The organism is Streptomyces sp. NPDC048523, from assembly GCF_043199815.1.
In the GTDB taxonomy this organism is placed as follows: Bacteria; Actinomycetota; Actinomycetes; order Streptomycetales; family Streptomycetaceae; genus Streptomyces.
The window spans coordinates 621,085-733,594 of the sequence record NZ_JBICWQ010000004.1 but is presented as its reverse complement, the minus strand read 5'-3'; the positions used below and the strand labels follow the sequence as shown (position 1 = coordinate 733,594).

103 protein-coding genes and 2 pseudogenes (1 of these 105 cut by a window edge) are annotated in these 112,510 nt (G+C 71.4%); 46 read left to right on the top strand and 59 right to left on the bottom strand.

Going from position 1 to position 112,510, the window contains the following annotated elements:
• Positions 1–240, bottom strand: partial view of a DUF6777 domain-containing protein gene (locus ACGFWE_RS24150; RefSeq protein WP_393601627.1) — the start only. It extends 999 nt beyond the left edge of the window; 240 of the gene's 1,239 nt are visible here — the first part of the coding sequence; the start codon lies at positions 238–240; its stop codon lies off the left edge, out of view.
• A gap of 169 nt (positions 241–409) precedes the next feature.
• Here ACGFWE_RS24150 and ACGFWE_RS24145 point away from each other — a divergent pair, with 169 nt between their 5' ends.
• On the top strand, positions 410–1,663 hold the full coding sequence (locus ACGFWE_RS24145) for a streptophobe family protein (RefSeq protein WP_393601625.1): 1,254 nt from the start codon (positions 410–412) through the stop codon (positions 1,661–1,663).
• Here ACGFWE_RS24145 and ACGFWE_RS24140 read toward each other — a convergent pair.
• The 4 genes from ACGFWE_RS24140 to ACGFWE_RS24125 form a co-directional block, all read right to left on the bottom strand.
• Positions 1,614–2,639, bottom strand: a complete 1,026-nt coding sequence (locus ACGFWE_RS24140; RefSeq protein WP_393601623.1) for a serine/threonine-protein kinase — start codon at positions 2,637–2,639, stop codon at positions 1,614–1,616. The two genes, ACGFWE_RS24145 and ACGFWE_RS24140, sit on opposite strands and share 50 nt — an antisense overlap.
• The gene (locus tag ACGFWE_RS24135) at positions 2,629–3,162 is read right to left on the bottom strand and encodes a hypothetical protein (protein WP_352385984.1); all 534 of its coding nucleotides are present in this window, start codon (positions 3,160–3,162) and stop codon (positions 2,629–2,631) included. The genes ACGFWE_RS24140 and ACGFWE_RS24135 overlap by 11 nt, the downstream gene beginning before the upstream one ends.
• 7 nt (positions 3,163–3,169) lie before the next feature.
• Positions 3,170–5,506, bottom strand: coding sequence for an FHA domain-containing protein (locus ACGFWE_RS24130; RefSeq protein ID WP_352385986.1), 2,337 nt, complete (start codon positions 5,504–5,506; stop codon positions 3,170–3,172).
• A gap of 61 nt (positions 5,507–5,567) precedes the next feature.
• Complete coding sequence (locus ACGFWE_RS24125) at positions 5,568–5,978, bottom strand: hypothetical protein (protein WP_352385988.1); 411 nt, start codon at positions 5,976–5,978, stop codon at positions 5,568–5,570.
• 332 nt (positions 5,979–6,310) lie between these two features.
• Between ACGFWE_RS24125 and ACGFWE_RS24120 the strand changes: the two genes are divergently transcribed.
• The gene (locus tag ACGFWE_RS24120) at positions 6,311–6,694 is read left to right on the top strand and encodes a nuclear transport factor 2 family protein (protein ID WP_393601621.1); all 384 of its coding nucleotides are present in this window, start codon (positions 6,311–6,313) and stop codon (positions 6,692–6,694) included.
• Positions 6,695–6,727: 33 nt separating this feature from the next.
• On the opposite strand, the gene mgrA is transcribed toward ACGFWE_RS24120, so the two are convergent.
• On the bottom strand, positions 6,728–7,723 hold the full coding sequence (mgrA, locus tag ACGFWE_RS24115; RefSeq protein WP_352385992.1) for an L-glyceraldehyde 3-phosphate reductase: 996 nt from the start codon (positions 7,721–7,723) through the stop codon (positions 6,728–6,730).
• A 124-nt stretch (positions 7,724–7,847) separates the two neighbouring features.
• On the opposite strand from mgrA, the gene ACGFWE_RS24110 reads away from it, so the two are divergent.
• The 3 genes from ACGFWE_RS24110 to ACGFWE_RS24100 all read left to right on the top strand — a co-directional run bounded on the left by ACGFWE_RS24110 (position 7,848) and on the right by ACGFWE_RS24100 (position 10,950).
• Positions 7,848–8,780 (top strand): LysR substrate-binding domain-containing protein, encoded by a 933-nt coding sequence (locus tag ACGFWE_RS24110; RefSeq protein ID WP_352385994.1) that lies wholly within the window; start codon positions 7,848–7,850, stop codon positions 8,778–8,780.
• 67 nt (positions 8,781–8,847) lie between these two features.
• Positions 8,848–10,362, top strand: coding sequence for a carotenoid oxygenase family protein (locus ACGFWE_RS24105; RefSeq protein ID WP_393601619.1), 1,515 nt, complete (start codon positions 8,848–8,850; stop codon positions 10,360–10,362).
• A 78-nt stretch (positions 10,363–10,440) separates the two neighbouring features.
• Entirely contained in the window at positions 10,441–10,950 is a 510-nt protein-coding gene (locus ACGFWE_RS24100; protein WP_393601617.1) for a DinB family protein, read from the top strand.
• Here the strand turns inward: ACGFWE_RS24100 and ACGFWE_RS24095 are convergent.
• Together ACGFWE_RS24095 and ACGFWE_RS24090 are read right to left on the bottom strand one after the other, a co-directional pair.
• Positions 10,938–12,011 (bottom strand): adenosine deaminase, encoded by a 1,074-nt coding sequence (locus ACGFWE_RS24095; RefSeq protein ID WP_393601615.1) that lies wholly within the window; start codon positions 12,009–12,011, stop codon positions 10,938–10,940. The two genes, ACGFWE_RS24100 and ACGFWE_RS24095, sit on opposite strands and share 13 nt — an antisense overlap.
• Positions 12,012–12,044: 33 nt before the next feature.
• Positions 12,045–12,437: a VOC family protein gene (locus ACGFWE_RS24090; RefSeq protein ID WP_393601613.1), complete on the bottom strand. Its 393-nt coding sequence runs from the start codon at positions 12,435–12,437 to the stop codon at positions 12,045–12,047.
• A 177-nt stretch (positions 12,438–12,614) separates the two neighbouring features.
• Here ACGFWE_RS24090 and ACGFWE_RS24085 point away from each other — a divergent pair, with 177 nt between their 5' ends.
• Positions 12,615–13,322, top strand: a complete 708-nt coding sequence (locus tag ACGFWE_RS24085) for a dienelactone hydrolase family protein (RefSeq protein WP_393601611.1) — start codon at positions 12,615–12,617, stop codon at positions 13,320–13,322.
• Between the two features lie 1,090 nt (positions 13,323–14,412).
• Entirely contained in the window at positions 14,413–14,868 is a 456-nt protein-coding gene (locus ACGFWE_RS24080; protein WP_393601609.1) for a pyridoxamine 5'-phosphate oxidase family protein, read from the top strand.
• Positions 14,869–14,872: 4 nt separating this feature from the next.
• Here ACGFWE_RS24080 and ACGFWE_RS24075 read toward each other — a convergent pair whose 3' ends face one another.
• Both ACGFWE_RS24075 and ACGFWE_RS24070 read right to left on the bottom strand, forming a co-directional pair.
• The gene (locus tag ACGFWE_RS24075; RefSeq protein WP_393601607.1) at positions 14,873–15,778 is read right to left on the bottom strand and encodes an aldo/keto reductase; all 906 of its coding nucleotides are present in this window, start codon (positions 15,776–15,778) and stop codon (positions 14,873–14,875) included.
• 53 nt (positions 15,779–15,831) lie between these two features.
• Positions 15,832–17,622, bottom strand: a complete 1,791-nt coding sequence (locus ACGFWE_RS24070; RefSeq protein WP_393601605.1) for a bifunctional sugar phosphate isomerase/epimerase/4-hydroxyphenylpyruvate dioxygenase family protein — start codon at positions 17,620–17,622, stop codon at positions 15,832–15,834.
• A 265-nt stretch (positions 17,623–17,887) separates the two neighbouring features.
• Between ACGFWE_RS24070 and ACGFWE_RS24065 the strand changes: the two genes are divergently transcribed.
• Positions 17,888–18,682: an IclR family transcriptional regulator gene (locus ACGFWE_RS24065; RefSeq protein WP_393601603.1), complete on the top strand. Its 795-nt coding sequence runs from the start codon at positions 17,888–17,890 to the stop codon at positions 18,680–18,682.
• Between the two features lie 76 nt (positions 18,683–18,758).
• On the opposite strand, the gene ACGFWE_RS24060 is transcribed toward ACGFWE_RS24065, so the two are convergent.
• From ACGFWE_RS24060 to ACGFWE_RS24030, 7 genes and pseudogenes are all read right to left on the bottom strand, one after another.
• A complete protein-coding gene (locus ACGFWE_RS24060; RefSeq protein ID WP_393601601.1) occupies positions 18,759–19,181 on the bottom strand; it encodes a PPOX class F420-dependent oxidoreductase in 423 nt (140 codons plus the stop codon).
• 28 nt (positions 19,182–19,209) lie between these two features.
• A complete protein-coding gene (locus tag ACGFWE_RS24055; protein WP_393601599.1) occupies positions 19,210–20,094 on the bottom strand; it encodes an NAD(P)-dependent oxidoreductase in 885 nt (294 codons plus the stop codon).
• A 178-nt stretch (positions 20,095–20,272) separates the two neighbouring features.
• Complete coding sequence (locus ACGFWE_RS24050) at positions 20,273–20,677, bottom strand: tRNA-dependent cyclodipeptide synthase (RefSeq protein ID WP_393601597.1); 405 nt, start codon at positions 20,675–20,677, stop codon at positions 20,273–20,275.
• Between the two features lie 121 nt (positions 20,678–20,798).
• Positions 20,799–21,014 (bottom strand): annotated as a pseudogene (locus ACGFWE_RS24045) (tRNA-dependent cyclodipeptide synthase); the annotation flags it as partial.
• 124 nt (positions 21,015–21,138) lie between these two features.
• Complete coding sequence (locus ACGFWE_RS24040; RefSeq protein WP_393601595.1) at positions 21,139–22,461, bottom strand: aldehyde dehydrogenase family protein; 1,323 nt, start codon at positions 22,459–22,461, stop codon at positions 21,139–21,141.
• Positions 22,462–22,579: 118 nt separating this feature from the next.
• Positions 22,580–23,749: an RNA polymerase sigma factor gene (locus ACGFWE_RS24035; protein ID WP_393601593.1), complete on the bottom strand. Its 1,170-nt coding sequence runs from the start codon at positions 23,747–23,749 to the stop codon at positions 22,580–22,582.
• Positions 23,749–24,105, bottom strand: a complete 357-nt coding sequence (locus tag ACGFWE_RS24030) for a YciI family protein (RefSeq protein ID WP_393601591.1) — start codon at positions 24,103–24,105, stop codon at positions 23,749–23,751. Before ACGFWE_RS24030 ends, ACGFWE_RS24035 begins: the two co-directional genes overlap by 1 nt.
• 93 nt (positions 24,106–24,198) lie before the next feature.
• Between ACGFWE_RS24030 and ACGFWE_RS24025 the strand changes: the two genes are divergently transcribed.
• Positions 24,199–25,245: an acyl-CoA dehydrogenase family protein gene (locus ACGFWE_RS24025; protein WP_393601589.1), complete on the top strand. Its 1,047-nt coding sequence runs from the start codon at positions 24,199–24,201 to the stop codon at positions 25,243–25,245.
• On the opposite strand, the gene ACGFWE_RS24020 is transcribed toward ACGFWE_RS24025, so the two are convergent.
• The 7 genes from ACGFWE_RS24020 to ACGFWE_RS23990 all read right to left on the bottom strand — a co-directional run bounded on the left by ACGFWE_RS24020 (position 25,242) and on the right by ACGFWE_RS23990 (position 31,695).
• Positions 25,242–26,057, bottom strand: coding sequence for an alpha/beta fold hydrolase (locus ACGFWE_RS24020; protein ID WP_393601587.1), 816 nt, complete (start codon positions 26,055–26,057; stop codon positions 25,242–25,244). The two genes, ACGFWE_RS24025 and ACGFWE_RS24020, sit on opposite strands and share 4 nt — an antisense overlap.
• Positions 26,058–26,115: 58 nt before the next feature.
• Positions 26,116–27,261, bottom strand: a complete 1,146-nt coding sequence (locus tag ACGFWE_RS24015; RefSeq protein WP_393601585.1) for an LLM class flavin-dependent oxidoreductase — start codon at positions 27,259–27,261, stop codon at positions 26,116–26,118.
• Between the two features lie 32 nt (positions 27,262–27,293).
• Positions 27,294–28,502 carry an SfnB family sulfur acquisition oxidoreductase gene (locus ACGFWE_RS24010; RefSeq protein ID WP_352386031.1) on the bottom strand — a complete coding sequence of 403 codons (1,209 nt, stop codon included), beginning with the start codon at positions 28,500–28,502 and terminating at the stop codon, positions 27,294–27,296.
• A 6-nt stretch (positions 28,503–28,508) separates the two neighbouring features.
• The gene (ssuE, locus tag ACGFWE_RS24005) at positions 28,509–29,063 is read right to left on the bottom strand and encodes an NADPH-dependent FMN reductase (RefSeq protein ID WP_393601583.1); all 555 of its coding nucleotides are present in this window, start codon (positions 29,061–29,063) and stop codon (positions 28,509–28,511) included.
• 67 nt (positions 29,064–29,130) lie between these two features.
• Positions 29,131–30,348, bottom strand: coding sequence for an acyl-CoA dehydrogenase family protein (locus ACGFWE_RS24000; RefSeq protein ID WP_393601581.1), 1,218 nt, complete (start codon positions 30,346–30,348; stop codon positions 29,131–29,133).
• A 13-nt stretch (positions 30,349–30,361) separates the two neighbouring features.
• On the bottom strand, positions 30,362–31,471 hold the full coding sequence (gene sfnG, locus ACGFWE_RS23995) for a dimethylsulfone monooxygenase SfnG (RefSeq protein ID WP_352386036.1): 1,110 nt from the start codon (positions 31,469–31,471) through the stop codon (positions 30,362–30,364).
• Positions 31,472–31,617: 146 nt separating this feature from the next.
• Entirely contained in the window at positions 31,618–31,695 is a 78-nt protein-coding gene (locus tag ACGFWE_RS23990) for a putative leader peptide (RefSeq protein WP_350786652.1), read from the bottom strand.
• Positions 31,696–31,838: 143 nt separating this feature from the next.
• On the opposite strand from ACGFWE_RS23990, the gene ACGFWE_RS23985 reads away from it, so the two are divergent.
• Positions 31,839–32,759, top strand: a complete 921-nt coding sequence (locus tag ACGFWE_RS23985) for a LysR family transcriptional regulator (RefSeq protein ID WP_393601579.1) — start codon at positions 31,839–31,841, stop codon at positions 32,757–32,759.
• Positions 32,760–32,783: 24 nt separating this feature from the next.
• On the opposite strand, the gene ACGFWE_RS23980 is transcribed toward ACGFWE_RS23985, so the two are convergent.
• On the bottom strand, positions 32,784–32,972 hold the full coding sequence (locus ACGFWE_RS23980) for a hypothetical protein (protein ID WP_352386039.1): 189 nt from the start codon (positions 32,970–32,972) through the stop codon (positions 32,784–32,786).
• Between the two features lie 159 nt (positions 32,973–33,131).
• Between ACGFWE_RS23980 and ACGFWE_RS23975 the strand changes: the two genes are divergently transcribed.
• On the top strand, positions 33,132–34,658 hold the full coding sequence (locus ACGFWE_RS23975; protein WP_352386041.1) for an SDR family oxidoreductase: 1,527 nt from the start codon (positions 33,132–33,134) through the stop codon (positions 34,656–34,658).
• Positions 34,659–34,695: 37 nt separating this feature from the next.
• Positions 34,696–36,069, top strand: coding sequence for a cryptochrome/photolyase family protein (locus ACGFWE_RS23970; protein WP_393601576.1), 1,374 nt, complete (start codon positions 34,696–34,698; stop codon positions 36,067–36,069).
• A 36-nt stretch (positions 36,070–36,105) separates the two neighbouring features.
• On the opposite strand, the gene ACGFWE_RS23965 is transcribed toward ACGFWE_RS23970, so the two are convergent.
• Positions 36,106–37,077 (bottom strand): MerR family transcriptional regulator, encoded by a 972-nt coding sequence (locus ACGFWE_RS23965; protein WP_352386045.1) that lies wholly within the window; start codon positions 37,075–37,077, stop codon positions 36,106–36,108.
• Between the two features lie 73 nt (positions 37,078–37,150).
• On the opposite strand from ACGFWE_RS23965, the pseudogene ACGFWE_RS23960 reads away from it, so the two are divergent.
• Positions 37,151–37,403 (top strand): annotated as a pseudogene (locus tag ACGFWE_RS23960) (SPW repeat protein); the annotation flags it as partial.
• A 27-nt stretch (positions 37,404–37,430) separates the two neighbouring features.
• On the opposite strand, the gene ACGFWE_RS23955 reads toward ACGFWE_RS23960, so the two are convergent.
• Together ACGFWE_RS23955 and ACGFWE_RS23950 are read right to left on the bottom strand one after the other, a co-directional pair.
• Positions 37,431–38,156 carry a phosphotransferase gene (locus ACGFWE_RS23955; protein ID WP_393601574.1) on the bottom strand — a complete coding sequence of 242 codons (726 nt, stop codon included), beginning with the start codon at positions 38,154–38,156 and terminating at the stop codon, positions 37,431–37,433.
• A gap of 171 nt (positions 38,157–38,327) precedes the next feature.
• Positions 38,328–39,761 carry a hydrolase gene (locus ACGFWE_RS23950; protein WP_393601572.1) on the bottom strand — a complete coding sequence of 478 codons (1,434 nt, stop codon included), beginning with the start codon at positions 39,759–39,761 and terminating at the stop codon, positions 38,328–38,330.
• A gap of 230 nt (positions 39,762–39,991) precedes the next feature.
• Here ACGFWE_RS23950 and ACGFWE_RS23945 point away from each other — a divergent pair, with 230 nt between their 5' ends.
• On the top strand, positions 39,992–40,255 hold the full coding sequence (locus ACGFWE_RS23945) for a GlsB/YeaQ/YmgE family stress response membrane protein (protein WP_352386050.1): 264 nt from the start codon (positions 39,992–39,994) through the stop codon (positions 40,253–40,255).
• A gap of 189 nt (positions 40,256–40,444) precedes the next feature.
• The gene (locus ACGFWE_RS23940) at positions 40,445–41,326 is read left to right on the top strand and encodes a GNAT family N-acetyltransferase (RefSeq protein ID WP_393601570.1); all 882 of its coding nucleotides are present in this window, start codon (positions 40,445–40,447) and stop codon (positions 41,324–41,326) included.
• Here the strand turns inward: ACGFWE_RS23940 and ACGFWE_RS23935 are convergent, their stop codons facing one another.
• The 3 genes from ACGFWE_RS23935 to ACGFWE_RS23925 are packed head-to-tail and all read right to left on the bottom strand — an operon-like array spanning position 41,327 to position 43,501.
• On the bottom strand, positions 41,327–42,250 hold the full coding sequence (locus tag ACGFWE_RS23935; protein WP_393601568.1) for an NAD-dependent epimerase/dehydratase family protein: 924 nt from the start codon (positions 42,248–42,250) through the stop codon (positions 41,327–41,329).
• Between the two features lie 55 nt (positions 42,251–42,305).
• Entirely contained in the window at positions 42,306–43,082 is a 777-nt protein-coding gene (locus tag ACGFWE_RS23930; protein WP_352386056.1) for a GNAT family N-acetyltransferase, read from the bottom strand.
• 41 nt (positions 43,083–43,123) lie between these two features.
• The gene (locus ACGFWE_RS23925; protein WP_352386058.1) at positions 43,124–43,501 is read right to left on the bottom strand and encodes a MerR family transcriptional regulator; all 378 of its coding nucleotides are present in this window, start codon (positions 43,499–43,501) and stop codon (positions 43,124–43,126) included.
• Between the two features lie 58 nt (positions 43,502–43,559).
• Here ACGFWE_RS23925 and ACGFWE_RS23920 point away from each other — a divergent pair, with 58 nt between their 5' ends.
• The 3 genes from ACGFWE_RS23920 to ACGFWE_RS23910 all read left to right on the top strand — a co-directional run bounded on the left by ACGFWE_RS23920 (position 43,560) and on the right by ACGFWE_RS23910 (position 47,010).
• Positions 43,560–44,759 (top strand): MFS transporter, encoded by a 1,200-nt coding sequence (locus ACGFWE_RS23920; protein ID WP_393601565.1) that lies wholly within the window; start codon positions 43,560–43,562, stop codon positions 44,757–44,759.
• 15 nt (positions 44,760–44,774) lie between these two features.
• Positions 44,775–45,254, top strand: a complete 480-nt coding sequence (locus ACGFWE_RS23915) for a nucleoside deaminase (RefSeq protein WP_352386062.1) — start codon at positions 44,775–44,777, stop codon at positions 45,252–45,254.
• Positions 45,255–45,423: 169 nt separating this feature from the next.
• Complete coding sequence (locus ACGFWE_RS23910) at positions 45,424–47,010, top strand: alpha/beta hydrolase (protein WP_352386064.1); 1,587 nt, start codon at positions 45,424–45,426, stop codon at positions 47,008–47,010.
• 65 nt (positions 47,011–47,075) lie between these two features.
• Here the strand turns inward: ACGFWE_RS23910 and ACGFWE_RS23905 are convergent, their stop codons facing one another.
• The gene (locus ACGFWE_RS23905) at positions 47,076–47,504 is read right to left on the bottom strand and encodes a MarR family winged helix-turn-helix transcriptional regulator (RefSeq protein ID WP_352386065.1); all 429 of its coding nucleotides are present in this window, start codon (positions 47,502–47,504) and stop codon (positions 47,076–47,078) included.
• A gap of 67 nt (positions 47,505–47,571) precedes the next feature.
• Here ACGFWE_RS23905 and ACGFWE_RS23900 point away from each other — a divergent pair, with 67 nt between their 5' ends.
• The gene (locus tag ACGFWE_RS23900) at positions 47,572–48,000 is read left to right on the top strand and encodes a PaaI family thioesterase (RefSeq protein ID WP_393601562.1); all 429 of its coding nucleotides are present in this window, start codon (positions 47,572–47,574) and stop codon (positions 47,998–48,000) included.
• Between the two features lie 96 nt (positions 48,001–48,096).
• Complete coding sequence (locus ACGFWE_RS23895; RefSeq protein ID WP_393601560.1) at positions 48,097–49,194, top strand: chemotaxis protein; 1,098 nt, start codon at positions 48,097–48,099, stop codon at positions 49,192–49,194.
• Between the two features lie 8 nt (positions 49,195–49,202).
• Here the strand turns inward: ACGFWE_RS23895 and ACGFWE_RS23890 are convergent, their stop codons facing one another.
• Positions 49,203–49,616, bottom strand: a complete 414-nt coding sequence (locus ACGFWE_RS23890; RefSeq protein WP_352386071.1) for an SsgA family sporulation/cell division regulator — start codon at positions 49,614–49,616, stop codon at positions 49,203–49,205.
• A gap of 373 nt (positions 49,617–49,989) precedes the next feature.
• Between ACGFWE_RS23890 and ACGFWE_RS23885 the strand changes: the two genes are divergently transcribed.
• Positions 49,990–51,420 (top strand): PP2C family protein-serine/threonine phosphatase, encoded by a 1,431-nt coding sequence (locus ACGFWE_RS23885; protein ID WP_393601558.1) that lies wholly within the window; start codon positions 49,990–49,992, stop codon positions 51,418–51,420.
• A gap of 5 nt (positions 51,421–51,425) precedes the next feature.
• Here the strand turns inward: ACGFWE_RS23885 and ACGFWE_RS23880 are convergent, their stop codons facing one another.
• Positions 51,426–52,919: a hypothetical protein gene (locus ACGFWE_RS23880; protein WP_393601556.1), complete on the bottom strand. Its 1,494-nt coding sequence runs from the start codon at positions 52,917–52,919 to the stop codon at positions 51,426–51,428.
• Positions 52,920–53,162: 243 nt separating this feature from the next.
• On the opposite strand from ACGFWE_RS23880, the gene ACGFWE_RS23875 reads away from it, so the two are divergent.
• Together ACGFWE_RS23875 and ACGFWE_RS23870 are read left to right on the top strand one after the other, a co-directional pair.
• Positions 53,163–54,302, top strand: a complete 1,140-nt coding sequence (locus ACGFWE_RS23875; protein ID WP_393601554.1) for an aminoglycoside phosphotransferase family protein — start codon at positions 53,163–53,165, stop codon at positions 54,300–54,302.
• A 270-nt stretch (positions 54,303–54,572) separates the two neighbouring features.
• Entirely contained in the window at positions 54,573–56,528 is a 1,956-nt protein-coding gene (locus tag ACGFWE_RS23870; RefSeq protein ID WP_393601552.1) for an N-acetylmuramoyl-L-alanine amidase, read from the top strand.
• Between the two features lie 53 nt (positions 56,529–56,581).
• On the opposite strand, the gene ACGFWE_RS23865 is transcribed toward ACGFWE_RS23870, so the two are convergent.
• The 8 genes from ACGFWE_RS23865 to ACGFWE_RS23830 form a co-directional block, all read right to left on the bottom strand.
• Positions 56,582–57,079 carry a hypothetical protein gene (locus tag ACGFWE_RS23865; protein ID WP_389991904.1) on the bottom strand — a complete coding sequence of 166 codons (498 nt, stop codon included), beginning with the start codon at positions 57,077–57,079 and terminating at the stop codon, positions 56,582–56,584.
• A gap of 328 nt (positions 57,080–57,407) precedes the next feature.
• A complete protein-coding gene (locus ACGFWE_RS23860; protein WP_352386082.1) occupies positions 57,408–58,004 on the bottom strand; it encodes an ABATE domain-containing protein in 597 nt (198 codons plus the stop codon).
• An 83-nt stretch (positions 58,005–58,087) separates the two neighbouring features.
• Entirely contained in the window at positions 58,088–59,008 is a 921-nt protein-coding gene (locus ACGFWE_RS23855) for a universal stress protein (RefSeq protein ID WP_393601550.1), read from the bottom strand.
• Between the two features lie 122 nt (positions 59,009–59,130).
• Positions 59,131–59,373, bottom strand: a complete 243-nt coding sequence (locus ACGFWE_RS23850) for a DUF397 domain-containing protein (RefSeq protein ID WP_028807758.1) — start codon at positions 59,371–59,373, stop codon at positions 59,131–59,133.
• Positions 59,374–59,468: 95 nt separating this feature from the next.
• Positions 59,469–60,635, bottom strand: coding sequence for a thiolase domain-containing protein (locus tag ACGFWE_RS23845; protein ID WP_352386086.1), 1,167 nt, complete (start codon positions 60,633–60,635; stop codon positions 59,469–59,471).
• Positions 60,632–61,675: a thiolase domain-containing protein gene (locus ACGFWE_RS23840; protein WP_352386088.1), complete on the bottom strand. Its 1,044-nt coding sequence runs from the start codon at positions 61,673–61,675 to the stop codon at positions 60,632–60,634. Before ACGFWE_RS23840 ends, ACGFWE_RS23845 begins: the two co-directional genes overlap by 4 nt.
• A complete protein-coding gene (locus tag ACGFWE_RS23835) occupies positions 61,672–62,613 on the bottom strand; it encodes a Zn-ribbon domain-containing OB-fold protein (protein ID WP_393601547.1) in 942 nt (313 codons plus the stop codon). The genes ACGFWE_RS23840 and ACGFWE_RS23835 overlap by 4 nt, the downstream gene beginning before the upstream one ends.
• A gap of 149 nt (positions 62,614–62,762) precedes the next feature.
• Positions 62,763–63,563, bottom strand: a complete 801-nt coding sequence (locus ACGFWE_RS23830; RefSeq protein WP_393601545.1) for a crotonase/enoyl-CoA hydratase family protein — start codon at positions 63,561–63,563, stop codon at positions 62,763–62,765.
• A 177-nt stretch (positions 63,564–63,740) separates the two neighbouring features.
• Between ACGFWE_RS23830 and ACGFWE_RS23825 the strand changes: the two genes are divergently transcribed.
• The 3 genes from ACGFWE_RS23825 (at position 63,741) to paaK (ending at position 69,079) form a co-directional block, all read left to right on the top strand.
• Positions 63,741–65,357, top strand: a complete 1,617-nt coding sequence (locus ACGFWE_RS23825; protein WP_393601543.1) for an acyl-CoA synthetase — start codon at positions 63,741–63,743, stop codon at positions 65,355–65,357.
• A gap of 144 nt (positions 65,358–65,501) precedes the next feature.
• Positions 65,502–67,349 carry a sulfatase gene (locus ACGFWE_RS23820; RefSeq protein ID WP_393601541.1) on the top strand — a complete coding sequence of 616 codons (1,848 nt, stop codon included), beginning with the start codon at positions 65,502–65,504 and terminating at the stop codon, positions 67,347–67,349.
• Positions 67,350–67,783: 434 nt separating this feature from the next.
• The gene (gene paaK, locus ACGFWE_RS23815; RefSeq protein ID WP_393601539.1) at positions 67,784–69,079 is read left to right on the top strand and encodes a phenylacetate--CoA ligase PaaK; all 1,296 of its coding nucleotides are present in this window, start codon (positions 67,784–67,786) and stop codon (positions 69,077–69,079) included.
• A 13-nt stretch (positions 69,080–69,092) separates the two neighbouring features.
• Here paaK and ACGFWE_RS23810 read toward each other — a convergent pair whose 3' ends face one another.
• Positions 69,093–70,589: an acyl-CoA synthetase gene (locus tag ACGFWE_RS23810; RefSeq protein ID WP_393601537.1), complete on the bottom strand. Its 1,497-nt coding sequence runs from the start codon at positions 70,587–70,589 to the stop codon at positions 69,093–69,095.
• Between the two features lie 63 nt (positions 70,590–70,652).
• On the opposite strand from ACGFWE_RS23810, the gene ACGFWE_RS23805 reads away from it, so the two are divergent.
• Positions 70,653–73,049: a penicillin acylase family protein gene (locus tag ACGFWE_RS23805; RefSeq protein WP_393601535.1), complete on the top strand. Its 2,397-nt coding sequence runs from the start codon at positions 70,653–70,655 to the stop codon at positions 73,047–73,049.
• Between the two features lie 3 nt (positions 73,050–73,052).
• On the opposite strand, the gene ACGFWE_RS23800 is transcribed toward ACGFWE_RS23805, so the two are convergent.
• From ACGFWE_RS23800 to ACGFWE_RS23790, 3 genes are all read right to left on the bottom strand, one after another.
• Entirely contained in the window at positions 73,053–74,606 is a 1,554-nt protein-coding gene (locus tag ACGFWE_RS23800) for an acyl-CoA synthetase (protein WP_393601533.1), read from the bottom strand.
• Positions 74,603–75,712, bottom strand: coding sequence for an NAD(P)H-dependent flavin oxidoreductase (locus ACGFWE_RS23795; RefSeq protein ID WP_393601531.1), 1,110 nt, complete (start codon positions 75,710–75,712; stop codon positions 74,603–74,605). The genes ACGFWE_RS23800 and ACGFWE_RS23795 overlap by 4 nt, the downstream gene beginning before the upstream one ends.
• Before the next feature lie 110 nt (positions 75,713–75,822).
• Positions 75,823–76,674, bottom strand: a complete 852-nt coding sequence (locus tag ACGFWE_RS23790; RefSeq protein WP_352386107.1) for a helix-turn-helix transcriptional regulator — start codon at positions 76,672–76,674, stop codon at positions 75,823–75,825.
• An 87-nt stretch (positions 76,675–76,761) separates the two neighbouring features.
• Between ACGFWE_RS23790 and ACGFWE_RS23785 the strand changes: the two genes are divergently transcribed.
• Complete coding sequence (locus ACGFWE_RS23785) at positions 76,762–77,538, top strand: SDR family NAD(P)-dependent oxidoreductase (protein ID WP_393601529.1); 777 nt, start codon at positions 76,762–76,764, stop codon at positions 77,536–77,538.
• 296 nt (positions 77,539–77,834) lie between these two features.
• On the opposite strand, the gene ACGFWE_RS23780 is transcribed toward ACGFWE_RS23785, so the two are convergent.
• From ACGFWE_RS23780 to ACGFWE_RS23770, 3 genes are all read right to left on the bottom strand, one after another.
• The gene (locus tag ACGFWE_RS23780; protein ID WP_393601527.1) at positions 77,835–79,406 is read right to left on the bottom strand and encodes a phytoene desaturase family protein; all 1,572 of its coding nucleotides are present in this window, start codon (positions 79,404–79,406) and stop codon (positions 77,835–77,837) included.
• 62 nt (positions 79,407–79,468) lie between these two features.
• On the bottom strand, positions 79,469–81,742 hold the full coding sequence (locus ACGFWE_RS23775) for a tetratricopeptide repeat protein (RefSeq protein ID WP_393601525.1): 2,274 nt from the start codon (positions 81,740–81,742) through the stop codon (positions 79,469–79,471).
• A 60-nt stretch (positions 81,743–81,802) separates the two neighbouring features.
• On the bottom strand, positions 81,803–82,648 hold the full coding sequence (locus ACGFWE_RS23770; RefSeq protein ID WP_352386115.1) for an oxygenase MpaB family protein: 846 nt from the start codon (positions 82,646–82,648) through the stop codon (positions 81,803–81,805).
• A 276-nt stretch (positions 82,649–82,924) separates the two neighbouring features.
• Between ACGFWE_RS23770 and ACGFWE_RS23765 the strand changes: the two genes are divergently transcribed.
• The 6 genes from ACGFWE_RS23765 (at position 82,925) to ACGFWE_RS23740 (ending at position 91,827) form a co-directional block, all read left to right on the top strand.
• Positions 82,925–84,067, top strand: a complete 1,143-nt coding sequence (locus tag ACGFWE_RS23765; RefSeq protein ID WP_393601523.1) for a LacI family DNA-binding transcriptional regulator — start codon at positions 82,925–82,927, stop codon at positions 84,065–84,067.
• 369 nt (positions 84,068–84,436) lie between these two features.
• The gene (locus tag ACGFWE_RS23760; RefSeq protein ID WP_393601521.1) at positions 84,437–85,834 is read left to right on the top strand and encodes an ABC transporter substrate-binding protein; all 1,398 of its coding nucleotides are present in this window, start codon (positions 84,437–84,439) and stop codon (positions 85,832–85,834) included.
• 73 nt (positions 85,835–85,907) lie between these two features.
• Positions 85,908–86,852 carry a sugar ABC transporter permease gene (locus tag ACGFWE_RS23755; protein WP_352386120.1) on the top strand — a complete coding sequence of 315 codons (945 nt, stop codon included), beginning with the start codon at positions 85,908–85,910 and terminating at the stop codon, positions 86,850–86,852.
• The gene (locus ACGFWE_RS23750; RefSeq protein WP_352386121.1) at positions 86,849–87,784 is read left to right on the top strand and encodes a carbohydrate ABC transporter permease; all 936 of its coding nucleotides are present in this window, start codon (positions 86,849–86,851) and stop codon (positions 87,782–87,784) included. The genes ACGFWE_RS23755 and ACGFWE_RS23750 overlap by 4 nt, the downstream gene beginning before the upstream one ends.
• Before the next feature lie 50 nt (positions 87,785–87,834).
• On the top strand, positions 87,835–90,000 hold the full coding sequence (locus ACGFWE_RS23745; protein ID WP_393601518.1) for a beta-galactosidase: 2,166 nt from the start codon (positions 87,835–87,837) through the stop codon (positions 89,998–90,000).
• A 21-nt stretch (positions 90,001–90,021) separates the two neighbouring features.
• The gene (locus tag ACGFWE_RS23740) at positions 90,022–91,827 is read left to right on the top strand and encodes an RICIN domain-containing protein (RefSeq protein WP_393601516.1); all 1,806 of its coding nucleotides are present in this window, start codon (positions 90,022–90,024) and stop codon (positions 91,825–91,827) included.
• Positions 91,828–92,163: 336 nt separating this feature from the next.
• Here the strand turns inward: ACGFWE_RS23740 and ACGFWE_RS23735 are convergent, their stop codons facing one another.
• From ACGFWE_RS23735 to ACGFWE_RS23725, 3 genes are all read right to left on the bottom strand, one after another.
• Positions 92,164–92,532: a signal peptidase I gene (locus tag ACGFWE_RS23735; protein WP_393601514.1), complete on the bottom strand. Its 369-nt coding sequence runs from the start codon at positions 92,530–92,532 to the stop codon at positions 92,164–92,166.
• A 128-nt stretch (positions 92,533–92,660) separates the two neighbouring features.
• The gene (locus tag ACGFWE_RS23730; RefSeq protein ID WP_393601512.1) at positions 92,661–93,839 is read right to left on the bottom strand and encodes an acyl-CoA dehydrogenase family protein; all 1,179 of its coding nucleotides are present in this window, start codon (positions 93,837–93,839) and stop codon (positions 92,661–92,663) included.
• Between the two features lie 70 nt (positions 93,840–93,909).
• The gene (locus tag ACGFWE_RS23725; protein WP_352386130.1) at positions 93,910–94,284 is read right to left on the bottom strand and encodes a ferredoxin; all 375 of its coding nucleotides are present in this window, start codon (positions 94,282–94,284) and stop codon (positions 93,910–93,912) included.
• A 128-nt stretch (positions 94,285–94,412) separates the two neighbouring features.
• Here ACGFWE_RS23725 and ACGFWE_RS23720 point away from each other — a divergent pair, with 128 nt between their 5' ends.
• Positions 94,413–94,790 carry a DUF6479 family protein gene (locus ACGFWE_RS23720; RefSeq protein ID WP_352386132.1) on the top strand — a complete coding sequence of 126 codons (378 nt, stop codon included), beginning with the start codon at positions 94,413–94,415 and terminating at the stop codon, positions 94,788–94,790.
• A gap of 107 nt (positions 94,791–94,897) precedes the next feature.
• On the opposite strand, the gene ACGFWE_RS23715 is transcribed toward ACGFWE_RS23720, so the two are convergent.
• Positions 94,898–95,971, bottom strand: coding sequence for a glycoside hydrolase family 15 protein (locus ACGFWE_RS23715; RefSeq protein WP_393601510.1), 1,074 nt, complete (start codon positions 95,969–95,971; stop codon positions 94,898–94,900).
• A gap of 185 nt (positions 95,972–96,156) precedes the next feature.
• On the opposite strand from ACGFWE_RS23715, the gene ACGFWE_RS23710 reads away from it, so the two are divergent.
• The 3 genes from ACGFWE_RS23710 (at position 96,157) to efeB (ending at position 101,095) form a co-directional block, all read left to right on the top strand.
• Positions 96,157–97,539, top strand: a complete 1,383-nt coding sequence (locus tag ACGFWE_RS23710) for a Tat pathway signal sequence domain protein (protein WP_393601508.1) — start codon at positions 96,157–96,159, stop codon at positions 97,537–97,539.
• 197 nt (positions 97,540–97,736) lie between these two features.
• On the top strand, positions 97,737–99,770 hold the full coding sequence (gene efeU / locus ACGFWE_RS23705) for an iron uptake transporter permease EfeU (RefSeq protein WP_393601506.1): 2,034 nt from the start codon (positions 97,737–97,739) through the stop codon (positions 99,768–99,770).
• Positions 99,771–99,814: 44 nt separating this feature from the next.
• Positions 99,815–101,095, top strand: a complete 1,281-nt coding sequence (gene efeB, locus ACGFWE_RS23700) for an iron uptake transporter deferrochelatase/peroxidase subunit (protein WP_393601978.1) — start codon at positions 99,815–99,817, stop codon at positions 101,093–101,095.
• 41 nt (positions 101,096–101,136) lie between these two features.
• On the opposite strand, the gene ACGFWE_RS23695 is transcribed toward efeB, so the two are convergent.
• Both ACGFWE_RS23695 and ACGFWE_RS23690 read right to left on the bottom strand, forming a co-directional pair.
• A complete protein-coding gene (locus tag ACGFWE_RS23695) occupies positions 101,137–101,586 on the bottom strand; it encodes an NAD(P)H-binding protein (RefSeq protein WP_393601504.1) in 450 nt (149 codons plus the stop codon).
• A 7-nt stretch (positions 101,587–101,593) separates the two neighbouring features.
• A complete protein-coding gene (locus tag ACGFWE_RS23690) occupies positions 101,594–101,791 on the bottom strand; it encodes an NAD(P)H-binding protein (protein WP_393601502.1) in 198 nt (65 codons plus the stop codon).
• Between the two features lie 100 nt (positions 101,792–101,891).
• Between ACGFWE_RS23690 and ACGFWE_RS23685 the strand changes: the two genes are divergently transcribed.
• The 5 genes from ACGFWE_RS23685 to ACGFWE_RS23665 all read left to right on the top strand — a co-directional run bounded on the left by ACGFWE_RS23685 (position 101,892) and on the right by ACGFWE_RS23665 (position 105,128).
• Complete coding sequence (locus ACGFWE_RS23685; RefSeq protein WP_352386141.1) at positions 101,892–102,296, top strand: PaaI family thioesterase; 405 nt, start codon at positions 101,892–101,894, stop codon at positions 102,294–102,296.
• A 17-nt stretch (positions 102,297–102,313) separates the two neighbouring features.
• A complete protein-coding gene (locus ACGFWE_RS23680; protein WP_393601500.1) occupies positions 102,314–102,964 on the top strand; it encodes a TetR/AcrR family transcriptional regulator in 651 nt (216 codons plus the stop codon).
• Between the two features lie 131 nt (positions 102,965–103,095).
• The gene (dhaK, locus tag ACGFWE_RS23675; RefSeq protein WP_352386144.1) at positions 103,096–104,088 is read left to right on the top strand and encodes a dihydroxyacetone kinase subunit DhaK; all 993 of its coding nucleotides are present in this window, start codon (positions 103,096–103,098) and stop codon (positions 104,086–104,088) included.
• 37 nt (positions 104,089–104,125) lie between these two features.
• Positions 104,126–104,725, top strand: a complete 600-nt coding sequence (gene dhaL, locus ACGFWE_RS23670) for a dihydroxyacetone kinase subunit DhaL (RefSeq protein WP_393601498.1) — start codon at positions 104,126–104,128, stop codon at positions 104,723–104,725.
• Entirely contained in the window at positions 104,718–105,128 is a 411-nt protein-coding gene (locus ACGFWE_RS23665; RefSeq protein WP_352386148.1) for a PTS fructose transporter subunit IIA, read from the top strand. Before dhaL ends, ACGFWE_RS23665 begins: the two co-directional genes overlap by 8 nt.
• Here the strand turns inward: ACGFWE_RS23665 and ACGFWE_RS23660 are convergent.
• Positions 105,113–105,838, bottom strand: coding sequence for a glycoside hydrolase family 75 protein (locus tag ACGFWE_RS23660; RefSeq protein ID WP_393601496.1), 726 nt, complete (start codon positions 105,836–105,838; stop codon positions 105,113–105,115). The two genes, ACGFWE_RS23665 and ACGFWE_RS23660, sit on opposite strands and share 16 nt — an antisense overlap.
• Positions 105,839–106,186: 348 nt before the next feature.
• Here ACGFWE_RS23660 and ACGFWE_RS23655 point away from each other — a divergent pair, with 348 nt between their 5' ends.
• Both ACGFWE_RS23655 and ACGFWE_RS23650 read left to right on the top strand, forming a co-directional pair.
• Positions 106,187–107,167, top strand: coding sequence for a fibronectin type III domain-containing protein (locus ACGFWE_RS23655; RefSeq protein ID WP_393601494.1), 981 nt, complete (start codon positions 106,187–106,189; stop codon positions 107,165–107,167).
• Positions 107,168–107,355: 188 nt separating this feature from the next.
• Complete coding sequence (locus ACGFWE_RS23650) at positions 107,356–107,907, top strand: hypothetical protein (protein ID WP_393601492.1); 552 nt, start codon at positions 107,356–107,358, stop codon at positions 107,905–107,907.
• 34 nt (positions 107,908–107,941) lie between these two features.
• On the opposite strand, the gene ACGFWE_RS23645 is transcribed toward ACGFWE_RS23650, so the two are convergent.
• From ACGFWE_RS23645 to ACGFWE_RS23635, 3 genes are all read right to left on the bottom strand, one after another.
• Entirely contained in the window at positions 107,942–108,484 is a 543-nt protein-coding gene (locus ACGFWE_RS23645; RefSeq protein WP_352386156.1) for a PadR family transcriptional regulator, read from the bottom strand.
• Between the two features lie 33 nt (positions 108,485–108,517).
• The gene (locus ACGFWE_RS23640; RefSeq protein WP_393601490.1) at positions 108,518–110,533 is read right to left on the bottom strand and encodes an FAD-dependent oxidoreductase; all 2,016 of its coding nucleotides are present in this window, start codon (positions 110,531–110,533) and stop codon (positions 108,518–108,520) included.
• A gap of 107 nt (positions 110,534–110,640) precedes the next feature.
• Entirely contained in the window at positions 110,641–111,507 is an 867-nt protein-coding gene (locus ACGFWE_RS23635; protein ID WP_393601488.1) for a helix-turn-helix transcriptional regulator, read from the bottom strand.
• Between the two features lie 128 nt (positions 111,508–111,635).
• Between ACGFWE_RS23635 and ACGFWE_RS23630 the strand changes: the two genes are divergently transcribed.
• Positions 111,636–112,403 (top strand): SDR family oxidoreductase, encoded by a 768-nt coding sequence (locus ACGFWE_RS23630; protein ID WP_352386161.1) that lies wholly within the window; start codon positions 111,636–111,638, stop codon positions 112,401–112,403.
• The last annotated feature ends 107 nt before the right edge of the window (positions 112,404–112,510 follow it).

Below are 112,510 nucleotides of genomic sequence, written 5' to 3'. Positions count from 1 at the left end.
GGAGCCGCCGCCGGAGCGGGTGAAGACGAGGGCGAGGACCACGGCGACGACGACCGCGCCGGCGATGATCGCGACCCGGGGTGCCGACCGCCACCAGGGGCGGCGGGGTTCGGGCGCGGGTGCTCCGCCGCTGCTGCCCGGGGGCTGCGAGGGCGGGCCCGAAGGCGGCTGCGAGGGGCCCGAGAGGGGTCCCGAGGGCGGCCCGGTGGGGCGGCCCGACGTAGGCGGTTCGACGCTCACGAGTTCTTCTTCCCGACGCGGGACTCCTGCGGCGCGATCCGATTGCCCCGATTCAGCCGCATTTTTCCGCGACATATCCATTGTTTGCTCGGGCCCCGTGCCGCCCGCAAGCGGACGCGGACGGACCTCCCGGCAGGCGAGCCGTCTCCGTGCTGCTTAGCGTGGCAGGGTGAACCCGCGAACCCCCTCCGACCAGGCGGTCGCCGCTCGCCACGGCTGGGTGCAGGCCTTGGCCACGGTTCTGGTCGCGCTGATCGCCATGGGGGTGGTGGCAGCGCTGGGTCTGTGGGCGGCGGGGGCTTCTGACCTTCCGGAGGGCGCGTTCCCCCGGGTCGTCGCGGCGAGCGTCGTCACGGCCGTCGGCGGCACGGTCGAGCTGTCCGGAAGCGCGGGAGGGCTCGCCGACAGCACGGCCGGGCTCACCGTGATCCCACTTTCCGTCACCCTGGCCGGTGCGCTGGCGCTCGGTGCGGGTTTCCTGCGGCCACTGCGGCACCGGGCCGTCGCCGGCAGCCGGGAACTCGCCGGTTGGGCGGGCCGGATCGCCGTCCTGTGGCTCCTCGCGCTCCTCGCCCTGGCGTATGCGGCCCGCCAGACGTTCAAGCTCTCCCTGGGCGACGACACGCTGGGTGACCTGGGCGATGTCTTCGGCGTCTCCCCCGAGGTCGGCTTCACGACGGACGTACCGCAGACCCTGGTGTTCGGTCTGCTGTGGATGGCCGGCGTCCTGGTGCTGGCCCTGCTGGTCTCGCGCCGGGCTCCCCTGCCGGGGCGACTGCTGCGCCTCCAGGAGTCGGTGCGACCCGCGGCGCACGCCATGGTCGTGCTCCTCCTCGCCCACGTCGTCCTCGGCATCCTGGTCGCGCTGGTCGTCGCCGTGACCCGCGGCCATGCGCCCGAGACGCTCGCGGTGGTTCTGCTGGGCATGCCGAACCTGGTCTGGCTCGCCCTGACCATCGGCCTCGGTGCCACCTGGAACGGCCGGGTCGAGGGCCCCTTCGGCCTGCCCATGCCGCACGTACTGGACGAGGTCCTGCGCTCCAAGGACACCGCCACGCTCAATCTGCGCACCCTCGCCGAGCACGACGGCCGCGTGTGGTGGCTGGTGGTCGTCGAAGCGGTCCTGCTGCTCTCGGTCGCGTTCCTGATGGCGGCCCGCTCCCCCGCCCGCGTCCGCGCCTGGCAGCACGCGGTGCACCTGGCGGTCGCCCTCGCCCTGACGGTCCTCATGATCTGCCTCATGGGCCGGATCTCCGCCCACTACGGCCTGTCGGTCCTCGGCATCGGCGACCTCGGCGGCGGTCTGAGCGGTCAGCTGTTCCTCACCCCCGAGCTGTGGCCGGCGGTGGGCCTCGGCGCGCTGTGGGGCCTGGTCACCGGTTTCCTCGGCGCGCTGCCGGCCCGGTCGGTGCGACGGGCCTGACTACCGCCCGGACCACCGGCTCCGCCCAGTGCGGCGGCGGCTTCGGGCGGGTGTCCTCCGGCTCTACGGCCCTCGGGGCCACCTCCGTCGGTGGGTGACCCCCCGTCGCCGTCGAGCGGAGGGCCGCGACGAAGTCGAGGCAGGAGTCGTGGCGGTCGTCGGGGGACTTGGCGAGGGCCTTGGCGAACACCGCGTCGAGGGGGGCGGGCAGCCCGGGACGGGACTCGGAGAGCGGGGGCGGGGCGTCGTACTGGTGGGCCCACAGCAGGGCCATGTCGTCGTCACGGCGGAAGGGCGGATGGCCGGTGAGGGTCTCGTAGACCACGCACGCGAAACCGTAGACGTCGCAGCGGCCGTCGACCGGGCGGCCGGAGATCTGCTCGGGGGCCACGTAGTCGAGGGTGCCGACGAACTGGCCGACCGTCGTGAACCCGGTCAGCGACAGGGACTTCTTCGTGAGCCCGAAGTCGGTGAGATAGACGTGTTCGGGATGGTCGCTGTCGGTGCCCCGGGAGACCAGGATGTTGCCGGGTTTCACGTCCCGGTGGACCAGTCCGTGCTCGTGGGCCGCGTCGAGCGCGGAGGCCACCTGGGCGGCGATCCGCAGCGCGGTCGGGAGCGGCAACGGCCCTTGCCGGTCCAGGAGATGGCGCAGATCGCTGCCGGCGACGTACCGCATGGCGATGTAGAGCACGCCGTCCGTCTCGCCCGCCTCGAAGACGGGGACGATGTGCGGGTGGTCGATCGCGGCGGCCACCCGGGACTCGTGGCTGAAGCGCTTGCGGAAGGTGTCGTTGCGGGCGAGCTCCGGGGCCAGCAGTTTCAGCGCCACCGTGCGGTCCAGGCGCAGGTCCCGGGCCCGGTAGACGACGGCCATGCCGCCCCGGCCGATCTCCTGCTCGATGCGGTAGCTCGCGACCTGCCGTCCGACCAGTTCGGAGGGGCTGCCGGAGAAGAGGCTGGTCTCATGGGCCATCGCGCGTCACGACCTGGGTCGGGGCGTGTCCGCCGGCCTGTGGCCCGTCATCGGTGGCGTAGGTGTTCAGCCGGGTCCCGTCCGCGTACACCCAGCGTCCGTGCTGGGCGTCGTAGAGCCACATGTGTTCGCCGTCGACGACGACTCCGATCCGCAGTCCCCTGGTGCGGCCGCGGAAGGCCTCCCCGTCGAGGGCGCCGCGGGCCAGCTCCTCGACGGCCGCCCGGTAGCGGGCGAGGGTCTCGTCGGCGCGGGCCAGCAGGGGGCGTGGGTCGGCGGCGCGGGTGAGGGGGCTTTCGGGGGCGGGCGGGTCCCGGGGCACGGCCACCAGGTGGCGGCCGTCGACCCAGGCCGACCAGCCGTTGGCGCACAGGACGTACGCCCAGTCGCCGCGCCGCTCCACGAGCTGGACGGGCAGGAGCGGGTCGAGGGGCACGGTGGGGCGGGCGGGGTCGGGGGCCTCCCAGGCGGGCATGCCGTACCCGGGGACGACATGGGTGGGCCGGAAGCCGGGGGTCGTCATCGGCGGCCTACTTCCGCATGACCACGGGTTCGTGCCGGCGCAGCAGCCGGGAGACGACGTATCCGAAGAGCCCGGAGAGCACGAGGAGCATGGCGATGTTGAGGAGCCATACGCCCGCCGAGTGCTTGAAGAGGGGGTCGCCGGTGAGGTCGCCCGGCACGATCCGGGCGAGGCCGATGGTGCCGGCCATCGCGCCGAGCGCCCAGCGCGAAGGCACCAGCCAGGACAGCTGTTCCAGTCCTGGCACGCCGTCGAGCGGCAGCAGGGCCCCGCAGAAGACGACCTGGACGATGGCGAGCAGCACGAGCAGTGGCATGGTCACCTCCTCCTTGCGCACCAGCGCGGACACGAGCAGACCGAGCATCATCGCCGTGAACGCCAGCAGGGCGACCGCGATGGTGATCTCGGCAAGGGGTGGCATCACCACGCCTTCGCCACCGGGCGCGTTGAGGTCGACACCGAGGAGGGCGACCAGGGTCAGGACCACCGCCTGCACGACGGTGATCGCGCCCAGCACGACGACCTTGGACATCAGGTACGCCGATCTGGACAGGCCGACGGCTCGTTCGCGCTGGTAGATGACCCGCTCCTTCACCAGTTCGCGCACGGCGTTCGCGGCGCCGGTGAGGACGCCGCCGACGCACAGGATGAGCAGGGCGTTCATCGCGGTGTCGCGGGTGAGTTGGCTGCCCGCGAGGGCCCGGGCCATGGCGCCCATGACGAAGGGCAGCGCGATCATGATGGCGAGGAAGGTGCGGTCGGCGCCGAGGGCGGCGGTGTAACGGCGGATCAGGGTGCCGAGCTGGGCGCTGCGGCTGCGGGGCCGCGGCGGGGGCGCGATGATGACCGGCTCGGAGCGGGGCATCCGGGGCTGTGCGGTGGCCTCGGCGACGTACTGGTGCTGGAAGGCCGAGGAGTGGAAGTCGCCCGCCCAGTCGCGGTCCTCGTCGCGTTCGAAGGCTTCGAAGGCCTCGGGCCACTGGGTGAAGCCGAAGTAGGCGAGGGCGTCCTCGGGCGGACCGTAGTAGGCGATCCTGCCGCCGGGCGCGAGGACGAGGAGACGGTCGCAGACGTCGAGGCTCAGGACGCTGTGGGTGACGACGATGACGGTGCGGCCGTCGTCGGCGAGACCGCGCAGCATGTGCATCACCGAGCGGTCCATGCCGGGGTCCAGGCCCGAGGTCGGCTCGTCGAGGAAGAGCAGGGACGGCTTGGTCAGCAGCTCCAGGGCCACGCTGACCCGCTTGCGCTGTCCGCCGGAGAGGCTGTGCACGGGCTGGCGGGCGCGCTGTTCCAGGCCGAGCTCGCGGATGACCTCGTCGACGCGTTCGCGGCGTTCGGCCTTCGCGGTGTCCTGCGGGAAGCGCAGCTCGGCGGCATAGGTCAGGGCGCTGCGGACGGTGAGCTGGGCGTGCAGGATGTCGTCCTGCGGGACCAGGCCGATGCGCTGGCGCAGTTCGGCGTAGTCGCGGTAGAGGTCGCGGCCGTCGTACAGGACGGTGCCGTGGTCGGCGGGGCGCTGGCCGGTGAGGGCGTTCAGGAGCGTGGACTTCCCGGCGCCGCTCGGGCCGACGACGGCGAGCAGGCACTTCTCGCCCACCGGGAAGGACACGTGGTCGAGCAGGGTCTTGCGGCCGTGGTCGACGGCGACCGTGAGGTCCTGGACGTCGAGGGAGACGTCGCCGGTGTCGACGTACTCCTGGAGAGTGTCGCCGACCAGGGAGAACGCCGAGTGGCCGATGCCGACGATGTCCCCGGGCCCGAGGGGGGCACTCGTGACGGGGCGGCCGTTGAGGTAGGTGCCGTTGTGACTGCCGAGGTCGACGATCTCGTACGTGGCGTCGGGCAGGGCGCGCAGCTCGGCGTGGTGGCGGGAGACGACCAGGTCGTCCACGACGAGGTCGTTGTCGTCGGCGCGGCCGATACGGACCGTGCGGGTGGGCAGCGGGCGTACGGCGGTGGGCTGCCGGAAGGTGCCGGTGAGGCCGGGCATGGAGACGGCCGAGGGGCGCTCGGGGGTGGGCAGGCCCAGCAGGACCGCGCAGGGGCCGTCGGAGGGGCTGCCGAAGCGGATCACGCTGCCGGGGCCGACGTCCCACTCGTGGTGGACGCGGCGGCCGTCGGCATAGGTGCCGTTGGTGCTGTGTTCGTCCTCGAGGGTCCAGTGGTCGGCCTCGGGTCGCAGGACCGCGTGGTGCCACGAGACCCGGGCATCGTCGATGACGATGTCACTCATCGGGTCGCGACCGACGTGGTAGTCATGGCCCGGGCTCATCACCGTGGAGCCGGTGTCGGTCTCCAGGACGAGCTCGGGCGCCGTCGGTGCGACCGGCCGCTCCGCCATGCCAGAATTCTACCGATTCGCCCCTTTGGGCGCCTGGTGGCGCGAACCGAGCGGCTCAGGCTCAGGCCACGGGGGTGAAGAGCATGGAGGCCATGCGGTGCATTCTCGCGGCGTCCACGGACTCGGCGAGCAGTTCGTACTCCGTGGTGTCGTCGCTCGCGGCGATCCGGACCAGCCGGCCGGCCGCCAACTCGTCGGCAACCAGCTCCTGTTGGTACAAGTCTGCGCACCAGGCCCGCATCACGGCGGGCACGTCGAGCACGGTGTCGGCGACGGGGGCGAGGGCGCCCGCCGGCAGGTACTCGGCCTCGGGCTGGGGGTCTAATCGGTCGGCGATCCACGAGGCCCGGTCGCGCAGCCACCACAGGGCGAGGGCGAGGGTGGGTGCGCGGTAGGTTCCGAGGGGGACGCCGATGCGCCGCCCGTCGCAGATGCCGTAGCCCGTGACGTGGCACAGGAATTCGTCGTGCACGATCCACTCCCCCGCTTGCTCCGTTCGCCTGTCGGCAGGGCCTCGCTTTCCGTGCGGCTCATGTGCGGTACGCGGTTCTTGCTGCGGTGCGTGACGGGCACTTCGCTCGAAGTGAAGGCCCTGTCAGTCGAGTATGTTCACTACTGAAACACTGTCACCACGTCTTTTTGGCCAGTCTCCTGGCATATTCCCCCCTCCTCCTGGCCGAAATCTGACGGGTACACGTTCAAACGTCATGACCCCGCAAGTAATCGACGGTGCCGCGCGCCGCGGGCAGGGTTGTCCCAACAGGTCCCACCAGCACAGACGACCTCGATGGAGGCTGATTTCCCATGTCCGCGACCATGGAACGCTACGAGACTGCCGTCGCCCGCTACTTCGAAGCCTGGAACGCACGTGAGCCGCAGACGCGCGCGAAGGCCGTCGCGGCCGCCTGGACGGTGGGCGGCGGTTACACCGACCCCCTCGCCGAAGTGGTCGGCCACGACCGGATCACCGCGGTGATCGCGGCGGCGCACGAGCAGTTCCCGGGGTTCACCTTCCGCATCACCGGCCCCGTCGAGGGGCACCACGACACCGTCCGGTTCTCCTGGGAGCTGGTCAGCACTGCCGACGGCTCGGCACCCGTCGCCGGCTCCGACGTCATCACGCTGGCCGAGGACGGCCGGATCAGGACCGTGTACGGGTTTTTGGACCGGGTTCCCGCGGGAGGGTGAGGGCCCCGGCGCAACGCCGGGGCCCGGTCCCTCTCACCCCTTGATGATCGCGTCGATCCTCGCCAGTTCGTCCGTGTCGAAGTCCAGGTTGGCGATCGTGCCCACGCTGTCCTCGATCTGCTTCGGGCTGCTCGCGCCGACGAGGGCCGAGGTGACGCGGCCGCCGCGCAGGACCCACGCCAGGGCCAGCTGGGCGAGGGTCTGGCCGCGGCCCTTGGCGATGTCGTTGAGTTCGCGCAGCTGCTGGACCAGGTCCTCGGTAAGCGCGTCGGAGTTCAGGAAGGGGCTGTCGCTCGCGGCCCGGGAGTCCTCGGGGATGCCGTCGAGGTAGCGGCCGGTGAGCAGTCCCTGCTCCAGCGGGGAGAAGACGATCGAGCCGACCTGGAGCTCGTCCAGCGCGTCCAGCAGGCCGCCGTCCTCGGGGCGGCGGTCCAGCATCGAGTAGCGCGGCTGGTGGATGAGGAGCGGGGTGCCCAGCTCGCCGAGGATGCGCGCGGCCTCGCGGGTCTGCTCGGCCGAGTAGTTCGAGATGCCGACGTAGAGCGCCTTGCCCTGCTGGACCGCGGTGTGCAGGGCGCCCATCGTCTCCTCCAGCGGAGTCTCCGGGTCGGGGCGGTGCGAGTAGAAGATGTCGACGTAGTCCAGGCCCATCCGGGTCAGGCTCTGGTCCAGCGACGACAGCAGGTACTTGCGGGAGCCCCACTCGCCGTACGGGCCGGGCCACATCAGATAGCCGGCCTTGGTCGAGACGATCAGTTCGTCACGGTAGGACGCGAGGTCGGCCTTGAGGGCCTCACCGAACGCGGACTCGGCGGCGCCGGGCGGCGGGCCGTAGTTGTTGGCGAGGTCGAAGTGGGTGACGCCGAGGTCGAAGGCGCGGCGCAGGATGGCCCGCTGGGTCTCCACGGTGCGGTCCGCCGGGCCGAAGTTGTGCCACAGGCCGAGCGAGATCGCGGGAAGCTTCAGACCGCTGCGTCCGGTGCGCCGGTAGGGCATGTCCGCGTAGCGGTCGGGGTGTGCGGTGTACAACGCGACTCCAGAGGGGTTGGCACGGTGGACCAGGGTCGTGAACCTGGTGTCCACTCTTTCGCGACCTGGGGGCATTGGTCCAACAGAAGAATCCGATGGAATTCAGCGGATAGGCTTCTCAATCATGGAACTGCGCCATCTCCAGCATTTCGTGGCGGTCGCCGAGGACCAGCACTTCACCCGCGCCGCCGAACGCCTCCTGGTGTCCCAGTCGGGGCTGTCCGCCTCCATCCGGGCGCTGGAGCGGGAGCTGCAGACCCCGCTGTTCGTGCGGACCACCCGCCGGGTCACGCTCACCCCGGCCGGGCGCGCCCTGCTCGGCGAGGCCGAGCGGATCCTCGCACAGGTGCGCTCCGCCCACGAGGCGGTGGCCGCGGTGCAGGGGGTGCTGCGCGGGATGCTCGCACTCGGGTCCGAGCAGTGCATCGCCGGGCTGCACGTGGCGGGGCTGCTCGCCGCGTTCCGGCGGCAGCATCCCGATGTCGAGATCTGTCTGCGCCAGGCGGGGTCGGCCGCGCTCGCGGAGGAGGTGGCGGCCGGGCGCCTCGACCTGGCGTTCGCCGTGCGGGCGGCGCAGCAGGACACCGACCAGTTGCGTGTCGTACCGCTGTCGAGCGAGCCCATGACCGTGCTGTGCCATCCCAGCCACCGGCTGGCGGCCGTCGGCGCGGCCGTGACGCCGGAGGATCTGGACGGCGAGGTCTTCGTCGACTTCCATCCGGACTGGGGGCCGCGCCGCACCACCGACGCCGCCTTCACCGCCGCGGGTCTGCGCCGCAACGTCGCCCTGGAGGTCAACGACGTGCACAGCCTCCTCGACCTGGTGGACGAGAACCTCGGCGTGGCCGTCGTGCCGCGGCACTTCCGGCACAAACGGGAGTCGCTGACCGCGCTCCCGGTCAAGGGCACCGGCGAGACCGTGTACGAGACGGTCGCGTTGCTGCCGCCCGCCCAGGCCACCAGCCCGGCGGCCCGGGCCCTGATGGCCCTGCTGGAAACAGGGGGCTTGGAAAGAGGGGGCTTGAGTACACCCCCGGACGGGGCCCAACCCTCGTGACCTGATCCGTCCCGCGCACCAGACTCGTGACCGTCCCCGAGGACAACCACGGTCAGGAGCAGGGAAGATGACGGACCAGAAGATGACGGACCCCACACGACGGAACGTACTGCGCGGCGCGGCGGCGATCACGGCGGCCGGAGCGCTCGTCGGCACCGGAGCGGGCGCGTCGCCGGCCGCCGCCGCGCCCCGGACAGCGCACCGCTTCCCCTTCCTGGAGGGCGCGTTCGAACCCGTCACGGAGGAACTGACGGCCTTCGACCTGCCGGTCACCGGCCGCATCCCGCGCGAGCTGAACGGCCGCTATCTGCGCAACGGCCCCAACGCGCTGGGAATCGAGGACCCGCGCGCCCACCACTGGATGCTCGGCGAGGGCATGGTGCACGGTGTCCGGCTGCGCGAGGGCCGTGCCGAGTGGTACCGCAACCGCTGGGTGCGCTCCTCCCAGGTGGCGAAGAAGCTCGGCGAGCCCTACCCGGGCCCGGTGCCGCCGGACGACTTCCCGTGCAACACCCATGTGATCCCCCACCGCGGGCGGATCCTCGCGCTCCAGGAGAGCGGACCGCTGCCGTACGAGCTCGACGAGGAACTGAACACCGTCGGCACGTACGACTTCCGGGGCACCCTGGAGGGCGCGCTGACCGCGCACACCAAGTTCGACGCGCACGCCGGTGAGCTGCACGCGATCGCCTACTACCCGACCTGGGACCATGTGCGGCACCTGGTCGTCGACCCGGCCGGCCGCGTCTCGCGCAGTACGAGGATCCCGGTGGCGGACGCGCCGATGATCCATGACTTCGCGCTCACCGAGAACCACGTGGTGATCCTCGACATGCCGGTCACCTTCGACCCGGCGGGCGCCGAGCGCGGTGACATCGTCCCGTACGTCTGGAACGACCGGCATCCGGCACGGGTCGGCGTGCTGCCCCGCAAGGGAGGTGCGGTCCGCTGGTTCGACGTCGACCCGGTGTACTACTCGCACACCCTCAACGCCTACGAGGAGGGATCGAACCTGATCATCGACACGACCAATTTCGACGCACACTTCCTCGTGGCCGGCAACGGCTCGGGCGGGCCCTATACGCCCGGCACTCCCCGCCTTGACCGGTGGACGGTCGACCTGCGTCAGGGGCGGGTACGGACCCGGACCCTCGACGACCGACCCCAGGAATTCCCGCGGGTCAACGAGGCGTTGGTGTCCCGCCGGCACCGCTACGGCTACTCGGCCGCCTCCGCGGAGATGGCGGTGGCCTATCAGGCGGTCGACGGCAACCCGCCGCCCGACCGCGCGTTCAGCAACGCGCTCATCAAGCACGACCTGCTGAGGGGCACCTCCCAGGTGCACCGGCTGCCGCGGGGAGCGGCGGCGAGCGAGGCCGTGTTCGTGCCGTCCGACCCCTGCGACGGGAGGGCCGCCGAGGACGACGGCTACGCCGTCGCGTATGTGCACAATCCCGATCGCGGGGCCTCGGACCTGGTGATTCTCGCGGCCCAGGACTTCACGGGTGAGCCGGTGGCCCGGATCCAGCTGCCGGGGCGGGTGCCGCTGGGCTTCCACGGGAGCTGGATTCCCGACGCGTGACACCGAGCGGAATTCCGCCGCGTGACACCGGAGCGAATTCCGACGTGTGACGCGGCGTGATGCGCGATGGTGGATGTCATGCATGCAAAGGACATCCTCATCGACGGCTACAGCCGCATCCAGGAAGAAGTCCACGGCGTCGTCGAGGGCCTGGGCCCCGACGACCTCAACCACCGTCCCGGCCCCGACGCCAACTCCGTCGCCTGGCTGGTCTGGCACCTCACCCGCGTCCAGGACGACCACGTGGCCGGCGCCCTCGGCCTCGACCAGGTGTGGCTGACCCAGGACTGGGAGAAGCGCTTCGGCCTCGACCTGAAGCCGCGTGACATCGGCTACGGCCACACCTCGGCGCAGGTCGCCAAGGTGCGGGTCGACTCCGCGGACCTGCTGACGGGTTACTACGACGCCGTGCACGCCCAGAGTCTCGAAGCCCTGCGCGGGCTGACGGACGAGGACCTGGACCGGGTCGTCGACGAGAACTGGGATCCGCCGGTCACCCTGGGAGTGCGGCTGGTCAGCGTCCTGTCCGACGATCTCCAGCACGTCGGACAGGCCGCCTATCTGCGGGGGCTGCTTCAGAGCGCGTAGCCCGGCAGGACGACGTCCTCGATGAGGGCCTTGCGCTCGTCGAACGGGATGAAGGCGCTCTTGAGGGCGTTCACCGTGACCGTGCGCAGGTCCTCGACCGTCCAGCCCGCGTGCTCGACCAGCAGGGACATCTCGCGGGTCATGGTCGTCCCCGACACCAGCCGGTTGTCGGTGTTGAGAGTGACCCGGAAGCCCAGGTCCTTCAGAACCGTGATCGGGTGCTCGGCGATCGAGGTGGCCGCGCCGGTCTGGAGGTTGGAGGTCGGGCACATCTCCAGGGCGATCCGGCGGTCCCGGACCCAGCCCGCCAGCCGGCCGAGCTTGCCGGCCGCGAGGTCGGGGATGTCCTCGGTGATCCGCACGCCGTGACCGAGACGCTGGGCGCCGCACACCTGCACGGCCTGGTGGATGCTGGGCAGGCCGTGGGCCTCACCGGCGTGGATGGTGAACGGCACGTTCTCGCGGCGCAGGTGTTCGAAGGCCGCCAGGTGGTCGGCGGCCGGGAAGCCGTCCTCGGCGCCCGCGATGTCGAAGCCGACGACACCGGCGTCCCGGAAGGCCACGGCCAGGTCGGCGGCCTCGCGCACCCGGTCGAACATCCGCATGCCGCACAGCAGGGTGCCGACCCGCACCGGGGTGCCCGCGGCGGCGGCCTTCGCCATACCGGCGGCCAGGCCCTCCTGGACGGTCTCGACGACCTCGGCCATGGCCAGCCCGCCGCGGGTGTTCAGCTCGGGGGCGTAGCGCACCTCGCCGTACACGACTCCGTCGGCGGCGAGGTCGAGGACGTACTCCTCGGCCGTGCGCAGCAGGCCCTCGCGGGTCTGCATGACGGCGAGGGTGTGCTCGAAGGTGGCTATGTAGCGCACCAGGTCACCGGAGTTGGCGGCCTCGAAGTACCAGGCGGCGAGTTCGTCCGGGTCAGTGGTGGGCAGGGTGTGGCCGACCTCCGCCGCGAGCTCCACCACGGTGGCGGGGCGCAGGCCGCCGTCGAGGTGGTCGTGCAGGACGGCCTTGGGGAGGCGGCGGATCAGGTCGGTGTCTACGCGCGTAGCGGTCATGGCGGGGTCTTTCCTCGAACAGGGTGGTGGAGGTCAGTCGGCGGGCTGGAGCAGGTCCCAGCGGTTTCCGTACAGGTCCTGGAAGACGGCGACCGAGCCGTAGGGCTCGTGCCGGGGCTCCTCCAGGAAGGTCACGCCCGCGGCCAGCATGCGGGCGTGGTCGCGGGTGAAGTCGTCAGTGTGCAGGAAGAATCCGACGCGCCCGCCGGTCTGGTCCCCCACGCGCGCCTGCTGCGCCTCGCCCTTGGCGTGGGCGAGCAGCAGGTCGGTACCGCTTTCGCTTTCGTCCGGGCGTACGACGACCCAGCGGGAGCCGTCGGGGCGGGGGGTGTCCTCGACGAGCCGGAAACCGAGGGCTTCGGTGTAGAAGCGGATCGCCTCGTCGTAGTCGTCGACGACGAGGGTGACCAGGGCGACGCGTCTCATCGGAACCTCTCGGGAGGGGTGGTTGACGGGAGAGGTTATACGTAAAACCAGAGGGATGCCACTCCGGTCCGCCGGGGTTGATGTGAGCGGGCCGTGCGGCGCGTGACAGGCTGGTGATCACCGCCGGGGCCACGGCTCCGGCGCCCCCACCGGACAGCTGCACAGGAGTCGAGCACCATGGCCGAACTGCCGAAGTCGACCGGAGCACCCGCCCACCAGAACGTCACGTTCCCGAGCGGCGGCACCACCGCGCACGGCTACCTGGCGCTGCCGCCGTCCGGGAACGGGCCGGGCGTCATCGTGATCCAGGAGTGGTGGGGTCTGACCGACCACGTCGCCGACGTCGCCGACCGGCTGGCGGCGGAGGGGTTCGTCGCGCTCGCTCCCGACCTGTACGGCGGCAATGTCGCCCACGACAGCGAGGAGGCCCTGCGGATGATGCAGGCGCTGCCGGTCTCGCGGGGCGTGGAGCTGCTGTCCGGTGCGGTGGGCCACCTGCTGTCGCTGGACGAGGTCACCTCGGACACCGTCGGCGCGGTCGGCTTCTGCATGGGCGGCGGATTCGTCCTGTACCTGGCGGCGGCCGACCCCCGGGTGAGCGCCGCGGTGCCGTTCTACGGGGTGATCCAGGGCGAGCTGCCCGACTTCTCGGGCCTGAAGGCGCAGATCCTGGGCCACTACGGGGAGCTCGACCAGACCATCCCGGCGGAAAGCCTGGAGGCCCTGCGCGAGGCCGTCCACGAGCAGTCCGGGATCACCCCGGACCTGCGCCTCTACCCGGCGAACCACGCCTTCTTCAACGACGGCGGCCAAACGTACGACGCCGAGTCCGCCGCCCGCGCCTGGGAGAGCACGGTGCCCTTCCTGCACGAGCGGCTGGGTTAGGGCCTGCGCGCCGGATCACGCCGGCCGTGGGCGGGGTCCGGCACGCCCGGCCGCGCGGTGGCGGGGCCGGGCCACGCGGCGGGGTCTGGCTGCGCCTCGGTTCACGCTGAGGGTTAGCGAGGTCGGCACGCCCGGCCGCGCGGTGGCGGGGCCGGGCCGCGTGGCTGGATTGGGGCTGAGGCCTGCGCCTCCGATCGCGCCGGCCGTGAGTGGGGTCGGGTACATCTTGCCGAGTGGTGGCGGGGCCGTGGTGCGCGGCCGAGTTGGGGCCTGCCTCTTGGCTCAGGCCGACCGCTGGCGGGGCCCGGCACATCCGGCCGAGCGCTGGTGGGGCTGTGCCGCACGGCTCGGTTAAGGCGTGCCCCCCCGATCGAGCCAGCCATGAGCGGGGTACGGCAGATCCGGCCGGACGGTGTCGGCCGTGCCGTCGGCCGCTGCGCGCTGGGCGCCGCCGACGGCTGAGGCTGCGCCCCCTTAGGGCACGCGCCCTTCCCGGCGTCGGGCAGGCGACCGTACGGGGTCGGGCCGCCCGAGCGGGGCCCTGCCGTCGCCCCCGCGCCGCAAGCGACGTCAGCCAGCGGGGCGGCGGCCCCTTGGAGGCGCGACATTCCGGGGGCCGGGCAGGCGGCCGTACGGCGTCGGGCCGCCCGAGCGGGGCCCTGCCGTCGCCCCCGCGCGGCAGGCAACGCCGGCCAGCGGGGCGGCGCCCGTTGGGGGACGCGACACTCCAGGCAGCCGGGCAGGCGGCCGTACGGCGTCGGGCCACCCGAGCGGGGCCCTGCCGTCGCCCCCGCGCGGCAGGCAACGCCGGCCAGCGGGGCGGCGCCCGTTGGGAGACGCGACACTCCAGGCAGCCGGGCAGGCGGCCGTACGGGGCCGGGTCACCCGGGGCCGCCGCAGTGTCAGGGTCCGCTGCCGCACCGCGCGAACGTTCCGGCGCCTCCGACCCGCGGACGGTGACGACTACGAGGCCGGCACCCGGCGGCGCGTAGGCATGCCCCGGCCGCCCCCGCGGTTTCGGCGCCTCGGTCCGCGGGCGTAGGGCCCCGGACCGAGGCGCCGGGGCGGAGCGGCCGGTAGCGTCCCGGCCATGACGATCACCGAGAGCCGCAGCCCCGAACAGCGCAAGCGTGACGTACTGGCCCGTCTGGAGTGGGAGACGGACATCTGGGTGGCCTCGGCGGACGCCGACGGGCTGCCGTGTCTGGTCGCGCTGTGGTTCGCCTGGGACGGCGAGTCCGTCTGGCTGTCCACCCGGATCACCAATCCCACGGGCCGCAACCTGCGCGACGGCGGCCGCACCAGGCTGGCGTTCGGGGACACCCAGGATGTCGTGCTCATCGACGGGGAGGTACGGACGTATGGCGGGACGGACGTGCCGGCCGCGGCGATCGAGCTGTTCCAGGGAAAGACGGGCTGGGATCCGCGCGAGGACAGCGCCTCCTACGCCTTCTTCCAGGTGCGCCCGCACACGGTGCAGGCCCTCAACGGCGTGCACGAGATGCGGGGCCGGCACGTCATGGAGGACGGCGTGTGGGTCGTGTGACCGCTCAACCGGCCTTGTGGTGCAGTGAGTCGAGCGTGTCCCGTTCCTCGTCGGTGAGCCGGAGGGCACCCGCCGCGATGTTCTCGGTGAGGTGGTCGGGGTTGCCGGTGCCGGGGATGGCGAGGACGTGCGGGCCCTGGGCGAGGGTCCAGGCGAGCCGGACCTGGGCGGGGGTCGCGCCGTGCGCCCGCGCGACGGCCAGGACCTCCGCGTCGTGGCCGGAGGCGGCGCCGTGGGAGCCGCCCTTCCCCGCGATCGCGAAGAACGGCACGAAGGCGATGCCCTGTTCGCCGCAGATCCGCAGGATGTCGTCGGTGCGGGGGTTCTGGGAGTCGAGCCCGAACCGGTTCTGCACGCACACCACCGGCGCGATCGCCTGTGCCTCGGCGAGATGCCGGGGCTCGACGTCGGAGATGCCCAGGTGCCGGATCAGGCCCGCCTCGCGCAGTTCGGCGAGGGCCCCGAAGTGCTCGGCGATCGAGTCCTGACGCATTCGGCGGAGGTACACCAGGTCGAGGTGGTCGCGGCCGAGTTGACGGAGGTTCTCCTCGACGTGGCCGCGCAGGTCTTCCGGTCGGGCCGAGGTGCCCCACTCGCCGGTGTAGTCCCGGAAGGGCCCGACCTTCGCGGCGATGACGAGGTCGTCGGGGTACGGGGACAGCGCGCTGTTGATGATCTCGTTGGCGGAGCGCAGCGAGGAGAAGTAGAAGGCCGCCGTGTCGATGTGGTTGACGCCGAGCTCCCTCGCCTTGTGCAGCACGGCGATGGACCGCTTCCGGTCGCTGGGGGTGCCGAGATGGAAGGCCGCGCTGCCGGTCAGCCGCATCGCGCCGAAGCCGATGCGGTTGACGGTGAGATCGCCGAGTGTCCAGGTGCCTGCCGCGTCCGCGGTGATCGTTTCGGTGGTCATCGGCGGATGATGACACACCTCCGGCTGGTCCCCCGTCGGCATTTCCCGAACTCCTACCTCCGCTGGGCGGCCAGCCGGATGGGCGCGTTGGCCGCCCCGAAGCCGGTGTAGCCGCCGGAGCGCTGCACGAACTCGAAGAAGACACGGCCGACCGTCTCGGTGTAGCAGTGCCGGAACTCGCCGCCCCGCTCGTCACGGTCGTAGAGGATGCCGAGCTCGCGATACGTCTCCAACTCCCCCTCGGCGAACTCGAACCGGGCCTCCAGGTCGTCGTAGTAGTTCGCCGGGATGTGCAGCAGTCCCGCTCCGGCCGCCCGGAAGCGACGGACCGCGGCGACGATGTCGTCGACGGCGAACGCCACGTGCCGGGCCCGTGTCCCACCGTCCTCCTGCGGCGCGGGCGCGAGGTTGAGGACCAGCCGGGGCCCGTCGGAGGAGGCGGACAGGGCACGGCTGCGGAACAGGCCGTAGGGGTCGGCGAGTTCGACGGTGTCGTGCGGACTGAGGCCCAGCACCGTGCGGTGGAAGAGCACCGACTCGTCGAACTGGTGCCAGGGCTGGGTGAGCGCGAGATGGTCGATGGCCGTGACGACACCGTCGAGCTCGGCGGGCCCGCTGCCGGCCGCGTATGCGAAGTCGTCGGTCCAGCTGGGGAGTTCGGGGCGTCCGGTCGCGCAGAACAGGACTTCGGTGCCGTCCGGGGCCGCGATCGACTTCAGGGGAACGTCCTGTGCGCCGCGGCGCTTGGGCAGGGCGGGCGCGAGCAGGGCTTCCGCCCGCCGCGCCGAGGCCGCCGGATCGGCAGTCTCCAGGCCTACGGCGGCCAGGGTGGTGTCGCTACGGCGGCCCGCGGTGCCCGTGTTGACCAGGACGCGGGCACCGCCCTGCTCCCAGAGGTCGACCGGCTTGCCGTGATGGCGGGCGGTGCGGGTGAAGCCGAGAGCGGTGAGGAGTTCACCGACGGGCTCGGGGTCGCTGGTGGCGAGTTCGGCGAAGGCAACACCGGAGGGGACCACGGGGGCCGGGAGCGGGGAGACTCCGGCGTTCTCCTCCAGGGCGAGCAGGGAGCGCAGTCCGTCGAGCGCCGTGCGGCCCGCGTCCGCCTGGCGGAAAACGTCGTTGAAGACCTCCAGGGACAGGGGGCCCTCGTACCCGGCACTCAGGACGTGCCGCAGGAGTCCGGCGACGTCGAATCCGCCCTGGCCGGGGAAGCAGCGGTAGTGGCGGCTCCACTGGAGGACGTCCATGGCCATCAGCGGGGCGTCGGCGAGCTGGAGGAAGAAGATCTTCTCGCCGGGGATGTCCTCGATGCCCTTCGGGTCCGAGCCCCGGGACAGGATGTGGAAGCTGTCCAGGCAGGTGCCGAGCGCCGGATGGTCCGCGGTCTCGACGATCCGCCAGGCGTGGTCGTACGTGCTGACGTGCCGCCCCCACGCCAGGGCCTCGTAGGCGACCCGGATGCCGGACTCCTGGGCCAGGTCGGCGAGGCGGCTCAGCTGCTCCGCGGCGAGGGCGTCGTCGTCCACGGCCTGCGGGGCGACGCTGGAGCAGACGAGGACGGTGTCGGCGCCGAGCCTGCGCATCAACCCGAACTTGTGCCGGGCACGCCTGAGGTTGCGGGCGAAGCTCTCCTCCGGGACGGCCTCGATGTCGCGCATCGGCTGGTAGAGGTCGATGCGCAGGCCCAGGTCGGCCGTGCGGGCGGCGATCTCCTCGGGGGCGAGGGGGCTCGCGAGGAGGTCGTTCTCGAAGATCTCGACGCCGTCGAAGCCGGCCCGTGAGGCGGCCGTCAGTTTCTCGGTGAGGGTGCCGCTGAGGCAGACGGTGGCGATGGACTTGCGCATGCTCACTCCCGAGGTGTCACACATACTCGCTCCCGGCCGGACCACGTTCCCGTCGGACTCCACAGGACCACCAGATGGTTCAATCGATCCACTGTGCGGTCAGACTAGGTGCCCCGGGCTCCTGGAACAAGGGCGTGGCGGACGGAGAGGGCAGCCACCAGCGACTTCTTGGGCGTCGCGGTTTCCTTGGTCCGCACAGCGGACTACGGTCGGAAGCGACACCGGACGAGGGCCGAACACACGGGGAACCACCGGGAGGCAGCGGGTGAGCGACGGACAGCGGCGGGCAGAGGGCGACGCCGACCAGCACGCGGGCGGGGTGCGCAGTGTGCGGCGGGCCTTCGACATCCTCACCCTGCTCACCGAGGACCGGCCGGTGATCACCCTGCGGGAGATCACGGAATCGACTGGGCTCGCCAAGACGACCGCGCTGCGTCTGGTGCAGACCCTGGAGGAGACGGGTCTGCTGGGCTCGCACCCGTCGGGGTACACCGCGGGGCCCGCGCTGTGGCGCTGGGCCCATCTCGCGCGCAGCCAGTGGGAGGTGCCGCAGGAGACCCGGAAGGTCATGCGCGATCTGGCGGACCGGCTGGGCGAGACCGTCAATCTGTTCGTCGCCCGGGGCGTCCACCGCATCTGCGTCGCGCACGAGGAGAGTCCGCACCCGCTGCGCCATGTCGTCGACGTCGGCGACGAGCAGCCGCTGTGGGCGGGCGCCTCCTCGAAGATCCTGCTGCGGGGCGCCTCCGAGGCGTTCCTGCGCCGGGTCGCCGTCGCCTCACCGCAGGGCGAGGCACAGGTCGAGCGGCTGCGGGCGTGGGTCGCGGAGGCCGCCGAGCGCGGCTACGCCGTCAGCAGCAGCGAGTGGGACGAGGGGCTCACCGCCGTGGCGGTCCCCGTCACCGGCCGCGCCGGCGAGGTCGTGGCGTCCCTCTCCCTCAGCGGCCCCAGCCACCGCTTCCCCTACGAGGCCGTCGAGCGCTTCGCCACGGAGCTCGCCGAGGGCGCCCGCCTCATCTCGGGCCAGGGCTTCAGCCACCCGCTGAGCAGCAGCGTCTGACGCACGGCGGCCCAGGGTCCCACCGCGCTGACGGGCGGGCGAGGGTCGCGGTCGCGCCCTCGCCACGGTCCCCTCCTCACCCGGAGGCCTGGTCGCTGTCCTTCATCTCGCCCCAGCCGTGCCAGCGCTCGACCTCGATCCAGGCGCTCACGCGGCCCCGGACCCGGTTCGGGTAGGGACGGCCGCCGTAGTGCGTGGAGAGGCGGTCGATGTCGGCGAGGTCCTTGTCCTCGTACGTCTCGCTCACGCGGCCGATGAGCGTGAGGTGCGTGTACCAGTTGTCGCCGTCCAGGACGGTGAGGGTGACGCGGGGGTCGCGGCGCAGGTGCTTCAGCCGGACCCGGCCCTCGTCCAGGTTGATCAGGACACGGCCGTCCTCCCAGAGGTACCAGGTGGCGGCCGACACCGGTGTGCCGTCGGAGCGAAGGGTCGCCATCACACAGGGGTTGGGGCGCCGGAGCAGTTCGACGGCCTCGGGCGGCAGCGGGGGCTTGGACACGAAGGGGTCCTCCTCGGGATCCTCGGGTTCAGGCGTTCTCGTCGAAGCTCGCATAGTAGGCGGCGGCCATGTCCTCGTCACCGTGCCCCTGGGCGGCGGCACGTTCGAAGCGCTCGGCGCTCGCGGCGGCCACGTCCAGGCGGACTCCGCCCCGCTCACCGGCCTCGACGATCAGCCGGGCGTCCTTGGCGGCGGTGGAGACCGCGAACTGGGCCGGTGACAACCGGCCGCCCAGGACCATGCCCGCCTTGGCCCGCAGGTAGCCCATGTCGAGCGGGCCGCCGTCGATGGCATCGAAGAAGCCCTGCGGGTCCACGCCGAGGGCCTTCGCAAGGGCGAGGACCTCGCCGGCCGCGTTGGTCACCGCGAGCACCCAGCTGTTGGCGACCAGCTTCAGCCGGGTCGCGCTGCCCTCGGCGCCGTCCTCGCCGGTCCACACCGTGCGGGCGCCGACCGCCTCGAAGACGGGAGTCACCGCCCCGCGGCCGTCGACCGGTCCGGCCGCGAGGACCAGCAGCTGACCGGCCTCGGCGGGCTGCCGGGTGCCGAGGACGGGCGCGTCGAAGAAGACCAGCCGGTGCTCGCGGGCGAAGGCCGCCAGATCGGCGATCGCCTCGACGCCGACGGTGGTCGACTGCACCCAGGCGGCACCCGGACGGAGCCCATCGGCGGCCTGGCGCATGACGTCCAGGGCCGCGGGGCCGTCGTACAGCATGGTCAGGACGACATCGGCGCCGCGCACGGCCTCGGCGGGGCTGCCGGTGATCTCGACACCGTCGGCGGCCAGCGGCTGTGCCTTGCCCGCGCTGCGGTTCCAGGCGCGGACGGTGTGTCCGGCGCGGGCGAGGTTGCGGGCCATCGCGGCACCCATGATGCCGGTGCCCAGGACGCTCACGGTGAGTTTGTCGGTCATGACGTCAACTCCATGCGGGGATACGGATGTCTGTCAGGAACCGAGCTTGCCGGAAGCGGCGCGGATCGGCCCGTCCAGCCACGCCTGGCGGCCGTCGAGCATCGGGTTCGAACGCTCCTGGGCCGACGCGGCGGCGGGCTTGCGGGCTACGTCCCGGCCGCGGCCTCCTGCCAGACGGTCACCCTGTGACAGGGAGGGGTTCCACCGTGACGAATACCTGGGTGGCCACGGCCGGGAGCGGTGTGTTCGGGCCGTAGAGGAAGCCGGCGAGGGCCGGGGTGGCGCGGTGGGCGAAGACGGACGCCGGTACGCCGAGGATGGCCGGGGTGTCGAGGAGGAAGGGGAGCTCGCGGTCCAAGTACTCGGTGCCTGCGGTCAGTTGGTCGGCGGTCGGGGTCCAGTCGGTGGGCATGGTGGTGCGCAGGACGCCGGTGACCATGCGGGTGCAGGTGGCGTGGAACGCGGGCTGCTCCTGGTGGGCCCGGGTGACGCGTTCGCGGGCGGTGCGGTAGGCCGGGGTGCCGTAGAAGTCGGAGAACTCCGCGACATGCAACCGGGCCGGGTCGATCCGCGCGGTGGGCATGGCGCGGGAGTCCGGTTGGCCGTCTGGCGTACGTCGCGGTGCGCGCGGGCGCGGGCGTGCCGGGGTTCGTAGCCGCGGCCGAGGTAGTGCAGGCGACGGTGTCCGGGCCGGGGTGGCCGATCTCGACCCGGGTGAAGCGGGCGGCGGCCCAGCGCAGCAGCGCGACGAGCCGCTCCTCGGAGAAGTAGCCGTTGCCGGGGCTGATCCCGAGGAAGACGTGGTGTCCGGCGTCGACGAGGCCCGTGCAGCGCTCGGAGAAGGGGGTGGCGAGAAAGCCGTCCCCGCGGCGGGCCACGGTCGAGGGTGCCCAGGCCGTCGGGATCGCCCAGTCGTCCATCGTGAGTTCCCCCGTCTTCACATCTCCCGCGCGGGCGGTGCGCCGCCGGCTCTCCGGTCGCCGCTGTCGAGAGTAGAAGCAGCCGGCGGCCCCGTACGTTCGCCGCGCACCGCACCGCGTGCGACTAGCCGAGCGGCTTCTCCAGGATCGCCTTGCGGTGGCTGAAGGTCTCGATGGAGTAGCGGCCGTGGTAGTTGCCCATGCCGCTCTCGCCGACCCCGCCGAACGGCAGGTCGGAGACGGTGAGATGGGCGAGGGGCAGGCCGTAGCCGAGGCCGCCGGAGGAGGTCTCGTCGGCGATGCGGCGCCGGGTCGTGTCGGAGTCGGTGAAGACGTACAGCGCGAGGGGCTTGTCCCGGTCGTTGATGAAGTCGATGGCGGCGTCGAGGCCGGGGACGGTGACGATCGGCAGGATCGGGCCGAAGATCTCCTCCCCCATCACCGGGGAGTCGGGGTCCACGTCGGCGAGGACGGTGGGCGCGATGTACTTGCTCGTGCGGTCGCTCGTGCCGCCCACGACCGTGCGGCCCGAGTCGAGCAGTCCGGTGAGCCGGTCGAAGTGCCGTTCGTTGATGATGCGACCGTACTCGCCGGAGTCGGCGGGGTCGCTGCCGTACAGCTTCTCGACGGCGCTCGCGAGCAGCGGCTCCAGGGCGGCCGCGGTGTCCGGGTCGGTCAGGACGTAGTCGGGGGCGACGCAGGTCTGCCCGGCGTTGAGGAACTTGCCGCGGGCCAGGCGGTCGGCGACGACGGCGAGGTCCGTGTCGCGGTCGACGAACGCCGGGGACTTGCCGCCCAGTTCGAGGGTGACCGGGGTCAGGTGCTCGGCGGCGGCGCGCAGGACCACACGGCCGACCGTGCCGTTGCCGGTGTAGAAGATGTGGTCGAAGCGCTCGGCCAGCAGGGCCGTGGTCTCCGGGATGCCGCCCTCGACGACGGCGACGGCGTCCGTGTCCAGATAGGCGGGGAGCAGCCGGGCCACGGCGGCGGAGGTGGCCGGGGCCAGCTCGCTGGGCTTGGCGACCACCGCGTTGCCCGCGGCGAGGGCGCCGACCACCGGGGCGAGCAGCAGCTGGGCCGGGTAGTTCCAGGGCGCGATGACGAGGACGACGCCGAGCGGGTCGTACTGCGTCCGGGCGGTCGCGTCGGCGCCGAGGTGGGCCGGGACCGGGGCGGCCTCGGGGCGCAGCCAGTCGGCGAGGTGGTCCAGGGTGTGGTCGATCTCGCGGATCGTGAAGTCGATCTCGGTGCGGAATGCCTCGGTGGAGCTCTTGCCCAGGTCGGCGTGGAGGGCGGCGGCCAGCTCCGTCCCCTTCTCCGTGAGCATCTCGCGCAGGCGGCGCAGCTGCGTCGTACGCCATTCGACGGGCTTGGTGCGGCCGCTGCGGAAGGTGGCGCGCAGTCGGGCGACGACGTCGGCGGGCTGCTCGGGGGCGGGGTGGTTCACGGTTGCCTCGCTGGGGTGCGCGGGCCTTGCGGCCTCGTCTCGACGGTCAGATGTATATTGCAACCTTTTCCCCTCGGAGTGCATTCCAGGCCACCGCCCATACTTTTCGTGAGGGGGGTCACAGCGCGCGGCGGCGGCGTTCGAGATACGTGCGCTCCGCCGGGTTCTCGGTGAGTTCCGCGGCCTTCGCGTAGGCGTCCGCGGCTTCCTTGTCGCGTCCGAGTCGGCGCAGCAGGTCGGCCCGGACGGCGTGCAGGACGTGGTAGCCGTCGAGGTCCAGCGCGTCCACCAAGGTGAGGGCCCGGGCGGGTCCCTCGGTCTCGGCCACGGCGACCGCGCGGTTGAGGGCCACGACAGGGCTCGGCGCGGCGGCCATGAGCTGGTCGTACAGCCGGCGGACCTGCTCCCAGTCGGTGGGCGCGTCGCTGTGGACGGCCTGGATGGCGGCCTGGATCTGGTACGGCCCCGGCTGGTTCCGGCGCAGGCACCGCCGTACGAGTGACTGGCCCTCGGCGACGAGCGCGTGGTCCCAGCGGTCGGGGTCCTGCTCGGACAGCGGTACGAGTGCGCCGTCGGCGTCGGTGCGGGCGGCCCGGCGGGACTCGATGAGCAGCATCAGTGCGAGGAGGCCGGTGACCTCGGGCTCGTCCGGCATCAGCTCGGTCAGCAGACGGCCCAGGCGTACGGCTTCGGCGCACAGTTCGGGGGTGCCGCCGTAACCCTCGTTGAAGATGAGGTAGACGACGGCGAGCACGCCCTCGATCCGTTCGGGGAGGTCGGCGTCGCGGGGGACGCGGTAGGGGATGCGGGCGTCGCGGATCTTGGCCTTGGCGCGGACGAGGCGCTGGGCCATCGTCGGCTCGGGGACCAGGAAGGCGCGGGCGATCTGCGCGGTGGTGAGGCCGCCGAGCAGCCGCAGGGTGAGGGCGACCCGGGCCTGCGGGGCGAGCGCGGGGTGGCAGCAGGTGAAGACGAGGCGGAGCCGTTCGTCGCGCACGGGGCCCTCCTCGGGCGGTGCGTCGGGGGCGTGCAGCAGGGCGGCCTCGGCGTGGCGGGTCTGCCTGGTGGACTCGCGGCGCAGCCGGTCGATCGCGCGGTTGCGGGCGGTGGTGATGATCCAGCCGGCCGGGCTGGGCGGCACACCGGTCTCCGGCCAGCGCCGCACAGCGATGGTGAAGGCGTCCTGGACTGCTTCCTCGGCGAGGTCGATGTCGCCGAGGAAGCGGACGAGGACGGCGACCGCGCGGCCGTACTCCTCGCGGAAGACGCCCTCGACGTTCGGGGTCATCAGTCCTCGGACTCGTGCTGGAAGGGGCGCACCTCGATGGGCAGGGTGGTGGCCAGGGCCGCCTTGCGCCCCCACTCCAGGGCCGCGTCCAGGTCGGGAGCCTTCACGATGCACAGGCCGCCGAGCTGTTCCTTGCCCTCGGCGTAGGGCCCGTCGGTGATCAGCACGTCGCCGTCGCGGGGCCGCAGCACGGTCGAGGAGTCGGGACTGTGCAGCCCGCCGGCGAAGACCCAGGCCCCGGCCTCGCGGAGCTCCTGGTGGAAGGCGTCGAGCCGCTTGCCGATCTCGGCCAGCACCTCGGGGGCGGGCACCTCGTCCCAGCCGGGCTGCATGACGTTGAGCAGGTAGTACTGCATGTCGCTCTCCTCCTGTGAGTGTGTCTCACCTCCTACACGAACGGCACACTCCCGGATCGACACCGCGCGCGGCGGGATCGGGAGAATCTGTCCATGACCACCGCACCGCATCCGCTCCTCGCCACCGCCCGCACCCTCGCCGACGGCCTCCTCGCCCCGCACGCGGCCCGGGTCGACCAGGAGGGGGTGCCCGTGGGACACCTCGACGCGATCAGACGCTCGGGTCTCCTCGGAGTGAGCGCGCCGAGGGAGTACGGCGGTGCGGGCGCCCCCGACGCGGTGGCGCGGGAGGTCCAGGAGATCCTCGCCGGGGCGTGCTGTTCCACCTGGTTCGTGCAGACGCAGCACCACTCGCCGGTGCGGATGCTCGCGCAGTCCGCCCTGCCGGTGCGGGAGCGGCTGCTCGGGCCGCTGGCGACCGGTGAGCTGCTGGCCGGGATCGCGTTCGCGCACGTCCGCGCGTTTCCGCGGGTGCCGGTGCGGGCGACGGCCGAGCGGGGCGGCTGGCGGTTCGACGGGAGGGTGCCCTGGTACACGGGCTGGGGCCTGAACGACGTGATGCTGCTGGCCGGGGTGAGCGAGGCGGACGAGGTGGTGTTCGCTTTCGCCGAGGCGCGCGAGCAGCCGGGAGTGCGGGCGTCGGAGCCGATGCGGCTCGCGGCGCTTTCCGCGGCCCGGACGGTCTCCCTGGAACTGGACGGCCTGTGGCTGCCCGAGGACGCCGTGGTGCTGCGCACCCCGCAGGAGAAGTTCGCGCTGGTGGACCGGCCGCGCAACACCAACGCCTCCCCCGCCGTCTTCGGCGTGGCCTACGCGGCGCTCCACCTCCTGGAGGAGGCCGGGGAGTCGAGGACCGCGGGTGCCCTGCGCGGCCGTCTCGACGAGGTGCGCGGGCAGGTGTACGAGCTGGCCGAGCATCCCGTCCCGTACGAGCGCGTCGCGGAACGGCTGGCGCTCAAGACGCGGTCGTACGACCTGATGCGGGCCGCCACGACGGCGGCCGTGGTGGCCGGGGGCGGCCGCGCCATGGACCTCGGCGGTACGGCCCAACGGCTGTTCCGGGAAGGGATGTTCCTGCTCGTGCAGGGGCAGACGGCCGAGGTGCGGCGGGCGCATCTGGACGCGCTCACGGAGAGCTAGCCGAGGAGGACCTCGATGAGTTCGGCGGGTGCGTCCTCCTGGACGAGGTGACCGGCGCCGGCGATGAGTTCGAGGCGCGCTCCCGGGATACGGGTCACGAGTTCGCGCCCCTTGTCCGCGGGGATCCAGGTGTCGTCCTCGCCCCAGCACACCAGGACCGGGATCGCGATCTCGCCGTACCGGTCCTGCACCTCGTCGGTGTGGCGCTGGTCGGCCTGGGCGATCTGGCGGTAGAAGGCGGCCTGGCCGGTGTCGCCGAGCCAGGGTTCGACGAGCCGGTCGTGGACGACGGGGTGCAGGCCGGGGCTGCTGGCCGAGCTGACGTACTCGCGCACGAGGGCCCGGTGCAGGGCGGGCGGGAGTTGGTCGAAGACCTCGGAGTGCTCGCCGACGAGCCGGAAGAACGGTGTTCCCCAGGGGGCCAGTGCGACCGGGTCGACCAGGGTGAGCGAGTGGTAGCGGGCGCCGTGCAGCAGATGGGCCCGCAGGGACACGGCACCGCCGAAGTCGTGGGCCACGACCCGGGGCCGGTCCAGTTCCCAGTGCGTCAGGAGTTCGGTGAAGATCCTGCCCTGGGCCGCCAGGGAGACGTCCTGGCCGGCGGACTTCTCCGAGGTCCCGTAACCGGGCATGTCCCACACGAACACGTGGTGGCGGCGGGACAGGGCGCGGGCCACGGCACGCCACACGTACGAGGAGAAGGGCGTGCCGTGGAGGAGGACGACCGGGTCACGGCCGGGGTCTCCGAGGCTGTCCCAGCGGACCTCGCCGGAGGTGCTGCGGAAGGTCCTGGTCAACGTCCAGTCGCTCACGGGCTGTTCCTCCCGACGGATGCACAGGTCGAACCCGTGAGCGTACGTGGTGACGGCCCTAGCTCGCGAACGGCACCTGCGCCGCGGGGGCGGCCCGCTCGCCGGACGGGTGCTGCCACAGCCCCTGCGCGGCGAGACGGGGCAGGACGCCCTCGCCGAACCAGTACGCCTCCTCCAGATGCGGGTAGCCGGAGAGCACGAACTCGTCGATGCCGAGGGCGTGGTACTCCTTGATCCGCTCGGCGACCTCGTCGTGGCTGCCGACCAGGGCGGTGCCCGCGCCGCCGCGCACCAGGCCGATGCCGGCCCACAGGTTGGGGTGGATCTCCAGGCCGTTCCGGTCGCCGCCGCCGTGCAGGGCGAGCATCCGCTGCTGCCCCTCCGACTCGCTGCGGGCGAGCCCGGCCTGCACGGACCTGACGGTCTCCGGGTCGAAGCCGTCGAGCAGCCGGTTCGCCTCTGCCCAGGCCTGCTCGGAGGTGTCCCGGGTGATGACGTGCAGCCGGATCCCGAAGCGCAGGGTACGGCCCTCCTTGGCCGCGAGCCCCCGGATCCAGGCGATCTTCTCGGCGACCTGCGCGGGCGGCTCGCCCCAGGTGAGGTACACGTCGACGTACTTGGCGGCGACCTCCCCCGCGATGGGCGAGGACCCGCCGAAGTACACCTCGGGCACCGGGTCGGGCACGCGCGCCAGCTTCGCGTCCTCGACGCGAAGGTGCTCGCCGTGCAGGTCGACGGTCTTGCCCTCCCACAACCCCCGTACGACGTCCAGGAATTCGCCGGTACGACGGTAGCGGGCGTCCTTGTCGAGGAAGTCCCCGTAGGCCCGCTGCTCGTGGCTCTCCCCGCCGGTGACCACGTTGAGCAGCAGCCGCCCCCCGGTCTGCCGCTGGAAGGTGGAGGCCATCTGCGCGGCGAGGGTCGGCGAGACGAAGCCGGGCCGGAAGGCGACCAGGAACTTCAGCCGCTCGGTGTTCTGGCTGACCATCGCGGTGGTGAGCCACGCGTCCTCGCACCAGGCGCCGGTGGGCGTGAGGGCCCCCACGAAGCCCAGGTCCTCGGCCGCCCGGGCGATCTGGCTCAGGTAGGCGACCGTCGGCGGCCGGTCCCGTCCGGAGACGGTGGCGGGCGTGCCGTGACCACCGCCCACGACATGGCGGCTGTCGCCGTTGGTCGGCAGGAACCAGTGGAAGGTGAGGGACATGGGGGTCTCCGATCGGGAAGGTCCGCTGTTCGCTACAGGAGGCCGTGCCGGGGCGGCCGGGTGCCGCTGAGCACGTACCTGCCGATGTGCTGGATCTTCCAGCGGGCCGGGTCGTGCAGCGTGTGGGTCCGGGCGTCGCGCCAATGCCGGTGCAGGTTCAGGGAGTTGAGGGCCGAGCGGGTGCCGGCCACCTCGAAGAGGGCGCTCGCCACCTCCACCGCGGCCTGTGCCGCCTGCACCTTGGCGGCGGCGACCGCGATGGACGCCTCGGCCGCCGAGTCGTCGGTGAGGTCGGCCCGGGCGGCTTCCACGGCCCGGGCGGCCTCCCGCAGCAGGGCCTCGGACGCCCTTGTCTGCAGGGCCAGTTCGCCGAAGCGCTGGATCAGCAGCGGGTCCTCGGCGGCCGTGTCGACACCGCTCTCGAACCACGGGCGGCTCTTCGTCCGGACGAACTCCGCCGCCTCCGCGAGCGCCCCCCCGGCGATCCCGGTGTCGATGGCGGCGTGCAGCAACTGGGCGATGGCACCGTGGAGTTGGGGTCCTTCGAAGGTGAGGTGGTGGGGCAGGACCCGGTCGGCCGGGACCTCGACCCCTTCGAGGCGGACGGTGCCGCTGGCCGTCGTACGCTGGCCGAGACCGTCCCAGTCGTCGATCACCGTGAGGCCGGGGGCGTCCGCGGGCACGTAGGCGACGTACAGCTTGTCGTCCTCGGCGCGGGCCAGCACGGGGATCCAGTCGGCGAACAGGGCGCCGGTGGAGTAGTGCTTGACGCCGTCGAGGCGGTACGAGCCGTCCGGCTGCGGGTGCAGGCGGGTGCGGATGTCCTGGACGTGCTTGGTACCGGCCTCGGACTGCGCGTTGCCGAAGCGGCGCCCGGCGAGCAGTTCGGCGAAGAAGAACTTCCGCTGCTCGTCGGTGCCCTGACGGCGGATCACGTTGACGTAGACGAAGTGGCTCTGCGGGATCTGGGAGAGGCTCGCGTCGGCGGAGGCGAGCAGCCGGAAGATCTCGGCGAGGGTCGGCGCGCTCACGTCCGCTCCGCCGTGCTCGGCGGGGACGGTGACGGCGAGCAGCCCGGAGGCGGAGAGCCGGTCCAACTCCTCGCGGGGCAGCCTGCGTTCGGCGTCCCTGGCGGAGGCGCCGGCGCGGAACTCCGCGGCGAGCGACGCGGCGCCCGCGAGGGCCTCCGCGTCGTCGGCGATCACGTGGGCCGGCCCGTGGGCTGTCCTGTGGCCTGTCATCGGGGATCAGCCCGCCGCCGCCAGCACCGGCCGCCGTCCCAGCGCGGTCGAGAACTGGTCCACGACCAGGGTGAGCGCCTCGGTCGCGGTGGGCGCGATGCTCAGCGTGCCGTCGTCCTGCACGCTGATCTCCTTGTCCAGGGTGAACCAGCCCTGCACGATGTGGGCCGCGCCCATGGAGCTGAGGACCGGGCGGAGCGCGTAGTCGATGGCCAGGACATGGGCGGTGGAGCCGCCGGTGGCCAGCGGCAGCACGGTCTTGCCGGCGAGGGCGTACTGCGGAAGCAGGTCCAGCAGGGCCTTGAGGACTCCGGAGTACGACGCCTTGTAGACCGGGGTGCCGACGACGACCCCGTCGGCGCGCGCGAACAGTTCGGTGGCCGCGACGATCGCCGGATGCTGGAAGTCGGCGCCGAGCAGGGCCTCGGCGGGGATGGTGCGCACGTCGAGGGGGATCACCTCGTGGCCCTGCGCGGTCAGGCGCCGGTCGAGGTGGCGCAGCAGCCGGTTGGTGCGGGAGGAGGCGGAAGGGCTGCCGGAGACGGACAGGACGGTGGCCATGGGGTCCTCTTTCGGGGCGGGGAGGCGGGGCGCCCCCGGTTCAGGAGGGGGCGCCCCGGAAAAGCGGTCAGGAGTACCAGGTGGGTTCGGGCAGTTCGCCCTCGAGGACCCAGCGGCCGACCTCGCGCCGCTTGTAGGCGACGGGGTCGTGGAGGGTGTGGGTGCGCACGTTGCGCCAGAAGCGGTCGAGGCCTTCGGCGGTGGCGGTGGAGCGGGCGCCGGTCACCTCGAAGATCCGGCTGGAGATCTCCAGGGCGACGTCGGTGGCGCGGGCCTTCACGGCGGCGACCCGCACCTCGAAGTCACCGCGGGCCTGCTCGGTGACGGCGTCGGGGTCGTCGTGCAGTTTCTGGCCCTCGGCGGCGACGGCGTCGGCGAGGGCCTCGGCCGCCCAGAGCTTCGCGGTGAGGTCGCCGTAGGTGTCGATGACGTACGGCTCGTCGACCGCGCGCTCGAAACCGCCGTGCAGCCAGGAGCGGGACTTCTCGCGGGTGTAGGTGACGGCCGTCTCCAGCGCGCCGCCCGCGATGCCGAGGTAGAAGTTGACGAAGACCAGCTGGATGGTGGGGACGTTGAGGGTGTTGTAGACGCGCGGCTGGAACACCTTGTCGACATATCCGGCCGCGCTCGACCACGGGGTGCGTACGCCGTCGAGCGTGACACCGCCGCTCTCGGTGAGGCGCTGGCCGATGTTGTCCCAGTCGTCGTGGAAGGTCAGGCCCGCCGAGTCGGAGGGCACGATGGCGAAGATGTGCTGGTCGGTGCCTTCCAGGACGCCTTCGAGGACGGTGACGTCGGAGACCTTGCTGCCGGTGGAGAACGTCTTGCGGCCGGTGTAGACGAGGTCGTCGCCGTCCTCGGTCACGACGACGTCCTTGTCGCGCGGGTTGACCGCGCCGCCGAAGAACCAGCCGTTGCGGGACGCCTCGGCCTCCACGTGCTCCCACTGCTCGCGGGTGCCGACCAGGCGGGCGGCCCAGAACCACAGGTAGTGGTAGCCGAGGAGCTGGCCGATGGAGCCGTCGGCCTTGGCGATCTCGCGGACGACCCGGTAGGCGGTGGGCCAGTCCTGGCCCGCGCCGCCGTGCTCGGTGGGGCCGAGCAGGGTGACGAGGCCGGCGTCCTTGAGGAGCTGGACCTCGGCGTACGGGGTGGCGCCCGCCCGGTCCCGGGCGGCGGCGTCGGTGGCGAGGACGGCGGCGACCTCGGCAGCACGGGCGATCCAGTCCCGCGCAGTTTCGGGGGCGGGACGGTTGTGCCAGTCGGTGTTGGTGACGGTGCTCATCTCGGTGACCTCCTCAGACCTGGGCGGGGGTGGACTCGGGGAGCTGGGCCTCCAGCTCACGCACGAGCGGCAGTACGCGCTTGCCGAAGTACTCGACCTCCTCGTGGTAGTGCAGGAAGCCCAGCAGGAGGAGGTCGACGCCGAGCTTCTTGTAGGCGACGATCCGCTCGGCGATCTGCTCCGGCGTGCCGATGAGGCCGGTGCGGAAGCCGTCGTTGTACTGGACGAGGTCCTCGAAGGTGGAGTCCTGCCACATGCCCTTCTTGTCGCCGGTGGACTGTCCGGCCTGCTTCACCGCGGCGCCGAAGCCCTCGACGGCCTCGTTGTCGGCCTTGGCGACGATCTCCCGGAGGGTGTCGCGGGCCTCGGCCTCGGTGTCCCGGGCGATGAGGAAGCCGTTGAGGCCGAACTTCGGTGCGGTGCGCCCGACTTCGGCGGCGGCCTTGCGGACGTCGGTGAGCTGCTCGACCACCCCGTCGAAGTCCTTGCCGTTGGAGAAGTACCAGTCGGAGACCCGGCCGGCCATCTGACGTGCGGCGGTGGAGTTGCCGCCCTGGAAGATCTCCGGGTGCGGGCGCTCCTCGGTGTTGAGGGGCTTGGGCTTGAGGGAGAAGTCCCGCAACCGGTAGAAGTCACCGGCGAGTTCGGCGTGGTCCTCCGTCCAGATCTTCCGCAGGGCGGTGATGAACTCCTCGGAGCGGCGGTAGCGCTCGTCGTGCTCCAGCCAGGGCTCGCCGAGGGCGGTGAACTCGCCCTTGAACCAGCCCGACACGACGTTCACGGCGAAGCGGCCCTTGGAGAGGTGGTCGGCGGTGGCGCCGAGTTTGGCGAGGACGCCGGGGTGCCACAGCCCGGGGTGGACGGCGGCGATGACCTTCAGGCGCTGGGTGGCGAGCAGCAGGGCGAGGCTGAAGCTGGTCGACTCGTGCTGGTACTCGGCGCCGTAGCTGGCCATGTAGCGGACCTGGCTGAGGGCGTACTCGAAGCCGTTGTTCTCGGCGAGGACGGCGAGCTCGCGGTTGTAGTCGTAGCCCCAGTCGGTGCGCTGCTCGATCTTGCTGGTGACGAGTCCTCCGCTGACGTTGGGGACCCAGTAGGCGAATTTCACGGGCGCGGCAGGCATGCGTGACTCCTGTTGCGGAATGTTCTCGGGCACGCCGAATTCAAGGGGTGCGCGGGCGCACGGAATTCAGGCGTGGAAACTCTCGAAAGAGCTCTCGCAAGAACTCTCGAAAGAGGGAGAGGCGCGGCGGATCGGAGGGAGGTTGATCAGGCCGCGGCGCAACAGGAGGCGCTGGAGACGCGCGCGAGGTCGACATGGCGTCGCCGCGTGAGGTCCAGTCGCATCTTCATGCCGTCGATCGTGACAGCCGGTGGCGAGAGGCGTCAAGGAAAACCCGACCGGTCTCGTATCGCGGACCATTGAATTTCACGAACGTGTGACAGGGAAACCCTTGAACCGGGCGGGAAATGGCCCGCATTCTTCGGGCATGCGGACCGAACAACTGGAATACATCGCCGCGGTGACCCGGCTCGGTTCACTGCGCCGGGCGGCGGAGGAACTGCGCCTGTCCCAGCCCGCGTTGAGCGAGACCGTGCGGAATCTGGAGCGCGAGCTCGGGGTCGACCTGCTGGAGCGCAAGCGGTCCGGGGCGACGATGAGCGCGGAGGGTCGGGAGCTGCTGCCGCACATCGTCGGCGTGCTGGAGGCGGTGGACCGGCTGCGGTCGGCGGCGGGGGAACAGCACCGCATCAGCCGGATGGTCCGCGTCGGCACGGTGAACGCGGCGACCGTGCCGCTGCTCATCCCGGCGGTCGAGGACTTCCGGGCCGCACATCCGGTCACCCAGGTCGAGGTGGTCGGCGCCCAGCAGAGTGACATCCACCGGGCCCTGTCGGAGGGCGGGTTCGATCTCGGGCTGGTCAATCATCTCGACGGCGACGACACACCGGCCGGCTTCGAGTCGACGCAGCTCCTGCACGGGCGGCCGGTGGTGTGCCTGCGCCCGGACAGTCCGCTGGCCGCGCGGACGAATGTGCCGGTGGACGATCTGCTCTCCCAGCCGCTGATCGCCATGCGCACCGGCTATGTCATGCACCGCTTCGTCCATCGGCTGCTGGACGGGCGTGACGCGTCCTTCGCGTACTCCACCGACGGGGCGGAGATGGGAAAGCTGATGGTGGCAGAGGGGCTGGGGGTGACCGTGCTTCCCGACTTCAGCGTGGTCGGGGATCCGCTGGAACGTCAGGGCACGATCACCCACCGGCCGATCGAGGGCGACACGACCCGGGTGCTGCTGATGCTTCAGCGCCGCAGGGCCGAGTCCGTGCCGCAGGCGGCGCGGGACCTGCACGAGGTGTTCGTGCGCCGGGCCCGGCAACTGGGCGGGACGCTGACGAGCTCCCTCTGAGGCCGCGCGCCCTGAGGCCGCGTGTCAGTCCTCGTCGCGGCTCGGGACGACCACGAGGAACGCGTCGGACTGGATGTCCATCACCACGGTCGCAGGTTCACCCTGCGCACGCCTTTGCGCCGCGTACTCCTCTGCCGGCCACGATCCGCGCGGAGCTCCTGCAGGGAACCGCTCCAACACCTTCGCGCTCATAGCGGCAGACACCTCCAACATCGCTGACGAACCGTCTCGTACGACTCCGCTTGCCCGGGATTCGGGCGCACATGTGCACGCCCTGGTGTTTTCCCTCCGGTCGCGTGGTCCGGTCCCGCATCCGAACGAGGCCCCGCGGGGGAAGTGATCACAGGGGGCGACAGGAAGGGCCGGCAAGCGATGCACGAGGACGACACGCGCGAGGGACCGCGCTGTCTGGTGACCGGTGCGACGGGATACATCGGCGGGCGTCTCGTCCCCGAGCTGCTGGACGCGGGCTACCGCGTGCGGTGTCTGGCCCGTTCCCCCGACCGGCTGCGCGACCATCCCTGGGCCGGCCGGGCCGAGGTGGTGCGCGGTGACGTGACGGATGCCGCGTCCGTGGCCCGGGCCCTGGACGGGGTGGACGTGGCGTACTACCTGGTGCACACGATGAGTTCCGGCAGCAACTTCGAGGACACCGACCGCAGGGCCGCGCGGATCTTCGCCGAGCAGGCCCGGATCGCGGGCGTGCGGCGGATCGTGCACCTCAGCGGTCTCACCCCGGCGGGGGTGCCCGAGCAGGAACTCTCCCCGCACCTGCGTTCACGCGCCGAGGTGGCCCGCATCCTGCTGGACTCCGGGGTCCCGACCACGGTCCTGCGGGCGGCCGTGGTCATCGGCTCGGGTTCGGCCTCCTTCGAGATGCTGCGGTACCTGACCGAACGCCTTCCCGTGATGATCACGCCGAGCTGGGTGCACACCCGCATCCAGCCGGTGGCGGTCCGCGATGTGCTGCGGGCCCTTGTCGGCAGTGCCCGCATGCCCTCGGACGTGAGCCGGGCCTTCGACCTGGGCGGGCCGGAGGTTCTCACCTACCGGCAGATGATGCTCAGATACGCGGCGGTCGCCGGGCTGCCCCGCCGGATCATCCTCCCGGTGCCGGTGCTCACCCCCGGGCTCTCCAGTCACTGGGTGGGCCTGGTGACGCCGGTGCCCGCCTCGATCGCCCGGCCGCTCACCGAGTCGCTGCGGCACGAGGTGGTCTGCCACGAGCACGACATCGCCCGCCACCTCGCCGGCCCGCCCGCCCCTGCGACCGGTTTCGACGACGCCGTACGACTGGCTCTGCAAAGGGTGCGGGAGGCGCGGGTCACCACCCGGTGGTCGTCGGCGTCGGTGCCCGGAGCGCCGAGCGATCCGCTGCCCACCGATCCCGACTGGGCCGGCGGAAGCCTCTACCGCGACGCCCGGGAGCTGCGGGTCGACGCCCCGCCCGAGGCGCTGTGGCGGGTCGTCGAGGGCATCGGCGGTGAGAACGGCTGGTACTCCTTCCCTCTGGCATGGGCGGTACGGGGCCTGCTGGACCGGCTGGTGGGCGGGGTCGGACTGCGCCGGGGGCGCCGGGACGCGGCACGGCTGCGGGTCGGCGACTCGCTGGACTTCTGGCGGGTGGAGGCGATCGAGCCCGGCCGGCTGCTGCGGCTGCGGGCCGAGATGCGGCTGCCGGGCCTGGCCTGGCTGGAGATGGGAGTCACGACCGGCGAGGACGGCGGCACCCGCTACCGGCAGCGTGCCCTGTTCCATCCGCACGGTCTGCTCGGCCACGCCTACTGGTGGAGCGTCTCGCCCTTCCACGCGGTCGTCTTCGGCGGCATGGCCCGCAACATCGCACGGGCCGCGGCGGGTTCGACGGCCCGCGATCCGAAGCACGCCCCGGCCCCCTGACCTCCCGGCTCCCTTCCGCACCCCCGGAGTACGCACCATGAGCATCTCGGTCGTCCTGTTCACCTGCGACCTGCGCCTGCACGACCACCCGCCGCTCACGGCGGCCCTCGACGGCACCGAGCGGGTCGTCCCGCTCTTCGTGCGGGACCGGGCCGTGGACGCCGCCGGATTCGCCGCGCCCAACCGGCTGGCGTTCCTCGCCGACTGTCTGCGCGACCTCGACGCCGGTCTGCGCGAGCGGGGCGGCCGGTTGGTCGTGCGCTCCGGCGACCTCGTCGACCAGGTGCGCAAGGTCGTCGCCGAGGCGGACGCCGACGAGGTGCACATGGCGTCCGACGTCAGCGCGCACGCCCACCGGCGGGAGGAGCGGCTACGCCGGGCCCTGGAGACGGAGGGCGTGCGGCTGCACGTCCACGACACGGTGACCACGGCCGTCGCCCCCGGCGTGGTGGTCCCGGCCGTCTCGGACCACTTCGCCGTCTTCACGCCCTACTTCCGGCGCTGGTCCCAGGAGCGGCTGCGGGACCCGCTCACCGCCCCGCGGACCGTGCGGGTCCCCGATGGCGTGGAATCCGAGCCGCTGCCGTCCCGTGACGGCCTGGCCGGGCTCTCGGAAGGACTCGCCGCGGGCGGAGAGACAGAAGGCCGCAAGCGGCTCGCCACCTGGCTGCGGGCCGGGCTCGCCGAGTACGAGGACCGTCACGACGACCTGGCCGGCGACGCGACCTCCCGGCTCTCCCCGCACCTCCACTTCGGCACCCTCTCCCCCGTGGAGCTCGTCCACCGGGCGCGCCGGGCGGGCGGTCCGGGCGCGGAAGCCTTCGTACGGCAGCTCGCCTGGCGCGACTTCCACCGGCAGGTGCTCGCGGCCCGCCCCGCCGTGGCCGCCACCGACTACCGCACCCAGCACGACAGTTGGCGCTCCGAGCGGACCGCCGGGGACGACATCGCGGCATGGAAGGAGGGGCGCACCGGCTACCCGGTCGTCGACGCGGCGATGCGCCAGCTGCGGCACGAAGGGTGGATGCACAACCGTGGCCGCCTGCTGACCGCGAGCTTCCTCACCAAGACGCTGTACGTGGACTGGCGGATCGGTGCCCGGCACTTCCTGGACCTGCTGGTGGACGGGGATCTCGCCAACAACCAGCTCAACTGGCAGTGGATGGCGGGCACCGGCACCGACACCCGCCCCAACCGGGTCCTCAACCCGGTCGCCCAGGCCAAGCGGTACGACCCGGACGGCACGTACGTCCGCCGCTGGGTGCCCGAACTGGCCGCGCTGGAGGGGCCCGTGGTGCACGAGCCGTGGAAACTGCGCGGCCTGGACCGCGCCGCGCTGGAGTACCCGGAGCCGATCGTGGACCTGTCCGAGGGACTGGCCCGCTTCAAGCGGGCGCGCGGCCGGGACTGAGGCCGGCGGGGTACCGGAGGCGGCACGCCACTGAGGTCAGCCGGATATCGGCGGCGCTTCGGCCGTGTACAGGCGGGCCAGGGCATCCAGAGCGTCCTCGAAGGCCGTCGGCCGCAGCATGCCCGGGGCGGAGCGGCCGAGCCAGCCGGACCCGCCCAGCATCACCACGGGCCTTCTGCGGGCGCCCTTGATCCCCCACTGGGCGTCGGCGATGTGCCTGGCCAGCGGCAGGCTCGCCGTGGAGCGGGCCTGCGCCCACAGGACGACGGCCGCCGGGCCGAGCCGGTCCACCGCGGCGGTCAGCGCCTCCGCGGGTACGGCGGCCCCCAACATCCTGGTGGGCACGCCCAGTTCACCCAGGCCGGCGTTGAGCGCCTCCAGCGCCAGTGTGTGTTGCTCACCTGGGACGCAGGCCAGCACGACCGGCCCGGGGCCGAGCGGGTCGCCCTGTCGGGCCGGGGGGCGGGTGCGGCGGCGCAGCGCGGTGGACATGTGCCAGGACAGCAGGTGCTCGACCTCGACGTAACGGTCCCCGGACGAGGCCCACTTGCGGCCCACCGCGTGCAGCGTGGGCACCATCACCTCCTGCCAGGCGACGGCGAGGCCGTGGATCTCGACCGCCGCGGTCAACTGCTCCTCCACGGCGGGCGCGTCGAGGCGTACGGCTGCGCGGGCGAGACCACGGCACTCCTGGCGCACATCGCCCAGGGGGAGCGGGCCGGCCGCCCGGGACCGTGCGCCGGCCACGGGATCCGGTGCCCTCGGCGCGACCGCGCCGCCGCCCTGCTCCTTGGCAGCGCGGGCCGCCTCGGCGGGCGGAACACCCGCGGCGGTGAGCCGGCACATCGCCTCCAGTACGGCGACGTCCCGCGGGGTCCAGCGGCGGTGCCTGCCGTCGGTGCGGACGGCGGGGCCGATGCCGTAGCGGCGGTCCCAGGAGCGCAGCGTGGTGGGCGACACCCCCAGCCGCCGGGCCAGGGCACCTGTGGTGAGGCTGGTCCCACTCATGGAGCGACTATACGACGCAGAACCGACGCAAGTCTCTGACCTCGCTCAGCCACCGCACCAGCCGCGGTCGGGCGTGACCCACAACCTCGTCGTGGGCATGGCGATCGGTCTGCTGGCGCTCGGATTCACCCGGACCCCTGAGCGCATGTACGGCCTCAGCCGGGCCTTCTGCGCCGTCGGTATCTGGATGATCATCGCTCCCCGGGTCGTCGGCGACAGGCCCGACGCCGGTGTGGCGCTGAACAACATCATCATCGGCCGCCCTCGTGGTGCTCCTGGGGCTGATGTGCACCGTCACGGCGGCGAAGAGCGCCCCCAGGCCGTAGCGGATCCCCCGGCACAGGAGACGGCACTCACCCCAGGCAGGCGCCGAGTTCACGCCGGTGACCCGCCACCCACTCCTTCGCGGCCCGCACCTCGTCCACGGCTCCCTGCTCGCGCAGCCGGATCATGGCCCGCTCGCCCCGGAGTGCGCCCGCCTCGATCCCCCGCAGGCACCGGTCCTGCCACCACAGCACCGTGTCCAGCAACCCGTCCCGCCGGTCGAGGCCGTAGGCATCACAGATCAGCCGGATACGGCGCGCGGTCTCCCCTACGTCCGCCACGTCCGGCCCCAGGTCGAGGTACTGCCAGCACACGTGGGCGATGTCGTGCATCCGCTCCCCCGGAGCGGCCAGGTCCCAGTCGATGAACGCGGCGGGCCGCCCCGCGGCATAGACGGTGTTCTTCGGTGCGAGGTCGTTGTGGCAGACGACGTCCCGGTCTCCGGCGAGCACTGTTCCGTGGGTCAGGTCATGGAAGACGCGGACGAGTCGGGCAACCTCCTCGATGGCCTCGTCGGTTCGGACCGCGGCGCGCTCGCGCGGGCTCACGGCGGCCCGCCCCTCGATATGGCCGAAGGTCTCCCGGCCGAGTTCGTCGACGCCGAGGAACCGCGGCGCCCCCGGCCAGCCCACCGTCTCGAACAGGGCGAGCAACTCCCGTACGAAGCCGGACCGTTCGGACGGCGGGCGCCGCACGGTGTCCCCGACCCGGACGACCAGGTTGACCGCGCCGCCGCCGAGCACCGACTCCTCCACCCCGACCGCCTCCCCGGGCAGCGCACCCCTTTGGTGCGCTTTCCAAGGCTACGGCGTCCAGTGTCGCACCGAAGGACGGAAGGGACGAACGGGTCGCTGCTCGACGACGGGCGCACGGTGATCGACATCGCGGCCGAGGTGACGGCCGCCACCGGGTGGGTCCGGCCGGGATCAGCTGACGTTCAGTGCCGTGTCGTCGATGACGAACGACGTCTGGAGCGTGGAGCCCTCCGTGCCGGTGAACTTGAGGGTGACGGTCTGGCCCGCGTAGGCCGCCAGGTTGAAGCTGCGCTGGGTGTAGCCGGAGGCCGCGTTGAGGTTCGAGTACGTGGCCAGGGTGCTCAGTACCGTGCCCGAGCTGTTGAGGACCTGCACCTTGAGGGTGTCGTAGGCGGTGCTGGTGGAGGTCTCGGCGGTGTCGACGTGCAGGTAGAAGCTGAGCGTGGCCGCGGTGCACGCGGAGGGGACGGTCACCGACTGGGACAGGGTGTCGGTGCGCGCGGAGCCGTAGCCGTCGAGCCAGGCGTAGTAGGAGCTGGTGCGCGCGGACTCGCTGCCGGAGTCGGTGATCACACCGCTGCTCGCGGTCCAGGTCGAACTGCCCGACTCGAAGCCGTTGTTGCCCAGGAGCTGCGCCGACGTGCAGGTGGAACCGCCGCCGTCCCCGCCGCCGCTGCCGCTTCCGCCGGACAGCCACTCGGTGGCGTTGAGGGCGAGGGCCGCGTTGGTGGCGCCGGAGTCGTTCCAGCCGTCGTAGAGGGTGTTGCCGGACTGGCCGGTGCCGTCGTCGATGGGTGAGCTGTCGCCCCAGAAGGCGACGCGTCCGCTGCCGAAGGTGCTCGTCGCGAAGAAGGCACCGGTGTTGCCGGAGTATCCGGTGCGGTAGAGCAGGCCCTTGACGTTCGCGTTGTCGGCGGGCTTGAGGGTGGCCGTGGTGCCGCTGGCGATGAGGCTCTTGGTGACCGTGCCGAAGGAGCCGTGCAGGACGGGGTTGCCGCTGTCGCTGATGGCCGACGGGTAGTCGGAGCTGATGCTCAGGGAGTCGATGGAGAAGCCGAACGGGTCGGTGGAGTCGACGCTGTTGTTGCTCATCAGGTCGTTGAGGATCTCGAGCGCGTCCTCGCCGTCGTTGTTGCGGTCGGCGCCGGTGTGGTCGGAGATCATGAAGAGACCGCCGCCGTTCTTCACGAAGGTCATGATCGCCGTCTTCTCGGCGGCCGTGAACAGCGTGTTGGGTTCGGGCAGGACCAGGGTGTCGAAGTTCGACAGGTCGGTGGCGGAGGAGCCGCCGTAGGTGAGGGCGCTCGTCGCGGTCTTGAGGCTGTAGTCGCCGGTCTTCTGCAGGGCGACGCCCCAGGAGGAGAGGGCGCCGGTCCAGTCGGTCTCGGCGGAGGGCGAGGAGTCCTGCCCGAGGGGGTCGGGCTGGCTGGTGGAGACGATCCAGTCCGCGTTTCCGGCTGTTTCGGCGTGGGCGTTGTCGAAGAGGATCCGGTGCGGGGTGGCAGCGGCAGCGGGGGTGGCCTGTACGGCGACACCTGCGGCGAGGAGGGCGACTCCGGCGAGGACCGCGCCGAGTCTGTGGCGGGGAAGGGTGAGTCCGGGCATCCGGCATACCTCCGTGAGGAGTTGGGGAAGGGCGATGCGGGACGGGAACTACGCGCATAGATACGCGATCAATTTGGACCGTACATGACATCCAGGGGGCTGCACAGAATCGTCCGGCACTCCCGACGAGGATTGACCCGGTGTTGACCGACCGTTGGGACACAGCCTGACTGCCGACGCCGCCGGCGGGCATCCGGAGTGCATCGTTGCTCATCGGAAAAGGGGCGGAGATGGAAGTCAGCGGCATCATCAGTGCAATCGTGATCGGCATCGTCATCGGTGTCCTGGGCCGGCTCGTGGTGCCGGGCCGTCAGCGCATCGGAATCCTGTTGACCATCCTCGTCGGCATCGTGGCCGCACTGATCGGCTCGGCGATCGCCGCGGCCTTCGGCGTGGCCGACACCAACGGCGTCGACTGGGTCGAGTGGCTCATCCAGATCGCCCTCGCCGCGCTCGGAGTGGCGGCGCTGGACCGGTCGAAGGCGCGCCGCTGACGGCCTCACGGGACGAAGCAAGCGCCCCAGCACGTGCGAGAGTCCCCAGCACGTGCGAGAGTGCGGCGTGCCGGCGCCTCCGGCGCGCCGCCGCGCGTGTGGGTCCACGGCGGAAAATCCCGTTGCGGACGCCGGAGCCCGACGGCAGGCTTCAAGCGCCCGCCGCCCCTCCCCGTGACGGAGACCCGCTTGTCCTTCGACATCATCCCGCTCGCCGATCCCCGGCCCGCCCCCTCCAGTCGCCGTCTGGCCTGGCTGGCCGCCGGGGACGACGGTGTGCCGCTCGGGTCCGCCTTCCTGCGGCTGTTCACCAAGGAGGGGCAGGAGCACCTCGCCGAACTGCAGCTCGCGGTGCACGGCGCCGAGCGGCGGCAGGGCATCGGAACCCGGCTTCTGCAGGCCGCCGTGGAAGCGGCGAAGGCGGAGCGACGGCGGTCGGTCATCGCACAGGCCGTACAGGGCTCCCCCGCCGATCTGTTCCTGCCCGCACAGGGCTTCCGGCAGGTCCTGGCACTCACGTACGCCCGGCTCACGCTGGCCGACGTCGATCGTGCCGCGATCGACGCGCTCCTCGAACTGCCCCGCCCCGGCTACCGGTTGACCGAGTGGGAGGGCACCGTGCCCGACGCGCTGGCGCGGTCGTTCGCCGACTCGCGGCGGGCGATGGACGACATGCCCATGGAGGGCGCAGACTTCGGCAGGGTCGTCTGGGACGTGGAACGCGTGGTCGCGGCCGAGGAGGCCGTCGCGCGGCGCGGCGAGCTGCTGCACACCGTCGTCGTCCTGGACGCGGCGGACGGAAGCGTGGTCGGGTTCTCCGAACTGGTCGTGCCCGGTGACGGGTTGGGCGACGGTCAGCACTACGGCACCGCCGTGCTCCCCGAACACCGTGGGCATGGCCTCGCCCGCTGGATGAAAGCGGCGGCCGTCCGTCACGCCCTGGAACGGCACCCGGCGCTGTCCGGGCTGTGCACCGACACCGCGGACAGCAACAAGCCGATGCTCGCCGTCAACGACTCCCTCGGATACCTGCCGACGCACCGGGCCGTGGAGTACCAGCTCGACCTGTGATCACCGGATCGTGGCGGCCCGTAGTGCGACCAGGCCCTCGCGGCCGGAGGGGTACACCGGCGTCCACCCCAGTTCCCGCTCGGCCTTGCGCGCCGAGACCCGCATGCTCGTCGAGAACATGGTGTGCGCGTACGCCATCGGCCGGGTCAGCCACCGGGGCACGGACATCGGCTTCGGAAGCCCGAACTCCTCGGCCACGCACAGCAGATGGGCACGGAAGCCCATCGGCGTGCGGTCCGCGATGTTGTACGCCTGTCCGGGGCGCCCGTGTTCGACCGCGGCGGCCACCGCGCGGGCGGCGTCGGTGAGTTCCACCCAGGGCAGGACCCGGCCGTGGTCGGCGGGGGCGGGCAGGCTCCGCCTGCGCAGCAGGGGCAGGAGGGCGTCGGTGCCTCCGGGGCCGTAGAAGAGACCGAAGCGGAGTGCGATGCCCTCCGATCCGGCCGCCCCGAAGGTGAGTTCCTCCTTGGTGCGCATGCCGGCGAGGTGCCGCTCCAGCTCCGGGTCGCTGCCGCGCGGGCCGAAGTCGTCGTCCTCGGTGATCGGATGCTCGCCGAAGTCGCCGTAGCCGTATCCGAAGACCATCGACTCGGTGACGAAGCGGCGTGCTCCGGTGGCCCGGGCCGCCTCGATCAGGTGGGCGGTGCCCTCGATGCGCAGGGCGTCGGTGGCGTACATGTCGCGGTGGCGCACGGGCGGCTTGCGCAGGGCGGTCGCCGCGTGGACGACCGTGTCGAAGTGGTGTCCGTCCACGGCACGCAGCAGGGCGTCACGGTCCATGAGGTCGGCGCGGACGGCATTGCCCTCGTCCCGGCCGAGTCCGGCGACCTTGTGACCCGCGTCCGTCAGGGCCCCGGCGATGTGGCGGCCGAGGACGCCGCTCGCGCCGGCGAGAAGGATGCTCCGGTTCTGGTTCGTCGTCATACCGGTGCGACGGATCGGACGGCCCCGGGCGTGACATCCCGGCCGCCGCCGGGCACTACGGCCGGTACACGTGCGGCTGCGTGATCGTCAGCGGCGTGAACCCGAGGCGTTCCAGGATGGGGCGGCTCGTGGCCAGCGCGTCGACCTGGAGGTAGCGGTAGCCACGCTCCACGGCGGCGCGGGCGCGGTGGGCGACCAGGGCGCGGTAGATGCCGCGGCCGCGCCAGCCCTCGACGGTGCCGCCGCCCCAGAGACCGGCGAAACGGGTGCCGGGCACCAGCTCCATGCGGGCCGCGCTGACCGGCTCGTCACCGGCGAGCGCGACGGTCGCGATCACGGTGTCGGGGTCGTCCCGGAGCCGGGCCAGCAGCTGGTGCCGCAGCCGGGAGCTGTCGGTGCCGAAGGCCTTCTCGTGCACGTCCGCCACGAGGTCGACGCCCGCCCGGTCGGTGACCGGGAGGAAGCGGATCCCCTCGGGCGGTTCCGCGTCCAGGACGAGGTCGGCGACCTCGGCGATCATCAGCGTCTCCTCGGGCTCGGGGGTGAACCCGGCCGCCCTGAGCCGCTCTCCCAGGTCGACGGGCAGGTCGTGCCCGTACAGCTTCCACTCGAACTCCAGGCCGAGCCCGGTGTAGTACGCGATCTGCTCGGCGATCGCCTTGTCGACACTCGCCTCGTCCAGGTCGGACCAGACCACGCCGTTCCAGCCGTGGTCGGCGGCGACCTGGCGGACGACCCTGCCGACCCGCTCGACACGGGCACCGGGACCGTCCGGTTGGGCGCCTTCGCGCATGTTCCGGTCGAAGAGGGCGAGTACCGCAACATGATCCATGTGCCCACTTCATCACCCGGAGGCCCCGGCGGCAATGGCGTTTAAGGCCGCACGTCCGCCGCGCGCACCGACGCCAGGTATGCGCTGAGCCGGTCACGGTTGCGGGCCAGGCAGTCGATCCGGGCCTGGATGCGGTCGACGTGGGCCTCCAGGAGGGCGGCCGTCTCCGGTGTCAGGTGCTCGGGCGGCAGCAGGATCTCCTCCGGTCCCGACAGATACGGCAGGATCGTGCGGATCATCTCCGTGGTCAGGCCGGAGTCCAGCAGCCCGCGGATCTGCTGGACGTCCCGGACCGCCGCCTCGCCGAAGAAGCGGTAGCCGTTGTCGGCCCGCTCGGGGTGGAGCAGGTCCTGTTCCTCGTAGTAGCGCAGCAGTCTGGTGGGGACTCCCGTACGGCGGGACAGTTCACCGATCCTCATGACGCGCTCCCGGGTCGCCCTTGCCTTCACACTGATGTGAAGGTCCGAGCATGGTCGCATGTCCACCATCTCCCCGGCCAAGGGCACGGCCCTGCCCGCGCCCGCCCCGCTGCCGTGGTCCGGGCTCCTCGCCCTGTCCACGGCCGCCTTCACCGCGGTGCTGACCGAGCTGCTGCCCGCGGGACTGCTGCCCCGCATGGCCCCGGCTCTGGGTGTCCCGGAGGCCCGGATCGGCTTCCTCGTCACCGGGTACGCGGCCGCGTCCTTCGCCGCTGCGATCCCGCTGACCGCACTGCTGCGCGGGCTGCCGCGCCGGCGGGTGCTCGTCGGGGCGCTGCTCTGCTTCGCGGTGAGCAACGCGGTCGTGGCGCTGTCCTCGTCGTACCCCCTGACGTTCGCCGCCCGGCTGGTGGCCGGGTGCGCGGGCGGAACACTGTGGGCGATGCTCGCCGGGTACGCGGCACGGATGGTGCCGGCCGCGCGGCGCGGCCGGGCCGTCGCGATCGTGCTCGCCGGGATCACTCTCGCCCTGTCCCTGGGCGTCCCGGCCGGCACGGCACTGGCCGGGGCAGTGGGCTGGCGCACGGCGTTCGGGCTGTTGTCCGGGCTCGCGGTGCTGCTGGTGGGCTGGGTGCGGTGGCGGGTGCCCGGTTTCCCCGGCGAGGCGCGGCATGCGCGCGTGCCACTGGTCCGGGTCGCCGCGCTGCCGGGCGTCCCGGCCGTCCTGTCGGTCACGCTGTTCCTCCTGGTGGGGCACCAGGTGATGTACACGTACATCGCCCCGTTCGCGGCGCACGCCGGCTTCGGCCGTACAGGAGTGGTGCTGCTGGTGTTCGGGGCGGCGACGGTGGCGGGGATCTGGCTCACCGGGCTGCTGGTGGACCGGCTTCCGCGGCCGACGCTTCTCGGGTCGCTGGGGCTGTGCGCGGCCGTGATGCTCGTGCTCGGGCTCGCCGCCGGGGTGCCGGGTGTGCTGCTGGTCTCGGTCGCCGCGTGGGGCGTCGCCTTCGGGGGCGCGCCGACGCTGATCCAGACGGCGCTGGTCGACGCCTCGGGCCCGGAGCGCGCGGACGCGGCCACGTCGTTGCAGACCACGGTGTACAACGCCGGGATCGCGATGGGTTCGCTGACCGGCGGAATGGTCTTGGAGGGCCTGGGTGCGGGCGCCCTGCCCTGGACGGCTCTGCCGCTGGTACTGGTCGCGCTCGGGGTGGTCGCCGTGGGCCGGCGAAACGCGTTTCCGCCGCAGCGGCGATGATCCTAGGCTCTTGTCATGGTCGTGAAGGACACAGAGCTGCCGTATCTGCGCCGCTGCGTCGAGCTGGCCGCCGAGGCACTGGAGGCCGGGGACGAACCGTTCGGATCGGTCCTGGTGAGCGCCGCCGGTGAGATCCTCGCCGAGGACCACAACCGCGTGGCCTCCGGCGACCGCACCCGGCACCCCGAGTTCGAGCTGGCCCGCTGGTCGGCGGCGCACCTGACCCCCGGGGAGCGGGCCGCGGCCACCGTGTACACCTCCGGCGAGCACTGCCCTATGTGCGCCGCCGCGCACGCCTGGGTCGGCCTCGGACGCATCGTGTACGTCGCCTCGTCCGCACAACTCGCCGAGTGGCTGGGCGAGTTGGGCGTGCCGGCGCCACCGGTGCGGACCCTGCCGGTCAACGAGGTGGCCCCTCAGGTGGTCGTGGAGGGCCCGGTGCCCGAGCTGACGGAGCGGGTACGGCTCCTGCACCGCCGGTTCCACCAGGGCTGACGCAGCGAGCCCAGCGAATCGGTTGTCGAACTTCTGGCACACCAGGCCCATGCGCATCACGCCGGCACAGGCCAGGGCGCATTCCATGATCCCTCTCGTCCGGAGGCGGGCCGCCGGAGGGCCGCTTATCGTGATCGGAGGGCGCCGATGGGCGTCCTTGGAGGCATGGATGCTCGCCAAGGTGACGAGGCGGCGATGCGCTCTGTCCGGAGCCGTGGGGCTGGTCCTGCTCGGCGCCGGACTGCCGGCCGTGGCCGCGGACGGCTCCGGACCGGACCTGTCGCCCTTCTACCGCCAGAAGATCAAGTGGTCGAAGTGCGTGGGCATGGAGACCCCCGACGACCTGCAGTGCGGAAAGGTCACTGTTCCCCTCGACTACGCGAAGCCCCGCGCGGGCACCCTCGACCTGGCACTCGCCCGCTACAGGTCGACGGCCGAGCACAAGCGGGGTTCGGTGCTGCTGAACTTCGGTGGCCCCGGCGGCGCCGGCGTGCCCGGACTCGCGGCCGGCGGAGACGACTTCATGGGCCTCACGGACGAGTACGACGTGGTGTCCTTCGATCCGCGCGGCGTGGGCAGGTCCTCGCCGGTCAGCTGCGGCGCCGGCACCGACGAGGCGCTGGCGGCCACCGACGACGAGACGGCCGTCGCCCAGGATCCGCGGACCGTGCTCGGGAGGTTGCGGAAGGCGGCCGCCCAGTGCGCCGAGCACTCCGGACCGGTGCTCCGCCACATCGGCACGGTGAACGCCTCCCGCGACCTGGACATCATGCGCCAGGCCGTTGGTGACAAGAAGCTCAACTACCTCGGCTTCTCCTACGGAAGCCGGCTCGGGGCGGTGTACGCGGCCCAGTTCCCGGACAAGGTGGGCCGGCTGGTGCTGGACGGTGTGGACACCCTCACCGAGCCGCTGTCCGAGCAGGGTGTGGCGGGCGCCGCCGGGCAGCAGACGGCGCTGGAGGACTTCGTCGACTGGTGCGTCAAGGACATCGGCTGTCCGTTCGGCACCGACGCGCGCGGCGCCCGGGAACAGGTCGTACGACTGGTGGCGTCACTGGACGAGGACCCGGTGCCGACGGATTTCGGCCCCGCCTTCACCGGCCAGGACCTCGTGGGCGCCATCAGCCAGGCCCTCTACAGCGAGGATCTGTGGCCCTCGCTGGAGCGGGCGCTCGCCGAACTCGTCGAGGACGGCGACACCACCGGAGTGCTCGCCTTCGCGGGCGGCGGCTCCGGTTTCCTCACCCGCGCCCGCCCGCCGTCCGACGACCCGACCCACAGCACCCTCTCCGACGTGGAGGACGTACCGCTCGACAATCTTCCGGCGGCTCTGATGGCGGTCAACTGCGCGGACGATCCCGACCGCCCCGGCGCCGACCGGATCACCAAGGACCTGACCCGGCTGCGCGCCGCCTACGAGAAGGCGTCCCCGGTCTTCGGCCGCTACCGGCTCACCGAGTACCTCATGTGCTACGGCCGCCCGAAGGGCACCGACTTCATCCGCGAGAAGGTGCGTGACGTCGGCACGCCGAAGATGCTGCTCGTCGGCACCCGCGGCGACCCGGCGACGCCGTACCGCTGGGCCGTGGAGACCGCGAAGCGCCTTGGCGACTCGGCCGTGGTCCTCGACAACAAGGGTGAGGGCCACACCGGTTACGGCTCCTCCAAGTGCGTGCACCGCAAGGTCGACGACTTCCTGCTGTACGGCAGCCTGCCGCCGAACGGCAGCTCGTGCGGCGCCGAACGCGACGACTGAGGCGAACGGGAGACCGGGGGCCGGGGATCCGGGGATCCGGGGATCCGGGGATCCGGGGGACCGCCTCAGGACTCCCAGTACGCGAGCCGGTGCATGGCCGTCGCCGCCCCGGCGAAGCCGTCGTCGCCCAGCACCTCGCGCAGTTCCGCGTTGAAGCGGTCGATCTCCGGCTGGGCGGCGCGCAGGGCCTCGGCCCCTGTGCCGGTCAACTCCAGTACGACGGCCCGGTGTTCACTCGGGTGCGCTTCCTTGGCCATGAGACCCGCCGCCGTCAGCCGTCCGACCAGTCCGGTCACCGCCGACTCGCGCAGTCCGAGTGTGCGGGCGAGCCCCTGCTGGGTGATGCCCGGCTCGTCGTGCACGGCGAACAGGGCGCCCAGCTGGGCCGTGGTGACCCCCGCGGCGGCCAGGCAGCGCCGGTCGGCGGCGGTGCGCAGGCGGTGTGCGGCCCGCTGGAGCAGGAAGTAGAGACGCTGGTCGTCAGGGTCGGGCATGGGCCGATGTTGACAGACGTGCCCGGTCCGCGCCAGTCTCACTTCACTAGCGAAGTGAGGTGTGGGCATGCATCGGACCCTGGACTTGGAGCTCGCCCGGAAGGTTCTGGCGGCACAGCCCTTCAGCAGGCTGGTCGGCGCCCGGCTGACGGCCTTCGAGGAGGGCGAGGCGACCCTCGAGTTCGACATCCGCGGCGACCTGCTCCAGCAGCACGGCACCCTGCACGGCGGAGTGCTCGGCTACGCGGCGGACAACGCCCTCACGTTCGCGGCGGGTTCGGTGGCCGGCTCGGCGGTGACCACCGCCGGTTTCTCCATCGACTTCCTGCGGCCTGCCCGCGGCGAGCTGCTGCGCGCCCGCGCCCGGGTCGTACGGGCCGGCCGTACGCGTGTGGTGTGCCGCTGCGACCTGAGCACCGTGGACGCCGGCGGCGCCGAGACCCTGTGCGCGGTGGCGCAGGGCTCGATCGCCGTCCTCGCACCGCTCACGGCGTGAGCCTTCGAGTGCCGACGCCATATCAGCGAAAGGCCCTGTACGCGCGATCAAGTTGCCCCGAATGCCTGATCGGCCGATCGGTCCTATGGTGCTGTTATGGAGCACGCACTCAGCCCTGCGACCCTCTCCGAACTGCGCCGTCCGCGCCCCTATCCGGCGGTGTCCGTGCTGACGCCGACCCACCGCCGTGAACCCGAGAACGCCCAGGATCCGGTCCGGCTGCGCAATGTGGTGGCCGAGGCCAAGAAGCAGCTGGAGGCCGATCCGGCGGTCCCCCGATTGCGGCGCATCGACGTCTCCCGGCAGCTCGACCAGGCCCTCGCCGAGATCGATCTGGCGCACACCGAGGACGGACTGGTGATCTTCGCCGCGCCGGGTGAGCACCAGGTGTGGTCCCTGGCCCGTGCCGTGCCGGAGCGCGTGGTGCTCTCGGACACCTTCCTGACCCGCAACCTCGTCTCCGCACAGGCCTCCGAGCGGCCGTTCTGGGTGCTGTCGGTCTCCGCCGACCGCGCCACACTGTGGAACGGCGGTGTCGAGCGGGTCGCCGAGCATCGCGCCGGCGGCTTCCCGCTGACCCGGACCCGCGAGAACTTCGACGCCGAGCGCCTGGAACGGATCGGTGATCTGCCGAGCACCTACCGGGACGAGGACACGCGGCACTTCCTGCGGGACGCCGACTCGGCGATGACCAAGGTGCTGCGCGAGGACCCGCGCCCGCTGTACATCACCGGCGAGACCGCGGCACTGTCCGCCCTGCACGAGGTCGGCGGCGTCACCAGGGACGCGGTGCACGTCCCGCACGGCGGGCTCGCACACGGCACCCCGGAGGCGGTGTGGCAGGCGGTCCGGCCGCAGGTCGCCGCAGACGCCCGCAAGAGCACCGACGCGGTGACCCGCGAGCTCGAATCGGCGCGCGGGCGGCGGGCGTTCGCGGCCGGCGTCGACGAGATCTGGCAGAGCGCCCGGGAGGGCCGACTGCGGCTGCTGGCCGTCGAGGAGAACTACCGGGTGACGGTCCGCGACGAGGACGGCGATCATCTGGTCCCGGCCGAGAGCGGGGACCTCGACGCCCGCGAGGACCTCGTGGACGAGATCGTCGAACAGTGCCTGGACACCGGCGCCGACGTCCGCTTCGTACCGGACGGCACGCTCGGCGGGGCCGACGGCATCGCGGGTGTGCTGCGGTTCTGACGCACGGCTCACACGGTCCCGAAGAGTTCGCCGAGTCCCCGCTCGACGGCCTGGTCGAGGTCCTCCTGCCCGGCGCCGACCACCGCGTAGGTCCGCAGCAGGAAGCCGCGCAGGGCGGGCGTCGGGAACTGGAGGAGGGCGAGGCCGTACGGCGAGTGGAACTCCACGACCGTGGTGTCCCGGCCGCACGGCCAGATGTGCACGTCCCCGGCGCCGGCCGGTCCGCTCAACCCCTCCTCCAGCAGGGCACGGGCGAAGGTCCAGGTCACCCCCTGCCCGTCCAGGGAGACCTCGGGCGGGAAGTCGACGCACACCGCAAGTGGATCGGTGGAGCCGTAGCGCAGGGTGGCAGGGATGGGCAGTTCCTGGTTCTCCGCGGTGATCAGGCGGGCGGGAGCGGGCTGCTGGAAGGTCGTGTCCATGTTCTTAGGAGCACGCAGACCCCCTTTGCATTACGCCTGAACGTGGGCGAATTATTGTGACCTGCATCACATACGAGTAATCACACCGGGTCTCCTGGACTCCTTAGAACACAAGACCGTCGAACACATAAATGAACGCCCGGCCGACCACCCCGACGACGCATCAAGTCACGTACGTCACCTACGACTTGAGGCAGTGAACGGCGTAGACAATACGTCCGGTACGACCGCTCCGTGAAGACTGTGGCATATGCCAGAAGCACCACCGGATCGTGTGTTGCCAAATCTCTTACAGCGCGTCGCGGCCTGTGCAACAGTCGTAACGGTCCTTCCGTCCCGCCTTGGTCGAACCGTCCCCGCATCGGAGTGCGTCATGTCGTCCCACCTCTCCGCGGACCGCCCCGCCGCCCAGCCCCCAGGACGCGGCTCGGTCGACGCGCTCATATCGCAGGCGCGGCGGCTCAAGGGCGACGTGGATGCCGTACGACGGGACGCGCCGAGCGACGGTTCGGACCCCGAGGAGCGCTGGCAGCGCGCGCTGTACGACCTCGCACTGCACCAACTCAACGATCTCGACGAGCACTTGGCGCAACTGCGGGACGGCCCGCCGCCCGTGCCGTCGGAACCCGCGGCACAGTCCGCAGCGCGAACCGCGCCGCCCGCTCCCCGGCGCGGCTCGTTGCTCAGCCGGGTCGGCAGCGCGGAGTGGAACCTGCTGACGGACGAGGCCAGTTGGTCCGGAGAGCTGTACGAGATCCTGGGCCGCGACCGCACCGCTCCCCCGCTCACCCTCGACGAGCTCCCTTCCCTGGTGCTCGACGAGGACCGGCCCAAGCTGACGGTCATGGTCACGGACTGTCTGGTCGACGCCCAACGCATAGACGGCGAGTTCCGTGTCGTGCGCCCGGACGGCGAGGTGCGCACCGTCCACATGATGGGCGAGCCCGTGCTCGCCGCCGACGGCAGCACCGCCTCGATGTGGGCGGTGCTGCGGGACGTCAGCGAACTGCGCCGCAGTGAACGGGCGGTGAGCGAGACCCGTGACTCGTTACAACGCCACCGGCAGCGCGCGCAGAGCGAACACCGGCTCGCGGTCGAGCTGCAGGAGGCCGTGCTGCCGCCGTGGCGTGGCTCCCTGCGGCTCCCGCACCGGGGCACCGAGACCCTGGACCTGGCCGCCCACTATCTCCCCTCGTCGTCCAGCGCCGTGATCGGCGGCGACTGGTACGACGCGCTCGAACTGGCCGACGGGGAATCGCTGTTGACCGTCGGTGACCTCACCGGGCACGGTGTGGCCGTGGCGTCCGGCATGGCGACCCTGCTCGGCGCCGTGCGCGGCATGGCGATGGCGGGTACTCAGCCCGGCCCGCTGATGTCCCTGCTCAACCAGTTGCTCGATGCCACCGTGCAGCCGGCCCTAGGCAGCGCGGTCTGCTGCCGCTACCGCCCCGCAACCCGCACCCTGGTCTGGGCACAGGCCGGGCACCCCGCCCCGCTGCTGTTCCGGGGCGGGACGGGGCGCAGGCTGGACTCCCCCGACGGCGTGCTCCTCGGCGCGACCTCCGGAGCCGTCTACGCGCAGGCCGAGGAGACCCTCGAACCGGGCGACCTGCTCCTGCTGCACACGGACGGACTGGTGCCCGGACGCGGCAACGCGGACGCCGTGAACCGACTCCTGGACCTCGCCCCCCGGTTCGGCGGGGCGCGCACCGCGCAGGACGGAGTGCGGATGGTCATGGAGGAGTTCGGCGAGACCGAGCGCGAGGACGACGCCTGCGTGCTCATCGCCAAGGTGACTTCATAACAACCTCACGCCCGTGTGCTGTTGCCACCCCTTCCCTTCTGCTTCGGCAGCGCCAGCCTGATCTCCTCGCGCAGTTCGCTGATCTTCGGGTAGCTGGAGTACTCGGCGGTGAGCCGGTACATCTGACGCAGCCGGTCCCAGGTGCGATGGGAGGAGTTGGAGCCCATCGACACCAGCGCCAACCGCGCGTACCGGTCGGCCTGTTCGGGGTCGTCGGCGATGAAGCAGGCCGAGGCCATCGACAGGAAGTCGAAGATCTTCGACCGCTGACGTCCGTCGACCCGCAGGGCGAGGGCCTTCTCCGCGTAGTGCTGGGCGTGCGCGGCCGCACTCGGGTGGTGCTCGGCCAGGGTGCGGTAGGCCAGGGCCTGCATGCCGTACAGGTCCTCCTCCTTGAAGGTCTGCATCCAGCTCGGCGGTGGCACGTCGCTCTTGTCGGAGACGAAGAGTTCCTCCGCCTGTCCGAGGGTGCGGCGCATGGCCTGGCCCTTGCCCATGGAGGCCTGCGCCCAGGCCTCGATGGTGTAGAGCATCGCCTTGGTGCGGGGCAGCACCTCTTCGCCGGAGCCCGACCGGGCGAGCTTCATCAGATCGAGCGCGTCGTCGGGCCGGCCCAGGTGCACCATCTGGCGGGCCGCGCGGGAGAGCGCTTCGCCGACGCGCGGCCGGTCACCGCCCTCTCGCGCGGCATGGGCGGCGATGACGAAGTACTTCTGGGCGGTGGGTTCGAGGCCGACGTCGTGGGACATCCAGCCCGCGAGGACGGCCAGGTTGGCGGCGACGCCCCACAGGCGCCGCTGGAGATGGTCGGGGTGCCGGTAGGCGAGCATGCCGCCCACCTCGTTGAGCTGGCCCACGACCGCCTTGCGCTGGAGGCCGCCGCCGCGGGCCGCGTCCCAGGCCCGGAACACTTCGACGGAGCGCTCCAGCTCCTCGATCTCCTGTGACCCGATGGGGGCGGCCTCGTAACGGTCGAACCCGGCGGGGTCGGCGTGCAGGGGGTCGTCGAACTGGGGGGCATCGGCGGTGAGGGCCGGATCGGTGTGCAGCCAGTCGTGCATGGCGCTGCTGAGTACGGATCCCGCGGTGAGCGCGGCACCCGCGCCCACCAAGCCGCGTCGGTTGAGCATGAGGTCCATTCCCGTGAATTCGGTGAGGACCGCGGCGGTTCGGTCGGGCGCCCACGGCAGGCCGTCGGGATGTTCCGCGCTCCCGTCGCCCTGCCGTTTCCCCGTACGCCCGTGCCGGACCAGACCGAGGTCCTCAATGGTCACGACACGGCCGAGACGCTCGGTGAACAGAGCTGCCAGCACCCGTGGCACCGGATCGCGCGGGATCTCTCCCATGTCGATCCACCGCCGCACCCGCGAGGTGTCGGTCGAGAGCTGGGGATGGCCCATGGCCGCCGCCTGCCGGTTGACCAGCCTCGCGAGTTCACCCTTGGACCAGCCGGCCAGGCCGAACAGGTCCGAAAGTCGGGCGTTGGGTTGTCCGCTCACGTCAAGCCCCCAGGTTCTCGGCTGAGTTGACAGTAGCCCCGGGTCAGTTGCTCCGGGAGTATTCGCCAGGGTTCGCCAGGGTGCGCCAGATGGTGTGCCACGGGGCATATGCGCTGAGGTAGGAACGCGCCACCCCGACCCGGACCACACAGGGACATTCCCCAGGGTGCACCCGGTGGTCCGGATCGGGCGGCGCACTGCTTCTCCAGGCACAGCAGGCACACGAAGGGATCTGTCTCTCCCATGTACGCAGCATCGTCCTCCGTGTCCGCCCCGCCCAGGTCGCCGCATCTCCGCCCGGCGGGCGGTGGCCCCTACCTCGACCCCGCGCGGCCGACCGCCCCCGTACCGGGTACGGGCAGGGCACGACGCGTTCCGGGGCTCGGCACCCAACCGCTCAGCGGGAGACTCGACTTGTCCGGCCCCCAGGGCGCCCAGCTGCGCACGGCGATCGCGTCGGTGCACCGGATCTGCCCGGAGTTCGCCCCGGTGCAGGTGCTGCGCCGCAGCGGACGCTCCGTGCTCCTGGTCGGTACGACGGGACGCAGCACGGCCGTCGCCAAGTGTTTACTCGACCACTCCCCCGTATGGGCCGAGCGCATCCGGCACGAAATAGCCGCATACCGTTCGTTCGTCCGGCACCGGCCCCCGGTGCGCGTCCCGCGGCTGATCGCGGCGGACCCGGACAACTGCACCCTGGTCATCGAGCGGATGCCCGGCAGGGCGGCGGCGCTGCACCGGCATCCCGCGGAGTCCCCGCCCCGCGCGGACATCAGGGCGGCGCTCGGCGCGGTCTGCCGGCTCAACGCCTGGCGTCCGCCCGCGGGCACCTTCGACGCCCCGCTCGACTACGCGGCCCGCATCTCCCGCTACCACGAGCTGGGGCTGCTGACCGACCGCGACCTGGGCGACCTGCAAAAACTGCTGCACGGCATCGCGCACTCGGCGGGCCGGCAGGGCATGGGCCAGTTCTGCCACGGCGACGCACTGCTCTCGAACATCCTGCTCTCACCGGCCGGTCCAGTGCTGGTGGACTGGGAGCACGCGGGCTGGTATCTGCCGGGCTACGACCTGGCGACGCTGTGGTCGGTCCTCGGTGACGCCCCGGTGGCGCGTCGTCAGATCAGTCAGATAGCCCAGTCGGCGGGCCCTGCCTCGCGGGACGCGTTCCTGGTGAACCTGATGCTCGTGCTGACCCGTGAGATCCGTACCTACGAGACGGCCGTGCAGCGTTCGATGCACGACGCGACCCCGGCGGCACCGGGCCCCGCCCACCCGGGTGCCGCGCCGTCCGGCGAGGAACAGCGGCTGCTGCTGAGGCGGCTGCACGACGACTGCCAGCTGGCCCGTCGGGCCGTACGCGCGGCGGTCGGCACTCGCTGACGGGGACGACGGTCCGCGGTGCGCCCTGTGAAGCGGCGCGCTGCGGACCGTCGTATGTCCGGGGCGTCTTCACGAGTGGCGGTCAATGGTGTACGCCACTGACGCCCCGCAGGCCCGCGGGGTCTGCGCCACGAAACTCCCGTGAACCCGGATTGACATGGGAAATCCCCTGCCTCTGGGCATGATTGACGGATCGTCGACAAGCCGGTAGCACTGACGCACGCCCGGCCCCGCTCGGCTCATCGCGCTCGATCGTCCCTGGAGGCTGCATTGCGAGGATCCGCCACCGACCCCAACAGAGCCACCCGGAGGGTGTTCGGCACGCTGGCCGGCACCGCTCTGCTGCTGCCCCTGCTCGGCGCGGCCCCGTCGTCGGCCGAGGACTCGGCGGCCGGCCTCCAGCGGGCCTTCTCCGCGGCGGCCGCCGAGTACCACGTACCGCAGAGCGTCCTGCTGGGTGTCTCCTATCTCCAGTCGCGCTGGGACACCCACGCCGGCGCGCCGAGCGTGACCGGGGGCTATGGCCCGATGCACCTGACCGACGCCCACACCGCGCTCGCCGCGGCACCGCACCACAGCGAGGGCACCGAGGACGCGCGCGGCGACAGCGCCCGCGCCGCCCTGCTGCCCGCCACGAAGATCCCGGAACCCGCCGAGCTCCCCGCCCGCCTCGAAACCCTGCCGAAGGCCGCCGAGCTGACCGGCCTGAGCGCCGAGGACCTGCGCACCGACCCCGCGGCGAACGTCGCCGGCGGTGCCGCGCTGCTGGCCGCCGCCCAGCGGGACCTGGGCGAACCGCTGAGCCAGGACCCGGCCGACTGGTACGGAGCGGTGGCCCGCTTCTCCGGCGCGGACGACAGCGCGACCGCGGCGGCGTATGCGAACGACGTCTTCGACGTGCTGCGCACCGGCGAGGAACGCACCACGGACGGCGGCCAGCGGGTCGCGCTGGCCGCCCGCCCGGAGCTCGCCCCGGACACCGCGCAGCTGGCCCGGGCGGGCCTCAGGAAGCCCAGGGCGGGGAGCACCGAGTGCCCCAAGACGGTGTCCTGCGAGTGGATCCCGGCGCCGTACGAGGAGTTCGGGGACAACGACTACGGCAACCACGACCTGGGTGACCGTCCGGCCTCGCAGAGCATCAAGTACATCGTCATCCATGACACCGAGGGCACCTGGGAGGGCGTCCTCAACCTGGTGCAGGACCCGACCTATGTGTCGTGGAACTACACCCTGCGCTCGACCGATGGTCACATCGCCCAGCATGTGAAGGCGAAGGACGTGGCCTGGCACGCAGGCAACTGGTACATCAACGCCAAGTCGATCGGTCTGGAGCACGAGGGCTTCCTGGCGAATCCGGACGCCTGGTACACGGAGGCGATGTACCGGTCCTCGGCGCGGCTGGTGAAGTACCTCTCCGCGAAGTACGGCATCCCGCTGGACCGGCAGCACATCCTCGGCCACGACAACGTGCCCGGCCCGACGACCTCGACCGTCGCGGGCATGCACACCGACCCCGGCCCCTACTGGGACTGGCGGCACTACTTCGAGCTGCTGGGCCACCCGTTCAGGGCCACCGCCCCCAAGCAGGGCGGCCTGGTGACGATCCGGCCGGACTACGCCACCAACCAGCCGCGGTACACGGGCTGCGTCACCAAGGGCGAGCCCTGCGCGTCCCACGGTTCGAGCGAGGTGCGGCTCTACTCGGCCCCCGACGAGAACTCCGCCCTCATCACGGACATCGGTCTGGGCGGCAGGGCCCCGACGACCGACGTCAACGACCTGTCGTCACGGGTCTCGACCGGCCAGCAGTACGCGGTCGCCGGGCGCGACGGCGACTGGACGGCGATCTGGTACCTGGGCCAGAAGGCCTGGTTCAAGAACCCCAAGGGCGACCCGACCGCGGTGAGTGCCGCCGGTCTCGTCGTGACCCCCAAGGAGGGCCTCGACAGCGTCCCGGTGTACGGCCGCGCCTACCCCGAGGCCACCGCCTATCCGACGGGGGTGCCCGCGCAGGCGGTGTCGCCACTGCCGTACAAGGTACTCAAGGGCCAGACGTACGTGATCGGTGACAAGGTGCCCGGCGAGTACTACTACGCGGTCACCTTCACGACGGACTCGCACAAGGTCGTGGTCGGCAAGGACCTGTACTACGAGATCCAGTACGGCCACCGGGTGGCGTTCGTGCGGGCGGCGGACGTCGATGTGAAGCCCTCGGTGCGGCGCTAGCGGGAACGGGCGGGGGACGCCGTCCGGGACGGTGTCCCCCCACCTGCCGGCAGTCAGCCCTGCTGGAAGAGCTCCGCCGGCAGGGGCTTGAGGAGGGCGTACAGGTCGTCCGTGATCGGGCGGTCCCAGGCGGCGATGGTCACCTGGACGTTGTCGCTGCGGTCGAACTGGACGCAGGAGATCCGGCTCTCGGAGAGCTTGAGGCGGCGCACGATCAGGAGGTTGTCGCCCTGCATGACCGGCATGTCCTCGGTGTCGGTGACGGTCACCTCCTCGTCGTTCTCCAGCGCGAGCAGCAGTTGGGCCACCTCGAAGGGGACCTGTCCCTCGGGGACCTCGCGGGCCGGTGAGCCCTCGGGGAGGTTGCCGATGATCATCGCGGGGCCGCGGCCGCCGAAGAGGTCGTAGCGAAGGAAGACGCCCTGGCAGGTGCCGTCGGGAGCGGGCAGGAGCCCCGCGCCGAGGTTGCCGGGCCAGTCGCCCGGGTCCATGGCCAGTACGTCGAAGTCTGGACCGGCGGGGGTTGCGCTGCGGCGGCGGAGGAACGACATGCGCCCATGGTAATGGGCAGTCACGTGGTCGTGCGGGCGCAGGTACGTGGGGGCCGGTCGCGGGGTTTCCCGCACTCCGTGCGGAATCACTTACCGTCCGCGGCCCGGTGCTGTGCGTGCGTCGGACTCCGGCGACCACGGCCGGCGCGGCGGCGCAGCGCAATCCGGCGCTCGCCGCGGTGTCCCAGCCGCGCTCGGTGGCCACCGTGACGATCCCGAGGTCGAGGACGGCGAACCCCTTTGGCCACGGCATTCGTCGGTCGGCTTGTTGTTGTACGTCCGCGCCACCCCGAACCGGTCGACATGCCGCCCACCGCCGCCTGCGACGTCACTGCTTCCGGTGACGCTCATGGTGGCGTGCCACCCGGGCGCGGTTGCCGCAGGAGGGCTTGCACCACTCCTGCCGCGGATGGTCCTTCAGGAAGTAGCGCACGCAGCGCGGGGCATGGCAGGCGCGCAGCCGCCGCCGGTCGGCTCCGGTGAGAAACGCGATCGCGGCCTGCGCGAGTACGGCCGTGAGGTCGGCTCCCCGGGGCGACGGCTGCCGGTGTACGACGGGTTCGGCGTCGTCGGTCCAGTGCAGGACGGGGACGGTCGGAGTGCGGGCGGCGGCGGCGTTGAGGCGGGCGACGGCCTCGGCCACCGGCAGGAGGCGGGCCGCGTCGGCTGGGCTGGGCGCGTCGGGGCGCACGGCGCGGGCGAACAGCGCGCGGACGGCGGCCCGCAGGTCACGCACCGCGGCGAGGGTCTCCTCGTCGACGGCGGGATCCGAGGCGTCCGGCAACGTCCCGGCATGTTCCCGGACCCAGGCGGTGAGACCCGCGAGATCGCGCAGGTCGTCGGCGACGCCGCCGTGTCCGTCGTGCCGGATGGTGAGGGCCAGGTCCAGGGCGAGACGGGTGTCGCTGGTGATCGTGTCCTGCATGCGGCTAATGCTAGTTGTCGCAGCACCCATTAATTCACTGTCATGGCAGTGCGTGATCCAGCGGGACGGCCAGGGTCGGTCCGTCAGTCCTCCGGGAGGTCCTGCGGCTCCACAGCCCCGGGCGGTACCACCGCCACCGGGCTCGCGGCGTGCAGCAGGACGGCCTGGGTGACGGACCCCATCAGGCGGGCCGGCGCCAGCAGGCGGCGCCGGTGCCGGCCGACCACGACCAGGTCGGCGCCCTGGGAGGCCGCAACCAGATGCCCGGCCGCGTCGCCCGGGGGCACGTACGGTTCGGCGAGAACCCCGGGGTGGCGGGCGATGTGCGGGGCGAGGAAGCCCTCGGCGAGGGCACGGGTCTCGTTCTCCACGGCGTCCTGGTCGATCTTCGGCGGGATCATCTCGCCCGGTGCCGCCCAGCCCTGCAGGGGCCACTGGTAGGCGGAGACCACCTGAAGGCGGGCGCCGCGCAGACCGGCCTCGCCGAACGCGAAGTCGAGGGCGGCGTCGTCGGGGCTGTCGACGTGCAGGCCCACGACCACACGCGGGCCCGGCCCGGTGGGCGCCTCGCCGTCGACCTCGCGCCCGGGGCGGGGCACCACGACCACGGGGCACTCGGCGTCACGGGCGGCGGCCATGCCGTTGGAGCCGAGCAGCAGACTGGCGAAACCACCCCGGCCCCGGGAGCCGAGCACCAGGAGCTGGGCGGTGGAGCCCAGTTCGGGCAGCACGGCACCGGGTGCGCCCTCGACACCGAGGTACTCGGTCGGCGGCTGCTCGTGCCGGTCCCCCAGACGGGTCCGTACCCGGTCGAGGACGGGATCGTCGTCCGGGTCCGGCGCGCCGGCGACCAGGACGTCGGGCTGGGCCCAGACGGCGTACTGCCGTACATGCACCACCCGCAGCGGCGCTCCGCGCCGGCGGGCCGCGTCGAGCGCCCAGTCCAGGGCGCGCAGGCTGTCGTCCGAACCGTCCACCGCGGCGACCACCGGCAGGGTGCTCATCATGTGTTCCTCACTTCCGGAAGGACGACCCTCCCCTTCCTGGGGTCAGCCTCGCTCAGGCGTCGGCCCCGGGAAGGTGCTCAAGGTCGCGTGTCCGGAAAAAGGGAAGGAACACCGACTGCTCAGGTGAGGTCGAACTCTCCTTCCCGCGCCCCTGACACGAACGCGCCCCACTCCGCGGGGGTGAAGATCAAGGAAGGGCTCTCCGGGCGGCCGCTGTTGCGCATCGCGATGAACCCCTCGACGAAGGCGATCTGGACATCCCCCCGACCGCGGCTGCTCGAGTGCCAATCGGCGTTGCTCAGGTCCAGCTCCGGCTTCTCCCAGCCCATGAGCGGCTGCTGCTGGATGGTGGTCTCGGCCACGTCCGTGCTCCTCCCGATTGCGTCGTCCGCGGCCAGCCTAGCGATCGACCCGGACCGCCGACAGGCCACGTGAGGGGGACCTTTCAGGAGTCAATTCACGCATCAGGCGGCTCAGACCCCACCAGCCACATGGCGAAGAACTGGGATCCGCCGCCGTAGGCGTGCCCGAGCACCTTGCGGGCGCCCTCCACCTGGTGTTCCCCGGCCTGTCCGCGCGCCTGGAGGGCGGCCTCGGCGAAGCGGATCATGCCGGAGGCGCCGATCGGATTGGTGGAGAGCACGCCGCCCGACATGTTGACGGGCAGATCCCCGTCCAGTTCGGTGACCCCGGCCTCGGTGAGCTTCCAGCCCTCGCCCTCGTCGGCGAAGCCGAGGTTCTCCAGCCACATGGGCTCGTACCAGGAGAACGGCACGTACATCTCGACGGCGTCGATGTCCCGGCGCGGGTCGGCGATCCCGGCCTGCCGGTACACATCGGCCGCGCAGTCCTTGCCCGCCTGCGGCGACACGGCGTCCTTGCCGGCGAACAGCGTCGGCTCGCTGCGCATGGCGCCGCCCAGCATCCAGGCCGGCGGCCGGGGCGCCCGCGCGGCGCCCGCCCGGTCGGCGAGCACCATGGCGCAGGCGCCGTCCGAGGAGGGGCAGGTCTCGGAGTAGCGGATCGGGTCCCAGAGCATGGGTGATGCCTGGACCTTCTCCAGGGTGATGTCGTGCTCGTGCAGATGCGCGTACGGGTTCTTGAGCGCGTTGCGGCGGTCCTTGTACGCCACCAGGGAGCCGACCGTGTCGGGCGCGCCGGTGCGCCGCATGTACGCGCGCACGTGCGGAGCGAAGAAGCCGCCCGCTCCGGCCAGCAGGGGCTGCTGGAAGGGGATCGGCAGGGACAGGCCCCACATGGCGTTGGACTCGGACTGCTTCTCGAAGGCGAGGGTCAGGACGGTGGAGTGCACCCTGGCCGCCACCAGGTTCGCGGCGACCAGGGCCGTGGAGCCGCCGACGCTGCCCGCGGTGTGCACGCGCAGCATCGGCTTGCCGACCGCGCCGAGCGCGTCGGCCAGGTACAGCTCCGGCATCATGACGCCCTCGAAGAAGTCGGGCGCCTTGCCGATCACCACGGCGTCGATGTCGGCCCAGGTCAACTCGGCGTCGTCGAGCGCCCGTCGGGCCGCCTCCCGGACGAGCCCGGCGATCGACACGTCCCGGCGGGCGGCGACGTGCTTGGTCTGGCCGATGCCTACGACGGCCACGGGCTCCTTGCTCATCGGGGATCCCCTTCGAGTACGGCGACCAGGTTCTGCTGGAGACAGGGCCCGGAGGTGGCGTGGGCCAGGGCGCGGTCGGACTCGCCCCGGTGAATACGGGCGGCGGCCTCGCCGATGCGGGCGAGTCCGGCGGCCATCATCGGATTGGCGGCGAGAGCTCCCCCGGACGGGTTGATCCGGGTGGAGTCGTCGAGTCGCAGGGCCTTGCGCAGGACGACCTCCTGCGAGGTGAACGGCGCGTGCAACTCGGCGGTGTCCACGGGCCGTTCGAAGGCTCCGGCCCGCTCGGCCGCCAGCCGGGCGGAGGGCGAGTCGGTCAGGTCGCGGACGCCGAGCGAGTGCGCCTCGATGCGATGGTCGATGCCGCGGATCCAGGCGGGGCGCTCACACAGGTCCCTGGCCCGCTCCCCCGCCGCGAGGACCACGGCGGCGGCCCCGTCCCCGATGGGCGGGCAGTCTCCGGTGCGCAGCGGACGTACCAGGTAATCCCCTTGCGGCACAGGGCCCTTGAGCTGCGCGCGCGGGTTGTCGGTGCTGCGGCTGCGGGCGCCGATCGCGGCCAGTTCGCGCTCGTCCGTGTCGCCCGCGTCGATGAGTGCCTGGGCCTGGAGGGCGGCGAGGGCGACGGAGTCGGGCCACAGGGGGGCGACGTAGTACGGGTCCAGCTGCCGGGTCAGCACGTCGCGCAGGGAGCCGGGTGAGGACTTGCCGTAGGAGTACACCAGCGCGGTGTCGGCGTCGCCGGACAGCAGCTTGGTCCATGCCTCGTACAGCGCCCAGGCCCCGTCCGTCTCGACGTGCGACTCGGAGATGGGCGGCCAGGCGCCGACCCCGTCGAGGGCCAGGGTGAAGGAGAAGGCGCGTCCCGCGAGGTAGTCGCAGGAACCCGAGCAGGTGAAGCCGATGTCGGCGGTCTTCAGACCGGTCTGCGCGATCACGTCGTGCAGGACCGGCATGAGCATCTCCACCTCGGAGACTTCCTCGGTGGAGCGCAGGGTGTCGGACTGGGCGAAGGCGACAACCGCGATGTCACGCGTCACAGCAGCTCCTTGTACATCTCGTAGTCCGCGTCGGGTTCACCGGTGGGCCGGTAGTGGTCCGGGTAGCGGCCGCCCTCGGTCCACACCGGCTCGACCCTCAGGCCCATGCGCACCTGGTCGTACGGGATGCCGCCGATCCGGCCGTGCAGGGCGAGATCGGCGCCGTCGAGGGCGATGTGGGCGTAGACGTACGGCACGTCGATGTCGAGGTTCTTCGCCTTGATGTTGACGATGCAGAAGGTGGTCACTGTGCCAGCAGGACCCACTTCCACCTGTTCCGCTGTGGCCACACCACATGTGGGGCAGGCTCCCCTGGGCGGGACGTACACCTTGCGGCAGGACGGGCAGCGCTCGCCGACAGCCCGGCGTTCGGCGAGAGCGTTGATGTAGGCGGTCTGGGCGCGGCCCGGTGAGTAGGTGTAGTCGAGGCGGGCCTCGGCGACGATGCCGTGCACCGGGTCCTCGAACTCGCCTGTGTGGACGGTGACTTCGGAGTCGTCTCCGTCGTACTGCTCGAAGCAGGCGATGTCGGTGATGGCACCGGTGCGTTCCTCGGCCCAGCGGACCCGGACGCGCATGCCGGTGCGGACGGCGTCGGGGCCGGGGGCGTCGAGGGCGTGCAGCAGGGCGGTGTCGGCGCCGTCGAGTTTCACCAGCACCCAGGCGAAGGGCGTGTCCAGCGGCTGACCGCGACGCGGTTCGTGGTTCCAGGCCCAGGTGGTGACGGTCCCGGTGATGCCGACGTGGACGAGATCGCGGATCTCCTCGGCGGTGACGGGGTCGTACTCGACGGGCGGGACCAGGGTGCGGCCGTCGCGGGTCTTCACCCCGAGGATCACGCGTTCCCGCAGACCGGTCAGGAAGGCGCTCTGGACGGGGCTGAGGGAGCGGGTGAAGGGGAATTCGACGACCAGGGGGGCTTTGAGGACTTCGGGCATCGAGGGCGTGCCTCCTTCGAGGACGGACGCGCGCGGGTGGGCGGACGGTGGCTTGGCAGGCTCGGTGAGTCCAACGCCCCCAGGGGCGCGGGGAACTGCGCGACCAGCCACCGACGGCCCGCAGTGTCCGACGCACCTGCGACGAAGGCTCACTCGCGCCGGTAAGCGGGCGGACGCTTCTCCGCGAAGGCGCGCGCACCCTCCTTCGCATCGGCCGTGTCGAAAATCGGCCACCCCCGCTTCAGCTCGGCGGCCAGCCCGGCGGTCTCGGTCATCTCGGCCGTCTCGTAGACCGAGGCCTTCACCGCCTCGACGGCCAACGGGCCGCAGGCGTTGATCAGTTCGGCGATCTCCAGGGCCTTGGCAAGAGCCGTGCCGTCGGGGACGACATGGCCGATCAGTCCGATGTCGGCGGCTTCCCGTGCGGTGTACGGGCGTCCCGTGAGCAGCATCTCCAGCGCGTGGGTGCGCGGGATCTGACGCTGCAGCCGGACCGTGGAGCCGCCGATCGGGAACAGGCCGCGCCTGACCTCGAAGAGGCCGAAGGTCGCCGACTCTCCGGCGACCCGGATGTCGGTGCCCTGGAGCATCTCCGTGCCGCCCGCCACGCAGTACCCCTCGACGGCTGCGATCACCGGTTTGCGGGGGCGGTGATGGCGCAGCATCGCCTTCCAGTGCAGGTCCGGGTCGGCGGTCAGCCGCTCCCGGTACTGCTCGCCGCCGGTGCTCTTGCCCGCGAGGGCCTTGAGGTCCATGCCGGCGCAGAACGAGTCGCCCGCGCCGGTGAAGACCACCGAGCGGATCGAGTCGTCCGCGTCCGCCTCCAGCCAGCCGTCGTACAGGCCGACCAGCATCGGCAACGAGAGCGCGTTCTTCGCCTCGGGCCTGTTGAGCGTGAGCACCAGTGTGGCGCCCTCGCGCTGGATGTCGAGGTGTTCCGTGCCACCCATCGACCGTCTCCCCTCTGCCAGAACGAGAACAGGTTGCAGTAGGCGCCGATGCACTTCAAGGGTTTTCTGACAGTCAGTCAGATTTCTTCGCGCGAGCCCTTCACAGTCACGCCGCCCTTTGCTCTGATGACCGGCGAACCGTCACAGAGCCAGGCCGGGACCAGTTCAGGAGGAACGGTGGAGTACAACCTTGCCGACCTGTTCGAGTCGGTCGTCGACGTGGTGCCGGACCGTGAGGCGCTCGCGTACATCGACATTCCCGGTACGGGCGGGGAGCGACGGCTGACGTACGCGGAACTGGACGCCGCGGCCAATCGCATCGGTCACCATCTGCTCGACAGCGGAGTACGGGCCGGCGAGCACGTCGGGCTGCACCTCTACAACGGGGTGGAGTACGTGCAGGCGCTGCTGGGCTGCCTGAAGGCGCGGATCGTCCCGGTCAACGTCAACTACCGCTATGTCGAGGAGGAGTTGGTCTACCTCTACCGGGACGCGGACCTGGTGGGGCTGGTCTTCGACACCGAGTTCACCGACCGGGTGGCGGCCGCACTGCCGCACGCGGAACGGCTGCGGAACCTGATACGGGTCGGGGAGGCGGAGCCGGGCGCGCTACCGGCGGTGGACTTCGCCGACGCCGAGGCTTCCGGGTCGCCCGGGCGCGGGTTCCCGGCGCGTTCGGCCGACGACCAGTTCATCATCTACACCGGCGGGACCACGGGGATGCCCAAAGGGGTGATGTGGCGCCAGGAGGACCTGTTCTTCTCCGGGCTGGGCGGCGGCGCACCGACCGGGGAGCCGGTCGAGCGGCCCGAGGAGCTCGCCGAGCGGGTCGCGGCGGGCGGGGCGGGAATCACCTTCTTCCCCACGCCCCCGCTGATGCACGGCACGTCGACGCTGACCGCTCTCATCGGCTTCAACTTCGGCCAACGGGTCGTGCTGCACCGCAAGTTCGTGCCCGAGGAGGTGTTGCGGACCGTCGAGCGGGAGAAGGTCAGCGCCATGTCGCTGGTGGGCGACGCGATGCTGCGGCCGCTCATCGACGCGCTGGAGGGTCCGATGAAGGGCACCGACATGTCGTCGGTGTTCAGCGTGTCCTCGTCGGGCGCGATCATGTCGGACACGGTGAGCCGGCAGTTCCGGGCACTCGTCCCGAACGCCATGCTGCTCAACAACTTCGGCTCCTCCGAGTCCGGCTTCAACGGGACGGCGACGGAGGACTCCGGCCCCGAGCGCGGCTTCCGGGTCCGGGTCAACTCCCGCACCCAGGTGGTCGATCCGGCCACGCACGAGCCGGTGGCCGTGGGTGAGGTGGGCCGGGTGGCGCAGTGCGGCCATGTGCCGCTCGGCTACTACAACGACCCGCGGAAAACCGCCGAGACCTTCTTCGAGAAGGACGGCGAGCGGTGGGTGCTGCTCGGCGACATGGCCACCGTCGACGAAGAGGGGATCGTCACCGTTCTCGGGCGGGGCTCGCAGTGCATCAACACGGGCGGCGAGAAGGTGTACCCGGAGGAGGTCGAGCAGGCGCTCAAGGCGCATCCGGATGTGTACGACGCGCTCGTGGCCGGGGTGCCGGACGTGAAGTGGGGGCACCACGTGGCCGCCGTCGTACAGCTGCGCCGGGGGGCGGTACGGATGTCCCTGGATGATCTCCAGACGCACTGCCGGACGCGGCTCGCGGGGTACAAGGTGCCGCGCCAGCTGGTGATCGCGGAGTCCATCCGCCGGTCGCCGAGCGGCAAGGCGGACTACCGGTGGGCACAGAAGGTGGCGGTGGCGGCCACGGACGGATGACGGCCCGATCCCGGCCCCGTGCGATTGAACCGAACGTGACGTGCGAACGTACTGGTGATGGCAGGCTCGGTCAACGGGCCCTGTTCGTCATGCCGTCGTGGCAGGACCGCACGCCACAGCAAGACCGCACGGAAGGACCACCGGGTGTCGCTCTTCACGCGCTCTCGTCAACTGCCGGACGCCACTCGGGACGAGGCGGATGCGGACGGTGGGGGTGCGACGGGGGAAGAGGTGACGGAAGAGGTCGCAGAGGAGACCGGGACAGTCGAGAGAGGGACGGCCGAGAGCACTGAGGCCGCCGAGACCACTCAGGCCGCCGACATTTCCGAGGCCGGCGAGTCCCCGCGCCCCGGCTGGTTCGGCTGGCGCCGCCGCTACCCCCGTACGGCCCGTGGTGTGTCCGTGGGGACGAGCGTGCTGGCCGGACTTCTGGTGCTGCTCGTGCTGCTCTTCCCGAACCGGCTCGACCACATGAACCTCCGGTCGTTCTTCCGTCTCCCCGTCGAGGCGATCGTCATCGCGGCCGTCCTCCTCGTGGTGCCGCCGAAGGTACGCCGGATCGCGGCGGTCGCCTTCGGGGTGTTCCTCGGACTGTTCACCGTCCTGAAGTTCCTCGACATGGGCTTCTACCAGACCCTGGCCCGGCCGTTCGACCTGGTCTTCGACTGGATCATGCTGGGCAACGCGACGGACTGGCTCAGGGAGACGTTCGGCCGCACCGGCGAGATCCTCGCGGTGATCGGGGTGACCGTCCTTTTCCTCGCCCTGCTCGCGCTGTGCACGTGGGCGATGGTCCGGCTGACGAACGTGATGTCCCGGCACCGTTCCACGGCGGTCGGCACCACTCTCGTCCTCGGCACGGTGTGGGTCACCTGCTTCACGGTGGGCGTGCAGTTCGGGGGTGTCTCGTTCGCCACCAAGGGCAACACCGAGTTCCTCGCCAACCGCGTGCAGCACGTGCGCAACGGACTGGGCGACGCCAAGGTCTTCGAGAAGGAGTCCGCCGTCGACGCCTTCGCCGGCACCCCTCCCGACCAGCTCCTGACCGGGCTCCGCGGCAAGGACGTCCTCTTCACGTTCATCGAGAGCTACGGCCGGGTGGCGATCGACGACCCGGCGCTGGCACCGGAGATGGACGCGACGCTCAAGAAGGGCGACGCGACGCTCAAGGCGGCCGGTTTCGCGTCCCGCAGCGGCTGGCTGAGGTCCCCCGTGACGGGCGCCGGCAGCTGGATGGCCCACTCGACGTTCCTGTCCGGCCTGTGGGTCAAGAACCAGCAGCGGTACCTGAACCTCACCTCCAGTGACCGGGCGACCCTCACCAGCTACTTCCAGAAGACCGGCGACTGGCGCACGGTCGGCATCGTGCCGGGTGTGCGCAAGTCCTGGCCCGAGGGCAAGTACTTCGGCCTCGACCACATCTACGACTCCACGCACCTCGGCTACAACGGCCCCTACTTCAGCTGGACGCCGGTGCCGGACCAGTTCAGCCTGGAGGCGTTCCAGAAGCTGGAGCACGGCAAGAAGAACCGTGACCCGATCATGGCGGAGATCATCCTGGCCTCCAGCCACAACCCCTGGTCGCCGATCGCCCACACGATCGACTGGAACGACCTCGGTGACGGGTCGGTCTTCGAGCAGATCAAGAAGGAGGGCACGAACCCGACGGAGGTCTGGAAGAGCCAGGAGCGGGTGCGCACCGAGTACCGCAAGGCCATCCAGTACTCCGTGGACAGCCTGACCCAGTGGATGCAGCGCTACGGCGACGACAACACGGTCCTGGTCTTTCTCGGCGACCACCAGCCCGTCCCTACCGTCACCAAGGGCTCCACCAGCAGGGACGTGCCGATCACGATCGTGGCCAAGGACCCGAAGGTGCTGGACCGGGTGGACGACTGGAACTGGACGGACGGCCTCAAGCCCGCCGACGACGCGCCCGAGTGGGGCATGGACAAGTTCCGTGACCGCTTCATGACCGCGTTCGCGAAGTGACACCCGGCGGCGGAGCGCCCAGCAAGGGCACGACGATGGTCACCTACCGGACGCCGGGGATCGCCTGAGGGATCGGCCTGGCGGAACCGCCCCCCCCTCAGCAGCGTGGGCATGGTGATCCGCCCCATGTGGTCCCACCACACGGGATCCGGGTGGTTGCGCTGGGCGTCGGTGGCCCGCAGCACGGCCCGGTCGAAGAGCGGGTCGGTATCGGGGCAGGACCTGCGTCGTACTGCGGCGAGCCGCTCGGTGATCTCGGCCCAGTCCCCGCCATCCGCACCCCGGCAGTGCCCTCGGGCCCCAGGACCGGTGTGCGAGGAGGCCGTGCGCGCGGGAGTCTTGCCTCGGTGCTGATCGCCTGGATTACTGATCCCAGCACCTCGACCGAATGATCGGTCGTCCGTAATGATGGGGTCGGTGGAAGGGACGTTCCGATGGCGGATACGGCGGAGCTGCTGGACTCGGGCGAACGACTGGATGCCGGGGCGTTGCGGGCGGTGCAGCTGGAGCGGTTGCGGGCGTCGCTGCGGCACGCGTACGAGCATGTGCCGTTCTACCGGGAGTCCTTCGACAGGGCCGGTGTCCGGCCGGACGACTGCCGGTCCCTGGCCGATCTGGCCGGGTTCCCGTTCACCACCAAGGCCGACCTGCGCGAGAACTATCCGTACGGGATGTTCGCCGTGCCCCGGGACCATGTGCGCCGCATCCATGCCTCCAGCGGCACCACCGGACGCCCCACGGTTGTCGGCTACACCGAGAACGATCTCTCCCTGTGGGCCGACATGGTGGCCCGTTCCCTCCGGGCGGCCGGCGCGCGCCCCGGGGACGTGGTGCATGTGGCGTACGGCTACGGGCTGTTCACCGGCGGGCTCGGCGCACACTACGGTGCCGAACGGCTCGGCTGTACGGTCGTCCCCGCGTCCGGCGGCATGACGGCACGCCAGGTCCAGCTCATCCAGGACCTGGAACCCCGGATCATCATGGTGACCCCGTCGTACATGCTCACGCTGCTCGACGAGTTCGAGCGACAGGGCGTCGATCCGCGGAGCACCTCCCTGCGGGTGGGCGTCTTCGGTGCCGAACCCTGGACCGAGGAGATGCGCCGGGAGATCGAGGAGCGGTTCGCGATCGACGCGGTGGACATATACGGGCTGTCCGAGGTGATCGGGCCGGGCGTCGCGCAGGAGTGCGTGCGGACCAAGGACGGGCTCCATGTGTGGGAGGACCATTTCTTCCCCGAGATCGTCGATCCGATCACCGGGGAGGTCCTGCCGGACGGCGAGCGGGGTGAGCTGGTGTTCACCTCGCTCACCAAGGAGGCCATGCCCGTCATCCGGTACCGGACCCGTGATCTGACCCGGCTGCTGCCGGGCACGGCCCGGGTGTTCCGGCGGATGGAGAAGGTCACCGGCCGCAGCGACGACATGGTGATCCTGCGCGGGGTGAACCTCTTCCCCACCCAGATCGAGGAGATCGTCCTGCGCACCCCGGGTGTCGCGCCCCACTTCCAGCTCCGGCTCACCCGCGAGGGCCGCCTGGACGCCCTCACCGTGCGCGCGGAGGCCCGGCCCGGCGCCACCCCCGAGGCCCGCGAGGCAGCCGCGCGGGCCATCGCGGCGGCCGTCAAGGACGGCATCGGGGTGTCGGTCGCCGTCGAGATCGTCGAACCGGAGTCCCTGGAGCGGTCCGTCGGAAAGATCCGCCGGATCGTCGACCTGCGCCCCCGCTAGCCCTTCACGCCCTTCACGACGAGAACCGGTCCCGCAGCTCCCGTTTCAGGATCTTCCCGCTCGCGTTCCTCGGCAGCTCGTCCACGAACACCACCCGCTTGGGCGCCTTGAAGTGGGGGAGCTTCTCCCGCGCGTGGTCGAGCAGTTCCGCCTCGGTGACCTCGCCGCGGGGGACGACCACCGCGGTGACGGCCTCGATCCACCGTTCGTCGGGCAGGCCGATCACGGCGACCTCGGCGACGGCGTCGTGCGTGTACAGCGCGTCCTCGACCTGGCGTGAGGCGACCAGCACGCCACCGGAGTTGATGACGTCCTTCACCCGGTCGACGATCGTGAAGTAGCCGTGCGCGTCCCGCACCGCGAGATCGCCGGAGTGGAACCAGCCCTCCCGGAAGGCCGCTTCGGTCTCCTCGGGCTTGTCCCAGTAGCCCTCGCACAACTGCGGCGACTTGTAGACGATCTCGCCGGGCGTACCGTCCGGCACGTCCTTGCCGTTCTCGTCCACGACCCGCGCGTCGGCGAACAGGACGGTGCGGCCGCAGGAGTCCATCCGCCCCTTGTGCTCGTCGGGCGCGAGGACGGTGGCGAGCGGGCCGATCTCGCTCTGGCCGAAACAGTTGTAGAACGCCAGCTTCGGCAGCCGCTCGCGGAGTCGTTCCAGGACGGGCACCGGCATGATCGAGGCGCCGTAGTACGCCTTGCGCAGCCCGCTGAGATCGCGCGTGTCGAAATCGGGGCGGTTGGCGAGGCCGATCCACACCGTGGGCGGGGCGAACAGGCTGTCCGCGCGGCCCTGTTCGATCAGGTCGAAGAGACGGTCGCCGTCGGGGGCGTCGAGGATGATGTTCGTCGCCCCGACCGCGAGGTACGGCAGCAGGAACACGTGCATCTGGGCCGAGTGGTAGAGCGGCAGCGAGTGCACGGGCCGGTCGCCCGCGCTGAGATCGCAGGCGGTGATCGCGCTCAGGTACTCGTGGACCAGGGCGCGGTGGGTCATCATCGCGCCCTTGGGCAGGGCCGTCGTCCCGGAGGTGTAGAGCAGCTGGACGAGGTCCTCGCTGCGCGGCTCGGGACCGTCGTACGGCGGTGTCGCGGCGAGGCGTGTCAGCAGCGAGTCGGCGGAATCCCGCAGCGGCAGCGTGCGTGCACCGTCCGGCAGCCGTCCCGCGAGGTCGGGATCGGCGAGGACGAGAGTGCTGCCCGACTGGCCGACGATGTACGCCAGGTCGTCACCGGTGAGGTTCTGGTTGACCGGAACATGCACCAGCCCCGCGCGGGCGCAGGCGAGGAAGGCGATCAGATACGCGTCCGAGTTGTGGCCGTAGGCGCCGACCCGGTCACCGGGTGAGAGACCTTCACCGAGCAACACGCTCGCCGCACGCGACACCGCGTCGTCGAGCTCCTCGTACGTCCACGATCGCTCGCCGTACTCCACCGCGACGCGCGCCGGGGTGCGCCGGGCGGTGCGGCGCAGCACCCCGTCAACCGTACTGCCGTGTCCAGGCGTCATACGGGACAACCTACCGGTTGGTACGCTCAACCGCTCCTTCCCTCAACGACGTTGGGAGGCACGATGCGCACCCGCCCCAGACGCGCCGTCGTCGCGGCCGTGGCCCTGTTCGCCGCCGTCGGCACGCTGCCCGCCGCAGCCGCGCAGGATCAGCGGCACCAGCAACATCCGTCGCACGGCGGCCTGTCCGCCACCATCCGCTACACCGAGTACGGCATCCCGCACATCCTCGCGAAGAACTACGCCGATCTCGGCTTCGGTACCGGGTGGGCGCAGGCCGCCGACCAGGTGTGCACGCTCGCCGACGGGTTCCTGACCGTGCGCGGCGAGCGTGCGCGATTCTTCGGGGCGGACGCGGCCTCCGACTCGGCGCTCGCCTCCGCCACGAACAACCTCTCCAGTGACCTGTACTTCCGCGGCGTGCGGGAGGCCGGGACGGTGGAGAAGGTGATGGCCGAACCGGCGCCGCTCGGTCCGAGCCGTGCGGTGAAGGACCTGATGCGGGGCTTCACCGCGGGCTACAACACCTGGCTGAAGAAGAACCGCATCACCGACCCGGCCTGCAAGGGTGCGGGCTGGGTGCGCCCGGTGACGGTCCAGGACGTCGCCGCGCGCAACTTCGCGCTTGCCGTGCTGGGCGGTCAGGGCCGGGCCGTGGACGGCATCACGGCCGCGCGGCCGCCCGCGTCCACCACCCTGACGGTCGGCACACCGGACGCCCGGGACACCGCCCGCGCGGCCCGGGACCTCTTCGCGGCCGACTCCGCCGACATGGGCTCCAACGCCGTCGCCTTCAGCGGGGCCACCACGGCGAACGGCCGTGGGCTCCTCCTCGGCAACCCGCACTACCCCTGGCAGGGCGGCCGCCGCTTCTGGCAGTCGCAGCAGACCATCCCCGGCGAACTGAACATCGCGGGCGGCTCACTGCTCGGCTCGGCGACGATCTCCATAGGCCACAACGCCCAGGTGGCCTGGAGCCACACGGTGGCCACCGGCATCACCCTCAACCTGCACCAGCTCACCCTGGACCCGGCCGACCCGACCACGTACCTGGTGGACGGCACACCGGAGCGGATGACCGAGCGCCGGGTGACCGTTGCCGTCAAGGACGGCGAGCCGGTGACGAAGACCCAGTGGTGGACGCGGTACGGCCCGGTCGTCACCTCGCTCGGGGCCGCACTGCCGCTGCCCTGGACCACCACGACGGCGTACGCCCTCAACGACCCGAACGCCACCAACCTGCGCGCCTCCGACACGGCCCTCGGCTTCGGCAAGGCCCGCAGTACGAGCGAGGTGCTGGGCGCGTTGCAGCGCACGCAGGGGCTGCCGTGGGTCAACACGATCGCCGCCGACTCGCGCGGGCACACGCTGTTCACGCAGTCCCAGGTGCTGCCCCGGATCACCGACGAACTGGCCCAGCGCTGTTCCACCCCCTTGGGCAGGGTCACCTACCCCGCCTCCGGGGTGGCGATCCTCGACGGCTCGCGCGGTGACTGCGCCCTCGGCAGCGATCCGGACGCCGTACAGCCGGGGATCTTCGGGCCGGCGAAGATGCCGGTCCTCAAGGACGCGCCGTACGCGGAGAACTCCAACGACAGCGCTTGGCTGGCCAACGCCGATCGGCCGATCACCGGGTACGAGCGGGTCTTCGGCACCGTGGGCACGCAGCGCTCGATGCGGACCCGTGGCGCCCTCCAGGACGTGTCCGCGATGGCCGCGCGGGGGCGGTTGACCGTACGGGACCTGCAGGCGCAGCAGTTCGCCAACCGGGTGACAGCGGGCGGTCTCGTGGCGGCGGACGCGGCGAAGGCATGTGCCGCGCTCCCCGGCGGTACGGCAACGGGCAGTGACGGCAAGGCTGTTGACGTCAGCGCGGCTTGTGGGGTGCTCGCGGCCTGGGACCGCACCGCGAACACCGACAGCCGGGGTGCGCTCCTCTTCGACCGGCTCTGGCGGAAGCTGCCCGTGGCCCAGTTGTGGAAGGTGCCCTTCTCGGCGACGGATCCGGTGAACACCCCCAGCACCCTCAACACCGACCCACCCGCGTTCGCGACGGCCCTCGCGGACACGGTGACCGAACTCAGGGCGGCCGGCATCCCGCTGGACTCGCGGCTCGGGGAGCACCAGTTCGTCGTACGGAACGGCAAGCGGATCGCCGTTCCGGGCGGCAGCGAGTCGCTGGGGGTGTGGAACAAGGTCGAGCCGGTGTGGAACCCGGCGAGTGGCGGATACACGGAGGTGACCACCGGGTCCAGCTACATCCAGGCGGTGGGCTGGGACGGCGGCCGCTGCCCGGTGGCCCGCACCCTGCTGACGTACTCCCAGTCCTCGAACCCGAACTCGCCGCACTACAGCGACCAGACGCGGCTGTTCTCGGCGGAGCGGTGGGTGACGTCCCGGTTCTGCGAGAAGGACATCCTGTCGTCGCCGGCGCTGCGGGTCGTGCGGGTGCGCTCCTGAGGCTCACACCGGTCGCGGGCGCCCCTCCCAGTACGGTTCCCGCAGTCGTCGCTTGTACAGCTTGCCGTTGGGGTCCCGGGGCATCTCGGTGATGAAGTCGACGCTCTTCGGGCGCTTGTAGCCGGCGAGTTGGGCGGCGCAGTGGGCGAGGAGGTCTTCGGCCAGGTTCGGCCCGGGCGTGTGGCCCGGGGCCGGTTCCACCACGGCCTTGACCTCCTCGCCCCAGTCGTCGTGCGGGATGCCGAAGGCGGCTGCGTCGGCGACGGCGGGGTGCTGGAGCAAAACCGACTCGATCTCGGCGGGGTAGATGTTGACCCCGCCGGAGATGATCATGTCGATCTTGCGGTCACGGAGGAAAAGATAGCCGTCCTCGTCGAGGAGGCCCAGGTCTCCGACGGTGAAGAAGTCACCGATGCGGTTCTTCTTCGTCTTGGCCTCGTCCTTGTGGTAGGCGAAGCCGCCGGTGTTCATCTTCAGGTACACGGTGCCGAGTTCGCCGGGCGGCAGCCGGTTGCCGTCGTCGTCGAAGATCGCGAGCTCGCTGATGGGCCAGGCCTTGCCGACCGTCCCCGGCTTCTTCAGCCAGTCCTCGGCGGTCGCGAAGGCTCCCCCGCCCTCGCTGGCCGCGTAGTACTCCTCCACACAGGGCCCCCACCAGTCGAGCATCGCCCGCTTGACGTGGTCGGGGCAGGGGGCGGCGCCGTGGATGGCGTGCCGCATGGACGAGACGTCGTAGCGTGCCCGGACGTCCTCGGGCAGGGCCAGCAGGCGGTGGAACTGGGTCGGGACCATGTGGGTGTGGGTGCACCGGTGTGTGTCGATCAGCCGCAGCATCTCCTCCGGCGTCCACTTGTCCATCAGCACCAGCTGGTGCCCGATGTGCAGGGACGCGGCCGCGAACTGGAGGACGGCGGTGTGGTAGAGCGGCGAGCAGACGAGGTGGACGTTGTCGCCGAAGGGCTGGATGCCGAAGATGCCGAGGAAGCCGCCGAGGTACGCCTCCTCCGGCCGCTTGCCGGGCAGGGGCCGGCGGATTCCGCGCGGGCGGCCCGTCGTGCCCGAGGTGTAGTTCATGACCCAGCCGAGTTCGCGGTCCGAGGGCGGCGACTCGGGTTGTCCGTCGAGGAGTTCGGCGTACGGCCGGAAGCCCTCGACCTCGCCGACGGCGTACCGGTGGCTCGCCGCCAGGCCCGCCTCGTCGGCCGCCTGCCGTGCCGCGTCGGCGAAGCGTTCGTGGGCGAGGAGGACCTTGGCGCCGGAGTCGGCGACGATCCAGGCGATCTCGGGGGCGACGAAGTGGTGGTTGATCGGGACCAGGTAGAAGCCGGCCTGGCTGGCGGCGAGGTGCGCGGTGAAGAACTCCGCACTGTTGGGCAGGACGACGGCGAAGGCGTCCCCGCGTTCGAGTCCGGCGGCGCGCAGGCCGTGGACGAGCTGGTTGGCGGCGCCGTGGAGGCGGCCGGCGGTCCAGGGCGAGCCGTCCGGGGCGATGAGGACCGTACGCGAGGGGTCTTGGGTGGCCTGGGCCCAGAAGCCCGCGGGAGGTGTGCTCGTCACTGGCCGCTCCTTCCGGCGATGCGGTTGATGCGATCGACGGCTTTCTCGAAGCCGCGGGTGAGGTCGTCGAAGACGGCCTGGACGCTGCGTTCGCTGGTCATCCGGCCGACGATCTGGCCGACGGGTGTGCCCAGCAGTGGCTCCACCTCGTACTTCTGGATGCGTGAGACGGCGTCGGCGACCAGCAGTCCTTGGAGGGGCATGGGCAGGGTGCCGGGACCGTCGGCGGAGTCCCAGGCGTCGGTCCATTCGGTACGCAGTTGACGCGCGGGTTTCCCGGTGAGCGCGCGGGAGCGGACGGTGTCGCCGGAACCGGCCGCGAGCAGCTTCTCGATGAGCCTGGGCGAGGGCAGTTCCGCCTCTGTGGTGGTCAGCCATATGGAGCCCAGCCACACACCCTGGGCGCCGAGTGCCAGTGCGGCCGCCACCTGCTGCCCGCTGCCGATGCCGCCCGCCGCCAGCACGGGCAGCGGGTCCACGGCGTCGACGACCTCGGGCGTGAGGACCATGGAAGCGATGTCCCCGGTGTGGCCGCCGGCCTCGTAGCCCTGGGCGACCACGATGTCGATGCCGCCCTCCTTGTGCTTGACCGCGTGCCGGGCGCTGCCCGCGAGGGCGGCGACCAGGACGTCCTGGTCGTGCGCGCGGGCCACCACGTCGGCGGGCGGGGAGCCGAGGGCGTTGGCGAGCAGCCGGATCGGATAGTCAAAGGCGACGTGCAGCTGGTTGCGGGCGACCTGCTCCATCCAGCCCGTGATGCGCCACCCGGACACCTCGCCCTCGGCGAGTTCGGGCACCCCGTACTTGGCGAGGGTGTCCTTGACGAACTGCCGGTGCCCCTCGGGGATCATCGCCTCGACATCCGCCTCGGTCACCCCTTCGACCTTCTTGGCGGGCATGACGACGTCCAGGCCGTACGGCTTGCCGTCGACATGGGCCTCGATCCAGTCGAGGTCGCGCTTGAGTTCGTCGGGCGCCGTGTAGCGGACCGCGCCGAGCACTCCGAAGCCACCGGCCCGGCTGATGGCCGCGGCGACGGCGGGGAACGGCGTGAAGCCGAAGACGGCGTGCTCGACTCCCAGTTTCTTGCTCAGCTCCGTCTGCATGGGCGCAGGATGCCGCAGACCTGCGGACGACGGAAGAGGTTTTCTGATGCTCCGTCAGATTCAGGTCGCGGAGCGGAGCCGTGCGCGGGACGGGGCCGGGGACCGGCGGCTCAGCCGGGGACGTCCAGCCGCTGGGTGCCGACGACCGACAGCAGCCGTAGCGCCTCTTCGGACGGGGAGCCGGGAACGGCCGTGTAGATCACGACCCGTTGGTCGCGGTCGGCGATGTCCAGGACGTCGCAGTTGACGGCGACCGGGCCGACCACGGGGTGGTCGAAGGTCTTGCAGAGCGTGGGGCGGGCCGTGACGTCGTGGGCCGCCCACAGCCGGGCGAACTCCTCGCTGCCGTCGATGAGTTCGGCCACCAGGCCGGTCACCTCGGCGTCGTCGGGATAGCGTGCGGAGGCGGCACGCAGCTGCTGCACCGAGGTGACCGCGAACTCCTCCCTGTCCGACACCCCGTACAGGCGCCGTCCCTCCGGGTGCGGGCCGAGGAAGGCACGCCGGACAAGGTTGCGGTCGCGGCGGGAGAGGGCGGAGAAGTCCTCCATGAGGGCCGCGGCCAGGTCGTTCCAGGCGATGACCTCGTAGGTGGCCGACATGACGATTGCGGCGGCCTGCGGCAGCCGGTGCAACAGGTCGACGACGCTCTGGCGCACCTCACGGGAGGGACCGGGCCGCGGGCCCGGCGGAGTGCCGGCGAGGTGGTGGAGGTGGTCGCGTTCGGCGTCCGACAGGCGCAGGGCGCGGGCCACCTGTGCCAGGACCTCCAGGGAGGGGCGGGGTCCGCGCGCCTGCTCCAGCCGGGTGTAGTACTCGGTGGAGATGTACGCCAGCTGCGCCACCTCCTCGCGGCGCAGGCCCGGGGTACGGCGGCGCGGTCCGGCGGGCAGCCCCACGTCGGAGGGGGCGATGCGCTCGCGTCGGCTGCGCAGGAAGTCGGCCAGTTCTCGTCGGTCCACGTCCCCAGTGTGCGTGGGTTATGGGCCGCCCAGCCAGGTACCACCTGTGCCTGGATAGGGATCGCGGCCGGAGGAAGGCTCGTCGGCATGACCAACACCACGATCACCCCCCTGCTCACCGACAAGGTCGCCTTCGTCACCGGTGCCGGACGCGGCATCGGCGCGGCGGCCGCACGACTGTTCGCCCGGGAGGGCGCCCGCGTTGTGCTCGCCGCCCGCACCGAGACCCAGCTGAAGGCTGTGACCGAGGAGATCCGCGCCGCCGGCGGCACCGCCGACTACGTCCTGTGCGACCTCGCCGACCCGGCGAGCGTCCAGGCCGCCGTGGACCGGGCCGTCGAGCTGTACGGCAAGCTCGACGTCGCCTTCAACAACGGGGCGACGATCCAGCAGCCCGGGCCCATGGACCGACTTCCCGAAGCCGACTTCGACCATGTCCTCGCCGTCAACCTCAAGGGTCCCTGGCTGGCGATGAACGCCGAGGTCGCCGCGATCCGCGCCACTGCCGGAACCGGCGCGATCGTCAACAACTCCAGTGTCGGCAGCCTGATGGCCAACCCGTTGCTGCCGGTGTACGGCGCCGCGAAGCGGGCGGTCAACAGCCTCACCGCGTCGGCCGCCGCCACGTACGGCCCGGAGGGCATCCGGGTCAACGCCATCGCCCCGGGCACCACGCTGACGGAGATGATCGACGAGTGGGAGGCGAGCTCCCCGGGCATCGTCGAGCAGCTCGTCGCGCAGACCCCGCTGGGCCGCGGTGCCGACCCGGCCGAGATCGCCGAGGCCGCGGCCTGGCTGCTGAGCGACCGGGCCTCGTACGTCACCGGCGTGGTGCTCCGCGTCGACGGCGGCAGCCAGGCCTGAGGGTGGACGCGGTGAGCGGGACACGGCAGCCGGCCTGAGGGCGGACGCACCCGCCCGACGCATGGCAGCCGGGCCCGAAGACACACGCACACGAGCCACGCGCGACAGCCGGGCCTGAAGACGCACGCGCACGGCGCACGGCAGCCGGGCCCGAGGCAGCCGCACGCTCCCGGGGCACGGCAGCCGGGCGCGAGGGCACCCGCACACGAGCAGCGTGCGACAGCCGCGCCCGAAGACAGGCGCACACGGACGGGAGGCGGCAGCCGGCGCGAAGGCCGGCCACGCGGCCGTGTGCGTCAGCCGCCCAGTTCCTCCAGCACGGCCATCGCCGCGTTGTGCCCCGGCACCCCGCTCACCCCGCCGCCGCGCACCGCGCCCGCCCCGCACAGCAGCACGTTCGCGTGCCGGGTCTCCACGCCCCACCGTCCGGTGCCCTCCTCGGCGTACGGCCAGGACAGGTCCCGGTGGAAGATGTTGCCGCCGGGCAGCCGCAGGTCCCGCTCCAGGTCGAGCGGGGTCTTCGCCTCGATGCAGGGCCGGCCGTCCGCGTCCGTGGCCAGGCAGTCGGCCAGCGGTTCGGCGAGGTGGGCGTCGAGCTGGGCGAGGGTCGACTTGAGGAGTTCCTCGCGTACGGCGTCGTTGTCCCGGTCGAAGAGACGGGCCGGGGTGTGCAGACCGAACAGGGTGAGCGTCTGGTAGCCCTGCTCGACGAGGGCCGGGCCGAGGATCGTGGGGTCCGTGAGGGAGTGGCAGTAGATCTCCGAGGGCGGGGCGGTGGGGAGCCGTCCGGCGGCGGCCTGGGCGTGGGCGGTGGCCAACTGCTGGTAGCCCTCGGCGATGTGGAAGGTCCCGGAGAACGCCTCGCGCGGGTCGACCTCGCTGTCGCGCAGCCGCGGGAGGCGCTTGAGGAGCATGTTGACCTTGAGCTGGGCGCCTTCGGCGGGGGCGGGCGGCCGGTCGCCGGTGAGGGCGGCCAGTTCCCGCGGTGAGGCGTTGACCAGGACGTGCCGGGCCGCGACGGTGCCCTCCGCCTCCCCGGTGCGGTACGTGATCTCCGCCGAGCCGCCGTCCGTGGAGATCCCCACGACCTCGTGGCCGGTGGCGAGGACCGCGCCGGCCTGCCGTGCCGCGGTGGCCAGGGCGTCGGTGAGGGCGCCCATGCCGCCGACGGGTACGTCCCAGGCGCCGGTCCCGCCGCCGATCACGTGGTAGAGGAAGCAGCGGTTCTGCTGGAGGGAGGGATCGTGGGCGTCGGCGAAGGTGCCGATGAGCGCGTCGGTCAGCACCACACCGCGGACCAGGTCATCGGCGAAACGGTCCTCCACGGCCACGCCGATCGGCTCCTCGAACAGGACCCGCCAGGCCTCCTCGTCGTCCAACCGCAGGCGCAGTTCGTCCCGGGTGGGCAGTGGCTCGGTGAGGGTGGGGAAGACCCTCTGCGCGACGCGGCCCGTCATGTCGTAGAACCGCTGCCAGGCCTGGTACTCGCGTTCGCCACCGGTGAGCTTGGCGAAGGCCTCCCTGGTGCGGCGCTCGCCGCCGCCGACGAGCAGTCCGGTCGGCCTGCCGTCGCGTTCGACGGGGGTGTACGACGAGACGTTGCGGGTCCGGACCCGGAAGTCCAGGCCGAGGTCACGGACGATCTTCTTGGGCAGCAGGCTGACCAGGTACGAGTAGCGCGACAGCCGGGCGTCCACGCCCGTGAACGGCCGGGTGGAGACCGCGGCTCCCCCGGTGTTCCCGAGCCGTTCGAGGACCAGTACGGACCGCCCGGCGCGGGCCAGGTAGGCGGCGGCGACCAGGCCGTTGTGGCCGCCGCCGACGATGACGGCGTCGTAGGCGCGGTGGAGTCCCTCGTGTGCAGGCATGGTTCTTCGTAACACGTGATGATCTAGGTCGGCCAGAGGTGGGCGGCACCCGGCGGCGACGGTCACTGCGCGCCGGAGGCCCGCTGCTGCCGCAGTACCGCCACTCTCCGGTAGAGCTCCACCGCCTCCGCGCCCCGGCCGAGCTGTTCCAGGCAGTGCGCCTCGTCGTTGCGGCTGGCGAGGGTGTCGGGGTGATCGGCGCCGAGGACGCGTTCGCGGGCACCGGCCACCGTGCGGTACTCGGTGAGGGCGTCGGTCCAGCGGCCGAGCCAGCCGAGACCGACGGCGACCTCACGGCGGCTGACCAGGGTGTCCGGGTGGTCGGGGCCGAGGACGCGCTCGCGGATCGCGCACACGTCCCGGGACTCGGCGAGGGCCTCCTCCCAGCGGCCGAGGCGGCCGAGGTTGACGCCCAGACCGTGGCGGGCGCGCAGGGTCTCGGGGTGGGCGGGGCCGTGGACGCGGGTGCGGTCCTCGATCAGGTCGCGGTAGAGGCGGAGCGCGTCGGCGCTGCGGCCGAGGCGGCCGAGGCTGATGCCGACCTCGTAGCGGGCGGCGAGGGTGTCGGGGTGATCGGGGCCGAGGGCCTGGGCGCGGGCCTCGGCGACCTCGTGGTAGGTCTGCAGGGCTTCCGCCCAGCGGCCCAACTGGCCGAGCGCGTAGGCGACTTCGTAGCGGGTGACGAGGGTGTCGGGGTGCTGGGGGCCCAGCACCCGGGCACGCGCGGCAGCCACTTCGCACGCCATGCGGTAGGAGTCCTCCAGGCGGCCGAGCCTGCTGAGGTTGAAGGCGAGGTTGTGACGACAGCGCAGGGTGTCGGGGTGGTCCGGGCCCATCCCGCGCTCGCGGGCGGCGAGGACCGAGGTGTAGACCTGGTGGGCGTCGAAGTGGCGGCCCAACTGACCGAGGACGTACGCCATTTCCTGGCGGACTGCCAGGGTGTCGGGGTGGTCGGCGCCCAGGGTGCGGGTCCTGGTCGCGGCCACGTGCTTGTACGCGCGCAGGGCGTCGGCGGCGCGGCCGGTGCGGCTGAGGGTGAAGGCGACCTCGTAGTGGCTGGCGAGGGTGTCGGGGTGATCGGGGCCGAGCAGGTGCTCGCGTTCGGCGGCGACCGCGCGGTGCACCTCGCCGGCCTCCGCCCAGCGGCCCAGGCGCCCGAGGCTGAGTCCCGCGTTGTGCCGCCCGGCGAGTGCCGTGAGGGCCTGCGCGGAGGGCACGGACGGCACCTCCGGCACCGGTTCCTCGACGCGGCCGGTGGCGGGGCGGGCGATCCACTCGCCGGTGAGAGCGGCCCCGGCGTCCGGGGGTGTGGTGACGAGGCCGGCGCCGGTGGCCTTGTGGCCGGTGGTCATACCCCGGGTCCAGGACGGCAGCCGGGTCTCACGCGGGCGGGCGGGATCGGGCCACTCCTGCGGGCGGAGGTCGGGCGGCTCCTGGGGCCGGAAGTCGGGCCGCGGGGTCACCACGGTGGGCACGTACGCCGGTGTGGTGCGGCCCAACGTGATCCGGCGGCCCAGCTCACGGGCGTCGCGCGGGCGTTGTTCGGGCTGTTTGGCCAGCAGGTCGAGGATGACCCTGTCGAGATACTCGGGGAGTTCGGCGCGGTGGCTGCGCGGCGGCCGGGGCGGGGTGTCGCGGTGGCCGACGAGGATCGCCCACGCGTCCTCCAGGTCGAACGGCGGTGCCCCGGTGGCGATCTCGTACAGCACGCACCCCAGGGAGTACAGGTCGCTGCGCTCGTCGACCTCGGAACCCCCTATCTGCTCCGGCGACATGTAGTGCGGGGTGCCCATCGCGATGCCGGTGCCGGTCAGCCGGGAGGTGAAGTCGACGTCGTGGCCGAGCCGGGCGATGCCGAAGTCGCAGATCTTCACGGTGCCGTCGGTGAGGCGGACGATGTTCGCGGGCTTCAGGTCCCGGTGCACGATGCCCTGCTGGTGGGTGTAGGCGAGGGCGGCGGCGACCTGGTCGGCGATCTCGATGACGTCGGCCACGGGCAGGGGGTGCTGTTCGTTGTCCTCCAGGAGCTGGCTGAGGTTGCGCCCCTCCAGGAGCTCCATCACCAGGTAGAGGACACCGTCGGACTCGCCGAAGTCGTGGACGACGGTCACCCCGCGATGGCTGAGCGCCGCGGCCACCCGGGCCTCGCGCCGGAACCGCTCCCGCAGGACCCGGGTGAAGCTCTGGTCGTGCTGCCCGCCCAGGGGCTTGAGGCACTTCACGGCGACATGACGGCCCAGTGACTCGTCGCGGGCCCGCCACACCTCGCCCATGCCCCCGCGCCCGATCAGATCGAGCAGTCGGTACCGCCCCTGGATGACCCTGCTGTCCCCCATCTGCTGCGACCGCCCCCGTCGAACTCGCCCCGCCACCCCTGGCCTGTCCAGTATGGCGACCTATCGTCCGAGTTTGTACGGGGCGGGGCGGGTGCCGGGGCCGAGCCGGGCCATGGCGCGCAGGATGTGCTTGGGCGGGAGTTGCCAGCGCAGACGTGCGGGAACGCAGCGCAGCAGGGTGCCGGTGGCGCGCAACTGGCGGGTGACAGTGGTGGGTTCGGGGGCTTTCCTGCCGTACAGCTCGTGGGCGTACGGCGGCAGGGCGGCGTACGCCAGCTGCGCCACGCGCCGCCACAGCATCTCGCGCGCCGGGACGAGAAGGGGGTGCGTCGGCGGGCGGAGCAGGAAGTCGTCCACGTCGCGGGCCTCGGGCGTAGCCGCGAGTTCGGGCAGCATCTTCTCGAAGTAGGCGGCCATCTCGACCTGGTCGGCCGGTACGGCGTCGGGGTCCAGGCCCACCAGGCGGGCGCTGACCCGGTGCTCGGACATGTAGCGGTCCGCCAGCTCGTCGGTGAGACGGAAGCCGGAGCGGCGGGCGACCTGGAGATAGGAGTCGATCTCGGCGCAGTGCACCCACAGCAGGAGCTCGGGTTCGTCGACGCCGTAGCGTTCACCGGTGTCCGGGTCGGTCGCCCCGAGCATGCCGTGGATCTTGCGGACCCGGGCGCCGGCCTTCTCCGCGGCCTCGGTGGTCCCGTAGGTCGTGGTGCCGACGAAGTTGGCGGTCCGCATCAGCCGGCCCCAGGCGTCGCGCCGGAAGTCGGAGTTCTGCATGACGCCGCGCAGGGCGCGCGGGTGCAGGGCCTGGAGGTAGAGCGCGCGGATGCCGGCGACCCACATCATGGGGTCACCGTGCAGCTGCCAGGTCACGGACGATGGACCGAACAACCCCGGGTCGGCCGTCATGTCGGCAGTGTGACCACGATCGCCGGTCGGCACAAGGCAACGTCGGTGACATTGGCTTCAAGCAGCTCCGCAAGGGGCGCCTCGTCCGGCACGCCGCCCAGGAGCACGCGGCCGGCGCCCCCGCCGCACCCCTCCCGCGCTCGGTTACGGATGTGTTCCGAGCTCTTGACGACAGCCGTATGACTGCGTAGACATGACAGCGCAGACAGACCGCGTGGCCAGTCACGGGCGGGTCTGGCATCATCTGGCTCGTACATCCGGCCATCGGGAGACACCATGACGCGAGGAACCACACGGAGCGGCAACACCGCGGCTCCGCGCAGCGTGGATGTGGCCCGTCTGGCGGGGGTCTCGCAGAAGACGGTGTCGCGGGTCTTCAACGACGAGCAGTACGTCTCCGCCGATGTGCGCAGGCGCGTCCTCGAAGCCGCCGAAGAGCTCGGCTACCGGCGTAACAACGCCGCCCGGGCACTGGCCTCAGGACGCACCCGCTCCATCGGCGTGGTGACTCTGGGCACGGCCCTGTACGGACCCGCCACGCTGCTCATGGGCGTGGAGCGGGTCGTCCGGGACACGGGATACGCGCTGCACGTGGTCAACACGATGGAGGGCGACGCCTCGGGCGTGACCGGTGCCGTGAGTTCACTCCTCGATCAGGGCGTGGACGGCATCGTCATCTCCGAACCGATCGACGAAGCGGGTACCGAAGGAGACGCTTCCTTCCGCATCGACGTTCCGGTGCTCGTCCTGGGTGCGCCACTACCTCTCACCGCCCCCAGGGCGCTGACCGCCGGGGGCGGTGCGGACCTGATGGCACACTCCGCCGTCGAGCACCTGCTGGAACTCGGGCATCCGACAGTCCATCACCTGGCCGGTCCGCAGCGGTGGTACGCCGCCCGGGACCGCCTCGATGGATGGCGGGCGGCGCTGACCGCGCACGGCAGGGCCGTACCGCCGGTCGTCGAGGGCGACTGGTCGGCCGCGTCCGGATACCGGGCGGGACGGGAACTGGCCGAAGACCCTGACGTCACCGCGGTGTTCGCCGCCAACGACGACATGGCGATCGGCCTGATCCGCGCACTGACGGAGGCCGGACGCCGGGTGCCGGAGGACGTCAGCGTCGTCGGATTCGACGACATTCCGGTCGCCGCCTATGTGACTCCTCCGCTGACCACGGTGCGGCAGCCGTTCGACGCCGTGGCGCAGGAGGGACTCAAGCGTCTGGTGCATGCCATCGAGAACCCGGACGCGGATCCGTTACCCACGAGCGATCCACCCATCGATCTCATCATCCGCTCCTCGACCGCGTCACCACCGAGCCGGACGACCCCGGCTCGTGGCCGGCGTACCGCCTCTCGTGCACTCGGTGGCGCGGACCGTCCGCCGCTCCCGAACGGAGGCCCGTCCACCCACCGCTGACCCGCACCGGTGAGCCCGGACATCAGCAAGTCCACGGCGGGCGCGTGACGTCAGTACAAGCCGCTGCTTCCGGTCACGCCCCGCCCCTTTCGACGCCTCCGCCGCACGATCGCCGCGGGGCCGTTCCGGAAACCAGCAGGCGCTGAGCCAGGTTCCCCCACCCTCTCTGCCTCTGGTTTCGTCCCCATTCTTCTTCGGCCGCGACCGCCACCTCCGCACACGGAAGGCACGCCGGCCCCGGTCCACGAGGACCCGCACCCGGCCCTGTCGGTGTCCGAGCCTCGGCAGGCGCGTCCGCGCCCCCTTCACCACACCTTCGTACGCCCTTGCCAGGCGTGCCGTCATCTTCGCCACCGGCGGGAGTTCACCATGCCCAGAAACACGTCCACATCCATGTCCGGCCGCTCCTCGATGAGCCGTCGACTGTTCCTCACCACGACAGGTGCCGTCTCGCTCGGCCTCACTCTCACCGCCTGCGGCGGCAGCGATTCGGGCGGCTCGTCCGGGTCCTCCAAGCCTGTCACTCAGGCCGACATCGACAAGGCGATGAAGACGCCGACCGAGCTGACGTTCTGGACCTGGGTCCCGAACATCGACAAGGAAGTCGCCCTCTTCGAGGCGAAGTACCCGGCCATCAAGGTCAAGGTCGTCAACGCCGGCCAGGGAACGCCTCAGTACACCAAGTTGCGTACGGCTCTGAAGGCCGGCAGCGGTGCCCCGGACATGGTGCAGATCGAGTACCAGGCCATCCCGACCTTCACCATCACCGACAGCCTGCTCGACCTGCGGCCGTACGGCGCCTCCGCGCTCAAGGAGAAGTTCGTCGACTGGACCTGGCAGCAGGTCAGCGGCAGCAAGGGCGAAGTGTGGGCGATCCCCCAGGACACCGGCCCGCTCGGCATGCTGTACCGCAAGGACATCTTCGACAAGCACGGCATCAAGGTCCCCGCGACCTGGGACGAGTTCGCCGCCGCGGCCCGCAAGCTCCACAAGGCCGACCCCGACGTCTACCTGACCAACCTCGCGGCCAACCAGGTCGCCGCCTGGCACGGCCTGCTGTGGCAGGCGGGAGCCAAGCCGTACGTGGTGTCCGGCAGGAGTGACATCACCATCGGTGTCGACGACGCCGTCTCCAGGAAACTCGGCGCGTACTGGGGCGGCCTGGCCCAGGAAGGGGTCGTCAGCACCGACCCCGACTTCACCGACGGCTGGTACGCCGGGTTCAACAAGGGCAAGTACGCCACCTGGATCACCGCCGCCTGGGGGCCGGCCTTCCTCTCCGGCTCCGCCAAGGCCACCTCCGGCAAGTGGCGCGCCGCCCCCCTCCCGCAGTGGGACGCGTCGAAGCCGAGCTCGGGCAACTGGGGCGGCTCGACCACCGCGGTCATCCGCTCCACCAAGAACCCCATCGCGGCAGCCCAGTTCGCACAGTTCCTCAACAGCGACCCGGCCAGCGCGAAGATGTTCGCCACCGAACAGTTCTTCTTCCCCGCCACCAAGGCCCTCCTCACGGACGCCACGTTCACCGGCGACGCGCCCGCCTTCTACGGCGGCCAGAAGGTCAACCAGGTCTTCGCCGACATCAGCTCCACGGTCAACTCCTCCTTCCAGTGGCCCCCGTTCCTCGACCAGGCGGCGACCGACTGGACCGAGACGGTCGGCAAGTCCTTCGCCGACAAGACCGACACCGTCCGCGCGCTCGGCACCTGGCAGACGCGACTCACCACCTACGCCAGGAGCCAGGGCTTCACCGTCGAGACGCCGTAACGGCCCGTCGGGTCCCGTGCGCTGGCGCGGGACCCGCCCCCACCGACACAGTCCCATCCCTCAGAAAGGCCCGATGATGACTGCCACAACCGCGGCCTCCCCCAAGGGCAGGAGGCGAGACGGGTCCACACGCCTCGGGCGCGGCGGCAAGAGCCGTCAACGGACGGCAGGACCGCTGTTCGTCGCACCCTTCATGGTGCTGTTCCTGCTGCTCTTCCTCGCCCCGCTCGGCTACGCCGCCTATCTCAGCCTGTTCCAGGAACGCCTCATCGGCGGCACGGCGTTCGTCGGGCTCGACAACTACGCCCAGGCCCTGAGCGATTCGCAGTTCCTGCACGGCATCGGACGGGTCGCCCTGTTCTTCGTCATCCAGGTCCCGGTGATGCTGCTGCTGGCGCTGGTGTTCGCCCTCGCCCTCGACAGCGGGCTGCTCCGGCTCGCCCGTGTCATCCGACTGGGCATCTTCGTCCCGTACGCCGTCCCGAGCGTGGTCGCCGCGCTCATGTGGGGCTATCTGTACGGACCGGACTTCGGCCCCTTCGCCCAGCTCAGCCGCAATCTCAGCCTGCCCGTCCCGCACTTCCTCAGCGACGGTTGGATGCTCGGCAGTCTCGCCAACATCGTGACCTGGGAGTTCGTCGGCTACAACATGATCATCCTGTACGCCGCCCTGCGCACGATCCCCGAGGAGCTGTACGAGGCCGCCTCGATGGACGGGGCCGGCGCCTGGCGGATCGCCTGGTCCATCAAGCTGCCGGCCCTGCGCCCCGCGCTGATGCTCACCCTGCTGTTCTCGGTGATCGGCAGCTTCCAGCTGTTCAACGAGCCGAAGCTGTTGATGACCATCGCCCCGGACGTGATCAGCAGCTCCTACACCGCCAACCTCTACGCCTACACGCTCGCCTTCACCGGCCAGCAGGTCAACTATGCGGCCACGGTGTCCTTCCTCCTCGGCCTGGTCATCGTCATCGCCTCCTACGCCGTACTCCTGACCGCGAACCGCAGGAGGTCCGCATGACGACCACCACCCGCATGGCCACCACCGCCGAGCCATTGACGAAGCCGCCTTCCGCCGCGCCGCCTCGGCGGGGATCCGCCTCCCGGCGCCGCAGCACCCCGCTGACGATCGCCATGCTGGCGGTCCTGGCCTACTTCCTCCTGCCCCTGTTCTGGCTGCTGATCGCCTCGACCAAGAGTACCCAGGACCTGTTCAACAGCTTCGGCCTGTGGTTCTCGCACGCCCCGCAGCTGCTGACGAACGTCAGGCAGACCTTCACCCAGGACGACGGGGTCTTCGTCCACTGGCTGCTCAACACGGTCATGTACGCGGGCGTCAGCGCGATCGGCGCCGCGCTGCTCGCGGCCGCCGGCGGGTACGGTTTCGCGAAGTTCCGCTTCCGCGGTGACCGGTTCTCCTTCAACCTGGTGCTCGGCGCCGTCATGGTCCCGGCCACCGCGCTGGCGATCCCGACCTATCTGCTGTTCGCCAAGGCCGGTCTGGTCAACACCCCGTGGGCGGTCATCCTGCCCTCGCTGGTCAACCCGTTCGGCCTGTACCTCATGCGCGTCTACGCCCAGGACGCCGTCCCGGACAGCCTCCTGGAGGCCGCTCGGATCGACGGCGCCGGGGAGGCGCGGATCTTCGGCACGATCGTGCTGCGGCTGCTCGCGCCGGGTCTGGTCACCGTGCTGCTGTTCACGCTCGTGGCGACCTGGAACAACTACTTCCTGCCGCTGATCATGCTCAATGATCCAAATCTGTACCCCGTCACCGTCGGCCTCTCCTCCTGGGCGGCGCAGGCGCAGAACGGCGGGGCCGGTGCCAGCAGCGACATGCTCGCCCTGGTCGTGACCGGCTCCCTCATCTCGATCCTGCCTCTCGTCGTGGCCTTCCTGCTGCTCCAGCGGTACTGGCAGAGCGGCCTGGCCGCCGGCGGTGTCAAGCAGTAGGGCCCGCGGCCCCTCGTACCACTCCCCGCATTTATCGGAGGTTTCCCCTCATGGCGGCTCTGCCTGCCCGCGTCCTGTTCGGCGCCGCGTACTACCACGAGTACACGCCCGCCTACGACCCCGAACTGCGGCCCGACGAACGGCTCAAGACCGACCTGGACCTGATGGCCGAGGCGAACTTCACCGTGATCCGGGTCGGCGAGTCGGTCTGGTCGACCTGGGAGCCGGAGAACGGCCGCTTCGACCTCGACTGGCTCCAGCCGGTCCTCGACGGCGCCCACGAGCGCGGCATCTCCGTCGTCGTCGGCACGCCGACCTACGCGGCTCCGCCGTGGCTGGCCCGCCAGTACCCGGAGATCACCGCCGAGTCCGCCACCGGGCAGCGGCTGGGCTGGGGTGCACGGCAGGAGATCGACTTCACCCACCCCGCCTTCCGCTTCCACGCCGAGCGGGTCATCCGCAAGATGGTGGCCCGGTACGCCGACCACCCGGCGGTCATCGGCTGGCAGGTGGACAACGAGCCCGGCCTGCACCTCCTGCACAACCGCGGTGTCTTCGAACGCTTCGTGGACCACCTGCGCGACAAGTACGGCGACGTCGAGACCCTCAACCGCGAGTGGGGCCTGGTCTACTGGTCGCACCGCCTGTCCACCTGGGCCGACCTGTGGACCCCCGACGGCAACGAACAGCCCCAGTACGACGTCGCCTGGCGGGAGTTCCAGGCCCGGCAGGTCACCGAGTTCATCGGCTGGCAGGCCGACATCGTCCGCGAGTACGCCCGGTCCGGCCAATTCGTCACCACCTGCATCTCCTACACCCGCCAAGGGGTGGAGGACGACGAGCTGTCGGATCGCCTCGACATCGCCTCCGGCAACCCGTACTACGACATGCAGGACGGCCTGCTGCTGCCCGACCCCACTCCGGATGGCCACGAGCAGAAGTGGAAGACCACCGGGGTGTGGTCGATGTACCAGACCGCGGACTGGATGTTCTCCTCCCGCCAGGCGCCGTTCCTGGTCACCGAGACCAACGCCCAGAGCATCGGTTTCGCCTGGGACAACCGGCCCGGCTACGACGGCCAGTGGCGGCAGGCCGCCTGGGCGCACGTCGCGCGCGGCGCCCGGATGATCGAGTACTGGCAGTGGCAGACCCTGCGCTTCGGCGCGGAGACCTACTGGGGCGGCGTCCTCCCGCACAGCGGCCGGCCCGGCCGTACCTATGCCGAGATCGCCCGCCTCGGAGCGGAGTTCGAGACGGCGGGCGAGCTCGTCGCGGGGCTCGAGCCGGACGCCGACATCACGATGGTCTACTCGATGCCGAGCAAGTGGCTGATGCAGAAGTACCCGCCGCTCGCGACCCCTGACGGCGCACCGGACGCTGCCGCCTACCACCGCATCTTCGACCCCTTCTACCGCGGTGCCTTCGACGCGGGCCGCCAGGTCCGCATCGTCCACGCCCGGCAGCTGCACGAGCGGATGGCACCGGAGGAAGCCGCCCGCCGCCACCCCGTGCTGGTGGTACCGGCGCTGTACATCGCCGCCGACGCCGCCCTCGACTGGCTCGCCGCTTACGCCCACGCCGGCGGTCACCTGGTGCTCGGCCCGCGCACCGGCTACGCCGACCACGAGGCCCGGGCCCGTCACGAACCGGCCCCCGGGCGGCTGGTGGCAGCCGCGGGCGTCCAGTACGACGAGTTCGGCAACCTCGCGCGCGACATCCCGGTCCGCGCCGTACCCGGTACCGCGTTCGAGGTGCCCACGGATGCCGCGGCCACTCACTGGATCGAGTGCCTCACAGCCACCGACGCCGAGGTCCTCGCCGTGTACGAGCACCCGCACTACGGCCGCTGGCCCGCGATCACCACCCGCGGCCACGGCGCGGGCCGCGTCACCACCGTCGGCACGGTGCCGAGCCGCGACCTCGCCCGGGCGCTGGCCGAATGGCTGGTCCCGGCCGCGAGCAGCGGGTGGCGCGACCTCCCGGCCTCGGTCACCGCGACCACCGGCACCTCACCCGACGGACGCCGTGTCCACATCGTCCACAACTGGAGCTGGGAGCCCGTGAGGGTCCCCGCCCCGGCGGACCTCTCCGACGCCCTGACGGACACCCCCCTCTCGACGGGCACGGCGCTGGACCTCGGCGCCTGGGACGTACGCGTACTCGTCTCCAAGGACGCCGACAGCGCGCCGACTCCCGCAGCAACCAACCGATCCTGATCCATCCCCTGAGGAGGGGCCATGCAGAGAAGAAGGCTTGGACGAGCCCTCGGAACGTTCGCGGCGACATCCGCGATCCTCGCGATACCCATGGTCAGCGCACAGGCGTACAACCCGACGGGCGGAACCCTCTACCAACTGGGCACCGAGCCGTGCCTGAAAGGGCGGGGCAACTGCGCGGTCTACCCGAAGTCGGCGCAGCTGCCGAGCGGACGTCTGGTCGCGTCGTTCGAGAAGTCCACCGTCGTGACCGCGACGGGCAGCGCCGACAAGCAGACGCTCCCCGTCTACAAGAGCGATGACCGCGGAACCACGTGGCAGCCGCTGTCGGAGGTCAAGGCTCCGGCGTATCTCTCCAGCGACCCGCAGTACGCGAAGTACACGAGCAACTGGACGAACCCCTACCTGTACGTCCTTCCGCAGGACGTCGGGAACCTGAAGCAGGGCACGCTGCTGCTCGCGAGTGTCGTCTCGGGGGACGACTACTACTACAAGGAGCACAAGGCGGCCGACCCGAACTGGACGCCGACCAACGACGGCGACCGCAAGGACCTGGCGATCGCCCTGTACTCCAGCACCGACGACGGCGTGACGTGGAAGGTCGAGAACGTCGTCGCCACCGGCGGCTGGCAGGGCGGCAGCGCGGGCGCGACCGGCCAGAACATCGCGGCCGCGAACACGAACCAGCAGGTGGACCCCGTCTGGGAGCCGTACCTGATGGTCTACAAGGGCAAGCTCGTCTGCTACTACTCCGACGAGAACGACTACACCGGCTTCAACGCGACCACCGGTGTCCCATCCCTCGACCCCGCCAACGACACGGCCACGGACTCGCAGGGCCAGATCCTGGCCCACAAGACCTGGGACGGCACCGGCGCGGCGTGGAGCGCCCCCGTCGTGGACATCGCGGGACTGACCCAGACCATGGCCGGCGGCAAGACGGAGATCGGCGGCGGGCGGCCGGGCATGGCGAACGTCGTCCGTACGACGGACGGGAAATGGCTGCTGACCTTCGAGTACTGGGGCGGCGGAGTCAACACCAAGTACGTGCTCGCCGACGACCCGTTGAAGTTCTACACCGGCTCCGCCACCGGCACGGGCGTCACCGCTCTGCCGCTCGACACCGGCTCGCACGCGCTCGCGACGGGCGGCAGCCCGGTCCTCATCAGGCTGCCGGGTGGCCGCCTGGTCTACAACGCCGCCGGCAGCGGCAACGTCTGGGTCAACGACAGCGGACGCAGCGACGGCGCCTGGAAGGAATACCAGACGACCTCGCAGGCCGGCTACAGCCGCAACCTCCAGTACGTCGACGGCACCGGCCGCATCGTGATCCTCAACAACCAGGGGACCTCGACCCTCAAGTTCGCCGAGGTCGATCTGGGCCACACGGACGGCGCCTACTACCAACTGGTGAACCGCAAGACCGACCAGGTGATCGGCACCGGGAACAAGACCAACGACGCGAACATCGGCAACGCCGACGTTCCCGACGTCCGGCTGGAGGCCCCGGGCTCGGCGGGCAACGCGGACACCCAGTACTGGCACGTGACGACCGAGCCGAACGGCGGCGTGAGCCTGTTGAACAAGTCGGGCGGCCGCGCGGCGGCGATCTGGACCGGCAATGCCACGGCCGGCCAGAAGATCGGCCAGTGGGTCGACAACAGCGCCACCGGCAGCTGGAACCTCGTCAAGACCAGCGACGGGTTCTACAAGCTCCAGTCCGTCAAGAACACGAGCCTGTACCTGACAGGTGCGACTGCCGGGGCGCAGCTGACCTTGCAGACCGCGCTCACGGACGGCTCACAGGACTGGGAGCTCGTCCAGTAGCAGCATCTCGTTCGAAGCCGGGGCCTGGCACCCGCTGCCAGGCCCCCCACCCTCATTCTCATGATCGAACATTGGCCGACATTCCGGACATTTAGTCCGGACGGTCCGTCTGTCGGACGGCGCGGTGGTGGCCGGTGACCTACGAATTGCCCTCCACACTTTGTCCCTGAACCCGACCGCCCCACCACCACGTCATCCACTGGAACGCCACTACACCCGCAAGCACGGATCCGACGCCTACTACGCTGTCCGTCACGTTAGGGGCGGTTCCGGCCGACCATGCCATGTACGGTCGGAGCCTTTCCGCGGGAGACCGTGAAATACTCGCCCCATTCACTATTCTCGCGTCACCGCATAACCGGATACAGATGGCCATCGAACCGTCACCAATACGGATTCCTCTTCCGCGAACCACGAGTGGTCGACTCCACGTCCCCACACAACGTAGTCCCCTTGCTTCGCCAGAAGAACGCTGCGCCCTGGGAAATCCACGCGAAACCTGCCACTGATGAGCACCAGGACGGCCGTTCGCGCTTCACCTTTCACCCATTGCAGCCGCTGGTCACCACGCGGATGGACGCCCCACTTGACCTCTACCGCAGTGGTGTGGCGAGGATCATCGGCGTCCTTGAAATGACCGAGAAGCCAACCTCGATCCAACAGTGCATCATCGCCCGCATTCCCTACATATACGCCGTCATCCATAACATGGAATATATCAGCCTCTTGCATGGAAATACGCCTACAAAACAAGTCGCCGAACGACGTAGCGTTAGTCGCCGAATCCGCAGGAAGCGGAGGGACCGATTTGACAGAAGCCCCGGCACAGCAGGCTAACGTCGTACCCGCGGCATCCCCAGACCGATCCACGAGATGATCTCCCGCTGGATCTCGTTGTTGCCGCCGCCGAAGGTGAAGATCACCGCCGAGCGGTAGCCGCGTTCCAGTTCGCCGTGGAGGACGTCGCCCGCCGAGCCCTCCTTCAGGGCGCCGGCCGCCGCGACGATCTCCATGAGCCACGCGTAGGCGTCCCGGCGGGCCTCGGAGCCGTAGACCTTGACCGCGGAGGCGTCCTGCGGGGTGAGGGTGCCGTCCTCGACGGCGTTCACCATCCGCCAGTTGAGGAGTTTGAGCGCGTCGAGGCGGGTGTGGGTCTGGGCGAGGCGGCGGCGCACCCACGGCAGGTCGATGACGCGGCGGCCGTCGGCCAGCTTGGTCTCCATGGCCCAGCGCTGCACGTTCTGCAGGGCGCGGATCGCCATGGTGCCGTGGGCGGCGAGGGTGACGCGCTCGTGATTGAGCTGGTTGGTGATCAACCGCCAGCCCTGGTTCTCCTCGCCGACCCGGTGCGAGACGGGGACCCGGACGTTCTCGTAGTAGCTGGCCGTGGTGTCGTGCGAGGCGAGGGTGTTGATGACGGTGCACGAGTAGCCGGGGTCGGTGGTCGGCATCAGGAGCATGGTGATGCCCTTGTGCGGCGGGGCGTCGGGGTCGGTGCGCACGGCGAGCCAGACCCAGTCGGCGGTGTCGCCGTTGGTGGTCCAGATCTTGTGGCCGTTGACGACGTACTCGTCGCCGTCCCGTACCGCGCGGGTCTTCAGGGAGGCCAGGTCGGTGCCCGCGCCGGGCTCGCTGTAGCCGATGGCGAAGTCGATCTCACCGGAGAGGATGCGCGGCAGGAACCAGGACTTCTGCTCCTCGGTGCCGTACCGCATGATCGTCGGGCCTACGGTGTTGAGGGCCATCAGCGGCAGCGGTACGCCGGCCTGGGCGGCCTCGTCGAAGAAGATGAACTGTTCCATCGCGGTCAGGCCGCGGCCGCCGTACTCCTTGGGCCAGCCGACGCCGAGCCAGCCGTCCGTGCCCAGGCGCCGGATGGTGTCGCGGTAGAAGCGTTTCTGGGCGTCCCGGTCGGTGAAGCGGGCGTGTGCGTTGTCCGGGACCAGATCGGCGAAGTAGGTGCGCAGCTCGGTGCGCAGCCGCTGCTGTTCGGGCGTGTGGTCGAGATGCACGGCGCCTCCAGGCTCCCAGGCCGGTCCTGACGGCGCACACGGTAGAACGTGTTCCAGAAATTGGGAACGGTCAGACGAGGGTCGCCATGAAGTCCGTGCACGCCTGGGCGCACTCGCGGCATGCCTTGGCGGCGTCCTCGTTGCCGGCATGCCGGTCCAGGACCTGCGCGCACTCCAGACAGACCGACCTGCACCATTCCAGCTGGACGCGGATGCCGGCCTCGTCGAGGTGGTTCTCCTCGGACAGGACCCGGCAGGTCGCGTCGCACACCTCGGCGCACATGATGCCCTTGCGTCGGAGTAGTTCGTGTTCCTCGGTTCCGTCCGGATCGACCAGGCTCGCGCGCAGCGCACAGGCCCGTGCGCACTCGGTGCATGCCTGGGCACACGCGAAGCGGTCCTCCAGGAACCGGAACAGCTCCTGCTGAGAAGTCGAAGTCGTCACAACAGGCGGGTAGCCGGGGTCGGGGCCGCCAAACCCGGAGTTCCCGGGGGTTTTGCGTCCCCCGGGCGTCCTCCGGGCGTCCCTCGGGCGGGTCGATTCGCTCGCCGGACCATGGGTACTCGCGTGGCATGAACCAAGCCCTGAACACCGAATGGATGGATCTGGCCGCGGGCCGGGGCGGCCTCGCGGCCGGAGTGATCGCGGCGGGTGTGGTGGTCGTGGCGGTGCTGATCGGCGCCTTCTGGCTGGGCGCCCGCGTCAAGCGCCGCGAGTCGCGTCCTCCGACTCCCGAGGAACAGCCGAAGCTGCCCGAGAGCGGGCCGGTCCGTGAGGTCAGGGAGCACCGGGAGCCCGACGAGGTGCCCAGGAGCGACACCCGCCTGACCCCGCACGAAATGCCCCAGCACGGCAACAGCCCCACCCGGACGGGTCCGGGGGGAGAACGTCCTCGCTGGAACGACGGCAGCAGCGGCTCGTTCGGCAGCGGCGGTCCGGGAGGCGGCTGACGTCCACGGCCATGACACGGGCCATGGCACGCATCCGGCTTTGCGGCAATCGTCGCGGTAACCGTCCGGAACAGCGCTGGGACTGCTGGAGGCGGGTGCCCGCTCACTCACCGAGCCGGGCGGCCGCCTCCAGCATCACCGCGTGCACGAAGGCATGCGGGAGGTTGCCGCGCAGCTGACGCTGGGCGATGTCGAACTCCTCGGCGTACAGCCCCGAGACCCGCAGGCACCCCCCGGTCGCGTTCGAACCAGCGGTACGCCTCGACGGTCCGGCCCTGCTGGTGCTCGGCGAGCGCCATGACGAACCCGCACAGCACGAAAGCGCCCTCTGCCTCTTCCAGGGGGGCGCTCGTTGTGGCGGAAGCGGTAGAGGAAGTGGTCGTCCGCCAGTTCCCGACGGCATGCGGCGAGGGTGGCCCGGGTGCGCGGGTCGGCGGCGGGCAGGGCACCCCGTATGCCGGGCAGCGGCAGGGCGGCGTCCACGGACGGGTCGTCGGGCGTGCGCTGCCAGTGACCGTCGGGGTGGAGGCAGGTCCGCTCGACGGCGTCGAGGAGCGTGTCGGCCAGGGCGGTGCAGGTGTCCGCGAGTGGATGGCGGGGGGGGAACGGCGGAGCGCTGCCGCGGCCACGGCCCGCAGGCCCGCGACGCAGATGAGCCTGCTGTGAGTCCACAGCCGGCCGCGCAACTCCCATATCCCGGCGTCCGGTTCACGCCACCGGTCGGCGATGGACCGCACGGCGATCTCCACGGCCTTCCAGTGGCCCTCGTCCAGGCAACCATGGCGCTCGGCGGCGGCGAGGAGCAGGAGCGCCTCACCGAAGCAGTCCAGCTGGAACTGGCCGCAGACCTGGTTGCCGACTTTGCCGTGCACGGTGTAGGCCGGTGCCAGGCGGGGCCCGTCGGCGTGCAGGCGCGCGGTGACGAAGTCGACGGATGCGTCGAGGAGGTCATGGGCGCCGACGGCGGCAGCGGCCTGTCCGGCGTAGCTCTGGTCGCGGATCCAGACGTACCGGTAGTCGTAGTTCCGGCCCTCCTTGGCACGCTCGGGCAGGCTGGTGGTGGCCGCCGCGACCATGCCGCCGCCGTGTGTGGTCAGGCCGCGCAGGACGGCGTACGCCCGGCGTGCGTCGCGGGGGGCGGCGGTGCTGGCGAGTGCGGGGACGGTGTCGTGCCAGGGCACGGTGGATCTCCCTCGCCCGGCGCACGCCTGCCTCACGGACGCGCTCCCCGACGGCTTCACCGCCAAGGAGGCCAACTACTGTTCGGGCCCCAGACGTTGACCCGCCCCCGGCACGACAGCACAATGATCCCGCCCCTTTGAGAGCGCTCTCAGAACATCCCGGCCCGTACCTCCCGAGGAGACCCATGACCGGCAGCCCCCGCCCGCCCCTCAGCCGCCGCACGCTCATCGGGACCGGCCTCGGAGTCGCGGTCCTCGCTGCGACCGGCACCGGCACCGCGCAGGCGGCCCAGGGGACGTCCACGGCGCCCGGGGTCTCCGCGCCCCGCCGTGCGCAGGTCTTCCTGGCCGCCGCCATGGACGCCTACCCGGACCATGGCGCCATCCGGCTCACCCAGAGCTACACGGACCAGGCGGGACTGTTCAGCACGGCGTTCACGTACGACAACGCCCTCGCGGTCCTGGCCCATCTCGCCTCTCCCGCGGGCGAGTCGCGGGCCGTGGCCCTCGGTGACGCGCTGTTGTACGCCCAGGCCCACGACCCCATGTACGACGACGGCCGACTGCGGCAGGCCTACAACGTCGGGCCGTACACCTTCTACGACGGCTCCCCGCAGCCGGACGGGTTCGTCAAGGCGGACGGCACGGCCAACGTCGGTACGCAGTTCGGCTTCACCGGGACCGCCGTGGGCGACATGGCGTGGGCCGGTATCGCGCTCAGCGCCCTCGCCGGGCGCACCGGTGAGCGGCGCTTCCTCACCGGCGCGGTGCGGATCGGCGAGTGGATCGAGCGGGTGGGACGGACCGACGAGCCGCTCGGCGGCTACAAGTTCGGGGTCGACGGGGCCGACGAGAAGCTGCCGTTCACCTCGACCGAGCACAACACCGACCTGGTCGGCCTGTTCGGGCGGCTCGCCCGGCTGACCGGGGACAAGGTCTGGCGGGAGCGTCGCGCGCGTGCCAGGGCCTTCGTCGAGAAGATGTGGGAGCCCTCGGGGGGCTTCTTCTACACCGGCACCAACGACGGCGTGACGATCAACAAGTCCCCGATCCCGGAGGACACCCAGACCTGGACCCACCTCGCCCTCACCTCCCCGGCCCACTCCCGCTCCCTCGACTGGGCCGCGGCCGAGCTGGCCGTACGGGACACGGCCGAGCGTCCCAACAGCACCGTTCCCGCCGGGCAGTCCTACGAGGGCGTCACCTTCAGCTCCGCGAGCCTGCTGGCGAACGAGGGTGCCCCCATTGCCGACGGCCAGCCCAGGCCGGACCGCAACGGCGTCTGGTTCGAGGGCACCGCCCACCTCGCGCTCGCGCTGCGGCACCGGGGACACGCGGGCGACGAGAAGCGCGCCCGCCGTCTGCTCGGCTCGATCGAAAACGCCCAGAACCGCCTCGGCGACGCCCAGACCATCGGCGGCACAACCCTTCCGGCCCGCTCCGGGGTCGTCTCGGCGAGCAGCCCCCTCGACACCGGTTTCGGGTTCGGCTACTACCCCTACCGGCACACCGGCGCCACCGCCTGGTACCTCCTGGCCACGGCCCGCGCCAATCCGCTGCGGGGCTGACGCCTCCGCCCGCTCCGCACAGTCGACAGGAAGCGATCTTTGCTGCCCCATGGCAGGGAGATGACCGGATAACTGCTGATCCATGACCGGATAGCTGCCTGCCTGCACTCATGATGGTCGGCGTAAGTAAGGCGTGCCTACGCTAACCAGCGACCATGGCAGGCCGAGAGCGACTGTCATGGAGGGGCCCAGCACCCATGTGGGACGACGCGTTTCCGAGCTTCCTCATCGGACTGAGGGAGGGCCTGGAGGCCGGGCTGATCGTCTCCGTTCTCATCGCCACGCTGGTGCGGTCCGGTGCCCGGGCCCGGCTGCCGCAGGTGTGGACGGGGGTTCTGGCCGCGATCTCCCTCGCCCTGAGTTTCGGCGCTGTGCTGAGCTTCACCGCCGCATCGCTGTCCGCGACCGCCCAGGAGGCGTTCGGCGGTGCGCTGAGCGTGGTGGCCGTCGGGTTCGTCACCGCGATGGTGTTCTGGATGCGCCGCTCGGCGCGGACCTTCTCCGGTGCGATCCGGGAAAAGGTCACCGGGGTGCTGGGCATGGGCGCGGGCATGCTGATCGTGACCGCGTTCCTGGCGGTGGGCCGCGAGGGCCTGGAGACCGCGCTGTTCCTGTGGACCACGGCCCGCGCGGCCGGCGAGTCCGCGGGTCCCCTGACCGGTGCCGGTATCGGCCTGGTCCTCGCGGCCGGCCTGTGCTGGGGGCTGTACCGCCGTGTCCTGCACATCAATCTGACGAGGTTCTTCACCGCGACCGGCGCTGTCCTCATCGTGATCGCGGCGGGCGTGCTGGGCTACGGTCTGCGCGACCTCCAGGAGGGCGGGGTGCTCCCCGGCGGGACGTCGTACGCCGTCGATCTCGGCGGCAGCATCGACGCGGGAGCCTGGTACAGCACCCTCGTGCAGGGCGTGTTGAACCTGACGCCGACCATGACCTGGCTCCAGGTGGCCGGATACGCCGGCTATCTCGTGGTCGTAATGCCGCTGTTCCTGCGGAGTTCGCCGGGTCGGCCGACGGAACCGGCCCCGAAGGCGCGAGGTACCGAGCCGGTCCGTCCGGCGTCCGTGCGCCGCCGCCCCGTGTGGGTGGTTCCGGTCGCGGTCGTCGCCGTGCCCGCCGCGCTGGCGGGAGTGGCGGTCGCCCTCGACGGTTCCCGTCCCGCCGGTGCACAGACCGTGGCCGTGTCCGAGACGGACTGCGGCCAGGGCTTCACGGCGCCGAAGCCCGGGCGCCGGACGTTCCGGATGCACAACACCGGCGACAAGACCTCCGAGGTGTACCTCATCGACCCGGGTACCGGCGCGGTCTACGGCGAGGTCGAGGGCCTCGCTCCCGGCACCACCCGCGATCTGGCGGCGATCGTCTCGGGCGGCACGTACGCCTGGCGCTGTGTGCCCAGCACCGGCAAGGCGGTCACCTCACGCGCGGTACGGGTCACGGGCGGCGGTGGGTCCACGGCGGCGGTCGTCCCGGTCTCCGCCGCCGATCTGGCCGCGCCGCTCACGTCGTACAAGGCATACGTCGACCGGGGCCTGGCCACCCTCGTCACACAGACCGGACGGCTCAGCGACGACGTCGAGGCCGGCCGTCTCGGGGCGGCCCGCACCGACTGGCTGACCGCACACCGCACCTACGCCTCGCTCGGCGCCGCCTACGGCACCTTCCAGGACTACGACCAGAAGATCGACGGCAGGCCCGACGGACTCCCCGGCGGGGTGCACGACAAGGACTTCTCCGGCTTCCACCGGATCGAGTACGGCCTGTGGCACGGCGAGTCGGCGCGTGAACTGGCCGCGCCCGCCCGGCAGCTCGCCGCCGACGCCGCCGCACTGCGCAAGGCGTTCCCCGCCCAGGACTTCGACCCCGGAGACCTGCCCCGGCGCGCCCACGAGATCCTGGAGAACACCCTCCAGTTCGAACTGACCGGCGACGCCGACCAGGGCAGCGGCACGGAACTCGCCACCGCCGACGCCAACCTCGCCGGCACCCGCGAACTCCTCACCGTCCTGCGGCCGTTGCTCACCAGCCGCGCCCCGCATCTGCTGCCCACCGTCGACACGGACATCGCCCGGCTGCAGAAGCTGCTCGACTCCGCGCACCCTGGCGGGAGTTGGACCCCGGTCGCTCGCCTCGACGCGGGCGCGCGGGCCCGGTTGGACGGGGCCACCGGGCAGCTGCTGGAGGATCTCGCGCCGGTGCCGGACCTGCTGGAGATCAGGAAGTCCGCGTGAAGAACAACGACCAGCAGCACCAGCATCCCGGAGGGAACCACCCCATGCCGTCGGCCGAAGCATCAGGAGCATCAGGCTGTCCCGCGGGGGCCGGTCGCCGCTCCTTCGTGCGAACGGCCCTCGGCGCCTCGGCCGCGGGCGCGGCACTGGCCGGTGGCGCCTTCGCCCTGAGCGCGAGCGGGGGCACGGCCGAAGCACAGGCCGCGGACGCCGCCGGCACCGCGAAGGTGCCTTTCCACGGCGTCCATCAGGCGGGCATCCTCACTCCCGCACCGGCCGCGGCCACCTTCGTCTCCTTCGACGTCATCGCCGACGACCGCGCACAACTGGCCGAGCTGCTCAGGACGGTGACCGCACGCGCCCGTTTCCTGACCGCGGGCGGTACCCCCGCCGACCTGGGCGTCGGCGCCCCGCCCTCCGACAACGGCATCCTCGGCCCGGACGTCCCCGCCGACGCCCTCACCGTCACCGTGGGCGTCGGAGCCTCGCTGTTCGACGACCGCTACGGACTGGCGAAGGCGAAGCCGCGCCGGCTCACCCCGATGCGGACCTTCCCCAACGACAACCTCGATCCGGCCGCGTGCCACGGCGATCTGTCCCTTCAGCTCTGCGCCGCCCGCCAGGACACGGTGCTGCACGCGCTGCGCGACATCGCCAAGCACACCCGAGGCGCGATGCAGATCAGGTGGCGCATCGACGGCTTCCAGAACGTCCCCCGCCCCAGCGGCGCCCAGCGCAACCTCCTCGGCTTCAAGGACGGCATCGCCAACCCGGAGGTGACGTCGGCCCGCGAGATGGACCGGCTCGTGTGGGTGGGCGACGGACAGGGCGAGCCGGCGTGGGCGCGCGGCGGCTCGTACCAGGTCATCCGTGTCATCCGGATGCTCGTCGAGTTCTGGGACCGGGTGTCGCTGACCGAGCAGGAGCTGATGTTCGGCCGCCGTAAGGACACCGGCGCCCCGCTCGACGGCGCCAAGGAGACCGACGTTCCGCACTACGCCAAGGATCCGCACGGCACCGCCATCCCCCTCGACGCGCACATCCGCCTCGCGAATCCGCGCACCACCGCGACCGACAACTCCCGTATTCTGCGCCGGGGTTACAACTACGACCGCGGCATCGACGACGTCGGCAACCTGGACATGGGCCTGGTCTTCTGCTGCTACCAGCAGGACGTGCGGCGCCAGTTCGAGGCCACCCAGACCCGTCTGATCGACGAACCCCTCGTCGACTACATCTCCCCCACGGGCGGTGGCTACTTCTTCGCCCTGCCCGGTGTCCGCGACTCGGCCGACTGGCTGGGCCGGGCCCTGCTCACGCCGTGACGGCCACGCGGCACTCTCCGCTACGTCTGCGGCGGGCGTTCTCACGAGCGGACGTTTGCCCGGACCGCCTCGTCGATGGGTGTCGATCCCGAGTCGAGTTCGAGGATCTGCCGGCCGATCCGGGGTTCGTGGAGCAGTTCGGCGAGGGTGGCGGCGACGTCGTCGCGAGCGATCTGGCCGTGGAACTCCGCCGGACCGAGGGACACGGTACCGGTCCCCGGGCCGTCGAGAAGGAGTGACGGACGGAGGATCAGCCAATTCAGATCACTGCGGCTGACTGCGATGTCCGCACCCTTCTTCACGGCGAAGTAATACTCGACCTCGTCCGGGAGGTCGCGTTCCCGCCATGATTCCGGAAGCACCGACACCAGCACGAAGCGCTCCACCCCGGCGAGACGTGCCGCCTCGATCGCCTTGACGACCCCCTCACCGTCGACGGCTGTCGTGACCTCCCTGCTGCCGCCGTTCGATCCGGCACTGAAGACGATCACGTCGACGTCACCGAATGCCGTCGCGAGTTGCTTCCACGGTCATGCCGGAGAGATCGCCCACGCGGGTGTTCACGCCCAGCGATGCGAGTTCGGCCTGCTGGTCCTCCCGGCGGACCAGTCCGCGGACGGCGTCTCCCCGAGAGAGCAGCTTCCGCGCGAGCAGACCACCGATGCCGCCGGTGATGCCGATGACGAAGACGTCCACCTCTGTTTCTCCGTTCTCTCGATGCGACTCGGGGGTTCTTCGTTGACGACCCTGGTTAACGACGATAACTTATCGGCGTTAACCAGAAGAGGAGTGGCCCGTGGTCGCACTTCAGGCCGATGACGTCTACGCGCTCGCGCCGTACGCCAAGACGCTCGGGGTCGAGTTCGAGGAGATGACGGCAGCCGGCGTGCGGGCCCGGCTGGCGCAGGACCACTCCCTCTCCACGGTGGGCGGCGGCCTCCACGGAGGGGCGTTGATGGGGCTCGCCGACGTGTGTGCCGCCGTGTGCGCCGCACTCAACGGTCCAGCCGACGCCGCACCGGCCACCGTCGAGTCGAGCACGCATTTTCTGCGGCCGGCACGCACGAGTGTCGTCGCGACAGCTCATCCGTTGCGGCTGGGACGCAACACCGTCGTCGAGGTCGACATTCGTGATGCCGAGGGCGAACTGTGCGCCCGCGTGACCCAAGTGGTCACCAGCGTCAAAGCGCAGACACCCTGATGCCCGGCGCCGCGCCCATGCCTGGGACCCCATCCCGGGTACGTGCCGCCAAAGGCCAGGGCGGTCTGCTCCGACACCGGCTTCTCGACATCGCCGATCAGCTGCTGGAAGACGGCGGCGCCGAGGCTGTGACGATTCGAGCGGTGGCGACCCGTGCGGGAGTCAGCCCGCCGGCCGTCTACCTCCACTTCACCTCGAAACGCGAACTCGTCCATGCGGCGTGTCTGCGTGTGTGGAGCTCACTGTTCACCGAGCTGGAAGCGGTCTCCCGGGACATCCGGGACCCCGTGACGGCGCTGTACGAAACCTGTGTCGCCTACATCGCGTTCGGACTTCGTCATCCTGCCCAGTACCGACTGGTGATGTCCGGTGAGGCCACCCAGGCCAGCCGCCGGAACGAGGACGAGTGCTTCCGCTACTTCCGGGACAAGGTCGCAGCCTGTGCTGATGCCGGGGTTCCTGTGACGAGCAGGACCGAAACGGCCAGAGTGCTGTGTGCCGGCGTACACGGGGCGGTTTCTCTCCTGATCCACCAAGAGCCTGACGCATGGCCTCCGGACGGCGAGCGCTACATCGGACGGGCGGCGTCCTCGGCCGTCCACGGCGCCCTCCTCACCGCCTCCTACATGATCAGACCCTCGCTGGCCGGCGTGCCGCAGTCGGACTGAAGTGCGCCGGGACCGGCCGGCCGCAGACCGTCACCGGAACAGAGGAACCCCTCCCGGCGTGACCTCCGGTGCCGCAAGGTCGATACTGCCGAAAGCAGCACTCGCAGCCTGAATATCACCAGGAGATACCCATGAAGATGCTGATCAACGTTCCGGAGTCCGTGGTCGCGGACGCCCTGCGCGGTATGGCGGCCGCCCATCCGGAGTTGACCGTGGATGTCGAGAACCGGGTGATCGTACGGCGGGACGCCCCCGTTGCCGGGAAGGTCGCCCTGATCTCCGGCGGTGGCTCCGGGCACGAGCCGCTGCACGGCGGATTCGTCGGACCCGGCATGCTCTCCGCGGCCTGCCCGGGCGAGGTGTTCACCTCCCCGGTGCCCGATCAGATGGTGCGGGCGGCGGCCGCCGTGGACAGTGGGGCCGGTGTGCTGTTCATCGTGAAGAACTACACGGGTGACGTGCTCAACTTCGACATGGCGGCCGAGCTCGCCGAGGACGAGGGCATCCAGGTCGCGAAGGTCCTGGTCAACGATGATGTGGCGGTGACCGACAGCCTCTACACGGCAGGCCGGCGGGGCACCGGTGCCACGCTGTTCGTGGAGAAGATCGCGGGGGCCGCGGCGGAGGAGGGGCAGTCGCTCGAGCGGGTGGAGGCGATAGCCCGGCAGGTCAACGAGAACTCCCGGAGTTTCGGCGTCGCGCTCAGCGCGTGCACCACGCCCGCCAAGGGCAGCCCCACCTTCGACCTGCCGGCCGGCGAGCTGGAACTGGGGGTCGGCATCCACGGCGAGCCCGGCCGGGAGCGGCGGGCGATGATGACCTCACGGGAGATCGCCGACTTCTCGGTGCACGCGATCCTGGACGACATGAGCCCGCGCAACCCCGTGCTCGTTCTGGTCAACGGCATGGGAGCCACCCCGCTCCTGGAGCTGTACGGCTTCAACGCCGAGGTGCAGCGGGTGCTCGCCGATCGCGGGGTCGCCGTCGCCCGCACCCTGGTCGGCAACTACGTCACCTCGCTCGACATGGCCGGCGCCTCGGTCACCCTGTGCCAGGTGGACGAGGAGCTGCTGCGCCTGTGGGACGCGCCGGTGCGGACGCCGGGGCTGCGCTGGGGAGTGTGAGCAGGAGATCAACGTACCGACCACGCAAGGAGATCCAGTGCTCGACGCCGACTTCTTCCGCCGTTGGATAACGGCGACCGCCGCCTCCGTGGACCGGGAGGCGGAGCACCTGACCGCCCTCGACTCCCCCATCGGTGACGCCGACCACGGCAGCAACCTCCAGCGCGGGTTCACCGCGGTGACCGCGACCCTGGAGAAGGAGGCCCCGGACACCCCGGGCGCGGTCCTCACCCTCTCCGGAAGCCGGCTGATCTCGACGGTCGGCGGTGCTTCGGGCCCCCTGTACGGGACCCTGCTGCGGCGGACCGGCAAGGCGCTCGGGGACGCCGGCGAGGTCAGTGCCGAGCAGCTCGCCGAGGCGCTGCGGGCCGGCGTGGAGGCGGTCATGACGCTGGGCGGGGCCGCCCCGGGCGACAAGACCATGATCGACACGCTGGTGCCGGCCGTCGACGCGCTCGGCACCGGCTTCGCCGCGGCGCGGACGGCCGCCGAGCAAGGGGCCCAGGCGACCACGCCGTTGCAGGCCCGCAAAGGCAGGGCGAGTTATCTCGGCGAGCGCAGCATCGGGCACCAGGACCCGGGCGCGACCTCGGCCGCCCTGCTGATCGCCGCGCTCGCGGAGGCCGCAGGTGAGTGACGCGAAGCTGGTCGGGATCGTTCTGGTGTCACACAGCGCGGAGGTCGCCGCGTCCGTGGCGGAACTGGCGAAGGCGCTCGCGGGCGGTGGCACGGAGGTGCCCGTCGCCGCGGCCGGGGGCACCGAGGGCGGTGGGCTCGGTACGAGTGCGGAGCTGATCGCCGGAGCAGCCGCCGCCGTGGACCGGGGCGCCGGGATCGCCGTCCTGACCGACCTCGGCAGTGCGGTGCTCACGGTCAAGGCGCTGCTGGCGGAGGGTGACGAACTCCCGGAGGGCACCCGGCTGGTGGACGCCCCGTTCGTCGAGGGAGCGGTGGCCGCGGTCGTCACGGCGGCCACCGGAGCGGACCTCGCGGCGGTGGAGGCGGCGGCCGCTGAGGCGTACAGCTACCGGAAGGTGTGACGCGGGGGGAGCGGCTTGTCCTGGACGAACTGCTTCGCCAGCCGCTCCCCCGTCACGACGGCGGCGGCATGGTCCTCGATCGGTTTCACCTGCGTGTTCCGGAAGACGATGTAGGTGACGCCGGAGGGCGTGCCGCCGCCGCGCGGATCGGGACGGATCCCGAGGGCCTTCGCGGTGGCGTAGGACGCCTCGCCGATGATCTGGCCCGGCCCTACGTCCCCGACGACGGCGTACTGCACCCGGTCCCCGTACACGACGGCCGCGACCGCGCCGCCGCGTACCCCGTGCTCGCGGTAGTCCCAGATCTGGCTCGGCGCCGGCACCACGATGTACGGCAGGTTTTCGGCGCTCAGATAGCGGCCGTCGGACTGCTCGAAGGCGGTCGCGTCGGAGAACAGCGGGTCGGTGCGGCGGTTGCAGTGGCTGCCGGGCCGGCCGTCGCAGTCGATGTCCATGTCGGCCTTCCAGAAGACGGCGTCCCTGGTGCCGCAGACCGGGATGGTCGCGGCCGTGCCGTCGTCACTGCGGTAACGGCCGTGTGAGACGGGCTCGCAGGTGCGCACCCTGGCCAGGAGGTCGGCGGCCAGGACCGCCCCCTCGCGCCGCACGACCGGCTCGGTCCGGGCGGCGGCGTGCTCGATGGCGGGGGACGTCGTCGGGGCGAGCAGCGCGGCGCTTGCCGCGGCCAGCGTCAGCGACTGGACACGCACGATAAGGGTCCCTCTCCTCGGCGGCATTGACGGGCACTCAGCCCAATCTGATGCGGCTTCAGCCGAGCGGCCACCGCAGAAGGGCCGGACGGGGCAGGGGCCGGGGGCCCGAGCCCTCGACGAACCCCGGCCTCCCGGCCACCCGTACGGCGCGGGGACAGCGACGACAGCGGCCCGCGCCACCGGCACGAACTCCGGTCACCTCGTGGCGAGTTCGGCCGTGAAGGCATTCAGCATACGTAACTCTCCCGAGCCCGGCCCACACGGTCCGCCCTCTTGATGCGGACAGCCACCCGGCGTCATATTGGTCCGGACCATTGCCGTGGTGTTCTCCCGGGAGGCAGAGCCGTGCGAGGCGTTCCCGTCCCCCTGTGCCTCTGCGCCGCGCTTGTCCTCGTCGCCTCCTGCGGGTGGGGCGGACCGGACGACGGCGAGAGCGGCAGGCTGCCCGCCGCCCCGGTGGGCGTCACCGCCGCCGCGGGCAGCGCGACGAGTGTGCACGTGATGTGGAACGCCGTCGGCACGGAGATCGAGCGCTACGAGGTATATCGGGGCACCACAAAGGTCGAGGAGGTGCCCGGTTCACAGCACATGGTGGATGTCGTCAGGCTCGAGCCCGCGACCCCGTACGCCTTCACCGTGCGGGCCCGCGACACCGAGGGGCGCCTCGGCCCGCCCAGCCGGGAGGTGCGGGCGACGACTCCGGCGGCCGCGGCGGCGGACCGCTCGGCCCCGACCCGCCCCGGCGAGCTGCGGGGCCGGACGGCGGGCAGCCGGGCCGTCCAGCTGAGCTGGGCCGCCTCGGTGGACGACCGGGACGTGGTGTCGTACGACATCTATCAGGGCGGCACGAAGATCCACAGTGTGGGCGGTGCCCAGACGGCGGCCGTGGTCACCGGGCTGCGTCCGGGCACCCGCTACTCCTTCACCGTCCGGGCCCGGGACGCGGCCGACAACCTCTCGCCGGCCGGGGACACCGTCCGCCTGACCACTCCGGGCGGCGACGACGGCCGGGACACGGCACCGACGGAGTTCCGTGCGACCACCCGGCGGGGGGACGACGGCGCGTACTACCTCGGTCTGTCCTGGCTGCCGCCCCGGACGGACGGTGTCGTCACGGAGTACCAGGTCCTCCTGGACGGCCGGGCGGCCACCTCGCTCGTGTTCGGCGGGACGCCTCCACGCGGGAGGACGACGTACAGCTTCTATCTGGGGTGCGAGGCCGGGGAGGGGCACCGGGTGCGGATCCGCGCGCGGCTGCCCGACGGCACCTGGGGCGGGCTGTCGGCGGAGCGGTCCGTGACGACGGGTGCCGCTACTCCCCCATGACGCCCGCCCCGCTCTCCCATGACGGCCGCTCACGTCTGCGCCGGACGGAGCAATCCGTCACCTGTCCGGCGCAGCAGCGCATGCGGGCCGGGCGGGGGGCACATTGGCTGTCCCTGAGGCAGCACGGGCTTCCCCCACCTCGGCGGCGCCACGGATGTACCGCCGACCGTGCCGCCGGAGGGCAGTCCATGCGCACTGAACAGCTACTTCTCCGCTCCGGCCTGACCGTCGCGGCCGTCGCCGCGCTGCCGCTCGCCCTGACCGCCGGGCCGGCCGCCGCGGCATCGGGCATCTCCGTGAGCACCTCCGGATCCACGGTCTCCGTCACGACACCGACCTGCTCCCGTACCGCGAACAACGGCGGCTGGGGCACCGCCTCGCTGCTCACCAGCAGCCAGGCGAACTTCAGCCAGGGCCGGCAGGTGGCCCTGTCGGGGACCACCTCCCTGCAGTCCGCGGCCTGGTCGAGCGTGAGCCCCGGGACGTACACCGTCATCGTGATGTGCGCCCACAACAACAGCACGGCGGGCACCCAGTCGATCATCGTCTCGGGGTCCGCCACGCCCACGATCTCGGCGACGGCCACGGCCTCCCCGTCCCGCGGTGTCATGGGCGGTCTCGGCGGCGGCACCAAGGACTACGGCACCCTGACGCTGGCGGCCGGCGGCGGCCTGGTGGCGGTCGGCGCGGTGGCCGCGGGGTGGTTCCTGCGCCGGCGCTCACGGCCGTACCGCCTCTGAACGCCTTCATGTGCCGGTCGCCTACGAAAAGCCGTCAGGCGTCCGGGAGTTCGTCCAGCTCCCGCAGTGCCTCGGTGAGCCACTGCGTCCAGAAGGTCTCCAGCTCGATGCCCGCGCGCAGGACCAGGTGCTGAAGCCTGGCCTGCGCGCTGTCGTTGCCGGGCGGGAAGTCGCGCTTCTCGATCTCCCCGTACTCGGCCAACTGCCGCCGGTGCAGGTCGAGATGGCGGCGCAGGTCGGCCTCCAGACCCGCCGTGCCGACGACGGCGGCCGCGCGCAGCCGCAGCAGCAGGGCGTCCCGGTGCGGCTTGGGGTCCTGCGCCGCGGCCGTCCAGCGTTCGAGTTCGGCGCGGCCCGCGGGCAGGACCTCGTAGCTCTTCTTCTGCCCACGGGTCGGCTGGGCCGCGGGCAGGGCCCGGATGTACCCCTCGGCCTCCAGTTTTCCCAGCTCGCGATAGATCTGCTGGTGCGAGGCCGACCAGAAGTAGCCGATCGACCTGTCGAACCGGCGGGTCAGGTCCAGCCCCGCGGACGGCCTTTCGAGCAGTGCGGTGAGAATCGCGTGCGGGAGTGACATGGAGTCATCCTAGGGACGGCGCCCGTAAGGGCCTCAGAGGGCGGCCGCGACCTCGGTGCCCTGCTTGATGGCCCGCTTGGCGTCCAGCTCGGCGGCCACGTCGGCACCGCCGATCAGGTGAGCGCTGCGGCCAGCGGCGACGAGCTCCTCGTACAGGCCCCGGCGCGGCTCCTGCCCGGTGCACAGCACGACGGTGTCGACCTCCAGGACCGTGCTCTCCTCGCCGACGGTGACATGCAGGCCGGCGTCGTCGATACGGTCGTAGCGCACACCCGGGACCATGGTGACACCGCGGTGCTTGAGCTCGGTGCGGTGGATCCAGCCGGTGGTCTTGCCGAGTCCGGCGCCGACCTTGCTGGTCTTGCGCTGGAGGAGGTGCACGGTGCGCGGCGGGGCGGGGCGTTCGGGGGCCGCGAGTCCGCCGGGTGCCGTGTAGTCCATGTCGACGCCCCACTGACGGAAGTACGTCTCGGGGTTCTCGTGCGCCTTGTCGCCGCCGTCGGTGAGGAACTCGGCGACGTCGAAGCCGATGCCCCCGGCCCCGAGGATCGCCACCCGGTCGCCGACGGGGGCGCCGTCGCGCAGGACATCGAGGTAGCCGACCACGCTGGGGTGGTCGACGCCCGGGATGTCGGGGGTGCGTGGGGTGACACCGGTGGCCACGACGACCTCGTCGTAGGCGTCCAAGTCGCCCGAGGACACGGGGGTGTTGAGCCGTACGTCCACGCCGTGGGCGTCGAGCTGGTGGCGGAAGTAGCGGATCGTCTCGTCGAACTCCTGCTTGCCGGGGACCTTGCGGGCGACGTTGAGCTGGCCGCCGATGTCGCTCGCGGCGTCGAACAGGGTGACCTCGTGGCCGCGTTCGGCTGCGGAGACCGCGCAGGCGAGCCCCGCCGGACCGGCTCCGACCACCGCCACGCGCTTGCGCACCCGGGTCGGGGCCAGCACCAGTTCGGTCTCGTGGCAGGCGCGGGGGTTGACCAGGCAGGAGGTGATCTTCCCGCTGAAGGTGTGGTCGAGGCAGGCCTGGTTGCAGCCGATGCAGGTGTTGATGGCATCGGGACGGCCCTCGGCGGCCTTGTTCACGAACTCCGGGTCGGCGAGCATCGGGCGGGCCATCGACACCATGTCCGCGTACCCGTCGGCGAGCAACTCCTCGGCCAGTTCGGGGGTGTTGATGCGGTTGGTGGTCACGAGCGGGATCGACACCTCGCCCATGAGCCGCTTCGTCACCCACGTGTAGGCGCCGCGCGGCACCGAGGTCGCGATGGTGGGGATGCGGGCCTCGTGCCAGCCGATGCCGGTGTTGATGATCGTGGCCCCGGCGGCCTCGACGGCCCTGGCGAGCGTGATCACCTCGTCGAGCGTCGAGCCGCCCGGGACGAGGTCCAGCATGGAAAGCCGGTAGACGATGATGAAGTCCTCGCCGACGGCCTCGCGCACCCGCCGCACGATTTCCACGGGGAAGCGCATGCGGTTCTCGTACGAGCCGCCCCAGCGGTCGGTGCGGTGGTTGGTCTGCGCGGCGATGAACTCGTTGATGAGGTAGCCCTCGGAGCCCATGATCTCCACGCCGTCGTAGCCGGCCTGCCGGGCGAGGCGGGCCGCGCGGGCGTAGTCGTCGATGGTCCGCTCGACCTCGGCGTCGGTGAGTTCGCGGGGCGGGAAGGGACTGATCGGCGCCTGGAGAGGACTCGGGGCGACGAGGTCCCGGTGGTAGGCGTACCGCCCGAAGTGCAGGATCTGCATCGCGATCCGGCCGCCCTCGCGGTGCACGGCCTCGGTGATCTGCCGGTGCTGCTCGGCCTCCGCGTCGGTGGTGAGCTTGGCGCCGCCCTCTCCGGGCCGGCCCTCGTCGTTGGGCGCGATGCCGCCGGTGACGATCAGGCCCACTCCCCCGCGCGCTCGCTCCGCGTAGAAGGCGGCCATGCGCTCGAAGCCGCGCTCGGCCTCCTCCAGGCCCACGTGCATGGAGCCCATCAGGACGCGGTTGGGCAGCGTGGTGAAGCCCAGGTCGAGCGGGTTCAGCAGGTGCGGGTAACGGCTCATCGGGCCCCTCCGTCGCGGTCTCGTGCCTCTCTGTTGTAGAGGACCGCGACACCTTTGTGCAACTAGTTGCACAACCGGGCGGGGTGATCCGAGCCACGTCGGCGGCTTCAGCTGTACGTGCCCTTGGCGCTCGCCTCGTCGGACTTCTCGGTCCCGGCCGCGGCCAGGCTCCCCAGCAGCGCGAGGGCCTGCTCGGACGGGCTGCCGGGTTCGGCCTGGTAGACGACCAGTTGCTGGCCCGGGGCGCTGTTGACGGTCAACGACTCATATTCCAGGGTGAGTTCGCCGACCAGCGGATGCCGGAAGCGTTTGCTCTCATGGGTCTTGCGGCGGATGTCGTGGCGGGCCCAGAGCCTGCGGAACTCCTCGCTGCGCAGCGACAGTTCGCCGACCGCGGTGACCAGCCGCGGGTCCTCGTGACCGGTTCCGGCGGCGGCCCGCAGCGCGGCCACGGTGTTCACCGCCACGGGCTCCCAGTCCGGATAGAAGTCGCGCGCGTCCGGATCGAGGAAGACGAGCCGCAGCAGGTCCCCGCTGTGGGTGTGGCCGGCGAACAGCGCCCCTCCGAGGACGTTGTGGGCCAGCACCGTCAGGCAACGGTCCAGGACCACCGCCGGAGTGCGGTGCCAGGCCTCCATCATCCGCGACAGCGCGGGGTTCACCGCTTCGGGCCGCGGGCCGCCCCGGGAACGGTCGGCGACGGGACGGGCCAGCCCGTGCAGATGCTCGACGGCGTCCCCCTCCAGGCCCAGGACCCGTGCCAGCGCGTCGACCACCTGTGCCGAGGGGTTCCGCTCGCGTCCCTGCTCCAGGCGCACGTAGTAGTCGGTACTGACCCCGGCCAGCACCGCCACCTCTTCGCGGCGCAGGCCCGCCACGCGGCGCCGGCTTCCGGCCGGCAGCCCCGCGTCCTCGGGCCGGACGAGGGCGCGGCGGGCGCGCAGGAAGAGACCGAGCCTGTTGTCACTGTCCATGCTCTCGACCCTAGGTCCGGACAGGGGCCAACGGGAGCGCGCAAGGTGGCCGCGGTACTCCTATGATCCGTTCTCCTCAGGGTGGTACGGCCTGGTCCGAGGCCGGGGCCGGTCCCACCGTTGACGGCATGACACACACCTGGAACCTCACCCACCGCGTCGCGGTCGTCACCGGTGCCACCAGCGGGATCGGCGCGGCCACGGCACGGCGCCTCGCCGTCGCCGGAGCGAGCGTCGCCCTGCTGGGCCGTCGCGAGGACCGCCTCAAGACACTGGCGGACGAACTGCGCTCCTCGGCCGGCGGAGCGGTCCTGCCCGTCGCCGCGGACGTGACCGACGCCGAGGCCCTCTCGCGGGCGGCCGCCGCCGTCACCGGGACGCTCGGCACCGTCGACCTGGTCGTGGCCAACGCCGGCGTCATGCTGGGCGCCCCCTTCGAGCGCGCCGCGACCGACGAGTGGGACCGCATGATCGACGTCAACCTGCGCGGTCTGCTGCACACCTCCCGCGCCTTCACCGACGATCTCCTCGCGGCAGCCTCCCGCGGCGGCCCGGCGGACCTCGTCCACGTCGGTTCCGTGGGCGGGCATCTGCTCTTCCCCGACTGGTCCGTCTACTGCGCCACCAAGGCGGCGGTGGCCCATCTCACGCGCAATCTCCGCGCCGAGCTGGGCCCGCGCGGAGTGCGCGTGAAGAACATCGAGCCGGGGGTCACCACCACCGAACTGGGCGGGGACATGCGGGACGACCGGACACGGGACGCCCTGTCCCGCCTGCGCACCGACGTGCAGCCCCTGCACGCGGACGACATCGCGGAGGCCGTCGCTTTCGCGACCGCGGCCCCGCCCAACGTCAACGTCGCGGAGATGGTGGTGGTACCGGTGCGGCAGGGCTGACCACGGGGTGGGGGGGGGGGGCCCCGCCCGCCCCCCCCCCCCCCCCCCCCCCGGGGGGGCCCCCGCCCCCCACCCCCCCCCGCCCCCCCCCCCCCCCCCCCCCCCCT

Coding starts and splice junctions, on each gene's coding strand:
- ACGFWE_RS24140 (WP_393601623.1), bottom strand. CDS start 2,639: ATGGCCCATGAGACCAGCCTCTTCTCCGGCAGCCCCTCCGAACTGGTC.
- efeB (WP_393601978.1), top strand. CDS start 99,815: ATGCCGTCGGCCGAAGCATCAGGAGCATCAGGCTGTCCCGCGGGGGCC.
- ACGFWE_RS23945 (WP_352386050.1), top strand. CDS start 39,992: ATGGAAGTCAGCGGCATCATCAGTGCAATCGTGATCGGCATCGTCATC.
- ACGFWE_RS23630 (WP_352386161.1), top strand. CDS start 111,636: ATGACACACACCTGGAACCTCACCCACCGCGTCGCGGTCGTCACCGGT.
- ACGFWE_RS24090 (WP_393601613.1), bottom strand. CDS start 12,437: ATGAGACGCGTCGCCCTGGTCACCCTCGTCGTCGACGACTACGACGAG.
- ACGFWE_RS23990 (WP_350786652.1), bottom strand. CDS start 31,695: ATGCGACTGGACCTCACGCGGCGACGCCATGTCGACCTCGCGCGCGTC.
- ACGFWE_RS23835 (WP_393601547.1), bottom strand. CDS start 62,613: ATGCCCGAAGTCCTCAAAGCCCCCCTGGTCGTCGAATTCCCCTTCACC.
- ACGFWE_RS23920 (WP_393601565.1), top strand. CDS start 43,560: ATGTCCACCATCTCCCCGGCCAAGGGCACGGCCCTGCCCGCGCCCGCC.
- ACGFWE_RS24120 (WP_393601621.1), top strand. CDS start 6,311: ATGTCCGCGACCATGGAACGCTACGAGACTGCCGTCGCCCGCTACTTC.
- ACGFWE_RS24010 (WP_352386031.1), bottom strand. CDS start 28,502: ATGACAGGCCACAGGACAGCCCACGGGCCGGCCCACGTGATCGCCGAC.
- ACGFWE_RS23875 (WP_393601554.1), top strand. CDS start 53,163: ATGTACGCAGCATCGTCCTCCGTGTCCGCCCCGCCCAGGTCGCCGCAT.
- ACGFWE_RS23915 (WP_352386062.1), top strand. CDS start 44,775: ATGGTCGTGAAGGACACAGAGCTGCCGTATCTGCGCCGCTGCGTCGAG.
- ACGFWE_RS23710 (WP_393601508.1), top strand. CDS start 96,157: ATGACCGGCAGCCCCCGCCCGCCCCTCAGCCGCCGCACGCTCATCGGG.
- ACGFWE_RS23860 (WP_352386082.1), bottom strand. CDS start 58,004: ATGCAGGACACGATCACCAGCGACACCCGTCTCGCCCTGGACCTGGCC.
- ACGFWE_RS23855 (WP_393601550.1), bottom strand. CDS start 59,008: ATGAGCACCCTGCCGGTGGTCGCCGCGGTGGACGGTTCGGACGACAGC.
- ACGFWE_RS24035 (WP_393601593.1), bottom strand. CDS start 23,749: ATGACCCCGAACGTCGAGGGCGTCTTCCGCGAGGAGTACGGCCGCGCG.
- ACGFWE_RS23745 (WP_393601518.1), top strand. CDS start 87,835: ATGGCGGCTCTGCCTGCCCGCGTCCTGTTCGGCGCCGCGTACTACCAC.
- ACGFWE_RS23795 (WP_393601531.1), bottom strand. CDS start 75,712: ATGCAGACGGAGCTGAGCAAGAAACTGGGAGTCGAGCACGCCGTCTTC.
- ACGFWE_RS23760 (WP_393601521.1), top strand. CDS start 84,437: ATGCCCAGAAACACGTCCACATCCATGTCCGGCCGCTCCTCGATGAGC.
- ACGFWE_RS24135 (WP_352385984.1), bottom strand. CDS start 3,162: ATGACGACCCCCGGCTTCCGGCCCACCCATGTCGTCCCCGGGTACGGC.
- ACGFWE_RS23785 (WP_393601529.1), top strand. CDS start 76,762: ATGACCAACACCACGATCACCCCCCTGCTCACCGACAAGGTCGCCTTC.
- dhaK (WP_352386144.1), top strand. CDS start 103,096: ATGAAGATGCTGATCAACGTTCCGGAGTCCGTGGTCGCGGACGCCCTG.
- ACGFWE_RS23975 (WP_352386041.1), top strand. CDS start 33,132: ATGCACGAGGACGACACGCGCGAGGGACCGCGCTGTCTGGTGACCGGT.
- ACGFWE_RS24025 (WP_393601589.1), top strand. CDS start 24,199: ATGACCACCGCACCGCATCCGCTCCTCGCCACCGCCCGCACCCTCGCC.
- ACGFWE_RS24000 (WP_393601581.1), bottom strand. CDS start 30,348: ATGAGCACCGTCACCAACACCGACTGGCACAACCGTCCCGCCCCCGAA.
- ACGFWE_RS24085 (WP_393601611.1), top strand. CDS start 12,615: ATGGCCGAACTGCCGAAGTCGACCGGAGCACCCGCCCACCAGAACGTC.
- ACGFWE_RS23650 (WP_393601492.1), top strand. CDS start 107,356: ATGCGCACTGAACAGCTACTTCTCCGCTCCGGCCTGACCGTCGCGGCC.
- ACGFWE_RS23885 (WP_393601558.1), top strand. CDS start 49,990: ATGTCGTCCCACCTCTCCGCGGACCGCCCCGCCGCCCAGCCCCCAGGA.
- ACGFWE_RS23930 (WP_352386056.1), bottom strand. CDS start 43,082: ATGGATCATGTTGCGGTACTCGCCCTCTTCGACCGGAACATGCGCGAA.
- ACGFWE_RS23950 (WP_393601572.1), bottom strand. CDS start 39,761: ATGCCCGGACTCACCCTTCCCCGCCACAGACTCGGCGCGGTCCTCGCC.
- ACGFWE_RS24030 (WP_393601591.1), bottom strand. CDS start 24,105: ATGCAGTACTACCTGCTCAACGTCATGCAGCCCGGCTGGGACGAGGTG.
- ACGFWE_RS23935 (WP_393601568.1), bottom strand. CDS start 42,250: ATGACGACGAACCAGAACCGGAGCATCCTTCTCGCCGGCGCGAGCGGC.
- ACGFWE_RS23775 (WP_393601525.1), bottom strand. CDS start 81,742: ATGGGGGACAGCAGGGTCATCCAGGGGCGGTACCGACTGCTCGATCTG.
- ACGFWE_RS24075 (WP_393601607.1), bottom strand. CDS start 15,778: ATGACCACCGAAACGATCACCGCGGACGCGGCAGGCACCTGGACACTC.
- ACGFWE_RS24100 (WP_393601617.1), top strand. CDS start 10,441: ATGCATGCAAAGGACATCCTCATCGACGGCTACAGCCGCATCCAGGAA.
- ACGFWE_RS23980 (WP_352386039.1), bottom strand. CDS start 32,972: ATGTTGGAGGTGTCTGCCGCTATGAGCGCGAAGGTGTTGGAGCGGTTC.
- ACGFWE_RS23865 (WP_389991904.1), bottom strand. CDS start 57,079: ATGTCGTTCCTCCGCCGCCGCAGCGCAACCCCCGCCGGTCCAGACTTC.
- ACGFWE_RS24070 (WP_393601605.1), bottom strand. CDS start 17,622: ATGCGCAAGTCCATCGCCACCGTCTGCCTCAGCGGCACCCTCACCGAG.
- ACGFWE_RS23770 (WP_352386115.1), bottom strand. CDS start 82,648: ATGACGGCCGACCCGGGGTTGTTCGGTCCATCGTCCGTGACCTGGCAG.
- ssuE (WP_393601583.1), bottom strand. CDS start 29,063: ATGGCCACCGTCCTGTCCGTCTCCGGCAGCCCTTCCGCCTCCTCCCGC.
- efeU (WP_393601506.1), top strand. CDS start 97,737: ATGTGGGACGACGCGTTTCCGAGCTTCCTCATCGGACTGAGGGAGGGC.
- ACGFWE_RS24080 (WP_393601609.1), top strand. CDS start 14,413: ATGACGATCACCGAGAGCCGCAGCCCCGAACAGCGCAAGCGTGACGTA.
- ACGFWE_RS23645 (WP_352386156.1), bottom strand. CDS start 108,484: ATGTCACTCCCGCACGCGATTCTCACCGCACTGCTCGAAAGGCCGTCC.
- ACGFWE_RS23905 (WP_352386065.1), bottom strand. CDS start 47,504: ATGCCCGACCCTGACGACCAGCGTCTCTACTTCCTGCTCCAGCGGGCC.
- ACGFWE_RS23765 (WP_393601523.1), top strand. CDS start 82,925: ATGACGCGAGGAACCACACGGAGCGGCAACACCGCGGCTCCGCGCAGC.
- ACGFWE_RS23640 (WP_393601490.1), bottom strand. CDS start 110,533: ATGAGCCGTTACCCGCACCTGCTGAACCCGCTCGACCTGGGCTTCACC.
- ACGFWE_RS23845 (WP_352386086.1), bottom strand. CDS start 60,635: ATGAGCAAGGAGCCCGTGGCCGTCGTAGGCATCGGCCAGACCAAGCAC.
- ACGFWE_RS23680 (WP_393601500.1), top strand. CDS start 102,314: ATGCCTGGGACCCCATCCCGGGTACGTGCCGCCAAAGGCCAGGGCGGT.
- ACGFWE_RS23805 (WP_393601535.1), top strand. CDS start 70,653: ATGCGCACCCGCCCCAGACGCGCCGTCGTCGCGGCCGTGGCCCTGTTC.
- ACGFWE_RS23970 (WP_393601576.1), top strand. CDS start 34,696: ATGAGCATCTCGGTCGTCCTGTTCACCTGCGACCTGCGCCTGCACGAC.
- ACGFWE_RS23890 (WP_352386071.1), bottom strand. CDS start 49,616: ATGGACACGACCTTCCAGCAGCCCGCTCCCGCCCGCCTGATCACCGCG.
- ACGFWE_RS23830 (WP_393601545.1), bottom strand. CDS start 63,563: ATGGGTGGCACGGAACACCTCGACATCCAGCGCGAGGGCGCCACACTG.
- ACGFWE_RS24015 (WP_393601585.1), bottom strand. CDS start 27,261: ATGTCCCTCACCTTCCACTGGTTCCTGCCGACCAACGGCGACAGCCGC.
- ACGFWE_RS23895 (WP_393601560.1), top strand. CDS start 48,097: ATGGAGCACGCACTCAGCCCTGCGACCCTCTCCGAACTGCGCCGTCCG.
- ACGFWE_RS23965 (WP_352386045.1), bottom strand. CDS start 37,077: ATGAGTGGGACCAGCCTCACCACAGGTGCCCTGGCCCGGCGGCTGGGG.
- ACGFWE_RS23780 (WP_393601527.1), bottom strand. CDS start 79,406: ATGCCTGCACACGAGGGACTCCACCGCGCCTACGACGCCGTCATCGTC.
- ACGFWE_RS24110 (WP_352385994.1), top strand. CDS start 7,848: ATGGAACTGCGCCATCTCCAGCATTTCGTGGCGGTCGCCGAGGACCAG.
- ACGFWE_RS23750 (WP_352386121.1), top strand. CDS start 86,849: ATGACGACCACCACCCGCATGGCCACCACCGCCGAGCCATTGACGAAG.
- ACGFWE_RS24130 (WP_352385986.1), bottom strand. CDS start 5,506: ATGGCGGAGCGGCCGGTCGCACCGACGGCGCCCGAGCTCGTCCTGGAG.
- ACGFWE_RS24105 (WP_393601619.1), top strand. CDS start 8,848: ATGACGGACCAGAAGATGACGGACCCCACACGACGGAACGTACTGCGC.
- ACGFWE_RS24095 (WP_393601615.1), bottom strand. CDS start 12,011: ATGACCGCTACGCGCGTAGACACCGACCTGATCCGCCGCCTCCCCAAG.
- ACGFWE_RS23810 (WP_393601537.1), bottom strand. CDS start 70,589: ATGACGCCTGGACACGGCAGTACGGTTGACGGGGTGCTGCGCCGCACC.
- ACGFWE_RS24050 (WP_393601597.1), bottom strand. CDS start 20,677: ATGCCCACCGCGCGGATCGACCCGGCCCGGTTGCATGTCGCGGAGTTC.
- ACGFWE_RS23900 (WP_393601562.1), top strand. CDS start 47,572: ATGCATCGGACCCTGGACTTGGAGCTCGCCCGGAAGGTTCTGGCGGCA.
- ACGFWE_RS23635 (WP_393601488.1), bottom strand. CDS start 111,507: ATGGACAGTGACAACAGGCTCGGTCTCTTCCTGCGCGCCCGCCGCGCC.
- ACGFWE_RS23755 (WP_352386120.1), top strand. CDS start 85,908: ATGATGACTGCCACAACCGCGGCCTCCCCCAAGGGCAGGAGGCGAGAC.
- sfnG (WP_352386036.1), bottom strand. CDS start 31,471: ATGCCTGCCGCGCCCGTGAAATTCGCCTACTGGGTCCCCAACGTCAGC.
- ACGFWE_RS23740 (WP_393601516.1), top strand. CDS start 90,022: ATGCAGAGAAGAAGGCTTGGACGAGCCCTCGGAACGTTCGCGGCGACA.
- ACGFWE_RS23735 (WP_393601514.1), bottom strand. CDS start 92,532: ATGGATGACGGCGTATATGTAGGGAATGCGGGCGATGATGCACTGTTG.
- ACGFWE_RS23985 (WP_393601579.1), top strand. CDS start 31,839: ATGCGGACCGAACAACTGGAATACATCGCCGCGGTGACCCGGCTCGGT.
- paaK (WP_393601539.1), top strand. CDS start 67,784: ATGGCGGATACGGCGGAGCTGCTGGACTCGGGCGAACGACTGGATGCC.
- ACGFWE_RS23925 (WP_352386058.1), bottom strand. CDS start 43,501: ATGAGGATCGGTGAACTGTCCCGCCGTACGGGAGTCCCCACCAGACTG.
- ACGFWE_RS23720 (WP_352386132.1), top strand. CDS start 94,413: ATGAACCAAGCCCTGAACACCGAATGGATGGATCTGGCCGCGGGCCGG.
- ACGFWE_RS23910 (WP_352386064.1), top strand. CDS start 45,424: ATGCTCGCCAAGGTGACGAGGCGGCGATGCGCTCTGTCCGGAGCCGTG.
- ACGFWE_RS24055 (WP_393601599.1), bottom strand. CDS start 20,094: ATGACCGACAAACTCACCGTGAGCGTCCTGGGCACCGGCATCATGGGT.